113 protein-coding genes, 4 tRNA genes and 1 pseudogene (2 of these 118 only partly in view) are annotated in these 109,725 nt (G+C 67.8%); 72 read left to right on the top strand and 46 right to left on the bottom strand.

The window, feature by feature from the left end; translation table 11 throughout:
* Together gap and EAT49_RS21025 are read right to left on the bottom strand one after the other, a co-directional pair.
* Nucleotides 1–728 carry the 5' portion of a type I glyceraldehyde-3-phosphate dehydrogenase gene (gene gap / locus EAT49_RS01660; RefSeq protein WP_123640537.1) on the bottom strand. It extends 274 nt beyond the left edge of the window, so only the first 728 of its 1,002 coding nucleotides appear in the window; its start codon is at nt 726–728; its stop codon lies off the left edge, out of view.
* A gap of 107 nt (nt 729–835) precedes the next feature.
* The gene (locus EAT49_RS21025) at nt 836–979 is read right to left on the bottom strand and encodes a hypothetical protein (RefSeq protein WP_185020606.1); all 144 of its coding nucleotides are present in this window, start codon (nt 977–979) and stop codon (nt 836–838) included.
* Between the two features lie 92 nt (nt 980–1,071).
* Between EAT49_RS21025 and EAT49_RS01655 the strand changes: the two genes are divergently transcribed.
* On the top strand, nt 1,072–1,458 hold the full coding sequence (locus tag EAT49_RS01655; RefSeq protein WP_123640536.1) for a DoxX family protein: 387 nt from the start codon (nt 1,072–1,074) through the stop codon (nt 1,456–1,458).
* A gap of 98 nt (nt 1,459–1,556) precedes the next feature.
* Here the strand turns inward: EAT49_RS01655 and tkt are convergent, their stop codons facing one another.
* The gene (gene tkt, locus EAT49_RS01650; protein WP_123640535.1) at nt 1,557–3,578 is read right to left on the bottom strand and encodes a transketolase; all 2,022 of its coding nucleotides are present in this window, start codon (nt 3,576–3,578) and stop codon (nt 1,557–1,559) included.
* Between the two features lie 250 nt (nt 3,579–3,828).
* Here tkt and EAT49_RS01645 point away from each other — a divergent pair, with 250 nt between their 5' ends.
* Both EAT49_RS01645 and EAT49_RS01640 read left to right on the top strand, forming a co-directional pair.
* Complete coding sequence (locus EAT49_RS01645) at nt 3,829–4,356, top strand: hypothetical protein (protein WP_123640534.1); 528 nt, start codon at nt 3,829–3,831, stop codon at nt 4,354–4,356.
* Complete coding sequence (locus tag EAT49_RS01640; RefSeq protein WP_123640805.1) at nt 4,356–4,751, top strand: cell division protein ZapA; 396 nt, start codon at nt 4,356–4,358, stop codon at nt 4,749–4,751. The genes EAT49_RS01645 and EAT49_RS01640 overlap by 1 nt, the downstream gene beginning before the upstream one ends.
* A gap of 60 nt (nt 4,752–4,811) precedes the next feature.
* Here EAT49_RS01640 and grxD read toward each other — a convergent pair whose 3' ends face one another.
* The 3 genes from grxD to purL form a co-directional block, all read right to left on the bottom strand.
* Nucleotides 4,812–5,180: a Grx4 family monothiol glutaredoxin gene (gene grxD / locus EAT49_RS01635; RefSeq protein ID WP_123640533.1), complete on the bottom strand. Its 369-nt coding sequence runs from the start codon at nt 5,178–5,180 to the stop codon at nt 4,812–4,814.
* A gap of 267 nt (nt 5,181–5,447) precedes the next feature.
* Entirely contained in the window at nt 5,448–5,684 is a 237-nt protein-coding gene (locus tag EAT49_RS01630; RefSeq protein WP_123640532.1) for a BolA/IbaG family iron-sulfur metabolism protein, read from the bottom strand.
* Between the two features lie 61 nt (nt 5,685–5,745).
* Nucleotides 5,746–7,905, bottom strand: coding sequence for a phosphoribosylformylglycinamidine synthase subunit PurL (gene purL / locus EAT49_RS01625; protein ID WP_123640531.1), 2,160 nt, complete (start codon nt 7,903–7,905; stop codon nt 5,746–5,748).
* A 168-nt stretch (nt 7,906–8,073) separates the two neighbouring features.
* On the opposite strand from purL, the gene EAT49_RS01620 reads away from it, so the two are divergent.
* Nucleotides 8,074–8,346, top strand: a complete 273-nt coding sequence (locus EAT49_RS01620; RefSeq protein ID WP_123640530.1) for a hypothetical protein — start codon at nt 8,074–8,076, stop codon at nt 8,344–8,346.
* A gap of 75 nt (nt 8,347–8,421) precedes the next feature.
* Here the strand turns inward: EAT49_RS01620 and EAT49_RS01615 are convergent, their stop codons facing one another.
* Nucleotides 8,422–9,327 carry a LysR family transcriptional regulator gene (locus EAT49_RS01615; RefSeq protein ID WP_123640529.1) on the bottom strand — a complete coding sequence of 302 codons (906 nt, stop codon included), beginning with the start codon at nt 9,325–9,327 and terminating at the stop codon, nt 8,422–8,424.
* A gap of 159 nt (nt 9,328–9,486) precedes the next feature.
* Between EAT49_RS01615 and EAT49_RS01610 the strand changes: the two genes are divergently transcribed.
* Nucleotides 9,487–10,419, top strand: coding sequence for a lysophospholipid acyltransferase family protein (locus EAT49_RS01610; RefSeq protein ID WP_123640528.1), 933 nt, complete (start codon nt 9,487–9,489; stop codon nt 10,417–10,419).
* A complete protein-coding gene (locus tag EAT49_RS01605) occupies nt 10,397–11,209 on the top strand; it encodes a glutamate racemase (RefSeq protein ID WP_123640527.1) in 813 nt (270 codons plus the stop codon). Before EAT49_RS01610 ends, EAT49_RS01605 begins: the two co-directional genes overlap by 23 nt.
* A gap of 9 nt (nt 11,210–11,218) precedes the next feature.
* Here EAT49_RS01605 and EAT49_RS01600 read toward each other — a convergent pair whose 3' ends face one another.
* The 5 genes from EAT49_RS01600 to EAT49_RS01580 form a co-directional block, all read right to left on the bottom strand.
* The gene (locus tag EAT49_RS01600; RefSeq protein WP_123640526.1) at nt 11,219–12,286 is read right to left on the bottom strand and encodes an HD domain-containing protein; all 1,068 of its coding nucleotides are present in this window, start codon (nt 12,284–12,286) and stop codon (nt 11,219–11,221) included.
* A complete protein-coding gene (locus tag EAT49_RS01595; RefSeq protein WP_123640525.1) occupies nt 12,270–12,713 on the bottom strand; it encodes a hypothetical protein in 444 nt (147 codons plus the stop codon). Before EAT49_RS01595 ends, EAT49_RS01600 begins: the two co-directional genes overlap by 17 nt.
* Before the next feature lie 46 nt (nt 12,714–12,759).
* A complete protein-coding gene (locus tag EAT49_RS01590) occupies nt 12,760–13,170 on the bottom strand; it encodes a hypothetical protein (protein WP_123640524.1) in 411 nt (136 codons plus the stop codon).
* A gap of 9 nt (nt 13,171–13,179) precedes the next feature.
* Entirely contained in the window at nt 13,180–13,440 is a 261-nt protein-coding gene (locus EAT49_RS01585) for a hypothetical protein (RefSeq protein WP_123640523.1), read from the bottom strand.
* A 108-nt stretch (nt 13,441–13,548) separates the two neighbouring features.
* A complete protein-coding gene (locus EAT49_RS01580) occupies nt 13,549–14,202 on the bottom strand; it encodes an alpha/beta hydrolase (RefSeq protein WP_123640522.1) in 654 nt (217 codons plus the stop codon).
* A 206-nt stretch (nt 14,203–14,408) separates the two neighbouring features.
* Between EAT49_RS01580 and iscR the strand changes: the two genes are divergently transcribed.
* The 11 genes from iscR to EAT49_RS01525 all read left to right on the top strand — a co-directional run bounded on the left by iscR (nt 14,409) and on the right by EAT49_RS01525 (nt 23,937).
* Complete coding sequence (iscR, locus tag EAT49_RS01575) at nt 14,409–14,873, top strand: Fe-S cluster assembly transcriptional regulator IscR (RefSeq protein ID WP_123640521.1); 465 nt, start codon at nt 14,409–14,411, stop codon at nt 14,871–14,873.
* 147 nt (nt 14,874–15,020) lie between these two features.
* A complete protein-coding gene (locus EAT49_RS01570) occupies nt 15,021–16,106 on the top strand; it encodes a cysteine desulfurase family protein (RefSeq protein WP_123640520.1) in 1,086 nt (361 codons plus the stop codon).
* A 17-nt stretch (nt 16,107–16,123) separates the two neighbouring features.
* The gene (gene sufB, locus EAT49_RS01565; protein WP_123640519.1) at nt 16,124–17,677 is read left to right on the top strand and encodes a Fe-S cluster assembly protein SufB; all 1,554 of its coding nucleotides are present in this window, start codon (nt 16,124–16,126) and stop codon (nt 17,675–17,677) included.
* Nucleotides 17,678–17,681: 4 nt separating this feature from the next.
* On the top strand, nt 17,682–18,461 hold the full coding sequence (locus EAT49_RS01560) for an FkbM family methyltransferase (protein ID WP_123640518.1): 780 nt from the start codon (nt 17,682–17,684) through the stop codon (nt 18,459–18,461).
* 303 nt (nt 18,462–18,764) lie between these two features.
* Nucleotides 18,765–19,400 (top strand): hypothetical protein, encoded by a 636-nt coding sequence (locus tag EAT49_RS01555; protein ID WP_246003719.1) that lies wholly within the window; start codon nt 18,765–18,767, stop codon nt 19,398–19,400.
* A gap of 24 nt (nt 19,401–19,424) precedes the next feature.
* Nucleotides 19,425–20,180 (top strand): Fe-S cluster assembly ATPase SufC, encoded by a 756-nt coding sequence (gene sufC / locus EAT49_RS01550; protein ID WP_123640517.1) that lies wholly within the window; start codon nt 19,425–19,427, stop codon nt 20,178–20,180.
* Nucleotides 20,180–21,490: a SufB/SufD family protein gene (locus EAT49_RS01545; RefSeq protein WP_123640516.1), complete on the top strand. Its 1,311-nt coding sequence runs from the start codon at nt 20,180–20,182 to the stop codon at nt 21,488–21,490. Before sufC ends, EAT49_RS01545 begins: the two co-directional genes overlap by 1 nt.
* On the top strand, nt 21,490–21,993 hold the full coding sequence (locus EAT49_RS01540; protein ID WP_123640515.1) for a YIP1 family protein: 504 nt from the start codon (nt 21,490–21,492) through the stop codon (nt 21,991–21,993). Before EAT49_RS01545 ends, EAT49_RS01540 begins: the two co-directional genes overlap by 1 nt.
* A complete protein-coding gene (locus EAT49_RS01535; RefSeq protein WP_123640514.1) occupies nt 21,990–22,571 on the top strand; it encodes a YIP1 family protein in 582 nt (193 codons plus the stop codon). The genes EAT49_RS01540 and EAT49_RS01535 overlap by 4 nt, the downstream gene beginning before the upstream one ends.
* Before the next feature lie 12 nt (nt 22,572–22,583).
* Nucleotides 22,584–23,804 carry a cysteine desulfurase gene (locus tag EAT49_RS01530; RefSeq protein WP_123640513.1) on the top strand — a complete coding sequence of 407 codons (1,221 nt, stop codon included), beginning with the start codon at nt 22,584–22,586 and terminating at the stop codon, nt 23,802–23,804.
* A gap of 56 nt (nt 23,805–23,860) precedes the next feature.
* Nucleotides 23,861–23,937 (top strand) — tRNA-Arg (locus EAT49_RS01525).
* 191 nt (nt 23,938–24,128) lie between these two features.
* On the opposite strand, the gene EAT49_RS01520 is transcribed toward EAT49_RS01525, so the two are convergent.
* From EAT49_RS01520 to EAT49_RS01500, 5 genes are all read right to left on the bottom strand, one after another.
* The gene (locus EAT49_RS01520; protein ID WP_123640512.1) at nt 24,129–24,818 is read right to left on the bottom strand and encodes an RES family NAD+ phosphorylase; all 690 of its coding nucleotides are present in this window, start codon (nt 24,816–24,818) and stop codon (nt 24,129–24,131) included.
* Nucleotides 24,815–25,204 carry an antitoxin Xre-like helix-turn-helix domain-containing protein gene (locus EAT49_RS01515; RefSeq protein WP_123640511.1) on the bottom strand — a complete coding sequence of 130 codons (390 nt, stop codon included), beginning with the start codon at nt 25,202–25,204 and terminating at the stop codon, nt 24,815–24,817. The genes EAT49_RS01520 and EAT49_RS01515 overlap by 4 nt, the downstream gene beginning before the upstream one ends.
* A 123-nt stretch (nt 25,205–25,327) precedes the next feature.
* Nucleotides 25,328–25,990 carry a CPBP family intramembrane glutamic endopeptidase gene (locus EAT49_RS01510; RefSeq protein ID WP_123640510.1) on the bottom strand — a complete coding sequence of 221 codons (663 nt, stop codon included), beginning with the start codon at nt 25,988–25,990 and terminating at the stop codon, nt 25,328–25,330.
* 252 nt (nt 25,991–26,242) lie between these two features.
* Entirely contained in the window at nt 26,243–26,665 is a 423-nt protein-coding gene (locus EAT49_RS01505; RefSeq protein ID WP_123640509.1) for a VOC family protein, read from the bottom strand.
* Nucleotides 26,666–26,760: 95 nt separating this feature from the next.
* Entirely contained in the window at nt 26,761–27,576 is an 816-nt protein-coding gene (locus EAT49_RS01500; RefSeq protein WP_123640508.1) for a helix-turn-helix domain-containing protein, read from the bottom strand.
* A gap of 249 nt (nt 27,577–27,825) precedes the next feature.
* Between EAT49_RS01500 and EAT49_RS01495 the strand changes: the two genes are divergently transcribed.
* Entirely contained in the window at nt 27,826–28,152 is a 327-nt protein-coding gene (locus EAT49_RS01495; protein WP_123640507.1) for an ArsR/SmtB family transcription factor, read from the top strand.
* Between the two features lie 13 nt (nt 28,153–28,165).
* Nucleotides 28,166–28,597 (top strand): SRPBCC family protein, encoded by a 432-nt coding sequence (locus EAT49_RS01490; RefSeq protein WP_123640506.1) that lies wholly within the window; start codon nt 28,166–28,168, stop codon nt 28,595–28,597.
* A gap of 36 nt (nt 28,598–28,633) precedes the next feature.
* Here EAT49_RS01490 and EAT49_RS01485 read toward each other — a convergent pair whose 3' ends face one another.
* Nucleotides 28,634–28,993: a hypothetical protein gene (locus tag EAT49_RS01485; protein WP_123640505.1), complete on the bottom strand. Its 360-nt coding sequence runs from the start codon at nt 28,991–28,993 to the stop codon at nt 28,634–28,636.
* A gap of 153 nt (nt 28,994–29,146) precedes the next feature.
* Here EAT49_RS01485 and EAT49_RS01480 point away from each other — a divergent pair, with 153 nt between their 5' ends.
* The 4 genes from EAT49_RS01480 (at nt 29,147) to EAT49_RS01465 (ending at nt 32,686) form a co-directional block, all read left to right on the top strand.
* The gene (locus EAT49_RS01480) at nt 29,147–29,668 is read left to right on the top strand and encodes an ArsR/SmtB family transcription factor (RefSeq protein WP_123640504.1); all 522 of its coding nucleotides are present in this window, start codon (nt 29,147–29,149) and stop codon (nt 29,666–29,668) included.
* Nucleotides 29,665–30,924 (top strand): transglutaminase-like domain-containing protein, encoded by a 1,260-nt coding sequence (locus tag EAT49_RS01475; RefSeq protein WP_123640503.1) that lies wholly within the window; start codon nt 29,665–29,667, stop codon nt 30,922–30,924. The genes EAT49_RS01480 and EAT49_RS01475 overlap by 4 nt, the downstream gene beginning before the upstream one ends.
* A 1-nt stretch (nt 30,925) precedes the next feature.
* Nucleotides 30,926–31,384: a VOC family protein gene (locus tag EAT49_RS21020; protein ID WP_185020605.1), complete on the top strand. Its 459-nt coding sequence runs from the start codon at nt 30,926–30,928 to the stop codon at nt 31,382–31,384.
* A gap of 318 nt (nt 31,385–31,702) precedes the next feature.
* Nucleotides 31,703–32,686, top strand: a complete 984-nt coding sequence (locus EAT49_RS01465) for a calcium/sodium antiporter (protein WP_123640502.1) — start codon at nt 31,703–31,705, stop codon at nt 32,684–32,686.
* Between the two features lie 33 nt (nt 32,687–32,719).
* On the opposite strand, the gene EAT49_RS01460 is transcribed toward EAT49_RS01465, so the two are convergent.
* Entirely contained in the window at nt 32,720–33,508 is a 789-nt protein-coding gene (locus EAT49_RS01460) for an enoyl-CoA hydratase-related protein (RefSeq protein WP_123640501.1), read from the bottom strand.
* Nucleotides 33,509–33,647: 139 nt separating this feature from the next.
* On the opposite strand from EAT49_RS01460, the gene EAT49_RS01455 reads away from it, so the two are divergent.
* A complete protein-coding gene (locus tag EAT49_RS01455; protein WP_123640500.1) occupies nt 33,648–36,161 on the top strand; it encodes a cation:proton antiporter in 2,514 nt (837 codons plus the stop codon).
* 285 nt (nt 36,162–36,446) lie between these two features.
* Here the strand turns inward: EAT49_RS01455 and mepK are convergent, their stop codons facing one another.
* Complete coding sequence (mepK, locus tag EAT49_RS01450; protein ID WP_123640499.1) at nt 36,447–37,016, bottom strand: peptidoglycan L,D-endopeptidase MepK; 570 nt, start codon at nt 37,014–37,016, stop codon at nt 36,447–36,449.
* Between the two features lie 353 nt (nt 37,017–37,369).
* On the opposite strand from mepK, the gene EAT49_RS01445 reads away from it, so the two are divergent.
* The 4 genes from EAT49_RS01445 to EAT49_RS01430 are packed head-to-tail and all read left to right on the top strand — an operon-like array spanning nt 37,370 to nt 41,581.
* Nucleotides 37,370–38,938, top strand: a complete 1,569-nt coding sequence (locus tag EAT49_RS01445; protein ID WP_123640498.1) for a L,D-transpeptidase family protein — start codon at nt 37,370–37,372, stop codon at nt 38,936–38,938.
* Nucleotides 38,939–38,967: 29 nt separating this feature from the next.
* A complete protein-coding gene (locus tag EAT49_RS01440) occupies nt 38,968–40,065 on the top strand; it encodes a UDP-3-O-(3-hydroxymyristoyl)glucosamine N-acyltransferase (protein ID WP_123640497.1) in 1,098 nt (365 codons plus the stop codon).
* Nucleotides 40,066–40,104: 39 nt separating this feature from the next.
* Entirely contained in the window at nt 40,105–40,368 is a 264-nt protein-coding gene (locus EAT49_RS01435) for an acyl carrier protein (RefSeq protein ID WP_123640496.1), read from the top strand.
* Nucleotides 40,369–40,372: 4 nt separating this feature from the next.
* Nucleotides 40,373–41,581: a beta-ketoacyl-[acyl-carrier-protein] synthase family protein gene (locus EAT49_RS01430; protein WP_123640495.1), complete on the top strand. Its 1,209-nt coding sequence runs from the start codon at nt 40,373–40,375 to the stop codon at nt 41,579–41,581.
* A gap of 48 nt (nt 41,582–41,629) precedes the next feature.
* Here the strand turns inward: EAT49_RS01430 and EAT49_RS01425 are convergent, their stop codons facing one another.
* Nucleotides 41,630–42,307 (bottom strand): invasion associated locus B family protein, encoded by a 678-nt coding sequence (locus EAT49_RS01425; RefSeq protein WP_123640494.1) that lies wholly within the window; start codon nt 42,305–42,307, stop codon nt 41,630–41,632.
* Between the two features lie 408 nt (nt 42,308–42,715).
* Between EAT49_RS01425 and EAT49_RS01420 the strand changes: the two genes are divergently transcribed.
* The 9 genes from EAT49_RS01420 (at nt 42,716) to pgi (ending at nt 52,196) form a co-directional block, all read left to right on the top strand.
* Nucleotides 42,716–44,245, top strand: a complete 1,530-nt coding sequence (locus EAT49_RS01420; RefSeq protein ID WP_123640493.1) for a helicase HerA-like domain-containing protein — start codon at nt 42,716–42,718, stop codon at nt 44,243–44,245.
* Nucleotides 44,246–44,287: 42 nt separating this feature from the next.
* A complete protein-coding gene (locus EAT49_RS01415; RefSeq protein ID WP_123640492.1) occupies nt 44,288–45,331 on the top strand; it encodes a cobalt-precorrin-5B (C(1))-methyltransferase in 1,044 nt (347 codons plus the stop codon).
* Nucleotides 45,328–46,053: a precorrin-6A/cobalt-precorrin-6A reductase gene (locus EAT49_RS01410; protein WP_221181414.1), complete on the top strand. Its 726-nt coding sequence runs from the start codon at nt 45,328–45,330 to the stop codon at nt 46,051–46,053. The genes EAT49_RS01415 and EAT49_RS01410 overlap by 4 nt, the downstream gene beginning before the upstream one ends.
* A complete protein-coding gene (locus EAT49_RS01405) occupies nt 46,050–46,670 on the top strand; it encodes a DNA-3-methyladenine glycosylase family protein (RefSeq protein WP_221181413.1) in 621 nt (206 codons plus the stop codon). Before EAT49_RS01410 ends, EAT49_RS01405 begins: the two co-directional genes overlap by 4 nt.
* On the top strand, nt 46,667–47,338 hold the full coding sequence (locus EAT49_RS01400) for an alpha/beta hydrolase (protein WP_123640490.1): 672 nt from the start codon (nt 46,667–46,669) through the stop codon (nt 47,336–47,338). Before EAT49_RS01405 ends, EAT49_RS01400 begins: the two co-directional genes overlap by 4 nt.
* A gap of 233 nt (nt 47,339–47,571) precedes the next feature.
* Complete coding sequence (locus tag EAT49_RS01395) at nt 47,572–48,156, top strand: HNH endonuclease (protein WP_123640489.1); 585 nt, start codon at nt 47,572–47,574, stop codon at nt 48,154–48,156.
* A 140-nt stretch (nt 48,157–48,296) separates the two neighbouring features.
* Nucleotides 48,297–49,751, top strand: coding sequence for a glucose-6-phosphate dehydrogenase (zwf, locus tag EAT49_RS01390; protein WP_123640488.1), 1,455 nt, complete (start codon nt 48,297–48,299; stop codon nt 49,749–49,751).
* Nucleotides 49,752–49,923: 172 nt separating this feature from the next.
* Nucleotides 49,924–50,595 carry a 6-phosphogluconolactonase gene (pgl, locus tag EAT49_RS01385; protein WP_123640487.1) on the top strand — a complete coding sequence of 224 codons (672 nt, stop codon included), beginning with the start codon at nt 49,924–49,926 and terminating at the stop codon, nt 50,593–50,595.
* Between the two features lie 2 nt (nt 50,596–50,597).
* On the top strand, nt 50,598–52,196 hold the full coding sequence (gene pgi / locus EAT49_RS01380; protein WP_123640486.1) for a glucose-6-phosphate isomerase: 1,599 nt from the start codon (nt 50,598–50,600) through the stop codon (nt 52,194–52,196).
* Between the two features lie 91 nt (nt 52,197–52,287).
* Here the strand turns inward: pgi and EAT49_RS01375 are convergent.
* Nucleotides 52,288–52,361, bottom strand: a tRNA-Gly gene (locus tag EAT49_RS01375).
* Between the two features lie 63 nt (nt 52,362–52,424).
* A complete protein-coding gene (locus EAT49_RS01370) occupies nt 52,425–54,467 on the bottom strand; it encodes an ASKHA domain-containing protein (protein WP_123640485.1) in 2,043 nt (680 codons plus the stop codon).
* Between the two features lie 194 nt (nt 54,468–54,661).
* Here EAT49_RS01370 and EAT49_RS01365 point away from each other — a divergent pair, with 194 nt between their 5' ends.
* On the top strand, nt 54,662–55,804 hold the full coding sequence (locus tag EAT49_RS01365; protein WP_123640484.1) for a hypothetical protein: 1,143 nt from the start codon (nt 54,662–54,664) through the stop codon (nt 55,802–55,804).
* Between the two features lie 119 nt (nt 55,805–55,923).
* Complete coding sequence (gene guaB / locus EAT49_RS01360) at nt 55,924–57,372, top strand: IMP dehydrogenase (RefSeq protein WP_123640483.1); 1,449 nt, start codon at nt 55,924–55,926, stop codon at nt 57,370–57,372.
* Nucleotides 57,373–57,456: 84 nt separating this feature from the next.
* Here guaB and EAT49_RS01355 read toward each other — a convergent pair whose 3' ends face one another.
* The 4 genes from EAT49_RS01355 to EAT49_RS01345 all read right to left on the bottom strand — a co-directional run bounded on the left by EAT49_RS01355 (nt 57,457) and on the right by EAT49_RS01345 (nt 60,521).
* Complete coding sequence (locus tag EAT49_RS01355) at nt 57,457–57,771, bottom strand: response regulator (protein ID WP_221181412.1); 315 nt, start codon at nt 57,769–57,771, stop codon at nt 57,457–57,459.
* 93 nt (nt 57,772–57,864) lie between these two features.
* Complete coding sequence (locus EAT49_RS01350; protein WP_123640482.1) at nt 57,865–58,857, bottom strand: sensor histidine kinase; 993 nt, start codon at nt 58,855–58,857, stop codon at nt 57,865–57,867.
* A gap of 179 nt (nt 58,858–59,036) precedes the next feature.
* Entirely contained in the window at nt 59,037–59,168 is a 132-nt protein-coding gene (locus tag EAT49_RS21685) for a hypothetical protein (protein ID WP_281274701.1), read from the bottom strand.
* A 372-nt stretch (nt 59,169–59,540) separates the two neighbouring features.
* Entirely contained in the window at nt 59,541–60,521 is a 981-nt protein-coding gene (locus EAT49_RS01345) for a LysR family transcriptional regulator (protein WP_123640481.1), read from the bottom strand.
* A gap of 212 nt (nt 60,522–60,733) precedes the next feature.
* Here EAT49_RS01345 and araD1 point away from each other — a divergent pair, with 212 nt between their 5' ends.
* From araD1 to EAT49_RS01300, 9 genes are all read left to right on the top strand, one after another.
* A complete protein-coding gene (gene araD1 / locus EAT49_RS01340) occupies nt 60,734–61,726 on the top strand; it encodes an AraD1 family protein (RefSeq protein ID WP_123640480.1) in 993 nt (330 codons plus the stop codon).
* Nucleotides 61,727–61,733: 7 nt separating this feature from the next.
* Entirely contained in the window at nt 61,734–63,476 is a 1,743-nt protein-coding gene (gene araD / locus EAT49_RS01335) for an L-arabinonate dehydratase (protein WP_123640479.1), read from the top strand.
* On the top strand, nt 63,476–64,408 hold the full coding sequence (locus EAT49_RS01330) for a Gfo/Idh/MocA family protein (RefSeq protein WP_123640478.1): 933 nt from the start codon (nt 63,476–63,478) through the stop codon (nt 64,406–64,408). The genes araD and EAT49_RS01330 overlap by 1 nt, the downstream gene beginning before the upstream one ends.
* Before the next feature lie 21 nt (nt 64,409–64,429).
* Complete coding sequence (locus EAT49_RS01325) at nt 64,430–65,944, top strand: aldehyde dehydrogenase (NADP(+)) (RefSeq protein ID WP_123640477.1); 1,515 nt, start codon at nt 64,430–64,432, stop codon at nt 65,942–65,944.
* A 12-nt stretch (nt 65,945–65,956) separates the two neighbouring features.
* Nucleotides 65,957–67,468: an arabinosylfuranosidase ArfA gene (arfA, locus tag EAT49_RS01320; RefSeq protein WP_123640476.1), complete on the top strand. Its 1,512-nt coding sequence runs from the start codon at nt 65,957–65,959 to the stop codon at nt 67,466–67,468.
* A 12-nt stretch (nt 67,469–67,480) separates the two neighbouring features.
* A complete protein-coding gene (locus tag EAT49_RS01315) occupies nt 67,481–68,557 on the top strand; it encodes an ABC transporter ATP-binding protein (protein ID WP_221181411.1) in 1,077 nt (358 codons plus the stop codon).
* Between the two features lie 55 nt (nt 68,558–68,612).
* Nucleotides 68,613–69,890 carry an extracellular solute-binding protein gene (locus EAT49_RS01310; RefSeq protein ID WP_123640475.1) on the top strand — a complete coding sequence of 426 codons (1,278 nt, stop codon included), beginning with the start codon at nt 68,613–68,615 and terminating at the stop codon, nt 69,888–69,890.
* Nucleotides 69,891–69,966: 76 nt separating this feature from the next.
* On the top strand, nt 69,967–70,851 hold the full coding sequence (locus EAT49_RS01305) for a carbohydrate ABC transporter permease (RefSeq protein ID WP_123640474.1): 885 nt from the start codon (nt 69,967–69,969) through the stop codon (nt 70,849–70,851).
* Nucleotides 70,848–71,678 (top strand): carbohydrate ABC transporter permease, encoded by an 831-nt coding sequence (locus EAT49_RS01300; RefSeq protein WP_123640473.1) that lies wholly within the window; start codon nt 70,848–70,850, stop codon nt 71,676–71,678. Before EAT49_RS01305 ends, EAT49_RS01300 begins: the two co-directional genes overlap by 4 nt.
* A 395-nt stretch (nt 71,679–72,073) precedes the next feature.
* Here the strand turns inward: EAT49_RS01300 and EAT49_RS01295 are convergent.
* Nucleotides 72,074–72,163, bottom strand: a tRNA-Ser gene (locus tag EAT49_RS01295).
* A gap of 218 nt (nt 72,164–72,381) precedes the next feature.
* On the opposite strand from EAT49_RS01295, the gene EAT49_RS01290 reads away from it, so the two are divergent.
* The 7 genes from EAT49_RS01290 (at nt 72,382) to EAT49_RS01260 (ending at nt 78,118) form a co-directional block, all read left to right on the top strand.
* Nucleotides 72,382–73,161 (top strand): 50S ribosomal protein L21, encoded by a 780-nt coding sequence (locus EAT49_RS01290; RefSeq protein ID WP_123640472.1) that lies wholly within the window; start codon nt 72,382–72,384, stop codon nt 73,159–73,161.
* A gap of 6 nt (nt 73,162–73,167) precedes the next feature.
* A complete protein-coding gene (rpmA, locus tag EAT49_RS01285; protein WP_123640471.1) occupies nt 73,168–73,437 on the top strand; it encodes a 50S ribosomal protein L27 in 270 nt (89 codons plus the stop codon).
* Between the two features lie 147 nt (nt 73,438–73,584).
* A complete protein-coding gene (locus EAT49_RS01280; protein WP_123640470.1) occupies nt 73,585–74,121 on the top strand; it encodes a GNAT family N-acetyltransferase in 537 nt (178 codons plus the stop codon).
* Between the two features lie 17 nt (nt 74,122–74,138).
* The gene (locus EAT49_RS01275) at nt 74,139–74,624 is read left to right on the top strand and encodes a GNAT family N-acetyltransferase (protein WP_185020604.1); all 486 of its coding nucleotides are present in this window, start codon (nt 74,139–74,141) and stop codon (nt 74,622–74,624) included.
* Nucleotides 74,625–74,679: 55 nt separating this feature from the next.
* Nucleotides 74,680–75,735, top strand: coding sequence for a GTPase ObgE (gene obgE / locus EAT49_RS01270; protein WP_123640468.1), 1,056 nt, complete (start codon nt 74,680–74,682; stop codon nt 75,733–75,735).
* Nucleotides 75,723–76,829, top strand: a complete 1,107-nt coding sequence (proB, locus tag EAT49_RS01265; RefSeq protein ID WP_123640467.1) for a glutamate 5-kinase — start codon at nt 75,723–75,725, stop codon at nt 76,827–76,829. Before obgE ends, proB begins: the two co-directional genes overlap by 13 nt.
* A gap of 38 nt (nt 76,830–76,867) precedes the next feature.
* Nucleotides 76,868–78,118, top strand: coding sequence for a glutamate-5-semialdehyde dehydrogenase (locus tag EAT49_RS01260; protein WP_123640466.1), 1,251 nt, complete (start codon nt 76,868–76,870; stop codon nt 78,116–78,118).
* Here EAT49_RS01260 and EAT49_RS01255 read toward each other — a convergent pair.
* A complete protein-coding gene (locus EAT49_RS01255) occupies nt 78,108–78,698 on the bottom strand; it encodes a histidine phosphotransferase family protein (protein WP_123640465.1) in 591 nt (196 codons plus the stop codon). The genes EAT49_RS01260 and EAT49_RS01255 overlap by 11 nt on opposite strands.
* A gap of 36 nt (nt 78,699–78,734) precedes the next feature.
* On the opposite strand from EAT49_RS01255, the gene EAT49_RS01250 reads away from it, so the two are divergent.
* From EAT49_RS01250 to olsA, 3 genes and pseudogenes are all read left to right on the top strand, one after another.
* Complete coding sequence (locus EAT49_RS01250) at nt 78,735–78,923, top strand: DUF3553 domain-containing protein (RefSeq protein WP_123640464.1); 189 nt, start codon at nt 78,735–78,737, stop codon at nt 78,921–78,923.
* A gap of 168 nt (nt 78,924–79,091) precedes the next feature.
* A pseudogene (olsB, locus tag EAT49_RS01245) lies at nt 79,092–79,860 on the top strand (L-ornithine N(alpha)-acyltransferase).
* Nucleotides 79,857–80,690 (top strand): lyso-ornithine lipid O-acyltransferase, encoded by an 834-nt coding sequence (olsA, locus tag EAT49_RS01240; RefSeq protein ID WP_123640463.1) that lies wholly within the window; start codon nt 79,857–79,859, stop codon nt 80,688–80,690. Before olsB ends, olsA begins: the two are co-directional and overlap by 4 nt.
* On the opposite strand, the gene EAT49_RS01235 is transcribed toward olsA, so the two are convergent.
* From EAT49_RS01235 to hpt, 4 genes are all read right to left on the bottom strand, one after another.
* Nucleotides 80,665–81,552, bottom strand: coding sequence for a c-type cytochrome (locus EAT49_RS01235; protein ID WP_123640462.1), 888 nt, complete (start codon nt 81,550–81,552; stop codon nt 80,665–80,667). The two genes, olsA and EAT49_RS01235, sit on opposite strands and share 26 nt — an antisense overlap.
* Nucleotides 81,553–81,556: 4 nt before the next feature.
* Entirely contained in the window at nt 81,557–82,018 is a 462-nt protein-coding gene (locus tag EAT49_RS01230; protein WP_123640461.1) for a c-type cytochrome, read from the bottom strand.
* 111 nt (nt 82,019–82,129) lie between these two features.
* The gene (locus EAT49_RS01225; RefSeq protein WP_123640460.1) at nt 82,130–82,321 is read right to left on the bottom strand and encodes a hypothetical protein; all 192 of its coding nucleotides are present in this window, start codon (nt 82,319–82,321) and stop codon (nt 82,130–82,132) included.
* Nucleotides 82,322–82,331: 10 nt separating this feature from the next.
* Nucleotides 82,332–82,877, bottom strand: a complete 546-nt coding sequence (gene hpt, locus EAT49_RS01220; protein WP_123640459.1) for a hypoxanthine phosphoribosyltransferase — start codon at nt 82,875–82,877, stop codon at nt 82,332–82,334.
* Nucleotides 82,878–83,027: 150 nt separating this feature from the next.
* Between hpt and EAT49_RS01215 the strand changes: the two genes are divergently transcribed.
* Nucleotides 83,028–83,471, top strand: a complete 444-nt coding sequence (locus EAT49_RS01215) for a type II toxin-antitoxin system RatA family toxin (protein WP_123640458.1) — start codon at nt 83,028–83,030, stop codon at nt 83,469–83,471.
* A 17-nt stretch (nt 83,472–83,488) separates the two neighbouring features.
* Here EAT49_RS01215 and gluQRS read toward each other — a convergent pair whose 3' ends face one another.
* The 4 genes from gluQRS to gyrA all read right to left on the bottom strand — a co-directional run bounded on the left by gluQRS (nt 83,489) and on the right by gyrA (nt 88,757).
* The gene (gene gluQRS, locus EAT49_RS01210) at nt 83,489–84,331 is read right to left on the bottom strand and encodes a tRNA glutamyl-Q(34) synthetase GluQRS (RefSeq protein WP_123640457.1); all 843 of its coding nucleotides are present in this window, start codon (nt 84,329–84,331) and stop codon (nt 83,489–83,491) included.
* A gap of 69 nt (nt 84,332–84,400) precedes the next feature.
* On the bottom strand, nt 84,401–85,765 hold the full coding sequence (gene trmFO / locus EAT49_RS01205; RefSeq protein WP_123640456.1) for a methylenetetrahydrofolate--tRNA-(uracil(54)-C(5))-methyltransferase (FADH(2)-oxidizing) TrmFO: 1,365 nt from the start codon (nt 85,763–85,765) through the stop codon (nt 84,401–84,403).
* A gap of 41 nt (nt 85,766–85,806) precedes the next feature.
* Nucleotides 85,807–85,938, bottom strand: coding sequence for a hypothetical protein (locus tag EAT49_RS21680; RefSeq protein WP_281274700.1), 132 nt, complete (start codon nt 85,936–85,938; stop codon nt 85,807–85,809).
* 107 nt (nt 85,939–86,045) lie between these two features.
* A complete protein-coding gene (gene gyrA / locus EAT49_RS01200; RefSeq protein ID WP_246003739.1) occupies nt 86,046–88,757 on the bottom strand; it encodes a DNA gyrase subunit A in 2,712 nt (903 codons plus the stop codon).
* 242 nt (nt 88,758–88,999) lie between these two features.
* Here gyrA and EAT49_RS01195 point away from each other — a divergent pair, with 242 nt between their 5' ends.
* Nucleotides 89,000–89,263: an usg protein gene (locus EAT49_RS01195; protein ID WP_123640454.1), complete on the top strand. Its 264-nt coding sequence runs from the start codon at nt 89,000–89,002 to the stop codon at nt 89,261–89,263.
* A 75-nt stretch (nt 89,264–89,338) separates the two neighbouring features.
* Here EAT49_RS01195 and gpt read toward each other — a convergent pair whose 3' ends face one another.
* Together gpt and fabI are read right to left on the bottom strand one after the other, a co-directional pair.
* Nucleotides 89,339–89,842 (bottom strand): xanthine phosphoribosyltransferase, encoded by a 504-nt coding sequence (gpt, locus tag EAT49_RS01190; protein WP_123640453.1) that lies wholly within the window; start codon nt 89,840–89,842, stop codon nt 89,339–89,341.
* Nucleotides 89,843–89,956: 114 nt separating this feature from the next.
* Nucleotides 89,957–90,781: an enoyl-ACP reductase FabI gene (fabI, locus tag EAT49_RS01185; RefSeq protein WP_123640452.1), complete on the bottom strand. Its 825-nt coding sequence runs from the start codon at nt 90,779–90,781 to the stop codon at nt 89,957–89,959.
* Between the two features lie 161 nt (nt 90,782–90,942).
* Here fabI and pdxH point away from each other — a divergent pair, with 161 nt between their 5' ends.
* The 4 genes from pdxH to EAT49_RS01165 all read left to right on the top strand — a co-directional run bounded on the left by pdxH (nt 90,943) and on the right by EAT49_RS01165 (nt 92,830).
* Nucleotides 90,943–91,548 (top strand): pyridoxamine 5'-phosphate oxidase, encoded by a 606-nt coding sequence (gene pdxH, locus EAT49_RS01180; protein WP_123640451.1) that lies wholly within the window; start codon nt 90,943–90,945, stop codon nt 91,546–91,548.
* A 141-nt stretch (nt 91,549–91,689) separates the two neighbouring features.
* A complete protein-coding gene (locus tag EAT49_RS01175) occupies nt 91,690–92,229 on the top strand; it encodes a cold-shock protein (protein ID WP_123640450.1) in 540 nt (179 codons plus the stop codon).
* A complete protein-coding gene (locus tag EAT49_RS01170; RefSeq protein ID WP_123640802.1) occupies nt 92,229–92,705 on the top strand; it encodes a DUF192 domain-containing protein in 477 nt (158 codons plus the stop codon). The genes EAT49_RS01175 and EAT49_RS01170 overlap by 1 nt, the downstream gene beginning before the upstream one ends.
* A 48-nt stretch (nt 92,706–92,753) precedes the next feature.
* Nucleotides 92,754–92,830: transfer RNA gene (locus tag EAT49_RS01165), tRNA-Pro, on the top strand.
* Between the two features lie 99 nt (nt 92,831–92,929).
* On the opposite strand, the gene EAT49_RS01160 is transcribed toward EAT49_RS01165, so the two are convergent.
* Nucleotides 92,930–93,421 (bottom strand): hypothetical protein, encoded by a 492-nt coding sequence (locus EAT49_RS01160; protein WP_123640448.1) that lies wholly within the window; start codon nt 93,419–93,421, stop codon nt 92,930–92,932.
* 507 nt (nt 93,422–93,928) lie between these two features.
* Between EAT49_RS01160 and EAT49_RS01155 the strand changes: the two genes are divergently transcribed.
* Nucleotides 93,929–97,570, top strand: a complete 3,642-nt coding sequence (locus tag EAT49_RS01155; RefSeq protein WP_123640447.1) for a vitamin B12-dependent ribonucleotide reductase — start codon at nt 93,929–93,931, stop codon at nt 97,568–97,570.
* A gap of 584 nt (nt 97,571–98,154) precedes the next feature.
* Here the strand turns inward: EAT49_RS01155 and EAT49_RS01150 are convergent.
* The gene (locus tag EAT49_RS01150; RefSeq protein ID WP_123640445.1) at nt 98,155–98,604 is read right to left on the bottom strand and encodes a cupin domain-containing protein; all 450 of its coding nucleotides are present in this window, start codon (nt 98,602–98,604) and stop codon (nt 98,155–98,157) included.
* A 172-nt stretch (nt 98,605–98,776) separates the two neighbouring features.
* On the opposite strand from EAT49_RS01150, the gene EAT49_RS01145 reads away from it, so the two are divergent.
* Entirely contained in the window at nt 98,777–99,280 is a 504-nt protein-coding gene (locus EAT49_RS01145; RefSeq protein WP_185020603.1) for a PRC-barrel domain-containing protein, read from the top strand.
* 67 nt (nt 99,281–99,347) lie between these two features.
* Here EAT49_RS01145 and eno read toward each other — a convergent pair whose 3' ends face one another.
* The 4 genes from eno to tyrS form a co-directional block, all read right to left on the bottom strand.
* Nucleotides 99,348–100,625 (bottom strand): phosphopyruvate hydratase, encoded by a 1,278-nt coding sequence (gene eno, locus EAT49_RS01140; RefSeq protein ID WP_123640441.1) that lies wholly within the window; start codon nt 100,623–100,625, stop codon nt 99,348–99,350.
* A 54-nt stretch (nt 100,626–100,679) separates the two neighbouring features.
* Entirely contained in the window at nt 100,680–101,582 is a 903-nt protein-coding gene (locus tag EAT49_RS01135; RefSeq protein WP_123640439.1) for a DMT family transporter, read from the bottom strand.
* The gene (locus EAT49_RS01130; protein ID WP_123640437.1) at nt 101,579–102,010 is read right to left on the bottom strand and encodes a Fur family transcriptional regulator; all 432 of its coding nucleotides are present in this window, start codon (nt 102,008–102,010) and stop codon (nt 101,579–101,581) included. Before EAT49_RS01130 ends, EAT49_RS01135 begins: the two co-directional genes overlap by 4 nt.
* Before the next feature lie 130 nt (nt 102,011–102,140).
* The gene (tyrS, locus tag EAT49_RS01125) at nt 102,141–103,397 is read right to left on the bottom strand and encodes a tyrosine--tRNA ligase (RefSeq protein WP_123640435.1); all 1,257 of its coding nucleotides are present in this window, start codon (nt 103,395–103,397) and stop codon (nt 102,141–102,143) included.
* A 71-nt stretch (nt 103,398–103,468) separates the two neighbouring features.
* On the opposite strand from tyrS, the gene EAT49_RS01120 reads away from it, so the two are divergent.
* The 6 genes from EAT49_RS01120 (at nt 103,469) to EAT49_RS01095 (ending at nt 109,300) form a co-directional block, all read left to right on the top strand.
* Entirely contained in the window at nt 103,469–104,602 is a 1,134-nt protein-coding gene (locus EAT49_RS01120) for an anhydro-N-acetylmuramic acid kinase (RefSeq protein ID WP_123640433.1), read from the top strand.
* Between the two features lie 184 nt (nt 104,603–104,786).
* Entirely contained in the window at nt 104,787–105,407 is a 621-nt protein-coding gene (locus EAT49_RS01115) for an outer membrane protein (RefSeq protein ID WP_123640430.1), read from the top strand.
* Between the two features lie 465 nt (nt 105,408–105,872).
* Nucleotides 105,873–106,745, top strand: a complete 873-nt coding sequence (locus tag EAT49_RS01110; RefSeq protein ID WP_123640801.1) for an ABC transporter permease — start codon at nt 105,873–105,875, stop codon at nt 106,743–106,745.
* The gene (locus tag EAT49_RS01105) at nt 106,742–107,542 is read left to right on the top strand and encodes an ABC transporter permease (protein WP_123640800.1); all 801 of its coding nucleotides are present in this window, start codon (nt 106,742–106,744) and stop codon (nt 107,540–107,542) included. Before EAT49_RS01110 ends, EAT49_RS01105 begins: the two co-directional genes overlap by 4 nt.
* Nucleotides 107,539–108,624, top strand: coding sequence for an ABC transporter ATP-binding protein (locus tag EAT49_RS01100; RefSeq protein WP_123640429.1), 1,086 nt, complete (start codon nt 107,539–107,541; stop codon nt 108,622–108,624). Before EAT49_RS01105 ends, EAT49_RS01100 begins: the two co-directional genes overlap by 4 nt.
* A 55-nt stretch (nt 108,625–108,679) precedes the next feature.
* Complete coding sequence (locus EAT49_RS01095) at nt 108,680–109,300, top strand: trimeric intracellular cation channel family protein (protein ID WP_123640427.1); 621 nt, start codon at nt 108,680–108,682, stop codon at nt 109,298–109,300.
* Between the two features lie 3 nt (nt 109,301–109,303).
* Here the strand turns inward: EAT49_RS01095 and EAT49_RS01090 are convergent, their stop codons facing one another.
* A protein-coding gene (locus EAT49_RS01090; RefSeq protein WP_123640425.1) for an acyloxyacyl hydrolase crosses the window boundary here: on the bottom strand, nt 109,304–109,725 show its 3' portion. The gene runs 91 nt beyond the window's last position; the window shows 422 of its 513 coding nt (coding positions 92–513); its start codon lies beyond the right edge, outside the window — the gene reads right to left on this strand; the stop codon is at nt 109,304–109,306.

The raw sequence follows: 109,725 nt of genomic DNA, 5'->3' as shown, positions 1-109,725 counted from the left end.
AGGTCCACGACGGAGACGTTGGGCGTGGGCACCCGGATCGCGACGCCGTCGAGCTTCCCGTTCAGTTCGGGCAGCACGAGGCCCACGGCCTTGGCCGCCCCGGTGGAGGTCGGGATCATCGACATCGCCGCGGCGCGGGCGCGGTAGAGGTCCTTGTGCATCGTGTCGAGCGTGGGCTGATCGCCGGTGTAGCTGTGGATCGTCGTCATGAAGCCGCGCTTGATGCCGATGCTGTCGTTCAGAACCTTGGCGACCGGCGCGAGGCAGTTCGTGGTGCAGGAGGCGTTGGACACGACCAGGTCGTCGGCGGTCAGGCTGCCGTCGTTGACGCCGTAGACGATGGTCTTGTCGGCATCCTTGCCCGGAGCGGAGATCAGCACGCGCTTGGCGCCGGTCTCGAGATGGGCCTGGCAGGCGTCCTTCGAGGTGAAGATGCCGGTGCATTCCATCACCACGTCGACATCGGACCAGGGCAGGTCGGCCGGATTGCGGATGGCGGTCACCCGGATGGGGCCGCGGCCCACGTCGATCGTGTCCTCGGTGGTCTTGACCTCGCCGGGAAAGCGGCCGTGGACGCTGTCGTAGCGGATCAGGTGGGCGTTCGTTTCCACCGGCCCGAGATCGTTGATCGCCACCACCTCGACATCGGTGCGGCCCGACTCGATGATGGCGCGCAGCACGTTGCGGCCGATCCGGCCGAACCCGTTGATTGCGACTTTGACTGCCATGGAATGATCCTCCTGATCGGTGTTGGGGGCGCGCGGTCCCGTCGGGGCCACACACCGCAATCCGCTGCCCTAGTCAACCTGCCGCCGGGCGGGAGGTTCAGTCCGGGTCAGCGCCAGAAGGCGAGCCAGCCGATCAGGGCGAGCAGTTCGCGCCCCAGAAAGATCAGCGCCGCGCCGTCCTGAAGGACGAGATCGGCGGCGACGAGGGCCGCGATGGCGAGAACGATCCAGAAGGTGGGGGAGCGCAGCATGAGCGTTGTGGTGACAGCCGGTGCGCGTCAAGGCAAGTCGCGGCGGGAACCGGAAGGGCGGTTGCGGCGCTGGGGTCGCGGAGGGACCGGCGATGACGGCAGAGACGACGGGGACGCCGACATGGCGAGACGGAGCGGCGCTTGCCGCGCGGCTGCTGATCGCGGCCCTGTTCGCAGGCGGCGCGGTGCAGAAGATCATGGACCCGGCCTCCTCGCAGGAACTTCTGAGCCTGCGGGGCCTGCCCGAGGTGCTGATATGGCCTGCGCTCGTCTTCAGTGCCGGGGCCGCGGGGGCGCTGGTGGCAGGGCGCTTCGTGCCAGCGGCAGCCCTGGCGCTTGCGGGGTATTCCGCGCTCACCAGCGTGTTTCACCTGCAGCCCGATGACCCGTGGCAGATGACGATCTTCGTCAAGAACTGGAGCATCGCGGGCGGATGCCTCGCCCTCTCGGCGCTGGGTCCGGGGCGCTTCCGGGTCTGAGACGCGGCCGGTTCGGCGGCGGGGCAGGGCGGTGGGTTGGAAACCCACCCTACGCCTTGTGTCAGCGTTTGCGCCACCGTTGCCGCCGGACCTGTGCCCTAGCCGAGGAGCGCGCGGACCCTGACGGCGGTGGCCTCGGCGGTGATGCCGAACTCGCGGTAGAGAACGTCCTCGGGCGCGGAGGCGCCGAAGCTCGACATGCCCACGAAATCCGCCTTCTGCTCGCGGCCGCGCTCGCCCGTCAGCCAGCGGTCCCAGGGCTGGCGAACGCCGGCCTCGATGGCCACGCGCACCGCCGAGCCGCCGGGCAGGACCCGCCGGCGGTAGGCCTCGTCGGCTTCGGCGAAGAGTTCCATCGACGGCATGGAGACAACGCGTGTGCCGATGCCCTCCGCCTCGAGGAGATCGCGTGCGGCCATGGCCACGGCAACCTCGGAGCCCGTCGCCATCAGCACCGCCTTGCGCGGCCCGGTGGCGTCGGCGAGGACATAGGCCCCCTGGGCCGAGAGGTTCTTCGACTTGTGATCGGTGCGCAGGGTCGGAAGTCCCTGCCGGGAGAGCGCGAGAACGGTGGGCCCGTCCGTGCGGTTCAGCGCGATCTCCCAAGCCTCGGCCACCTCCACCGCGTCGGCGGGGCGCAGCACGACCATGTTGGGTGTCGCGCGCAGCATGGCCAGATGCTCGACCGGCTGGTGGGTCGGGCCGTCCTCGCCGAGGCCGATGCTGTCATGGGTCAGGACGTAGACCACGGGCGCGCCCATGATCGCCGAGAGCCGCATGGAGGCGCGGGCATAGTCCGAGAAGACGAGGAAGGTGCCGCCGTAGGGCCGCACGCCGCCATGGAGCGCCATCCCGTTCATCGCGGCGGCCATTCCGTGCTCGCGGATGCCGTAGTAGACATAGCGCCCGGTGCGGTCCTCGGGCGAGAAGACGCCGAGACCCTCGGTCAGGGTGTTGTTGGAGCCGGTGAGATCGGCCGAGCCGCCGACGGTCTGGGGCAGAACGGGGTTTATCACCTCGAGCGCCTTCTGGGATGCGGCACGGGTCGCGAGCTTCGGGGCCGCCTCCGAGGTGTCCTTCTTCAGCTTGCGGATCGCCGAGGCGAGTTTCGCCGGCATCTCGGGGGAGAAGGCCGCGTCGAGCTTCTTTCGCTTCGCCTCGGACAGGGCCGCAAGACGCGAATCCCAGTCCGCACGCGCCGCGCGGCCGCGCTCTGCGGTGGCCTCCCAGAGCGCCTTGATCTCCCCGGGGATCTCGAAGGGGCCGTGCGGCCAGCCATAGGCCTCCTTGGCGGCCTGGAGCTGATCCGCGTCGGTCAGCGCGCCGTGACCCTTGGCGGTGTCCTGGGCGGCGTGGCCGAGCGCGATATGTGTCTTGCAGGCGATCATCGAGGGCCGCGGATCGGCCTGGGCGGCGCGGATCGCCTCGGCGATCGCGTCGGGGTCGTGACCGTCGATGGCCTGGACGTGCCAGCCCGAGGCGGCGAAGCGCGCCTGCTGGTCGGTGGTGTCGGCGAGCGAGACCTTGCCGTCGATGGTGATGCCGTTGTCGTCGAAGAACACGACGAGCCGCGAGAGCTGCTGGCGGCCGGCCAGCGCGATGGCCTCGTGGCTGATGCCCTCCATCAGGCAGCCGTCGCCGGCGAAGACCCAGGTCCAGTGGTCGACGACCTTGTCGCCGAAGCGCGCGCGGAGCATCTCCTCGGCCATGGCGAAGCCGACGGAATTCGCGAGGCCCTGGCCCAGCGGCCCGGTGGTGGTCTCGATCCCCTCGGCGTGGCCGTACTCGGGATGGCCCGCGGTGCGGGAGCCCCACTGCCGGAAGTTGCGGATCTCCTCGAGCGTCATCTGCTCGTAACCCGTCAGATGCAGCAGCGAATAAAGCAGCATCGAGCCGTGGCCGTTCGACAGGATCACGCGGTCCCGGTCGGGCCAGTTCGGCGCGGACGGGTCGAATTTCAGGAAATGGCGGTAGAGGACCGTGGCGATATCGGCCATGCCCATGGGCATCCCGGAATGGCCGGAATTGGCGGCGGCCACCGCGTCGAGGGTCAGGGCACGGATGGCGGTGGCCATCGACCAGTGTTCGGCATGCGCATCGCTGCGGGCGGCGATCTCCACGGGGCTCTTCCTTTTTGGCGGTCGAAGGGTCGCCCGCGTCTTAGCAGCGCGGGGCGCAAGTTCAAGCATGGCTGCCAAGTGCTTGGCACCATTGAGCTCGGGCCATTTGCCGGTCCGGATGGGATGGCTTACGCTCCAGTTCCGAGCGCCCGATTCGAGGCTGGGCGCGAAAAGCGGGCAGGCCGCGGAACCGCGACGGGCAGACCAAAGACACCGGCGGCGGACGGCGCAGGGCACGAGGAACGGGCGTATGGACGACATCGCAGAGCTGGAAGGCCGCATCACCCGCGCGCTCGACAGGATCAGGGCAGGGGTGGAGAGCATGGCGACGCCGCCGGCGGCCCCGCCCGCGGAGGCGCCGGACGTTCCTGCGCTGGATGCCGAGGCCGTGGCCGCAGCGGAAGCCGCGCGCGAGGAGCTGGAACAGCGTCTCGAGGAGGAAAAGCGCGCCAGCGCCGCTCTCGAGGCGCGCGTGGCGCGGCTCAAGGAGCGGCAGGACGAGAAGATCGCCGGGCTGGAGGAGGCGCTCCGGGAGGGGCGCGGCCGTCTCGCCTCGCTGGGCGAAGAGATGGAGCGGATCAAGCAGCTGAACGCCGAGCTGCGCGCGGTGGCGGCCAGCCTGCGAGAGGCGATGGCCCGGGACGTGGCCGAGGCGCATCTGGTCAACAAGGCCATGCTGGCGGAGATCGACAGCCTCAAGGCCCTGCGCGAGACGGAAGTTGCGGAGATCGACGCGGTGATCGCGGAGCTTCGACCGCTGGCCCGGGAGGGAGCATGATGCCCCAGGTGGAGATCACGATCGGCGGGCGCTCCTTCGAAGTGGCGTGCCAGGAGGGCGAGGAGGCGTTCCTTCACGCGGCCGCCGGGATGCTGGATCACGAGGCCTCGGCCCTCGCCTCCCAGATCGGGCGGCTGTCGGAGTCGCGGATGCTTCTGATGGCCGGGCTGATGCTCGCCGACAAGACCGCCGGGCTCGAGGACCGCCTGAAGGCGGCGGAGCGGCTCGCCGCCGACCTGCGCGGGCAGGTCCAGTCGCTGGAAACCCGGGCCGTGCCGGAGCCCGAGCGGGTCGAGGTTCCCGTCGTGCCGCAGGAGGTCACCGAGACCCTGGCCGAGCTTGCCGCCCGGGCAGAATCGCTGGCGGACGAGATCGAGGAGCGCGCCGCAGGCTGACCGCCCGTGCAGAGGGCAGGCTGGATCGGCTCCCGTCCAGCCTGCAGGTCTTCCGCAGTATCAGGCGTTGGCTTCGCGGATCTTCTCGGCGGCGTCCTTCGAATAGGCGATGTTCTTCGCCTCGAAGAGCTGGTCGAGTTCTCCCGACAGCGTCATCTCGGTGACGATGTCGCAGCCGCCCACGAATTCGCCCTTCACATAGAGCTGGGGGATCGTGGGCCAGTCGGAGTAGTCCTTGATTCCCTGGCGGATCGCCTCGTCGGCGAGGACGTTCACATCGGCGAACTCCACGCCCATGTAGTTCAGCACACCGGCCACGCGGCTGGAAAAGCCGCATTGCGGCATGGTCTTCGTGCCCTTCATGAAGAGCACGACGTCATTCGAGGTGACGGTGTCCCGAATCCGGTCTTCGGCGGTGGCGGTGGTCAAGGTGTCTCTCCGTTCTGTACCCGGGGCTCTGGCCCGGTGCGGTCCATGTCTGACGAGCGGTCTTCCGTCTCTTCGTCTGCGGGCGGTTCGTAGCCCGGAGCGGTCTCGTCGATCGGAAAGTTCGCCCGCGCGTTCCCCGAGGGGCCGTGGCGTACCCAGCGCCGGTATTCCATGCGGGCGGCCTGGGTGAAGACCGCGGCGAAGGGCAGGAGGAGTATGAGCGGCAGTAACTTGATCGCGTACCTCTCAATCCGGTTCGTTGGTGTGTCAGTCGGGCGCCCGCGTGGTGAGCGCCAGCGCGTGGAGGTCGCCGTTCGAGCCGTCCATCTTGCCCTTGAGGGCGGCATAGACCGCGCGCTGCTGCTGAACGCGGTTCAGGCCGCGAAAGCTCTCGTCGACGACCTGGGCGGCGAAATGGGCGCCGTCATCGCCTTCGACGGTGATCTGCGCCTCGGGGAAGCTCTCGCGCAGGAGCGCCTCGATCTCATGGGCGGTTATGGGCATCGGAACCTCATGTCTGAGCCGAAAAGGTAGAGACTGCGCGCCCGCCTCGCAAGGGGAGGTGCTATCCGAGAGCGCTCTCGAAGGCGGAGAGATAGAGCCGCGACAGCTCGGTCATCGGGGCGGAACTGGGCCCGACCCTGAGGTCGTCGCCGGTGAACCGACCGACCGAGGTCAGGGACACACCCGCCCGCCCGGCCCGGATCATCAGATACTCGGCCTGGTCGAAATTGCAGGCGATGAGGTAGCGCCCCTGGTCCTCGCCGAAGAGGGTGGGCGTGTCGGCGGCATCGAGCACGATCCCGCAGCCGCCGGCATGGGCCATCTCGAAGGCCGCGAGCATCAGCCCCCCGTCCGACAGGTCGGTGCAGGCGCGGACATGCCGGGCATTGTCGCGGATGAAGCGGCCGTTGCGGGCCTCGGCCTCGAGATCGACGGGGGGCGCGTCGCCTTCCTCGCGGCCGAAGACCTCGGCGAGCAGCGCCGACTGGCCCAGATGACCGCGGGTCTCGCCCAGGAGAAGGGCGACATGGCCCTCGCGCGCGGTGCCGTCGATGACGGTCTCCCCGACGTCGATCAGGCCCACGGCGCCGATGGTGGGCGTCGGCAGGATCGCCTGGCCGTCGGTCTCGTTGTAGAGCGACACGTTGCCGGACACGATGGGCATGTCGAGCGCGCGGCAGGCGGCGCCGATCCCTTCGATGGCCCCGACGAACTGACCCATGATCGCGGGCTTCTCGGGGTTGCCGAAGTTGAGATTGTCGGTCGCGGCCAGAGGCCGCGCCCCGGTGGCGCAGAGATTGCGGAACGCCTCGGCCACGGCCTGCTTGCCGCCCTCGACCGGGTTCGCGGCGACGTAGCGGGGGGTCACGTCGGAGGTGAAGGCGAGCAGCTTTTCCGTCCCGTGGACGCGCAGGAGCGCCGCGCCGTAGCCCGGGCCGCGGCGCGTGTCGCCCATCACCTGGCTGTCGTACTGTTCCCAGACCCATCGTTTGGACGCATGGTTCGGATTGCCGATCAGGACCTTGAGCGCATCCACGGGATCGAGCCCGGGAATGTCGGGGGTCTCTCCGGCGGGGGGCGCCGGCTCCCAGGGGCGGTCGTATTCGGGGGCGGCACCGGAGAGGGCGCGCAGCGGCAGGTCGGCCCGGGTCTCACCCTTGTGGAGGATCAGAAAGCGGTCCTCGGGGATGGTCTCGCCCACCACGGCGAAATCGAGGTCCCATTTCTCGAACACCGCGCGGGCCTCGGCCTCCTTCGTCGGATCGAGAACCATGAGCATCCGCTCCTGGCTTTCCGACAGCATCATCTCGTAGGCGGTCATGCCCTCCTCGCGGCAGGGGACGGCGTCCAGATCGAGGCGGATGCCGAGGCCGCCCTTGTCGCCCATCTCGACAGCGGAGCAGGTGAGGCCCGCGGCGCCCATGTCCTGGATCGAGATGACGGCGCCGGTTTCCATCAGCTCGAGACAGGCCTCCATCAGGCGCTTTTCGGTGAAGGGATCGCCGACCTGCACGGTGGGGCGTTTTTCCTCGATGGTCTCGTCGAACTCGGCGGAGGCCATGGTGGCGCCGCCGACTCCGTCGCGGCCCGTCTTGGCGCCGAGATAGACCACCGGCCGCCCCACGCCGGAAGCGGCGGAATAGAAGATGGCGTCGGCCCGGGCGATGCCGGCGGCGAAGGCGTTCACGAGGCAGTTGCCGTTGTAGGAGGGATGAAACCGCACCTCGCCGCCCACGGTGGGCACGCCGAAGGCATTGCCGTAGCCGCCGATCCCCTCGACCACGCCGTGAACCAGCGTCCGGGTGCGCGGATGGTCGGGCGCGCCGAAGCTGAGGCTGTTCATCGCCGCCACGGGCCGCGCGCCCATGGTGAAGACATCGCGGAGGATGCCGCCGACGCCCGTGGCCGCACCTTGCGTGGGTTCGATGTAGGAGGGGTGGTTGTGGCTCTCCATCTTGAAGACAAGCGCGAGCCCGTCGCCGATGTCGACGACGCCCGCGTTCTCGCCGGGGCCGCAGATCACCTGAGGACCCTCCGTGGGGAGGGTGCGGAGCCATTTCTTCGAGGATTTGTAGGAACAGTGCTCGTTCCACATGGCCGAGAAGATGCCGAGTTCGGTGAAGGTCGGCGGCCGGTTCAGGAGCCGCAGGATCTCGGCGTATTCCTCGGGCTTCAGCCCGTGGGTCGCGATCAGCTCTTCGGTGATCTCGGGGTCGGTCATGCGCGTCGGTCCGGCTGCCAAGGGTCCGCCTCGTCTATGTCAGGCCCGCGGGCGGAGCAATGGCGGCGCCCGTTTCCCGCCGCGTTCCACCTGACGTAAGGACATGCGACTGGAGGTCCCGATATCGTCATCCCCGCCGGCCGATTATGCGTCCGAGGACTTCGTGGAATGCTCGACCCGTTCGCTCACGGACAGGAGCTCGCCATCGGCCATTGGCGATGGGACCTGCGCGGGGGCGAGGTCGCGTGGTCGCCGGAAATCATCGAGATCTACGGTCTCGTTGGACTGGAGCCGTCCGAAGGGCCGGGACGGGCCGGTCTGGCCGCGGGGGTCTTCGAGATAAAAAAAGCCGGGCATGAAGCCCGGCTAAGTCCAACAGGGAGGTATGAAGGAGGCAAGACCTTGCCGCCTGCAAGTGACGAAATAAGCGGCAGGTTCTGAACGATCAAGTTCATTGCTGCTTACGCAGGCACAAAGCCGCCATGCGTTGCGGTCATGCCTCACGGAAGGGAAGGCTCAGGCGACCTCCTTGTCGCGCAGTTTCCGGCGGTGGGCGATGATCTCCTCCTGCACGAAATCGCGGAAGGCGGCAACGCGCTTGGATTGTCGCAGCTCTTCCGGATAGGCAAGGAAAACAGGCACTTCGGCGCTTTCCACATCGGGAAGGACGCGCACCAGCTCCGGGAAATCCTCGACCACATAGTCGGGCAGGACACCGACTCCGAGATGGTTCTTCACCGCCTGAAGCACGCCGAAATAGTTGTTGACGGTCAGCAGGCTGGGCAGATCGTAGCTGAGGAGGTGCTGGGTCAGCGAGGCGGAGGCCGAGACCTGCGCCGAGTTGGGATTCTGGCAGACCAGCCGCAGGTTGCGGAGGTCCGAGAGCTCTTTGACGGGCGGCATGGAGGCGAGGTAGTCCCGGCTTGCGAAGAGCCGCATGTGGACGCTCATCAGCCGCTTGCGGATCAGATCGGCCTGGGACGGCTCCTTCATGCGGATCGCCACATCGGCCTCGCGCATGGGCAGGTCGAGCACGCGCTCCTCGAGCATGAGGTCGATCTTCAACTCGGGATAGGTCTCATAAAGCTTCACGAGGCGGGGCGCGAGCCAGAGCGTGCCGAACCCGATGGTCGTGGTTACGCGGAGTTCGCCGAAGACCTCCTCCTCGCTGTCGCGGATGCGCGCGGAGGCGGCTTCGAGCCGCTTGTTCATGGACTTGGTGGCGTCGAACAGCAGTTCGCCCTGCTCGGTCAGGATCAGCCCGCGGGCGTGTCGGTGGAACAGGGTGGTGTTCAGGCTTTCCTCGAGGGCGCGAATCTGGCGGCTGACGGCAGACTGGCTGAGGTGCAGCCGGTCGCCCGCCGCGGTCAGGCTGCCCGCGTCCGCCACGGCGTGAAAGATCCTCAGCTTGTCCCAGTCCATGTCGTTCCCCCGTGCGCGCGGTCCCTTGTTAGCGCCTGACATGGGGATCAGGCAAATCCGATGCGAGTCGCGACGTCACCAAAGAGGAGTCTTTGCTCTTTCTGTGGGCCAATTGCCCGGCTATCACTACGGCCACAGTCATCCTTCGAAACGGAAGCCATGGACGACCGTCACGTCGCTCGGGATATCTCCTACGCTCCGTCCGCCACCACACGGGGCGGCAGGCTGGTCATCCGGGTGATGGAGAACGTCACCGGGCGGCTGTCGCTGATCGGGCTCGCCATGGGCTATGACCGCGAGGTCGCGCAGGGCCGTGATTTCTGGCAGGTGATCTGCGATCGCTACGGCATAACCGTCGAGGTGATGGGCGGCAGCCTCGAGAGCATCCCGCGCGAGGGGCCGCTGGTGGTGGTGGCAAACCATCCCTACGGCGTTCTGGACGGGCTCATCATGGGGCGCATCCTGAGCGAACGCCGCGGTGGGGATTTCCGGGTGCTGGCGCATCACATCTTCCGCCGCGCTCCGGATCTCGAACGGGTGATCCTGCCCATCAGTTTCGACGACACCAAGGAGGCCGCGCGCCAGAACCTCGAGACCCGGGCGGAGGCGCTGCGGTATCTGGGCCAGGGCGGCGCCATCGGGATCTTTCCGGGCGGCACGGTGTCGACCGCCGGAAAGCCCTTCGCGCAGCCCATGGACCCGGGCTGGCGCACCTTCACCGCCAAGATGATCGCGCGGTCCGAGGCCACCGTCGTGCCGATCTTCTTCGAGGGGGCCAACAGCCGCCTGTTCCAGATCGCGAGCCATGTGCATTCGACCATCCGCATGGGCATGCTGATCCGCGAATTCCGCAGACGGACGGGAACGCCCTGCCGGGTCGTAGTCGGGGAGCCGATGCCGCGGGCGGAGATCGACGCCCTGCGCGGGGATCCCAGGGCGATGATGACGCATCTGCGTCGCGCCACCTACGCGCTCTCGCCAAAGCCCATCTCCTCTGACAATCTGGGCGTCGAGTTCGAGGACAAATACAAGGCCCGCCCAAAGGGCCGTCAGAGGGGCACGAGGCAAGATGGCAGTGGGGATCTTCGATAGCGGGCTTGGCGGGCTGACCGTGCACGACGCGGTGGCGAGGCGGTTGCCGGACGTGCCGCTGGTCTATTACGGCGACAACGCGCACGCGCCCTATGGCGTGCGGGACAGCGACGACATCTTCGAGCTGACGACGCGGGGCGTGGCGCGGCTGTTCGAGGCGGGCTGCGATCTGGTGATCCTCGCCTGCAACACCGCCTCCGCGGCGGCCCTGCGGCGGATGCAGGAAAGCTGGGTGCCGAAGGACAAGCGCGTGCTCGGCGTCTTCGTACCGCTGATCGAGGCGCTTACGGAACGGCAGTGGGGCGACAATTCCCCGCCGCGCGAGGTGGCGGTCAAGCATGTGGCGCTGTTCGCGACGCCCGCCACGGTCTCGAGCCGCGCCTTCCAGAGGGAACTCGCGTTCCGGGCCATCGGCGTCGACGTCGAGGCGCAGGCCTGCGGCGGCGTGGTGGATGCGATCGAGGAGGGGGACATGATCCTCGCCGAGGCGCTGGTGCGGTCCCATGTGGATGCGCTGAAGCGCAAGATGCCGTCCCCGGACGCCGCGGTTCTGGGCTGCACGCACTATCCGCTGATGGCCGATGTGTTTCAGGACGCTCTCGGACCGAAGGTCATGGTGTTCAGCCAGGCCAATCTCGTTGCCGAAAGCCTTGCCGACTACCTCGGGCGACGGCCGGAAATGCTGGGCAGCGGCACCGGGCACGCCTTCCTGACCACGGGCGACCCGAAGAAGGTGTCGGCCCGCGCTACCCAGTTCCTGAGGCGCAAGGTCAGTTTCGAGGCGGCCTGACGGGGTGGCTCAGGCCGGGCCGAACCAGGCGTCGAGGCGCGGCACCAGGGCGTCCCAGAGGATCGGCGCCCCGCGCCGTACCTTGTCCCCAACACGCGTTTCGAGCTGGGCGCGGGTGACGGAATACTCCGTCCACGTCCCGCCGCCGGTGGCGAGATTGGCCAGCACGGGCTGCACGCGGTCGATGGACCTGGCAAAGACCGCGTCCACGCTCCGGGCGGCCTCGAACTCGTCCCAGATCGCGCGGAGCGCGGCGTCCTGGGGGGAGGGAAGCAGGCCATAGAGCCGTTCGGCGGCGCGGAGTTCCGCCTCTTCCTGTGCCGCGGGGTCGTGGTTGCCGTGGATGGGCGCATCGCCGGCGTCGATCTCGACGAGGTCGTGCAGGAGCAGCATCCGCACGGCCCGGGCAGGATCGGGCGGGTCGACCGCATGCTCTCCCAGCGTGAGGGCGAAGAGAGCGAGGTGCCAGGAATGCTCGGCCGAGGTCTCGCGGCGGGTGCCGTCGAAGATGGTGGTGCCGCGTAGGACCGATTTCAGCCGGTCCGCCTCGGCGAGGAACCTCAAGCGCGCGCCGAGAGGGTCGGGCGCGGGCCTGCCGCGGCCCGAAAGCAGCGCCGCGAGATGGGCGTGAAGCTCCGGCCAGTCGTCCGCCAGCGCGGCGGCGGGACCGATGTCGAGGGCCGTCGTCAGCGCCTCAAGCTCGGGGCGGGCGAGCGGCCCCGCGCCGATCTGCTGCATCAGGTCCTGGGCAAGCGCGATGCGCCGGAGAGCGCGGGCCTCGGCAGTGGCGGCGGCCGAGGCCTCCTGCCGGAGGGACTCGAGCGTGGCAGCCTGATCGGGAGGCAGCAGGGCGATGGTCTCGACGGCGAGATCCGCGACGAGGCAGAGCGCGATGAGCCGGTCCGGCGCCCCATCGGCGGGACCGGCACAAAGCAGCGCCCAGAGGGCGCGGTGCCAGGCCCGTTCGGCAAGGTTCTCGCGGCGGCTGCCATCCATCAGGACGGCTTCGCCGGTCGCGGTCTTCAGCCGGTCCGCGGCGACGAGGAAGGCGAGGTGACGGTCAAGTCTTTCGGTCATGGCCTGCAAGCTGCACCAGCAGCAGGCGGAGGCCAAGCCCGATCGCGGCGATCACCGCGGCGGCGCCGAGCGGTGTGAGCCCGGTATCGCATGTCGGCGTCGGTCCCGCCACCACGGCGATGGCGAGACCTGCGACGAAGAGGGCGAAGAAGGAGCGTTTGAGCCGCCTCGAGCGCGGCCCCGGGCCGGCGCGGACCGTCGGAACGGTGAAAAGGAGGAAGAGCGCGAAAAGCAGGGCCAGGGCCGACAGATCCGCGAGCTGGAACCGCTGCGGCGGCCAGAGCGCAAAATCCGACCCGGCGGCGCCGATGGCGCATCGGTTCGACCGGAAGACGAGCGCCGCGAAGATCGCCAGAGCGAAGCCCGCCGCCTGCATGACGGCGAGGGCGAGGCGCCGCCCGGGGCCGGGTCGGGGGTAGTGGGCCATGGCGAGCCAACGTCGGAGCCGGGCGGAGAGGTTCCTTCCGCGGCGGTCAGAACTCCGATCGCATCCGGCGCGCGGCCGGAGGCTCCACTCCGGGGGCCAGCATGTCGTCGAAAAGGTCCCGCCTCGGGAAGCCGTCCCATGGGTAAAGACCGTGGCAGGCGTTGAGAAAGGCTTCCACGAGGCCGGGCTCGGTCACCGAGTCCGGGACGGTCACGCCGGGACGGGGGAGCGTGTCGTAGCCGATGACGCTCCAGTGACCCTCGACGAAGGGTGCCACGGGCACGCGGAGGGCGGCGACGACCTCCTCCCGCGCGATCCGGCGCGGAGCGGTGTCGCGCGACAGGGTCAGCAGGATGTCGACATGGTCCACCGACGGCGGGGCCGCGACCTGCGCGAGGGCATGGTTGCCGTCGAGAAGCGGGACGAGAAAGAGGTCGGCCTCCTCGGGCGCGGTCACGAGGACACCTCAGTCATCGCCGCCGGGCGAGGTCGGAACCGGCGGGTCGGTGCGGCTCTCCGCTTCGGCGAGCCTGCTCTCCAGGAGCCGTTCCGCGCGGGTCACGGCGAGGCGGACCCTCACGGCGGTCAGATAGGCCTCTTCCGTGGTGGGCGAAGAGGCGCCGATGGCTTTCGCGATCTCGACGTAGAGACGGTCGTCCCCCAGCCGCTCCATGGCCTCGATGGTCTCGCGGGCGAGCTTGTCCGCCAGGTCCTCGGTGATGCCCATCTGCTTCCGTCTCCTTGGTCGGCCACCGTCCCCGCCGCGGCGGCAGGAGCCGCAACAGGCTTGGCGCCCGCGCAAGGGCGAGCCCGCACCGAGGCGGCGCAGCCGGGCCTAGCGCGTGGTTTCCGTCAGACGCCGGCGCACATAGCCGCTGACATGGTCGATCATGGTCTCCATGTGCGGATCCTCGAAGAAGTGGCCGGCGCCGCTGATCTCCTCGTGGGTGATGGTGATGCCCTTCTGCTCGTGCAGCTTGCCCACCAGCGTCTTGGTGTCCTGGGGCGGCGCCACGCGGTCGGCGGTGCCGTTGATCACGAGGCCCGACGAGGGGCAGGGCGCGAGGAAGGAGAAGTCGTACATGTTCGCGGGCGGCGAGACCGACACGAAGCCCGTGATCTCCGGCCGGCGCATCAGGAGCTGCATCCCGATCCAGGCGCCGAAGGAGAAGCCCGCGACCCAGCAATGCTTCGAATTCTGGTTCATCGACTGCAGGTAGTCGAGCGCGGAGGCGGCATCGCTGAGTTCGCCCACGCCCTGGTCGTATTCGCCCTGGCTCCGGCCCACGCCGCGGAAGTTGAACCGCAGCACGGTGAAGCCGATCTTGTGGAAGGCGTAATGCAGGTTGTAGACGACGCGGTTGTTCATCGTGCCGCCGAACTGCGGATGAGGATGCAGGATGATCGCGATGGGCGCATCGCGGACCGGCTGCGGATGATAGCGGCCTTCGAGACGGCCCTCGGGGCCGGGAAAGATCACCTCGGGCATGGTTTGTCTTCTTTCGTCCCTCGGCTCTTCGTCGGGCGCGCCGGCGATCGTTGACGCAATCGCTCGGATACCTTAGAAGAATTCTAAACTGCGAAGTCCCGGGATCGGGGCTTGTGGGGAGGTAGCGATGCGGGCAGGCGGCGTCAATGCCGCGCCGCGAGGCGCTGGCCTGCCGCGAGGTCGCGCGTCGAGGAGGGAGGGGACGGATGAAGCTGAGCACCAAGGGACGCTATGCGATGGTCGCTCTGGTCGATCTCGCCCTCCAGCCGGCGGGCGCGCTGACGTCGCTGGGCGCCGTCGCGCAGCGGCAGGACGTGTCGCTGCCCTATCTCGAGCAGCTCTTCGTGAAGCTCAGGCGCGCAGGCCTCGTGGAGAGCGTGCGGGGACCGGGCGGCGGATACCGGCTGGCGAAACCCGCCTCGGAGATCCGGGTGTCCGACATCCTCGGCGCGGTCGACGAGACGGTGAGCGCCATGCACAAGGGCGCCGGCGCCAGTGGAGGGCTGTCGGGATCGCGGGCGCAATCGCTGACCAACCGCCTGTGGGAGGGCCTTTCGGCCAACGTCTATGTCTTCCTTCACCAGACGCGCCTGTCGGACGTGGTGGGCAACACGCTTGCCCCGTGTCCGGCGGTCCCGTCGCTTTTCGAGGTGGTGGATGAGGCGTCCTGATCCGGTTTCGCCGCGGTTCTGCCGCGTCGACCCGCTGGGGAGGCGCTGCCTCGCCAGACCCCACCGGGATACCTCCGGCCAGAAGAGCGGGGGGCGGACGACGGGGTCTCGGGGCGTGGCTCTGCCGTCCTGCCGGGGCGGTTCGGCATGAGCGGGCGGGTCTATCTCGACTGGAACGCCACAGCACCGCTGCGGCCCGAGGCGCGGTCGGCCATGGCCGAGGCGATGGACGTCCTGGGCAATCCGAGTTCGGTCCATGCCGAGGGGCGGGCCGCGCGGGGGTTGATCGAGCGAGCGCGGGCGACGGTCGCCGACGCGGTGGGATGCACGCCCGCCGAGGTGGTGTTCACCTCCGGGGCCACGGAGGCGGCCTCCGTTCTCGGGCGCCTGCCGGAGCAGCAGGACGTGCTGGTGGACGGGACCGCGCATGACGCCCTGTGGGCCCATGCCCGGATCGAGGCCTCGTCCGAGCGGCCACAGGGGCCGGGACATGTGCTCGCGATGGGGCTCGCGAATTCGGAGACCGGGATCGTGACCGGGCCGCCGGAGAAGGTGGCGGGGCAATGGCCCTTCGGCCCCGAGGTGCGGGCGGACAGGCTGCTGCTGGATGTGACCCAGGCCGTTGGACGCATCCCGTTTTCCTTTGCCTGGTCGGGAGCGGATGTTGCGGTGCTGTCGGCGCACAAGTTCGGCGGGCCGAAGGGCGTGGGCGCACTGATCCTGCGCGACGGGCTCGACATCAGGGCGCTCCTGAAGGGCGGTGGGCAGGAGATGGGGCGCCGGTCGGGCACCGAGAACATCATAGGGATCGCGGGGATGGCGGCCGCGGCCGAAGCGGCTCTGCGCGATCTGGCGGAGGGTGTCTGGGACCGGGTGGCGCAACTTAGAAATATTCTAGAAAAGACCATTGCTGAATCCAGTCCGGAGACTATTTTTGTCGGGAAAGAGCTCAGGCGGCTGCCCAACACCAGCCTGATGGTCACGCCGGGCTGGAAAGGCGAGACCCAGGTGATGGCGATGGACCTTGCCGGGTTCGCCGTCAGCGCGGGGAGCGCCTGCTCGAGCGGAAAGGTGCGCGAGAACCGGGTGCTCGCCGCCATGGGTTTTGCCCCGGAGGAAGCGGCCGGCGCCCTGCGGGTGTCGCTGGGACCGACGACGACGGAAGACGAGGTTCTGCGCTTCGCCGAAGCCTGGACCGCACAGAGAGCCAAGCGCCGCGCCCGCGCGGCCTGACCGAGGAAGGACGTCGGATGACTGTACTGGACAATCTGCAGGGTCTTCAGCCGCAGGACGTCAAGGAAGGCGTCGACGCGGACACCGTGGAAGCGGTCTCGAGGCTGGCCGGCAAGTACAAGTACGGCTGGAACACCGATATCGAGATGGACTACGCGCCGAAGGGCCTGTCCGAGGATATCGTGCGGTTGATCTCTTCGAAGAACGACGAGCCCGAGTGGATGACCGAGTGGCGTCTGCAGGCCTATCGCCGCTGGCTGAAGATGGAAGAGCCCGACTGGGCGATGGTCGAGTATCCGCAGATCGACTTTCAGGACCAGTATTACTACGCGCGGCCGAAGTCCTTCGAGAACAAGCCGAAATCGCTGGACGAGGTCGACCCGAAGCTGCTCGAGACCTACAAGAAGCTGGGCATCCCGCTGAAGGAGCAGGCGATCCTCGCCGGGGTGGAGGGCGCGGGCGACGTGGCGACGCCCGAGGACAATTCCGAACGCAAGGTCGCGGTGGATGCGGTGTTCGACAGCGTCAGCGTGGGGACGACCTTCCAGAAGGAGCTGAAGAAGGCCGGCGTCATCTTCTGCTCGATCTCCGAGGCGATCCGGGAGCATCCCGAGCTCGTCAGGAAGTATCTCGGCTCGGTCGTGCCGCAGGGCGACAACTTCTACGCTGCGCTCAATTCCGCGGTCTTCTCGGACGGCTCCTTCGTCTACGTCCCGCCTGGCGTGCGCTGCCCGATGGAGCTGTCGACCTATTTCCGCATCAATGCAGAGAACACCGGCCAGTTCGAGCGGACGCTGATCATCTGCGATCGCGAGGCCTATGTCTCCTACCTCGAAGGCTGCACTGCGCCGCAGCGCGACACCGCGCAACTTCACGCCGCGGTCGTGGAAATCGTGGTGCTCGAGGATGCGGAGGTAAAGTATTCCACCGTCCAGAACTGGTTTCCCGGCGACGAGGAAGGCCGCGGCGGCATCTACAATTTCGTCACCAAGCGCGCGGATTGCCGCGAGGACCGCGCCAAGGTGATGTGGACGCAGGTGGAGACCGGATCGGCGGTGACCTGGAAGTACCCTTCCTGCATCCTGCGGGGCGACGACAGCCAGGGCGAGTTCTACTCCATCGCGATCACCAACAACATGCAGCAGGCCGACACCGGCACCAAGATGGTGCACCTGGGCAAGCGCACGAAGAGCCGGATCGTGTCGAAGGGGATCAGCGCGGGCCGCGCGCAGAACACCTATCGCGGCCTCGTCTCGATGCATCCGAAGGCCGAGCACAGCCGCAACTACACCCAGTGCGACAGCCTGCTGATCGGGGACAAGTGCGGCGCGCACACGGTCCCCTATATCGAGGTGAAGAACAACACGAGCCGGGTCGAGCATGAGGCGACCACCTCCAAGGTGGATGACGATCAGATGTTCTACTGCCTCTCGCGCGGGATCGGAGAGGAGGAGGCCGTGGCGCTCATCGTCAACGGCTTCGCCAAAGAGGTTCTGCAGGCCCTGCCCATGGAGTTCGCCATGGAGGCGCAGCAGCTCGTGGCGATCAGCCTCGAAGGTTCCGTCGGCTGACGGCATGACCGAGGTCACGCTTCCCCGGCCAGAGACGACCGACGAGTCGTATTTCGACGCCGGGGCGGCGCTGGCCGCGCTGGAGGCGGGGGAGCCTGTCGCGTTTCCCCCGTTCGACCTGGTCCATTGGGGCGGGTTCTGCTGGTGCCTCAACTACCGGCGCGATCCCGTCCAATCCGCCTTGCGACAGGGCCGCTTCTACGAAGAAGGCCAGCTTGCCGTGCTGAAGCGGCACCTGAGAGGCGGCGCCCATGTCATTGATATCGGGGCAAACATCGGCAATCATTCGATCTGGTTCGCGCGGCGCGCGGGCGCTGCGCGGGTGGTGGTCGCCGAGCCGAACCCGCTGGCACTGGCGCCGCTCATGGCGAATGTTCTCGTGAACGGACTGCGGGAGGTGATCGACCTGACGCGGATCGGGGTCGGCCTGTCCGACGAGGCGGCCGCCGGGCTGAGGATGAAGCGGCACGACCGCAATCTCGGCGCGACGCGGATGTTTCCCGAAGGCGGGGATCTGCGCGTCGTCCGGGGCGACGACCTGTTTGCGACAGAACGGCCGGACCTCATCAAGATCGACGTGGAAGGCATGGAAATGAAAGTTCTTTCCGGCCTCGAGTCGATCGTCTCGGATCACCGCCCGTTGCTTTTCGTGGAGGTGGACGCGGCGAACGAGGGCGCCTTTGCCGACTGGTGCGCGTCTCGGGATTACGGCGCCGAACGGCTCGCGGCCACCAGCGATCACGGATCCAACTGGCTGGCAACCTGCAGAAGGTCGGGAGGATGACGGGCCGGCGTGTGACGACTGACGGACAGCGTGTTCTGCGCCATTCCGTCCCCTCGCGGCGGAGGCTGATCTGGGCTGCGCGCAATGTCGGGTTCCGCTGTCCGGTCACTCCCGAGTTCGGGGACCCCGCCCCATGTCTCGGCGCGCAGCGGGCAAGGGGGCGCGCCATGACCTTCGGGACTGGCCTCACGAAACGGTTTGCATGTTGACGGCGCCGGAGGGGACGAACCGCAGATCGCGCGCGCGCGCGCGCCTGCTGACCTTGCGACGCGCGAAGGACGGGATCGCGGGAGTGCGGGGTCGATGAGCGAAACCGGCAATGCCCGGGGCGATGGCACGCCCGTTTTCCACCGACCGGCCCCCGGCCAGCGGCCGCGGCTGACGCTTCCCGAGAGGGAGGCAGACTGGCTGTGCGAGATGTACGCCCGGGCCGAAGTCATCCTGGAATACGGCGCGGGCGGCTCGACCGTGATCGCCGCGGAACTGGGCAAGCGGGTGACAGCGGTCGAGAGCGATGCCGGATGGGTGGAGCAGATGCAGGGCTGGTTCCGCGCGAATCCAGTCCCTTACAGGCCGGTGCTGCACCATGTGGACATCGGTCCGACGACACGCTGGGGAATGCCGCAGAACCATCTGCGCTATGGCCAGTTCGTGAAATACCCGCTGGAGATCTGGGATACGGACATGCCACAGCCGGATCTGGTGCTGATCGACGGTCGATTCCGGGTCGGATGCCTGCTGGCCTGCCTGTTTCGGTCGCAGGCCCCTGTTACCGTGCTGTTTGACGATTACGTCACACGCGAGGAATACCACGTGGTCGAGGCCTTCGCCGACCGGGTGGCGAACCGGGGGCGCATGGCGCGCTTCGAGGTCACGCCCCGCGCCATACGCAACGATGAATTGCTCGAGGTGATCGGGCTGATGCAACGCAAGCGGTGAGGGCGCCGCAGACGGGAGAAGAAAATGCTGAATATCAAAGGGCTGGAAGTCAAGCTTGAGGAAGAGGACAAGCAGATCCTGAAGGGCGTCGACCTCGAGGTCGAGGCGGGCTCGGTCCATGCGATCATGGGGCCGAACGGATCGGGAAAGTCCACGCTGAGCTATGTCCTCTCGGGGCGGGACGGCTACGAGGTCACGGCCGGCACTGCGATGCTCGAAGGAGCGGACCTTCTCGACATGGACCCCGAGGAAAGGGCCGCGGCGGGACTGTTTCTCGCGTTCCAGTATCCGGTGGAGATCCCGGGGGTGGGCAACATGACCTTCCTCAGGACGGCGGTGAACGCCCAGCGCGTTGCCCGCGGGCAGGAGGAGATGTCCTCCGCGGATTTCCTCAAGCTGGTGCGGGCCAAGGCAAAGGAACTGCAGATCGAGCCCGACATGCTGAAGCGGTCGGTCAACGTGGGCTTCTCCGGTGGCGAGAAGAAGCGCAACGAGATCCTGCAGATGGCGGTGCTCGAGCCCAAGATGTGCATCCTCGACGAGACCGACAGCGGGCTTGACGTCGATGCGATGCGGCTCGTGTCGGACGGGGTGAACGCGCTCCGCGACGCCGGCCGCGGCTTTCTCGTCATCACGCATTACCAGCGGCTTCTGGACCATATCGTGCCCGACGTGGTGCATATCATGTCCGACGGCCGGATCGTGAAATCCGGCGGGCCTGAACTGGCCCTCGAGGTCGAGAAGAACGGCTATGCCGACATTCTGAATGAGGTGGCCTGATGGCCCGGGCAGCGATCCGACAGCAGAAGATCGACGCGACCGAGGAGCGGCTGAGCGGGCTCAGCCTGCCGGAGAGCGGCGCATGGGGGCAGGAGGCCCGGGAAGCGGCGCTCGAGCGGCTGCGGTCTATGGGCCTGCCGCACCGGCGGGACGAGTACTGGAAATTCACCGACCCCGGCACGCTCACCCGGGCCGAAGCGCCGCCGGCTGCGCTTCTCGACGCGGACGAGGCGGCGGTCTTCGATGATGTCGATGCAGTGCGGGTGGTGTTCGTCGACGGTGTCTTCGACCCCGACGCATCGTCCGACCTCACCATGGAAGGCATCGAGATCGTGCGACTCAGCGATGCGATGGCCAGCGACATCCACTGGGCGCGCGACCTGTATGGGGTGCTCGAGGCGCGGAGCCACGAGAACGTGCCGCGTCCGCTGGCGGCCTTCAACACCGCCTTCGCCACAGATGGAATCGTGATCCGGGTGACGGCGACGCCTTCGAAGCCCGTTCAGGTGAAATATCTCCGCAAGTCAGAGCGTTCCGACGCGATCCTCCACCACTGCGTCAAGGTCGAGACCGGCGCGTCACTGACCCTTCTCGAAAGCGGACCGGCTGCGGCCCGCTTTTCCAAGGGGCTGGAAGTCGATGTGGCGGACGGGGCGCAGATGCATCTCGTCAAGACGCAGGGCCGCGACCACGAGCGCCGCGCCGTCACCGCGACCTTTGCCCGTCTCGGAACGGAGAGCGTGTTCAAGGCGTTCTGCCTTACTGTGAACGGTGTGCTGACTCGCAACGAGGTGGTGGTGGACCTGACGGGTGACGACGCGGTGGCCCATGTCGCGGGTGCCTGTCTGGGCGACGGCGCCGATTTCCATCACGACGACACGGTCTTCATCACCCACGACGCCCAGCGCTGCGAAAGCCGGCAGGTGTTCAAGAAGGTGCTGCGGAACGGCGCCACCGGCGTGTTCCAGGGCAAGATCCTGGTGAAACCGGGCGCCCAGAAGACGGATGGCTACCAGATCAGCCAGTCGCTGCTGCTCGACGAGGCGAGCCAGTTCCTCGCCAAGCCGGAACTGGAGATCTACGCCGACGACGTGGCCTGTTCCCACGGCTCCACGTCGGGCGCCATCGACCGCGACGCGCTCTACTACCTGCGCGCCCGCGGCGTGCCGGAAGGGATCGCCCAGGATCTCCTGACCCTGGCCTTCGTGGCCGAGGCGCTTGAGGAGATCGAGAACGAGGCCTATGCCGAGGCGCTGCGCGAACGTCTGGCGCAGTGGCTGGAGCGGCGGCGGGAGCGCAAGCAGGCCTGATGGCTGTGACAACCGATATCGCGCGGACGTGGCGCGGCCCGCGCCGCGTCATGCGGGATCTGCTGGCCAAGGGCGAGCGGGAGGACCGCGCGATCGTCTATCTGATGGCGGCCTGTGTCCTGCTGTTCATGGCGCGCTGGCCGGTGCTGGTGCGGGCGGCCGAGGGGATCGAACCCTTGCCCGGTCAGGATGGCGCAAGCCTGACGCAACTTCTGACCTACGGCTTCTTCGCCACCGTGATGATCCTGCCGCTGATGCTCTACGGCATAGGCGCCCTGGCGCATCTGGCAGCACGGGCCCTGGGCGGGCGCGGGACCTTCTACCGGGCACGGCTGGCGCTGTTCTGGGCGCTCCTCGCAGCGAGCCCGGTGGCGCTGCTTCACGGCCTCGTGCGCGGGTTCATCGGCCCCGGCTTCGAGGCCATGCTCACCGGGGCGCTCTGGGTCGGGGTCTTTCTTTGGTTCTGGATCGCGGGACTGATCGAGGCGGAGCGCGGCATATGACCGATGCGATGCAGGGCTTCGGCCGCCTTCTCGTTCAGACCGTCAGAGACCCGGCAGCGGTGGCAGGGCTGATCACGGGGGCCCGGCTGTCCCGCGACGTGCTGTGGTCCGCGCTCGCGCTGGTCACAATCCTGTCGGTGCTGCTGGTCGCGCTGATCGGTCTCGCGCTGCCCGCGGACCCGGTGGATGCGCCCTCCGGACCGCCGATCACGCCGCTGACCTATGCGCTGATCCTCGGCGGCTCGCTGGTGATCACGATCTTCGCCCTGCACTGGACGGGCCAGATGCTGGGCGGCACCGGGGCCTTCGAGGACACGCTGGCGCTCGTGGTGTGGCTGCAGGTGCTCCTGCTGGCGCTGCAGACCGTGCAGGCGGTGCTGCTGATGCTTCTGCCACTGCTGGGGTCGATCGCGGCGCTGGCTTCCGTGGCCATTGCCCTGTGGGTTCTGGTCAATTTCATCAATGTCGCGCAGCGATTCGACAGTCTCGGACGCGCCGCGCTGACGCTTGTCGCCGCCCTTCTGGGTGTCGGAGTGGGGCTGTCTGTCCTGCTCGGCCTCGTCGGGGCGAGCGTCTGAGAGAGAGGGTCGATGTACGACGTCGAAACCATCCGCGCCGATTTCCCCATCCTGGGGCGAGAGGTGAACGGCAAGCCGCTGGTCTATCTCGACAACGGCGCGAGCGCCCAGAAGCCTCGGGTCGTCATCGACGCGGTCACGCGCGCCTATGCCGAGGAATATTCGAACGTTCATCGCGGCTTGCACTATCTTTCGAACCTCGCCACCGAGAAGTACGAGAGCGTGCGCGGAACCGTGGCACGGTTTCTCAACGCGGGCTCGGAAGAGGAGATCGTGCTGAACTCGGGAACGACCGAAGGGATCAACATGGTCGCCTACGGCTGGGCCATGCCGCGGATGGAGGCGGGCGACGAGATCATCCTCAGCGTGATGGAGCATCACGCCAACATCGTGCCCTGGCATTTCCTGCGCGAACGTCAGGGCGTGAAGATCACCTGGGTCGATGTGGACACCACCGGCGCGCTCGATCCGCAGAAGGTGCTGGATGCGGTCACCGACCGCACGAAACTGATCGCGGTCACGCATCTGTCGAACGTTCTGGGCACCAAGGTGGACGTGAAGGCAATCTGCGACGGCGCGCGAGAGAAGGGCGTTGCGGTGCTGGTCGACGGCAGCCAGGGCGCGGTCCACATTCCCGTGGACGTGCAGGACATCGGCTGCGATTTCTATGCGGTGACCGGTCACAAGCTCTACGGGCCGAGCGGGTCCGGCGCGATCTACGTCCGGCGGGAGCGGCTCCGGGAGATGCGGCCCTTCATGGGCGGCGGCGACATGATCCGCGAGGTCACGAAGGAGAGCGTGGTCTACAACGATCCGCCGATGAAGTTCGAGGCGGGGACGCCCGGCATCGTGCAGACGATCGGGCTGGGCGTGGCGCTCGACTACATGATGGGGCTGGGGATGGAGAGCATCGCCGCCCATGAGGACAGTCTGCGCGACTACGCGCGGGATCGGCTGACGGGGCTGAACTGGCTCAACCTGCAGGGGACCACGCCCGACAAGGCTGCGATCTTCTCCTTCACCCTTGAGGGTGCTGCCCATGCGCATGACATCTCCACGATCCTCGACAAGAAGGGCGTGGCCGTCCGCGCGGGGCAGCATTGCACCGGGCCTCTCATGGAGCATCTCGGGGTGTCGGCGACCTGCCGCGCCTCGTTCGGTCTCTACAATACGACCCGCGAAGTGGATGTCCTCGTCGAAGCGCTGGAACTGGCGCACGAGCTTTTCGCCTGACGGTCGCGCCCTTTCGGCGTTGCGACGGCCCGAGGGCGCTGCTATGGAGCGCCGAGGCACCCGTAGCTCAGCTGGATAGAGCGCTGCCCTCCGAAGGCAGAGGCCAGAGGTTCGAATCCTCTCGGGTGCGCCATTCTCCACGGTTTCGTGCGGTATCCGGCCCTCCGACGGTGTCCTGCGCCTGCTTCTCGGCGGGCAGCAGGGGGCACGATCGGTGGTGGAGCGGGAGGAGAGGGCATTGCCGGAAACTGACTGAGACGGTTTCCGCTTCTCGAGAACCTCGATGCCATGGGCTGAAGTGCCGCGTGACGCTGTCGACCGGTTTCAGAGCCCCTCGATCGTGAACTCGGGCGCGCCTTGCCAGACGAGCTTCCAGCTCGCGCCCGGGCGGACATTCTGGATGATGCCGGGATCGAAGGCGACGAAGCACCGTCCGTCCGGGTGGCGCACGGAGGGGTAGATGAGCCCGCGATGCCCCTCTGCCCGCAAGTCCGCAGCGAGGCGCTGCCCGGCCGGATAGCCCCGCTCGGGGTCGGGATCGAGCGCAAGATGCGCGTCCCCCTGCAGATCGGGGAAATCCCCGATGAAATCCGCCAGCAGTTCCACGTAACGCGCCTCGTCCTCGTAGCGGCCGATGAAACCCAGCTCGCGGGTGCGGTGAAAGCCGACCTCCTGCGCGCTCGTCAGCGTCTCCCAGGCGCAGTACCAGGCACCGCGGTCGCCGGAATTGAACCGGTTCCCCGAGGGTCGGGTATAGGTGAAGGCCGCGTTGACATGGCTCTGCCCGTAGAGGGTCAGGTCATGGGACCGCCGCGCGAATGCCAGTTCGCGCCGGTCGAGCGCGGGGCTGCCCTCGCGTTCCGCGATCAGGCGGGCGCTCGTCTCGCCTTCGATCCCGGCTAGGATCGCCGCCTCCTCGTCGCTGTCCACGAGGCCCCGCAGCACAGGCGGCTTGTGATGGGTCTCGGGGATCAGCCGGACAAGGGCGCGGTCGTTGACCGACGTGATCCTCAAACCCCGCCCCGCAGTGCATCCACATAACCCCGCACGCGCAGGATCTTGGGCAATCCCCCTTCGATCATCGCGTCGACGGGCCGCGCGCCGTCGAACTCCGGACCACGGTTCGGCAGTTTCACCCAGTCGCGCGAGATCGGTTCATCGAAATACAGCTCGAGCGACTTGTAGAGGCCGATGAGCGCGGAGAACCGCAGCATCTGGTCCCGCGTCAGATCCCCCGCAAATCCGGGCTTCCTGGCCCGTTTCCAGGTTGAGTCCGACATGTCCGCAAGCGCGGCCGCCTCGCGCAGGGTCAGAGACCATGCATCCGCGATCCGGGCAAAGGCCTTGAGCGCGACGCGCTGCCGATCCGGTGCGGTCCGGTCCAGAACGGGATTCTGCATGGTCTGCCACTCCTTCGACCCTCGCATGGCAGATAGGATCATATGGACCCGCAAACAAGTCCATATGATCCTATCTGTTGCGCGCGGCCGTCACCCGGCCGGGGGCGGGAGGCCCATCCCATGTCAGCCGGTCAGGACCGGCACGAGGATCATCGCATTGCCGAGTCCGTGCAGCAGCATGCAGGCCGGCAGATTGCGCCGCCACAGGTAGAGCGCGTAGATCAGCGCGACGTTGAGGCCCTGGTACAGCAGCCAGTGCGGCCCGAAGAACAGCAGATGCGGCGCGACGAAGAGCGTGAGGCTCACCGCCGTGGCGAGCCTCAAGCTGCCGGTAAGGGAGGCCAGTCGTTCGATCGGATACCCGCGATAGAGCACCTCTTCGGTCACGGCCGTCGTGACGATCAGCGCGATCAGGACGGGCAGCGGCAAGGCCAGCAAGAGATCCATGCCGCCGGACGGGGCAGGTGGAACCAGGGATGTCAGGATCGAGGAGAGTCCCGTCGCAAGAGCGAAGAACCCGACCGCCCACCCGAGGTCCGCGGCGCTCGGCCTCCGCAACCCGATCGACTTGGGGCCGAGGCGCTCGACCGTCACGATGAACAGGAGGATCAGCGCGACGGCCAGCCAGTTCCAGAGGAGGACAGACGGCGGCCCGCGGAAGAAGTCCGCCTCGATCCCGGTTACCGCAACGATCCGGTTCGCATAGATCGGCAGAAAGGCGATCCCCAGTCCGACGAGTGTTCGAAGGCCCCGTCTGCCCCGCAGGTCCGTGTCGCCGAAAGACATCGTCCATCCCGCTCCCTTCGGATCGCCGGCGGCGCCGCACCGTTGCGTCCCCGTCGCAGACCGATTCCTTCCAGGTGATGCTCTGTGCGGGTCCGCTCACGGGTGGCCCGGATTGCCGGGGCGATCGTTGACGATCTATTCCTGCCTTCGCCGGATGGGCCGGGCCGTCAACCCCGTTCCGCCTCCCTGCACAGAGGGCTTGCGGCGCCCTGGACGACGTCGAAGGGCTATGGTGGGGCGACGGGTCCGAGGTCACGCCTGTGACCCGTCCTCCTCCGGGGCAACGACGGGCCAGTAGGTGCCGAAGGCCCAGAGGTTGCCTTCCGGATCGCGGCAGGTGAACTCGCGGCCGTGGCCGGTGTCCCGCAGCGGCTGCACGATATCTGCGCCCGCCGCCTCGGCCCGGGCGCAGGCGGCATCCGCGTCCGACACCGCGACGTAGATCGCGTCGGTCCTGCGGGATTCGGGGCTGCCGACGAGCCGGCCATAGTCGTCGTCCTTGCTCTGGCCGATCATGATGATGGAGCGCCCGAGCCGCAGCTCCGCATGGGCGATGGAGTCGCCGTCACGGAAGACCGCGTGCTCGGAGAAGCCGAAGGCCGCCTTGAGCCAGTCCAGCATGGTGGCTGACTCGCGAAAGCGCAGGGTCGGGAATATGCAGGGGGCGGTGTTCATGCGACGGTCCTCCGGGTCTGATGGAGGGCAGCTTACGCCGGAGCGGCGACGCGATCTTGAAGGAAAGTCGCCTCCGCGCGCGCATCTCCGACTGCTCAGAAATGGATCAGGGACCGCGGCGTGCCTCCGCCCAGGGCCTGAAACTCCCGCGTCATGTGCGCCTGGTCTGCATAGCCGCCCGCGGCGGCGATATCCGCGAGATCTGTGCTGCCTCCCGCCGCACGGATCGTCGTCAGGCTGCGCCGGAACCGCAGGATCCGCGCCACGGTCTTGGGCCTCAGTCCGATCTCGTGCTGAAACCGGCGCGACAGATGCTTGCGGCTGACACCGAGCTCCGCCGCAAGCTGCTCCACGCGCAGCGAAGCGTGGGCGCGCATCATCAGCGTCCAGGCGCCTTCGGTCAGCGCGGACGGCGCGTGGAGAAACCGCCCCTGCAGGAACCGCTCGACCAGGGCGAACCGCCCCGGCCAGTCGTCGGTGGCGCCGAGATCGTCGCGCAAGGCCCGTCCGACCGGTCCGAGCAGTGCGTCGACCGGGACGAGCTGCGCGGCGATCTCCGACAGCGGCAGGCCGAAGAACCGGAGGGCCCCCAGCGGCGTGAAGTCGATCTGGATGCATTCCGCGTTGCCGGTCGATCCGATCCGGACGGGCCCCGACGTCAGTCCCGCGACGAAGTCCGCGTGGCGGTCGCCGTCCGACGGACCCGGCTCCAGCGCGATCGTGAAGGCGTCGCGAAAGCTGATGACCATGGGAACCACGAGGGAGGCGGGCTCCCGCTGCACAGCTGCCATGCCCGAGCGTTCCTTGTATCCGGTCATGCCGGCCACGAGCCCGTGCAGCCATGCAGGGCAGGGGTGACGGTGCATGACGGGCGGGATGTTCCGCTCGGGCATCGACCAGAAGACCTCCATCTCGGATCCTTCCGAACCCTTGTATCACGCCGTCGCGCACGCGGCGAAACGGGGAGAGGCGGATCCGATGCGGCCCTGCGAACAGCGACTCCGGTCGGATCGTCATGCCAGGCGCTTCGCAGATGCTTCAGCCGGCCTCGGGTGTGCCCATTTCGGGAGGCGAGAGCGTCGAGGGAGCGGCCATTGCCAACATGGTTGAAATCATAGGCCATCACCTATTGAATGAGCCGCGAACCGCATGAGCCGCCGATGACACGCGTATCTCCGAACCAGGATCCCTTCCGGGCGATCGCCGATCCCAACCGCCGGCAAATGCTGGACCTGATGCTTGCCGAAGAGCGCACGGTCGGGGTCCTCGCCGACCATCTGGGGATCGCCCAGCCCTCGGTGTCCCAGCACATGCAGGTGCTGCGACTGGCAGGGCTCGTGGACGCGAGGACCGAAGGACGGCGCACGCTCTACAGCGTGCGGGCTGCCGAGCTGCGGCGGGTCGCGGACTGGATCGCGAAATACGAGGCGTTCTGGTCGGACCGTCTCGACGCGCTGGAAGACCACCTGTCGCGCATGAAGAATTGAGGACGCCCCGACAATGAAGGACATCGAGATCAGCCGCACCCTCGGCTATCCCCGCGAGATGGTCTGGCACGCCCTGACCGACAGTGGCCAGCTCGCGGCCTGGCTCATGCCCAACGACTTCCGTCCCGAGGTCGGACACCGGTTCACCTTCACGACCAAGCCCGCCCCGGGGTTCGACGGGATCGTGCGGTGCGAGGTGCTGGAACTGTCGCCGCCCGAGCGCCTCGTGATCAGCTGGCGGGGTGGCGGGCTCGACACGCGCGTGAGCTTCGATCTGGCGGAGACGGACGAAGGCACGCGCCTGACCCTGCGCCATTCGGGCTTCGCCGGCCTTTCGAACGTCATCCCGCGCATCGCCCTCGGCTTCGGCTGGAAAGACCTGCTGTGGAAGAAGCTCCCCGGCCACCTGGGTGCCGCTGGCCAGTCAGCCCCCGTGGCCAATTGACGGCGAAGGGCCCACTTGGGCCTGTATCTGCCCACGTCAGGACGCATTGCGTGCCGGGAGCGCCCATGCCGTGCCGAACGCGACCAGCCCGAGGACGGGCGGCGCCCAGCCGATGTTCACGATGTGGTACGCGAAAAGGCTCAGGCCGAGAAGGGCGAGCAGGAGGAGGAAGAGCAGTGCCCTGCGTCGGGAGGATCGACCGCCCAAGCCGCCTTCGGCTTTCCAGACGAGGTATCCGCCGGTCGCCGCGGCGGTGGTGGCGACGACCGCATTCGCCGGAAACGGCAGCATGACCTGAAGAATCAGGACGGCCCAGATCGCGCCGAGCGCCGGACCATACCACCCTGGCGGGCCTGTGCCTCGCAACGCGGCTTTCTCTTCGTCCGTGGTCTTCATCTCGGTCGGTCGTCCTGCCCGGGTTCGCCCTCTGTCACCTGAACCTCCTTCGCTCCCGTCGTGGCGTCGCGCCGCCTTGAAGGCCCGCGACTTGACGACTGCGGGGACCAATAGTACGAACCTGCGTACTAACGTATTTATGGGCCGAGTTCAATGGACGACCCCTCAGGTCTGGCCGACCGGATTGCCGCGCTCGAGGCGCGGGTGGCGAAACTGGAGACCCCCGACGCGCTGTCGCCGCGCCTGGCGGCGGACGCAACGGTGCTCGACTGGCTGCGGACCGAGGCGCCCGAGGGCGGGGGCGTGGCCTTCGCGGGCACCCTGGCACTTCCGGGTGGCCGCCGGGTGGAGTGGCAGATGGGCCATCCGGCGAGCGGGCTCCTCGAGGCGGACTGGCGCGACATCGCGCCTGCGCTGGCCGCCCTCGGCCACCCGGTTCGGCTGCTTCTTCTGAACGCGGTGCTGGCCGGCACGCAGGAGACCGCCGCGCTGGCCGAGATCCTGGGCGACGGCACGACCGGGCAGTTGCACCATCATCTGCGCGAACTGACGGCGGCGGGCTGGCTGCGGGCCGAACGCCGTGGCCGCTACGACATCCCGGCCGACCGGGTGGTCCCGCTGCTCGTCGCCATCGCCGCCGCGGGCGGGCCGCAGACGGGGCAGGTGCGACAATGACCGACGACACCTTTCGCTGCGACCTGTCCATCCGGTTCGACCCATGGGGCCATGCGGACGACGATGAGCTCGAGGTCCTCGTGCCTCTGCCCGCGGATGACGGCCGCCAGACGGTGCGCGATCTGCGCGCACCCGAGGGCACCGACATTTCGGATGCGCACGGACACCGCCGGATGATCCGTCTCAAGAGGGGAGAGACCGTCGAGGTCTCGGCCCGGATGGAGACGCGCCGCCTGCGCCCTGGCGACCATCTCGACCTGCCGCCGCCAGGGCCCGTGGACCGGGCGCCGGGACTGATGACGACACCGGACGCGGCGCTGCGCGCGCTGGCCGACGAGAGCCTGCGCGGCGTCGAGGGGCAGGGCGCGCGCATTGCGGCGCTCGCCCAGGCGGCGGCCGGGGCGCTGCGCTACCGCTACCCGAAGGACGCCCGCGGCGCCGCCCTGTCGCTGGCACGGGGCTGGGGCGATTGCGGCGAGTATGCCTTCGTCTTCGTGGCCCTCTGCCATGTGGCCGGCATTCCCGCGCGCCCCGTCTTCGGGATGATCGTCGCCCCGTGGTTCCGCACGCCGCATGCCTGGGCCGAGGCATGGGACGGCGCTGGCTGGTGCCCGGTCGACCCCAATCTGGTGCGCGAGGGCGGCTATCTCGGCCCCCTCCTCGAGACCGGTCGCGCGCCCGAGGCCCATATCGGCGCGCTCGATCCCTACCGCGTCGTGCTCTCGCGCCACACCGGCATCCCCTGGCCCGGTGCGCCGTCGACGCGGAGCGGGAGCGTTCCTTCGATCACCCTCGCGGTCGAGGGGCTCGGTCCGGTGACGTTCTGGCACGAGGCGCCGCTCTGGAACGGTTCGCCCGTCGTACCCTACCTGCAACTGCCCTGGCCGATGATCCGCCACCCGTCGAGGGCCACGCCCCTGAACCTGCTCCGCCGCCAGCGTGCGTGGCGATTCCGCGTGGGGGCCCCCTCGCGGCTTCTTCCCCGCAACCCGCTGGTCTGGACGGATCTGCTGGTGCTGCACCCGCTGAAGGGCCTCGCCGTCGTGATGATGGCGCCCCTGGTCGCGTCAGCAGTTCCGCCGCTGGCGCCGGCGCTGGAGATCGTCGTCTGGGCCTGGCGCCTGCTGTTTCCGGTCGGGATGCTGCGCTACCTCCTGCTTCTCCGGCTTCGCTCCGCCGGGTGGCTCAGGCTGGAAGCGGCCCTCGGCCTCGCCTCCCCAAGGACGGGCGGCAAGTTCACCGAAAGGACCGGATGACATGACGCTCCTGCACGTCTCGATCAGCGCGGAGAACCCCGAGCGCGTGTCCACCTTTCTCGCGACCCTGCTCGGCGGCGAGGCCCTGCCGTTCCCGCCCTTTCCCGACTCCTGGATCGCCTTCGCCGGACAGGACGACGGCACGGCCATCGAGGTCTATCCGCTGACCCACCGGCTCAAGATCGGGCCCGAGGCGATCGCCTGCGAGGCGGGACCGCCTGACGCCAGCCCAAGCTTCGCCCATGTCGCGATCCGATCCGCGTTCGGACGCGAGGAAGTCCTCGCCCGTGGCGCGGCCGAAGGCTGGACCACGCGGCTCTGCAACCGCGGGCCGTTCGACTGCGTCGAGATGTGGCTGGAGAACCGCCTGCTCGTGGAGGTCCTCGATCCCGCCATGCAGCGCGATTACGCGCGCGGCATGACCATGCAGAACTGGCGCAGGATGTTCGGGCTGGGATGAAGGGCCCGTGGTCAGAACGCCGACGAGGTGGACAATCCCTCTTCAGGGGGGTGGACGGTCGGGTCTGGATGACGCACGCAGAGGCCGCCGGGGGCCGAGGCGTGCAGGACCTGGTCGGCAGGTCGGGGACCAGCATCCGGGGAGGGGCGCACCATGCGGATGGAACCGGAAACCGGGGCGTTGTCGTCCACCGGAGGCAGCCGGCAGCGATCCGCAGGACCGGCGCCGGGCCGGGGCCGACACCCGCGGGATCCGTCCTGTGACATCGACCCGGCGAACCCCGCAGCCTGTGAGCTCTGATCCCGGCAGGAACATCGCATGGACGGACTGACAGCCTACCAGCTCACCCTGATCGCGCTCGGCGCGATCGGGTTCGGCATCTGGCTTCTCGTGAAGGGCGGGGATGTCACCATCGCCGCGGCGGTGCGGATCGCAGAAAGCTCCGGGCTCTCCAAACTCTTCATCGCGGCGACGATCGTCGCCTTCGGGACTTCCGCTCCGGAGCTGTTCACCTCCGTCAACGCCAACCTGAGCGGGTTTCCGGGGATCTCGGTCGGCAACGTGATCGGATCGAACATCGCCAATGTCCTCGTGGTCGTCGGCGTCTCCGCGGTCATCGCACCCGTCCTGATCGACCGGCGGGAGGTGCGCGTCGACACCTGGATGATGGTGTTCGCGACCCTGGCCATGGCGGCGGCGGTGTGGGCCGGCAGTCTTCCGACCTGGGCGGGCCTCGCCATGATCGGGACGATCGTCGCCTATGTGGTCTGTCAGTACAGGGCGAGCCGGATCGACGTCGAGGAGGATGAGACCGACGAGCCTCTGGCCGGAAACCCCTATGTGCTCGTGACCGTCGGCATCACCACGCTGGTCCTGGGCTCGGAGATCCTCGTTCAGGGGGCGGTGGCCGGCGGCCATGCGCTCGGCGTGCCGGAGGCGGTGATCGGCATGACGGTGATCGCCTTCGGGACCTCGCTGCCGGAGCTGACCGCCTGCGTGGCCGCCGCCCGCAAGGGACAGTCGGACATGATCGTCGGCGGGATCGTCGGGTCGAACATCTTCAACATCCTGTCCGTCATGGCGATCAGCGCCGCCCTGAAACCGCTGATCATCGAGCCGCGTTTCGCGACCATCGACCTGCCCGTGGTGCTTGTGGTGACCGCTGTCTTCACCGTCTTCCTGCTGACGATCGGCCGGATCGGCCGGACCGCGGGGATTGCAATGATCGCTGCCTATCTCGCCTTCGTCGCGGTTCAGTACGGCTGGAGTCCCGAGATCCATGCCGGACTTGTTGCCCCCTGATCCGGAGCCCCGCGGCCGGGCTACCGGTTGGCGTCAGGAGAACCTCGGCGGCCGTTTCTCGAGGAAGGCCCGGCAGCCTTCGGCGAAATCCGGGCCCCCGAACGAGGCGTCGTAGGCGGCGCGAAGGGTGTCGGGTTCGGCGTCGGCCCCGGCGCGGATCGCCTCGATCATGGCCTTGGCCGTGCGGATGGACACCTGGGAGAGCCCCGCAAGGGTCTCGGCATAGGTCAGCGTCTCGGCGTCCAGCGTTTCGGGAGGCAGGCAGCGGTCGGTCAGGCCGATGGCGAGAGCCTCTTCGGCGCCGATCAGGCGGGCGGAGAAGAGAATGTCCTTGGCCCGCGCGGGCCCCACCAGGGTCACGAGCTGTCGTGTGGCGCTGAAGGAATAGGCGAGCCCCAGTCGCGCCGGCGGGATGCCCAGCCGCGCGTCGGAGGCGGCGAAGCGCAGGTCGGCCGAAAGGGCGAGGCCGCACCCGCCGCCGACGCAGGCCCCGCGGATGCGGGCGATCACCGGCTTCGATAGGCCCGCTACGGCGGTCTGACCTGCATGGACGACCGCGTTGGTCCGGCCTGCCTCATCTGGCGTGGCGTAGCTCTCGGCGAATTCGCTGATATCGGCGCCGGCGCTGAAGGTATCGCCCTCGCCGGTCAGGATCAGGACCCGGATGCCGTCGTCGCGGTCGATCCGGGCGCAGAGTTCCGGCAGGGCCGCCCACATCGCCCGCGAAACCGCGTTGCGCCTTTCCGGGGCCGACAGCGTCAGGACCGCGACCGGACCGGGCGCGAGCCGCAGGCGGCCGTCTGCATGGAGTTCTTCGGTCATGGCGCCCCGTCCTCTCTGGTGGTGTCAGGTCCCGTTAGCCGATCGCGGCCGGCGGCGGCAGGTGTTTGGCTCGAATGTATCGCAGGTTGCGGCGACAGGAGCGTTTTCTCCCGGGCCGCAATGAGGCTATTGCCTTGGGATGGACATCGTTCTCGTCACCACGGTCATTGCCTCGCTGTTCCTCGTGATCGGCGCCGCGGAGCCGATCGCGGCTCGCCTGCGGCTGCCCTACAGCGTGATCCTTGCGGTTCTTGGCGTTCTCATCGGGGTCGGGGCGCTGTTCTTCCTGCGGACCGAGTTGACCGATGCGCTGAACCCGGTGGCGGAGGCGATCCTCGGGCTGCCGATCCGGTCCAACGTCTTTCTCTATGTCTTCCTCCCGACGCTGCTCTTTCAGGCCACGTTGGGGATGAACCTGCGACGGATGCTCGACGACTGGGTGCCGATCCTTGTCCTTGCAGTGGTCGCGGTGGTCGTGGCGACGCTGTCCGTGGGGTACGCGCTGGCCTGGGCGAGCGGGCTGCCGCTGGTGGCCTGCCTGCTGATCGGGGCCATCGTCTCCACGACCGATCCCTCGGCTGTCGTCACCATCTTCCGCTCGATCTCCGCGCCGCGGCGGCTGGCACGGATCATCGAGGGAGAGAGCCTCCTGAACGACGCCGCGGCCATCGCGCTCTTCGGCCTCTTCGCGGGGTTCGTGATGCTCGGCGTCCCGGATCCGAGCCTCCTCGAAGCGCTCGCACAGTTTCCCCTGCTGATCGTGGGGGGCGTGCTGACGGGCTGGCTGGCGGCGCGGGTCGCGATCTGGATCATGGCTCTCTTCGTCCGGCACCCGCTCGCGCAGATATCGATTTCCGCGGCGCTGCCCTACCTTGCCTACATCGTCGCGGAGCAGAGCATCGGGGCCTCTGGCGTTATCGCGGTGGTCGCCGCGGGGCTGACGCTGAACCTGATCGGGCCCGGACGCCTGCCTCCTCAGGCCTGGGCCTACCTGCGCGACGTCTGGGACCTGCTCGCGCATTGGGCGGGCGCCCTTATCTTCATCCTCGCGGCCCTGCTGATCCCGCGCCTGCTCGAGGAGGTGCGCCTCGAGGATTTCGTCCTCCTCGGAGTGGTCATCCTCGCCGCCATCGCCGCACGGGCCGTGATCCTCTTCGGATTGCTTCCGCTGCTCACGCTGATGAAGGCCTCGCCGCCGGTCGAGCGGCCCTATCGCATCGCGATCCTGTGGGGCGGGCTGAGGGGGGCCGTGACGCTGGCGCTGGCCCTCGCCGTGACCGAGAGCTTTCGCGTGCCCTCCGATATCCAGAGGGTGGTCGGCATTCTCGCAACGGGGTTCACGCTCTTCACGCTGATCGTGCAGGGGACGACCCTGCGCTGGATCATCGGGCGGCTCGGGCTGGACCGGCTCTCGCCTCTCGACGAGGCCCTCTCGCGGCAGGTCGTCGCCGTGGCGCTGCAAACGGTGCGCGAGGATGTGGCGCGGACCACCGAGAACTACGAGCTGAGCCACGACACTGTCCGCGCGGAGGCCAAGCGCTTCGGGGAACGGCTCGACGCCGCGGTGAAGGCGGCGGAGGACAGCGTCGACATCCTCGACCGCGACCGGATCACCCTCGGGCTGATCGCGCTTGCGGGGCACGAGCGGGACGCCATCCTTGCGCGCGTCCGGGAGCGGACGATCTCGGCGCGGATGGCAGAACAGGTGCTGTCGGATGCCGACCGGCTGATCGAGGGGGCGCGAAGCCAGGGCCGCAGCGGCTATCAGCGCGCGGCGCGGCGGAGCGTGGCGTACGGGTCCGCGTTCCGCGCGGCGCTCCTGCTCCATACGCGGCTCGGTCTGTCGCGTCCCCTGGCGCGGCTGACCGCGGACCGGTTCGAGCTCCTGCTGTCGCAGCGCCTGATCCTGCGCGACGTGGAAGACTTCATCGACGGGCGGATCCGGCGCATCCACGGCAGACGGGTGGCGGAGTTGCTGCAGGAGTTGCTGGCGCGGCGCACAGAGGCGGTCGCGACGGCGCTGGAGGGGTTGCGGCTCCAGTACCCGGGCTATGCCGAAGAGCTCGAACGCCGCTTCATCCGCCGCACCGCGCTGCGGCTGGAAGAGCGCGAGTACAGCGCGATGCGGGAGGACGGGTTGATCGGGGCCGAGGTGCACACGGCGCTCATACAGACCCTCGACGCGCGGCGGGCGGCGGCGGAGAGGCGGCCGCGGCTCGACATCGCGCTGAGGCGGGCCGAGCTGGTCGCGCAGTTCCCGCTCTTTGCCGACCTCGACGAAGCGGCGCTGAAGCGGCTGGGACGGGCGCTGCGGCCGCGCTACGTCAACGCGGGCGAGCCGATCATCCGCCGCGACAGCGTCGTGCGGAGCGTCTATTTCATCGCCTCGGGCGCGGTGGAGCTCGAAACGGCGAACCAGTCCTGGCGGCTGGGACGCGGTGAGATGTTCGGCCAGCTTGCGATCCTGATGAAGCGCGCCCGCCGGGCCGAGGTTCGCGCCATCGCGCCCACCACGCTCCTCGTGCTGGACGAGGCGCGGTTCCGGCGGCTGCTCGCGCGGAGTGCCGCGCTGCGGGCGGCCGTGAGGGCCAGTGCGGTGAAGCGCGGCATAGATCCCGAGGCGCTGATCTCGGACGCGATGGCGGCCGAGTGATCTGGGCCTGGTCACCGTCATCGGTTCACGCGTGGACGCATGGTCAAGTGCATGGTTGCAATAACGAAAAAGGTTAACGGCGGGAATCTGTCCGCGGCACTCTGAAGCTTCGGTTCGACTCGGCCGGTCGCGGTTCCGCCGATGGGCGGATTGCCCGGTCCCGCTCTTCCATCGCCGTGACGGCCTTTGCCGGGATGCCCGTCGAGACCGGGTCCAGCGCATGAAAAAGGGCGCCGGCGGCTATGCGCGGGCGCCCGGTTTCCCGTCGCGTCGGGGATGGCCCCGTCAGCTGCCCCAGGAGCGGACGTTGCCGCAATCCATGTGCACGAAATTCGAGCCGGAGTACCGGCCGACGCCGCCGGCGCGGCAGGAGGCGGCGGCCTGGGCGATCTGGCTGACCGAGCGCGAGCGCATCTGCAGGTCCGCCGCCTGGCCCTGGAGGTGCAGCGAATTGCGGGCCACGCCGTTGCCGCGGGCGCGCAGCATGGCGTTGGTCTGGGGGGACCGGTAGCCGGAAATCAGGGTAAAGGGCTCATCCGTGCGCAGGAGCCGGTGCGAGGCCGCCATGATGTCGATGGTGCGGGTGTCGATCTGCATGACATGGCCGTTCCGCCAGTCCCGCATGAAGTGATTGATCTCGCGGACCGCATCGCCGACGTAATGTCCGTCGATCCAGTAGATCATCTCGATTTTCTCGCCGGTGCGACCGGAATACATCGAAAGTCGCCGCACGTCGCCCGCACCCCGAAGGAACCCGGAGGCCATGGAGTAGGTTGGAGCTGCAGTAACCGCCGAGGCTGCGAATGCACGCAGGATCGCACGTCGAGAAAAGCTCGAAGGGGCCTTGTCAGTCATGATTAGTGCCTGTCCCGTCGCTTCTTGCTTTGATGCCCGGACGTTGCCGGACGCTGCCATCTCATCCCCAGATGCAGATCCAGTATGACATGACTCGAATCGTTTACCAAGCCGGTTGTAGTCCCGGTTCCGTTAAGATGTGCCAAATCGGCGAGATTCTGCTGAAAGCGTGAGCGGTCCGATCCGGGCCGGACGGGCGGGTCCGGGGCCCCGGACACATGACAGGTGCGCAACGGCAACGAAAATTCCGACCGCCGGCCTGTAACGCGGGCGTGACTGGACTGGACAGGCCCGGACGGTCGCATCATCACTCAATGAGACAGGATCGCGGGACGGACTGGAGTGACAAGAGCATGAGTTGGGACGCAAAATCGTTCAGGCGTGGGCTTGCCGCCGTCGCTGTTGCCCTTCTCGTCACGGGGGCCGGCGCGCCAAGGGCGGAGGCGAACCTGCTTGTCTCTCTCTATGCGCAGGGCGTGGCCGAGGCAGCGGCGCGGCGCGACGATCTGGCCGCCTTCTACCGGAGCCGCGATTTCGAGGGCATCTGGACCGGGACCGACGAGGCCTCGGAACTGCGCCGCATGGCCTTCATCGCGGCGCTCGGCGATGCGCCGATGCACGGCCTCCCGGCCTCGCGCTTCAACCCCGAACGGGCCATGGGTATTCTGGCGGGGGCCACCACGGCCGACAGCCGCGGCCGCGCCGAGGTAGAGCTGACCGCCTACTTCCTCGCCTATGCACGCGCCCTCAACACCGGGCTGATCGCGCCCTCCAGCATCGACGCGAATTTCAAGCGCGAGGTCCAGCGTCTGCCGACGCAGGTCATCCTTGCGAGGTTCCTCGAGAACCCGCGGGCGCTTCTGCATTCGCTGCCGCCGTCCTCGCCTGAATACCAGCGCCTGATGCGCGCCAAGGTCCGGCTGAGCGAGGTGATCGCAACCGGCGGCTACGGGCCGGGCGTCCAGGGACCGCTCGGCCTCGGCGACAGCGGGGCACAGGTCGTGCGGCTCCGCGACCGGCTGATCGCCATGGATCTCCTCGAGCCGACCCTGACGGCCACGTTCGACGGCACGATCCTCGACGCGGTCCGCCGGTTCCAGGAAAGCGTTGCGCTCGAGCCCGACGGCGTGGTCGGCGGGGCGACGGTGACCATGCTGAACATGTCCGCCGAGGACAGGCTGGAAAGCGTTCTGGTGGCCATGGAGCGCGAACGCTGGCTGAACAACCTCGAGCGCGGCGACCGGCATGTCTGGGTGAACCTCACCGATTTCTCTGCCCAGATCCGCGATTTCGACAGCGTGACCTTCGAGACGCGGGCGGTCATCGGCGCCGGGCAGTTCGACAAGCAGACCTACGAGTTCTCCGACGAGATGGAGTACATGGAGCTCAACCCGTACTGGTACGTTCCGCGCTCGATCATCAACCGGGACTATGGCGGGCGGGTGCCGAGCGGGTTCCAGGCGATCGACAGCCGGGGCCGCATCGTCCAGACGAGTTCGGCGCAGAACGTCAGCGTGCGGCAGCCGCCGGGGCCGAACAATGCGCTGGGGACGGTCAAGTTCATGTTCCCGAACCCCCACGCGATCTACCTGCACGACACGCCCGCGCGCAGCCTCTTCAGCCGCGTCGTGCGGGCCTACAGCTCGGGCTGCATCCGTCTGCACGAGCCGCACGAATTCGCCTATGTCCTTCTGGAGCGGCAGGTGGAGGACCCGGAGTCCTATTTCCAGGGTATTCTGCGGACCCGGCAGAACTCCCGGATCACGCTCGACGAGCCCGTCCCGGTGCATCTCGTGTACCGGACGGCCTTCACCTCGCCGGACGGGCAGCTGCATTTCCGGAATGACATCTACAACCGGGATGCCCGGATCTGGGCGGAGCTGGAGCGGCTGGGGGTGGCGATCACCGCTCCAACCGGCTAACGCTCGCCCCGGATCGGAGCCGGGGCGCGATGGACCACAGTATCGAAGAGATCGCGGCGGCGCTGGGGGCGAGGGCCTTCGGCGCTGTCTCCTTGCGCGTGCGTGGGGCGGCGGAGCCTTCCGCCGCGGGGCCGGACGAGCTCGCGCTCGCGATGACGCCGGCCTATGGCGCGGCGCTGGCGGAGGGCAGGGCGCGGGCGGCCGTGATCTGGCCGGGCGCGGACTGGCGGGCGCTGGGGCTCGAAGCGGCGATCGAGGCGCCGCGCGCGCGGCTCGCCATGGCGCGGCTGACGCAGGCGCTGGACCTGCGGGAGACGGGACCGGGCGGCGTGCATCCGTCTGCGGTCGTGGCGGCCTCTGCCGTGCTGGGAGAGGGGGTCGCGGTCGGACCGCTGGCCATCGTGGGCGAGGCCGCCCGGATCGGGCCGGGGACGGTGATCGGCGCCCATGCGAGCGTGGCGGAAAGCGCCGTGCTGGGCAGGGACTGCCGGATCGGCGAGGGCGTGCGGATCGGGCGGAAGGTGCGGCTCGGCGCCCGGGTGATCGTGCAGCCCGGCGCCGTGATCGGGGGCGACGGGTTCTCCTTCGTGACCGAGCAGCCCTCCAACGCGGAGCGCGCGCGGGAACTCCTCGGCGCGGAGCGGCTCGAGCCGCCCGAGGATGGCACCTGGCACCGCATCCATTCGCTGGGAGGCGTGGAGATCGGGGACGACGTGGAGATCGGCGCGAATACCTGCGTCGATTCCGGAACCATTCGCCCGACGCGGGTGGGACGGGGCACGAAGATCGACAATCTCGTGCAGATCGGTCACAACGTGGTCCTGGGCGAGGACTGTCTCGTCTGCGGCATGGCGGGCATCGCGGGCTCCTCGGTCATCGGGGACCGGGCGGTGCTCGGCGGGGCGAGCGGCGTCAACGACAATATCACGGTGGGCGCCGATGCCGTGCTGGCCATGGGGACCATGGCGGTCAGCCGGGTTCCCCCGGGGGCCGTCGTCATGGGGTATCCCGCGATGCCGATGCCCGCGCATCTGGCGAGCTACCGGGCGCTGCGCCGTCTGCCGCGGGTTCTGCGCGACTTCGCGTCCCTCACGAAGACGGTTCCAAAGGACGGGGATAGCGACTAGATCGGCCACACTTCGGGTTACGGGGCAGGAGACGCGGGCATGGATGTTCGGGACAGGGTGATCGCGATCATGGCCGAACAGGCGCTCATGGAGCCGTCGGATATCGAAGGAACGATGACGCTCGAGGATCTCGGGATCGACAGTCTGGGCCTTGTGGAGAGCATCTTCGCCATCGAGGAGGCCTTCGACATCTCGATCCCCTTCAACGCCAACGACCCCGCCGCGAGCGCGTTCGACATCTCCTCCGTGGACACGATCGTGGCCGCGGTCGCGGAGCTCGTACGCGAGCAGCGGGACGCCTGAGCGGGTGAAGCGCGTCGTCATCACCGGAGCCGGCACGATCAACGCGCTCGGCCACGACGTGCCCGCCACGCTCGAGGCGATGCGCGAGGGGCGTTGCGGGATCGGTCCCATCGACGTGCGCGACGTGGACCGGCTGTCGGTGCGGATCGGCGGGCAGGTGAAGGGTTACGATGAGCACGCCCATTTCAACCGGCAGCAGATCGCGCTTTACGACCGGTTCACCCAGTTCACGCTGCTGGCGGCGCGGGAGGCGATCGGACAGTCGGGGCTGACCTTCCAGGGCGAGCTTGCCGCCCGGTCGGGCGTGGTGCTGGGCACGGCGGGCGGCGGCGTGAATACCTGGGACGAGAATTACCGCACCGTCTACGAGGAGGGGAAGAACCGCGTCCATCCCTTCGTCGTGCCGAAGCTGATGAACAACGCCGCGGCCTCTCATGTCTCGATGGAGTGGAACCTCAAGGGTCCGTCCTTCACCGTCGCGACGGCCTGCGCCTCGTCCAACCACGCGATGGGTCAGGCCTTCTGGCTGGTGCGCTCGGGCGCGTCCGAGGTGATGGTCGCCGGCGGGTCGGAATCCATGCTGTGCTTCGGCGGGGTGAAGGCCTGGGAGGGGCTGCGGGTGATGTCGAAGGATGCCTGCCGGCCGTTCAGCCTCGGCCGGAACGGCATGGTGCAGGGCGAGGGCGCGGGCATCTTCGTCTTCGAGGAGATGGAGCACGCGAAGGCGCGCGGCGCGGAGATCCTGGCCGAGGTGATCGGCTTCGCCATGACCTCGGACGCCTCGGACATCGTGATGCCCTCGAAACAGGGCGCGGCGAGGGCCATCAGCGGGGCGGTGAACGACGCGCGGATCGCGCGCGAGGAGGTAGGCTACATCAACGCCCATGGCACCGGCACGGCGGCCAACGACAAGACCGAATGCGCCGCGGTCTCGGATGCCTTCGGCGCCCATGCCGACGCGCTGATGATCTCGTCCACGAAATCCATGCACGGTCATCTGATCGGCGGAACCGGCGCGGTGGAGCTGCTGGCCTGCATCATGGCGCTCCGGGACGGGATCATCGCACCGACGGTAGGCTACGAGGAACCCGACCCCGAATGCGCGCTCGACGTGGTGCCGAACGAGGCGCGGGAGGCGAAGGTGGAGGTGGCGCTGTCCAACGCCTTCGCCTTCGGCGGGTTGAACGCGGTGCTGGCGCTGAGGAAAGTCTGAGGCCGGAGGCAGGCGGCCGGTCGGCCGCCTGCCAAGCCAGCGCGCCGCTTACTCGTTGGCGGCGCTGAAGCCCGCGGTGAAGCCCGAGAGCGACACGTCGAGCAGCACTTCCTGATCCGGCGCGGCGGCGGGGACGAGGCGCACCTGGGCCATCGCGCCACGGCGGAACTGGTCGACCTGGGCCGAGGTCAGGCCGATCTGTGCGACGCAGCCCGCAGCATTGCAGAACCGGAAGGGGTAGCGACGCGCCTCTCCGCCGTCGACGCTGATGACGATCTGCTCTGTCAAAAGCGTCTCGAGCGGAGCGACGATGGTGGCGCCAGCGACCGCCTCGCCGCTGTCCGGCAGCGGCACGACCGAGATCTCGGCGACCTCGTTGCCCTCTGCGTCGCGCAGGAGCTGGTAGAGGTCGCAGGGCTCCGCCTGACCCTCGGGCGTACGGATGCAGCGCAGGCCCCAGTCGGTGAACTCCTCCCGGATATAGGGCTGGCCCACGCGCGGCTGGGCGACCACGGGTTCGCCGAGGTCGAGGTCGAGGCCCGGGGAGGCCTCGCCGGTGCCGGCGTCCGCCTCGGGCGCAGGCTCGTCGCCGGTATCGGTCCCGGTTTCGGGCGCGGTCTCTTCGGAGGTTTCGGTCTCCGTCGTCGCCTCCTGGGCGGCGGCGGGCAGGGCGAGGGCGGCGGCGAGCGCCAGCGCGAGGATCGTGTCGGTCGGTCGGAACGGCATGGGTCGCCTCTGTCTCGTGGTCTTCGGATCGGGTCTCTAACACGGCCGCGGCGGCATGTCAGGCGCAAATCCGGAGCCGATCACGCGCAACGCAGGTCCTTGCCCGGCCAAAGAAAAAGGGCCCGTAACGGACCCTTTCCCCTGTTCTCCCTGTCGGACTTGGCCGACTTATGCCGGCACGCTAGCGGCGCTCTCTCTGGTCGTCAACAGCTTGTAACAGGATTTGCCGCGCCATGATTTCCGTCGGGCGAGCGGACGGAAAAATCCGCGCCCGAAGGCGCGGCCAGTCTGACAGGGAGGGAAGTCATGCCCGCCCGACGACCGGGGGCAGGCCGCTCCATGCTGGCAGAGACGGATTAAGAAGGTATTGTCGTCCGGAACGCGCAACGGGGCAGGGCAGCAACGGACATGACGGAAGGCGTCTTCATCGGCGGCGGCGGGCCGGACCACGCCGTGCCGCAATACCTGCGGTTCGACATGGCGAACCGTCACGGGCTGATCGCCGGGGCCACGGGCACCGGCAAGACGGTGACGCTGCAGATCCTGGCCGAGGGCTTCTCCGCCGCGGGGGTTCCGGTCTTCCTGTCGGATGTGAAGGGCGACCTCGCGGGGCTTGCGAAGGCCGGCTCGCCCGAGGGCAAGCTCCACGAGCCCTTCCTGAAACGGGCCGGGATCATCGGGCTGGACCTGGTCTATGGCGCGCCGCCGGTGGTGTTCTGGGACCTGTTCGGAGAGCAGGGACACCCGGTGCGCACCACCGTGTCGGAGATGGGGCCGCTTCTGCTGGCGCGGATGCTCGAACTGACGGACGTGCAGGAGGGCGTGCTCAACGTCGCCTTCCGCGCGGCGGATGACGAGGGCCTGCCGCTGCTGGATCTGAAGGATCTCCGGGCGCTGCTGCACTGGTGCGGACAGAACGCGCAGGATCTGTCGCTGCGCTACGGGAACGTGGCGACGGCCTCGGTCGGCGCCATCCAGCGTGCGCTGCTGGTGCTGGAGGAGCAGGGCGGAACGCATCTCTTCGGCGAACCCGCGCTCGATCTTGCGGACCTCATGGCGGTTGACGAAGGGCGCGGTCGCGTCAGCGTTCTTGCGGCCGACCGGCTCATGCGCTCGCCCCGGCTCTATGCCACCTTCCTTCTGTGGCTGTTGTCGGAGCTTTTCGAGACCCTGCCCGAGGTGGGCAACCCCGAGAAGCCGAAGCTGGTCTTCTTCTTCGACGAGGCGCATCTGCTGTTCGACGACGCCCCGAAGGCGCTGGTCTCCAAGGTGGAGCAGGTGGCGCGGCTGATCCGGTCAAAGGGCGTGGGCGTGTTCTTCGTCACCCAGAACCCGGCGGATGTGCCCGACGATGTCCTGGGCCAGATCGGCAACCGGGTGCAGCACGCGCTCAGGGCCTTCACCGCGAAGGACCAGAGGGAACTTGCGCGCGCGGCGGAGACCTATCGCGCGAACCCCGCCTTCGACACGGCGGAGGCCATCGCGGCGGTGGGGACCGGCGAGGCGGTGACCTCGATGCTGGACCTCAAGGGCGTTCCGGGGATCGCGGAGCGGACGCTGATCCGGCCGCCCGCCTCGCAGCTTGGGCCGGTCACGGCGGAGGAGCGGTCGGCGGTGATGGCGGCCTCGCCCGTGGCGGGGCGCTACGACGTGGCGGTGGACCGGGAGTCGGCGGCGGAGATGCTGGCGGCCCGGGCCGCAGGGGCGGCGGCGGAGGCGGAGAAGGCGCTGGCGGCCGAGCCCGCGGACGACGGTCTGACCCGGGCGCGGCGCTATTCGGGGGCGCGGAGCTTCGGCGGCGCGCACAGCCCGGGCGGCGCGGGCACCGGCCAGAGGATCGGCGCCGCCATGACCGACGCGCTGGCGAAGGAGTTGAAGGGCACCACGGGCCGCAGGATCGTGCGGGGGCTCTTCGGGACGGTCTTCAAGGGGCGCTGAGCCCCATTGGCGGAAGGACCCGGCGCGGCTAGGGTCCGCGCGATGAGCCGCAAACCCGAGGGAGAGCTGCGCCGGGGCTGGACCACGGGCGCCTGTGCCACCGCCGCGACGCGCGCGGCGCTGATGCGGCTCTGGGGCGGGGCGTGGCCCGGGCAGGTGCAGCTCCTGCTGCCGAGAGGCGAGCGGCCGGTCTTCGAACTGGCGCATTCCGCGGAGGGGGAGGGCTGGGCCGAGGCGGGCATCGTCAAGGATGCGGGCGACGATCCCGACGTGACCCATGGCGCGCTGATCGTGGTGCGGGTGGCGGCCTCGGCCGGCGGCGTGGTGTTCCGCGGTGGAGAGGGCGTGGGGCGGGTGACGAAACCGGGCCTGCCGGTTGCCGTGGGAGAGCCCGCGATCAACCCGGTGCCGCGCGCGATGATGGAGGAGGTGGTGGCGGACCTGGCCTCCGAGCATGGCCGGCCGCCGGATGTGGAGATCACCGTCTCGGTTCCGGGCGGAGAGGCGCTGGCGCTGAAGACATGGAACCCACGGCTGGGGATCGAGGGGGGCCTGTCGATCCTCGGGACCACGGGGGTGGTCCGGCCGTTTTCCTGCGCGGCCTGGATCGCGTCGATCCATCGCGGGATCGACGTGGCGCGGGCCTCGGGGCTGACCCATGTGGCGGGCTGCACCGGGGCGACCAGCGAGCGGGTGGTGCAGGCGCTTTTCGGTCTGCCGGATCACGCGATGCTCGACATGGGGGATTTCGCCGGAGGAATGCTGAAATACCTGCGGCGGCATCCCGTGCCGAGGCTGACCATCGGCGGGGGGATCGGCAAGATGGCGAAGCTGGCGCAGGGGGCGGGGGACCTCCATTCCGGGCGAAGTCAGGCGGATTTCGAGACGCTGGCGCTCTGGGCCGGGGACGCGCGGGTGCGGGAGGCCAACACCGTGCTCGAGGCCTACGGGATCGCGGGCGAGCCCCTCGCCAGGGCCATCGCCGAGGGGGCGCGGGCAGTGGCGCAGGGCATGGCCGGGGAAGAGGTCGCGGTCGACACGGTGGTGATCGACCGGGCGGGCACCGTGCTGGCGAGGGCCGGGTGATCCTGCTGCTCGCCGGGACCGCCGAGGCGCGGGCGCTGGCGGAGGCGCTGACGGCGGAGGGTATCGCGACGGAGGCGTCGCTGGCGGGGGTGACGCGGGCGGCGCGGCCGCTGGCGGTTCCGGTGCGGACGGGCGGCTTTGGCGGGGCGGAGGGCTTTGCCGACTGGCTGCGGGCACGGGGCGCGCGCGGATTGGTCGATGCGACCCATCCCTTCGCGCTGCGGATCGGGCCGCGCTCCGCGGCGGTCTGCCGGGCGTTGGGTGTGCCGTACCTGCGACTGTTGAGGCAACCCTGGGCCGCCGGGCCGGGCGACGACTGGCGCGAGGTCGCGGGACCGGAGGAGGTCGCGCGGATCGTGCCCGAAGGGGCAGCGGTGTTCCTTGCGCTCGGGGCGCAGCATCTGGCGGACTGGGCCTGTCTTGCCGGGCGCAGGGTCGTGGCGCGGCAGTTGGACCCGCCCGAGGGACCCGCGCCCTTCGCGGGGCTGGAGCGGATCGCGGCGCCTCCCGGGGAGAGCGTGGCAGAGGAGGTGGGCTTTCTGCAAAGAAAAGGAATCGAATGGGTTGTGACGCGCAATTCAGGTGGCCCCGCCCGGGCGAAGCTGGCGGCGGCGCGGGAGCTGGGCCTGCCGGTGCTGATGATCCCGAGGCCGCCCCCGCCGGTCGGAGTGGAGGTCGTGGCGGATGTCGCGGGGGCGATGGACTGGGTGCGCGCGCTGTGATCCAGACCATCGACGACGAGGCCGCGCTGAGGCGCGGCGCGGCGGCGCTGGTGGCGCTCGAGCCGCGCTTTGCCCCCGCGGTGGCGATCGGATTGCCGCTGAGGCCCAGGACCAACGGCTTTGCCGAGCTCTTTTCGACCATCGTCTACCAGCAGGTGTCCATGGCTTCGGCTCAGGCGGTCTGGACCCGCTGCGAGGCGGCCGGGCTGACCACCGGGGCGGCGCTGGCCGCGGCCACGGACGAGGCGCTGCGCGCGGTGGGGCTGACGCGACCGAAGCAGCGGGCGGGCAGGGCCCTCGCGGCCGCGGACATGGACTTCGCCGCGCTCGAGCGGATGCCCGACGACGAGGCGCTCGCCCGGCTCATGGCCCTGCACGGGGTCGGACCCTGGACGGCGCAGGTCTATGCGCTCTTCGCCCTCCGGCGGGCCGATATCCTGCCCGCGGGGGATGTCGCCCTGCAGGAGGGCGCGCGGTCGCTTTTCGGGCTGGGCCAGCGTCCCGATGCGGCGGCACTCTCGCGGATGGCGAAGGCCTGGGCGCCCTGGCGGTCGGTTGCCGCGCGGGCGCTCTGGGTCTACAGGTTGCGCGAAACGGGGCGGGAGACGGTCTGGTGACACGGGCGCTTGAGGCACATCGCAGGGAAGCGCTGTCGGGGGAGACCCGGTCGGCCGTGGTGTTCCTGCACGGCTACGGGGCGAACGGCGCGGACCTGATCGGGCTCGCGGAGCCGCTGGCGGAGCATCTGCCCGACACGATGTTCCTTGCCCCCGATGCGCCCGAGGCGTCGATCGCGGCGCCCGGTATGCTGCAATGGTTCCCGATCCCCTGGATCGACGGATCTTCGGAGGAGGAAAGCCGCTCGGGCATGGTGCGCGCCGCGGCGGATCTCGACGCGTTTCTCGACGGGGTGATGGTTGACGAGGACCTGCTGCCCGAACAGGTGGCCCTCTTCGGTTTCAGTCAGGGCACGATGATGGCGCTGCAGGTGGCGCCCCGCCGCGAGGATGCGGTGGCGGCGGTCGTGGCCTTCTCCGGCCGGCTGCTGGCGCCCGAACTGCTGCCCGACGAGGCGGTCTCCCGTCCGCCGGTGCTGCTGGTCCATGGCGACCGGGACGATGTGGTGCCCGTGGAGGCGCTGCCACAGGCCGCCGAAGCCCTGCAGGCGGCGGGCTGGTCGGAGGTCTATGCCCATGTCCAGAAGGGCACCGGCCACGGCATCGCGCCGGACGGGCTGGGCGTGGCGCTCGCCTTCCTGCGCGAAAGGCTCGGCGTCGCGCGCTGAGCGCTGCCGCGGGCAGGACCGCCACGTCACCGTTCCGTGACAGAATCGGCCTATCAGCTGTCCACAGGGGCGTAACCAGATGTGGGACTTGTCCAACGCGTTGCGCCAGATATAGTCATGGCAGCCCCGCTCCGTGCGGCATGCGACCATCCCGGACGGGCGGGCCACAGGGCGGAACGGGATCAGCGGGCGGGCCGCGGGGCGGCGCGCCGGAGAACGGAGAGCGGTCGATCATGCAGGCAGACTTCAGGACCCAGTTCGTGCGAGAGCCTGCGGGCATGAGGCATTATCCCGCCCTAGTCCTGAACGCGGACTACCGGCCGCTGTCCTACTATCCCCTCTCCGTCTGGCCCTGGCAGGAGGCGGTGAAGGCGGCCTGGCTCGACCGGGTCGACATCGTCGCCGAATACCAGGAGGTGGTCCGAAGCCCGAGTACGGTCATACGGATCCCCTCGGTGGTGGTCCTCAAGGATTTCGTGAAACCTCAGAAGCGCGTGGCCTTCACGCGCTTCAATCTTTTTCTGAGGGACGAGTTCTGCTGCCAGTACTGCGGTGCCAAGGGCGATCTGACCTTCGATCACGTGGTGCCGCGCGCCCGCGGCGGCGTCACGAGCTGGGAGAACGTTGTCGCCGCCTGTTCGGGCTGCAACCTGCGGAAAGGGTCGAAGAGCCTGCGCCAGTCGGGCCTGAGCCTGCGCAAGCCGCCGCGGCGGCCCGGCGCGGAGGAGTTGCGCAATCTCGGCCGCAAGTTCCCGCCGAACCACCTGCATGAAACCTGGCTCGACTATCTCTACTGGGATGCCGAACTGCAGGCCTGATCTCCGGGCCGGAGCGCCCGGGTCGGGTCACGGGGTTGCACGGTCGGACAGGGCGGGGTTTGCTGGACAGGTAGACGGCGCGGCGCTAGACGGGCGGGTGTTAACGCTAACGGCGCCCTGAGGGCAGAGAGGTGCGGGTCATGGTTTCGCGCGTCATTCCGGTCGATGCATTCGACCTCGTGATCTTCGGCGGCACCGGGGATCTGGCGCGGCGCAAGATCCTGCCCGGGCTTTTTCGCAGGTTCCTTGCCGGACAGATGCCGGCGGAGGCGCGGATCATCGGCGTCGCGCGCTCGGAGCTCGACGACGAGGGCTACCGGACGGAGGCGCGGGCCGCGATCCTCGAATTCGCCGGAGAGGAGGCCACGGATCGAGAGAGCCTCGACGCCTTTCTGGGCACCCTGAGGTACCTCGTGGTGGATGCGCGCGGAGAGGGAGGCTGGCCGGAACTCGCGGCGCTGATGCGCGCGGACGTGGTGCGGGCCTTCTACCTCTCGGTCAGCCCGGCGCTCTTCGGGGACATCGCCGGCCGGCTGCACCAGCACGGGATCGCGGACAAGGCGAGCCGGATCGTGGTGGAAAAGCCCTTCGGCCGCGATCTGGCCTCGGCCAGGGCGCTGAACGCCTCGCTGGCCGAGCATTTCGACGAGGGGCAGATCTACCGGATCGACCATTACCTCGGAAAGGAGACGGTCCAGAACCTGATGGCGGTGCGGTTCGGCAACGTCCTTTTCGAGCCGCTCTGGAACAGCCACTACGTCGACCACGTCCAGATCACCGTGGCCGAGACCGTGGGCGTGGGCGGGCGCGGCGAATATTACGACCGCTCGGGCGCCATGCGGGACATGGTGCAGAACCACCTGATGCAGCTTCTGTGCCTCATCGCCATGGAGCCGCCCAGCCAGTTCGACGCGGATGCCGTTCGCGACGAGAAGCTGAAGGTGATCCGGGCGCTTCAGCCCGTCGATTACCACCAGATCGTCCGGGGACAGTATGACGCGGGGCAGGGCACGCCCTCCTACCGGCAGGACGTGGAGAACCCGCGCACCCATACCGAGAGCTTCGTGGCCCTCAAGACCCATATCGCCAACTGGCGGTGGGCCGGGGTGCCCTTCTACCTGCGCACCGGCAAGCGGCTGAAGGGGCGGGTGAGCGAGATCGCCGTGGTGTTCAAGGACCTCGGCCATTCGATCTTCGAGGGCGACGAGAAGCGGCACCGCAACATCCTGTCGATCCGGCTCCAGCCGAACGAGGGGATCGACCTGCAGGTGACCATCAAGGAGCCCGGTCCCGGAGGGATGCGGCTGATCGACGTGCCGCTCGACATGACCTTTGCCGATGCGCTGGGGCCCGAGAGGAACGACGTGTCGGACGCCTACGAGCGGCTGATCATGGACGTGATCCGGGGCAACCAGACGCTCTTCATGCGCGGCGACGAGGTGGAGGCGGCCTGGGCCTGGACCGATCCGATCATCGACGGCTGGCAGGCCCGCAACGACGTGCCGAAGCATTACGACACCGGCTCGCCGGGGCCGGAGGATGCGCTGATGCTGATGCACCGGGACGGCCGGAGGTGGCGGGAAATCCGCGGGTGATCGCCGTCTCTGAAACGCTTCGGCGTAGCGTCTCAGGCGATCGCGGGCAGAGTCCGGGGCAGGGTGCGCCTGAACGCGCACCAAAAGGAGGGCTGAAGCACCCCGTGCATCGCCGGTTGCGGTCGGTGAGCCGGGTTGGCAGGGGTGGGGACATCATCCGACGGAGACGACCATGGAACTGAAGGAATATCCCGACGCCGAGATGATGATGATGGACCTCGCGGACCGTCTCGCCTCGGAATTGCGCGCGGCGCTGGCGCAGCGGGACACCGTCTCGCTGGCGGTGCCGGGGGGCACGACGCCGGGACCTGTCTTCGACGTCCTGTCGGGCATGGGGCTCGACTGGGACCGGGTGCATGTCATGCTTACGGACGAGCGCTGGGTGCCCGAGGACAGCCCGCGATCCAACACGCGGCTTCTGCGCGAGCGGCTGCTGACCGGGCGGGCGGCGGCCGCGCGGCTGGTGCCGCTCTACCTGCCGGGGGCCGAGCCCGAGGACCGGCTGGACGAGATCGCGGAGGGGCTGGCGCCGGCGCTGCCGCTCGACGTGGTGCTGCTGGGCATGGGGGCGGACATGCACACCGCCTCGCTGTTCCCCGGCGCCGACCGGCTCGAGGAGGCCCTGACGGGCAGTGCGCCTGTCGTGGCGATGCGTGCGCCCGGCGCGCCCGAGCCCCGCGTCACGCTGTCGGCAAGGGTGCTGCGCGAGGCGATGTCGCTGCACATCGTGATCACCGGCCGGGAGAAGCGCGAGGCTCTGGAGCGCGCGCGGCACCTTACGCCTCAGGAGGCACCGGTCGCCGCAGTTCTGAAACAGGCGATGGTGCATTGGGCGGAGAGCTGACCATGTGGGACGATCTGAAGGCGCATGGCGCGCGGCTGAAGGACCGGCGGATCGCGGACACGCTCGACGCGCGGCGGGCGGAGGCTTTCTCGGCCGAGGCGCTGGGGCTCCGGTTCGACTATGCCAAGACGACCCTCGACGAGGGCGCCCGGGCCGCGATCTTCGCGCTCTTCGACGCCGCGGGCGTGGCGGAGCGGCGGGAGGCGATGTTCTCGGGCGAAAGGATCAACGAGACCGAGGGGCGCGCGGTCCTGCACACGGCGCTGCGCAATCTCGACGGCGGCCCCGTCATGGTGGACGGCGTCGATGTGATGCCGGGCGTTCTGCGGACGCTCGGGCGGATGGAGGCCTTTGCGAGGGACGTGCGCGAGGGGCGCTTCACCGGCGCGGGCGGGCCGATCACGGATGTGGTCAACATCGGCATCGGGGGCTCGGACCTTGGCCCCGCCATGGCGACGCTGGCGCTGGCGCCCTGGCATGACGGGCCGCGGTGCCATTTCGTGTCCAACGTGGACCCGGCCGATATCGCCGGGGTCCTGCGCGCCTGCGACCCGGCGACGACGCTGGTGATCGTGGCCTCGAAGACCTTCACCACGATCGAGACCATGACCAACGCCCGCACCGCGAAGGCCTGGATGGCCGAGCGCGTGGCGGAGCCCGCGGCGCAGTTCGCGGCGCTCTCCTCGGCGCTGGAGAAAACGGGCGCCTTCGGCATCGACGAGGCCCGCGTCTTCGGCTTCGAGGACTGGGTCGGCGGGCGCTATTCCATGTGGGGTCCCATCGGCCTGTCGCTGATGATCGCCGTGGGACCGGAGGCGTTCCGCGCGGTCCTGCGCGGCGGGCAGGCGATGGACCTGCATTTCCGCGCGGCACCCTGGCAGGAGAACCTGCCCGCGCTGCTGGCCGGCGTGGGCATCTGGCACAATCAGGTCTGCGGGCATCCCACGCGCGCCGTGCTGCCCTACGACAACCGCCTGGCGCGGCTGCCCGCCTATCTCCAGCAGCTCGAGATGGAGAGCAACGGCAAGGGTGTGTCGATGGACGGGGCGGACCTGCCCGTGCCGTCGGGGCCGGTGGTCTGGGGCGAGCCCGGCACCAACGGGCAGCATGCCTTCTACCAGCTCATCCACCAGGGCACGCAGGTGGTGCCCTGCGAATTTCTGGTCGCGGCCCGGGGGGCGGAGGAAGATCTGCACCATCAGCACCGGCTCTTGGTCGCCAATTGCCTCGCGCAGTCCGAGGCGCTGATGCGGGGGCGCACGCTCGAGGAGGCGCGCGAGGCGCTGCGCGGCAAGTTCGAGGGCGCCGAGCTGGAGCGGCAGGCGCGGCACCGGGTGTTCCCGGGCAACCGCCCCTCGGTGACGCTCGCCTACCCGCAGCTCGATCCCGAGACGCTGGGCAAGATCGTGGCGCTCTACGAACACCGGGTTTTCGTGGAGGGAACGGTGCTGGGGATCAACTCCTACGATCAGTGGGGCGTGGAACTGGGCAAGGAGCTGGCCACGGCGCTGCAGCCCGTGGTGGAGGGCGCGGCCCCGGCGGAGGGCAAGGACGGCTCGACGGCGGGGCTGGTCGGGTTTCTCCGGCGCGAGGGGCTTTGAGGGATGGTGGGTTGGAAACCCACCCTACGGCTTCGAACCGCCGTCGAGGGCGGTGGGATCACGATCCACGGTCCGACGTGTCGGGAGCGCTTGGAGCGGGTGAAGGGAATCGAACCCTCGTCGTAAGCTTGGGAAGCTTCTGCTCTACCATTGAGCTACACCCGCGCGCTTGATCTTCCTATTTGCGGCATGGGCGACGGTCAAGCAGGATCGGGTCGCAGGGGCCGCTCAGCCGGTGCGCCGCCGCCGACGGCGGCCTCCGTCGGCGTCGCCATGGCTGTTGAACGACAGGTCGGGCAGGGGCGCCGCGGCGCGCAGCAGGGCAAAGGGCGCGGTGGCGTGCGGGATCGCGTTGGCGGCCACGAAATGCTCCTGGAAGCGTGGCTCGATGGCGGTCTCGACCTTGGTGATCCGCTGCACCTCGCGCTCGATCTTCGCGCGGGCGGAGCGGGAGCAGAGGGCGATCCGCGCGCCGGTGCCCGCGGCGTTGCCAGCCGAGGTGACCTTGTCGAGGGGCACGTCGGGGATCATCCCCAGAACCATGGCATGAAGCGGCGAGATATGGGCGCCGAAGGCCCCGGCGAGGACGACGCGGTCGACGGTGTCGGTCCCGATCTCGTCCATGAGCAGCCGCGCGCCCGCATAGAGCGCGGACTTCGCAAGCTGGATCGCACGGATGTCGCCTTGCGTGACGGTGATCCGGGCGCCGCCTTCGGTGCTGGCGTCGTGGAGGAGATAGGCGTGGGTCCGGCCCTCGGGAACGGAGCGGGGCGTGCCGGTCCGGTCTGCGCCGCCGATCAGGCCCGAGGCGTCGAGAAGGCCCGCCATCCGCATCTCGGCCACCGCCTCGATGATGCCGGAGCCGCAGATGCCGGTGACGCCCGTGGCGGCTGTGGCCTCGGCAAAACCCTCCTCGTCCGACCAGAGCTCGCAGCCGATGACGCGGAAGCGCGGCTCCCTGGTGACGGGGTCGATGCGCACGCGTTCGATGGCGCCCGGGGCGGCGCGCTGGCCGGAGCTGATCTGCGCGCCCTCGAAGGCCGGGCCGGTGGGCGAGGAGCAGGCCAGCACGCGCTCGCGGTTGCCGAGAAGGATCTCGGCATTGGTGCCGACATCGACGATGAGGACGAGGTCCTCGCTCGCTCCCGGGTCCTCCGACAGCGCCACGGCGGCGGCGTCCGCGCCCACATGGCCCGCGATGCATGGCAGGAGGTAGACCCGCGCGCCGGGAGCCAGTCCCGTCAGCCCGAGGTCCGAGGCGGCAAGCTCCATGGCGGAGGAGGTCGCCAGCGCGAAGGGCGCCTGGCCCAGCTCCACGGGATCGATACCGAGGAGGAGGTGGTGCATCACCGGGTTGCAGACAACGACGGCCTCGACGATCCGGCCTTGGTCGGTGTTCGACTCCTCGGCGAGACCGGCGGCCAGCGTGGCAAGAGCCCCGCGGACAGCGGCGGTCATCTCGGCATCGCCGCCCGGGTTCATCATGGCGTAGGACACGCGGCTCATCAGGTCCTCGCCGAAGCGGATCTGGGGGTTCATCGCCCCCGCCGAGGCCACGACCTCGCCCGTGGCGAGATCGGTCAGGTGGGCGGCGATGGTGGTGGAGCCGAGATCGATGGCGAGGCCGAGAAGCGGCCCTTCGAAGAAGCCGGGCCAGACGGCGGTGACGCGGTGGGGGGCGCCGTCGCGGGGCTGGTGGAGGGCGAGCGTCACGCGCCACTCGCCCTGTCTCAGGGCGGGCTGGAGGCGGGTCAGCACGGGCAGGTCGATCGCGACTTCGGCGATGCCCCACTGGTCCGACAGGGCGCGGGCGAGGCGTTCGAAATCGCCGGTGGGCTCGTGCATGTCGGGTTCCGCAACGTCGACCATGACGAGACGGGTCGCCGGGTCCATCTCCATGGCGCGGAGGGCGGCCTCCTTGCGCACGACCTGGCGGTGGACCTGGCTTTCGGGCGGAACGTCGATCACGATGTCGCCCAGGACCTGTGCCTGGCAACCGAGGCGGCGGCCCGGTTTCAGGCCGCGTTTCTCGTCGTAGCGCTGTTCGACCGCGTTCCAGCCGGACAGGGCGCCTTCGGAAACGGTGAGGCCGTGTTTCGGGAATTGGCCGAAAGACGGCGACACCTGGCATTTCGAGCAGATCCCACGGCCCCCGCACACCGAGTCGAGATCCACGCCCAGCTGCCGCGCGGCGGTCAGGACCGGCGTGCCGACAGGAAAGCGGCCCCGCTTGCCCGTGGGGGTGAAGATGACGAGCGGGTCCTGGGTCATGGGGTCTTTCGCCGTGGTTAAGGTGCTGCGGACCTTAACTTGCGCCATGGCAGGGGGAAGGGCGGCGCGCGCCGGGTCGCGGTCCGTTTGCGGCAGCGATCACCGTTTCGGCCCGGTTTCGCCATCTCCGCGCCACGTCCGGCCCGGAGCCTTCGCGCTCTCCGATCGCTCAATCCGGAAAGGTCGAGGCATCCGTGCTGCCAGAGTCGCTTCTCCACGCGCCGGAGCCCGGCGAGATCATCCTCGTTCTCACGACCGGTCTCATGCTGATCGCCGCTGCCGCGATGTTCGGTCTGCGCTGGCGCTTCGACACGCGGATGCGGCATCACTGGCAGGCGATGCGCGGCCGGGCCACGCTGGGTCTGCCGCGCGCGGTCGCGCCTGTGGTACCCGAAGAGGTCGCGGAACTGCGGGAGATCGTCACGGGGCTGGTCAAGTCCGGGCGCTGGCGGACACTCGGCGCGGTGCTCGAGATGCTCGCCGCGCGGCCGATGGATGCCGCCGATGGCCGCAGGCTCCACGACGCCGCCGTCGATGCGGCACTGGCGCCGCTGGGCCGGGCCCGCGGGCTGACCGCGCTCGACGCGGCGCTTGCACCCTATGCACGGGCCGCCGAGGACGGCACGCCCGCGCTCGTCGCTCTCGAGGCGCGGGCCCTGGCAGCCGCGATCGCCCGGGCCGAGGCGCAGGCGGGAGAGGCGGGCCGCGCCATGGCGCTGACCTGGGCCGGCCGGATCGAGACGCTTGCCCGGTCCCGGCCCCTCGACGCGGCGGTGCTGCCTCTTCTGGCCGAGGCGCTTTATGTGGCCGCGGCGACAGCCTCCGACCTGACCGGCATCTGTACGGCGTTCCGGCGCTGGCAGGCGGCCGATCCGGGCAATGCAAGGACCTATGTGACCCATGCGGCGCGGCTCGCGGCGCTGGGTCCGCCGGCGGAGGAGGAACTCGGGCGGCATTTCTGCGAGGCGGTGGCGGCGTCGCGGTTCCTCGGCGGACCGGGGCCGGTGCTGCGCGCCCGGCTCGCGGCGGCAGAACGCGGCGGACGGTCGCTCGCAAGCCTGCCGGGGCACACGCCGAGAAGCCTTCTCGCGGCGCTCGACGAGGTGGCAGAGGGGCCCGGCGGCCAGGCCATCGTCAATGCCGTGGGCGCCCAGGCCCTGAAGGATGGCGACGAGAGCCTCGCGCGCGCGGTGGTGGCGCAGCACCTGACGCTCTGGATCCCTTCGCTGTGGCCGGATCGGGAGGGCTTTCTCGCGCTCTACTGGCGTGCGGCCGGTCGCTATGCGGGGCTCGGCGCGCCTGGCGCAGAAGGCGATCTGCGCCGCGCCGCCTCCTGATCTCACCGCATCTGGAGGAGCACGCGACACCGGGCCCGACATATGGGTCGACGCGAGGTGTTCCCCCCGGCCGCGTCCTGCGATAGACGCCGCCAACCCCGGCAGAAAGGAAGCGAAAGATGGAGATTCGCGAGGCTCTGACTTTCGATGACGTGCTGCTCGTCCCGCAGGCGAGCACGGTGCTGCCCGCGCAGGCCGATACCCGCACCTGGGTCACCCGGCAGATCGCGCTGAACATCCCGCTGCTGTCCTCGGCGATGGACACGGTGACAGAGGCGCGGATGGCGATCACCATGGCGCAGGCGGGCGGCATGGGGGTGATCCACCGCAACCTGGAGCCGGGAGCGCAGTCGGACGAGGTGCGCCGGGTCAAGCGCTTCGTGTCGGGCATCGTCTACAAGCCGATCACGCTGCGGCCCGACCAGACGCTCGCCGATGCGCGGGACCTGATGGACCGCTACCGGGTGACGGGCTTTCCCGTCGTCGACGCGGACGGCCGGGTCCTGGGGATCGTGACCAACCGCGACATGCGGTTCGCCGAGAACGAGCTGACGCCGATCCGGGTGATGATGACGAGCGAGAACCTCGCCATGCTGACAGAGCCCGCCGACCTCGACGAGGCGCGCAGCCTGATGAAGGCGCGGCGGATCGAGAAGCTGCTGGTCACTGACCGGGACGGGCGGCTGACCGGCCTCCTGACCCTGAAGGACACCGAACAGGCCGTGATCAACCCCACCGCCTGCAAGGACCGGCTGGGGCGGCTGCGCGTGGCCGCCGCGACCACCGTGGGCGACGCGGGACAGGCGCGGTCCGAGGCGCTGGTGGATGCGGGCGTCGACATGCTGGTGATCGACACGGCCCATGGCCACAGCGCGGGGGTGGCCGATGCCGTGCGCCGGGCCAAGAGGCTGTCGAACGAGGTCCAGGTCGTGGCGGGCAACGTCGCGACCGCCGAGGCGACCCGCGCGCTGATCGACGCGGGCGCCGATGCGATCAAGGTCGGCATCGGGCCGGGCTCGATCTGCACCACCCGGGTCGTGGCGGGCGTGGGCGTGCCGCAGCTGACGGCGATCATGGATTGCGCTGCCGCGGCAGGCGACGTTCCGGTGATCGCCGACGGCGGGATCAAGTATTCGGGCGATTTCGCCAAGGCGATCGCCGCGGGCGCCTCCTGCGCCATGGTCGGCTCCATGATCGCAGGCACCGACGAGAGCCCCGGCGAGGTGATCCTCTACCAGGGCCGCTCCTACAAGACCTACCGCGGGATGGGCTCGCTGGGCGCCATGGCGCGGGGTTCGGCGGACCGCTACTTCCAGAAGGACGCGGCCTCCGACAAGCTCGTGCCCGAAGGGATCGAAGGCCAGGTGCCCTACAAGGGCTCCGCGAACACGGTGCTGCATCAGCTCGTCGGCGGCCTGCGCGCGGCGATGGGCTATACCGGCTGCGCCACGGTGGAGGAGATGCGCCGGAACTGCCGCTTCGTGCGGATCACCGGCGCCGGCCTGAAGGAGAGCCACGTCCACGACGTGCAGATCACCCGCGAGAGCCCGAACTACCGGATGGGATGACCGTCGGCACATGGCTTGTCCACTGCGGACAGACGCAGTGAAGGCCGGGCCGTTCCTGCGGGGGCGGAAACCGCGGGCCTTGTGCTACCCGGCGGCGATGACCGCAGTCAGGGCGTCGAGCAGGCGCCTTTCCCGGATCGGCTTTCCGATGTTGACCGCCCCTTTCAGGACGTCGCTGCTGTCGATATTCCGGAAGTCATAGGCCGAGGCGAGAACGAACGGCACGGAAATCTCCCGAAGCCGCTCGGCCACGGGGGCCACGGACTGCCCGCGCAGGTTGACGTCAAGCACCGCGACGTCGGGAGTCAGGGTGTCGAGCAGGCGCAGGGCGGCCGGGACGGAGGTCGCCGATCCGATGACACGGTGTCCGTTCTGCTCCAGCATCACCTCGATATCCATGGCGATCAGGACCTAGTCCTCGACCACCAGAACGGAAGCGCCGCGGCAGGGTGCGGGCGGGTCCGCATGCTGCATTCATCCTCCAGGTGCGGTTCACTCCCGCGGGAAACTCAGCGTGACCGACAAACCGTCCGGCTCATACCGAAGTTCCACTTCCCCGCCGAGCTGGTGCTCGGCCGCGACTTCGATCAGACGGGTGCCGAAGCCTTTGGCCGCGGGCGGCGCGACGGGCGGTCCGCCGCTCTCGCGCCAGCCAAGCCTGACGAAGGATGTGCCATCATGCTCGTCCGGGGTACACCAGCCGACGGCCAGACGCCCATTATTCCCGGAAAGTGCACCGTACTTGAGTGCATTGGTCGCCAGTTCATGCAGGATCATGCCGAGCGGCATCACCTGGTGCGATGCGAGCGTGACCGGCGGGCCGTCCTCGATCGTGATGGAGGTGGACCGGCCGAGATAGGGCTCGAGCACTGCGTGTGTCAGCGCCGCCATCCCGGTCGCGTCCTGACCGCTCGACACCTCGAGCGAGCGCGACAGCGCATCGAAGCGATCGAGAAAGGCGGAGCGGTATTCCTCGGCACTGCGGCCCTCGGTCCGGGTCTGACGCGCCAACGCCTCGACGAGCGACATGATGTTCTTGATGCGGTGGTGGAGTTCCCCGATGAGGACCTCCTTCCTGTCCGCCGCGTGCCGCCGTGCTGTCGCGTCGACGATGCTGAGCAGCAAAACCCGCCGCCCGAGATCCGGATGCACCAGCCGCTGGGCGCTGACCAGCATCGTGCGGCGACCGATGTGGGGGAAATCAGCGGTCACCTCGTAGTCGAAGAGCGACGCGCTGCGCGGGATCACTTTCTCCAGAAGCAGGCGCAGCTCCTCGATGGCCCAGTGGCCGTCGCCCAGTTCCGTGAAAGGGATATCGATGGTCGACTCCCGGTCGGTGTCGAAGGTCCGGTAGAAGGCGGGATTGGCGGCCAGGACCGTGAGGTTCGAATCGAGCACCAGCAGCGGATCGCGCACGGTGTCCATGACACCCTGGGCCTGGGCATGTGCGGTCCGCAGCAGCCGGTAAAGGTCGTCAAGGTTCAAGGTTCTTTCTCATCTTGCGGTTTTTGCTACATAAATGCACGGATGCCCCAAAATGTGCAAGTCGCATGCCGCGCCGCCCGCGGTCCTCAGGGTGCGACTGCGGGCGGAACGACGGGGCGTGCTCGCCAGTTTCCTGATGCACATGATCGTCCCGGCGCGCCTTCACCGCGCGGATCTTCTCAGAGGGGAACGAGCTGCGGGGAGGCCTCCTGGGCCTCCATGTCTCCGCTCTCCCGGACCAGGACGTCGCCGTCGCCAGCCTCGGCCCGGATCAGGCGATGACCCGGGACGAGATCCGTCTGGTCGAACACCGCGCGCGGCCCTGCCGGAAGCCTCGCTCGGTGCTCGCGTGACCGGAGTCCTTGAGCGGGGGTGGTCTTCCGTCCGTCCCGGACCAGCGCAAGCCCGCCGCTCCGGCGTCCCGGCCGAAGGTCATGGATGCGTCAGGCAGGCGATGGCCCATGAAACCACGCGTATGGATGTCTGTCTGATGCGCGGGCCGTCAGGGTCAGATCACCGGCGCGGGCCCGACCCGCCGCAGGGGACGGGCATGATGGCGTCAAGAAGGTTAACAGCCGCGGCTGTCCACGGCCGTTCTCTATTTTTATCAATGCTTTGCAAGGGCGTCCACATGTGGACGCCCTGCCGCTTCGGCGGGCGCGCGGGGGTCGCGGGCGCGATCCTCACTCGGCCGCGAGGGGGGCGGCGCGGTCCCGCAGGAGCGCGAGGACCCGGGCGGCCGCAGGCGTCTCGCTGTCATCCGCGCGCCGAACGAGCCCGTAGGACTTCACCCGGATATCCGTTGCGATGTCGAGCCGGGCCAGCCGGCTCCCCAGTCCATCCTCGCCGATGTAGAAATCTGCCACCGCCCGGGCCAGCGGCCCGATGGCATTCGTTTCGTTGATGAGCGCCAGGGTGAACATGGTGGACGTGGTCCCGAGGACCCGCTTCGGCAGGGGATACCCCCGGGCCAGAAGGTAGGTCTCGGTCGTCTGCCGCAAGAGCCCGCCGGGCGGCTGCATGACCCAGTCGTGTTCCAGGCATTCCTCGAGGGTGAGGTCGGTCCGGCGAAACAGCGGGTGATGCCGCCGGACCACCAGGGCGATCGGCTCTTCCTCGATGGGTTCGAACAGGAACGGCCGGCTGTCTGCGCCGTCGGGGATCCGGCCGATGAAGAAATCGAGGTCGCGCGACAGGAGCGCATCGGCCAGTTTCGCCGAGGTATCGACAGTCACCGCGATCTCGATGCCGGGATAGGCGACCCTCAGGTCGCGGACCACGGGGAGCAGCAGCTGCAGCGACGGTCCGGTGACCGAACCCACCCGCACGATCCCGCTGACCCCCAGGGCGGCCTGAGTGACCCGCTCGTTGATCAGATCCAGATCGTTGAGCAGCCGCGTCGCGTCCCGCGCCAGCGTGCGGCCCGCTTCGGTGAGCGTCACGCCCCGTGGATGGCGCCGGTAGAGCGGGGTTCCGACGATCTGCTCCAGTTGCGCGAGAAGGCGCGAGGCGGCGGGCTGCGTCAGCCCCACACGCTGGGCGGCCGCGGCGACCTGCCTCGTCTCCGCCAGCGCCGAGATCAGGCGCAGGTGGGTGATCTTCAGCCCGCGACGGGCAAGGACATCGGACCGGACATCCCTTTGCTTCGGATTGGTCGGGGGCATGGGGATCTCCGCGGGCTCAGTCGGCCCGTTCTGGCGGGGCAGGGGGCCGGCCGCAAGTCGTGACATGCCAAAACGGCATAACCAGATTCGCAATCGGAATTATTTCGGAATGTATCTGGTTGCTATGCCTGTGTCAGAGGGCTCCACAGGGTCCGCGCCGGGAGGAGACGGTGCGAGGCCGGAAGCGAGCGGAGCCCGGTGGGGGAACCGACATGCTCTTGTCGCAGTACCGCCGTGAAGACGGCGGCATCCGGCTCGTTGCCCGCGAAGGGCACGAGGCCTTCGAAGTGCGGACCAACGACACGCTCCGCGATCTTGCGCTGGCCTGCGCCGCCTCCGGCACGAGATTGCGGGAGAGAATTCTTGCCCTGGGCCTGGGCGCGCCTGTGGACCTCGCCGCGGCCTATGATGGCGGACGGCTTTTGCCCCCCTTGACGCATCCCGACCCCGCGCATCTCTTCGTCACCGGAACCGGTCTGACGCACCTGGGGTCCGCCTCGACCCGCGCCGCGATGCATGCGACCGCACCCGAGGACGAGACCGACTCCATGAAGATGTTCCGCATGGGCCTCGAGGGGGGCAAGCCCTCCAACGGCGCTGCCGGCGTTCAGCCCGAGTGGTTCTACAAGGGCAGCGGCGATGCGCTGGTGGCACCGGGTGCGGCGCTCGAGCGCCCTCTGTTCGCCGAAGACGGCGGCGAGGAGCCTGAGATCGCGGGGCTCTACGTGATCGACAGCGAGTGTCGCCCGTTCCGGGTGGGCTTTGCCCTGGGCAACGAGTTCTCCGATCACATCATGGAGCGGCGGAACTATCTCTACCTTGCCCATTCGAAGCTGCGGCAGGCCTCCGTCGGACCCGAAGTGCTCATCGGCGACCTGCCCGAGGACATCTCCGGCACGAGCCGCATCCGCCGGGGGAACGAGACGATCTTCGAGAAGCCGTTCCTCTCGGGGGAGGCGAACATGTCCCACAGCATCGCCAATCTCGAGCATCACCATTTCAAGTACGACATCTTCCGCCGGCCCGGCGACGTGCATGTCCACATGTTCGGCACCGCGACACTGTCCTTTGCCGACGGGGTCGCACCTGCAGACGGCGACGTCTTCGAGATCGAGGCCGTGCCCTTCGGCCTGCCCCTGCGCAATCCGCTGAAGGTGACCGCCGGCCCCGTGCCCGAACCGCGCACCGCCATCCACGTCCTGTGATATCGCCATGACGTTCACACCAAAGCCCTGGCCCCGGAAGCTGCGCAGCCAGGACTGGTTCGGCGGCAGCCGACGGGACGCGATCTATTACCGCGGCTGGATGAAGAACCAGGGCCTGCCGCACCACCTTTTCGACGGTCGGCCGGTCATCGCGATCCTGAACACCTGGTCGGAGCTCACGCCCTGCAACGCGCACCTGCGCGACCTTGCCGAACGGGTGAAGCACGGCATCTACGAGGCCGGCGGGTTTCCCGTCGAGGTGCCCGTGCTGTCGGTTTCCGAAAGCGCCATGCGCCCCACGGCGATGATGTTCCGCAACCTCGCCGCCATGGGCGTGGAGGAGCAGATGCGCAGCCAGCCCATCGACGGCGCCGTGCTGCTCGTGGGCTGCGACAAGACCACGCCGAGCCTGCTGATGGCCGCGGCCTCCACCGATCTGCCCTCCATCGTCGTGTCGGGCGGGCCGATGCTGAACGGCTACTTCGCGGGCGAGCGGGTCGGCTCCGGCACGCATCTGTGGAAGTTTTCCGAGGCCGTGAAGGCAGGGAACATGAGCGCGGGCGAGTTCGAGATGGCGGAAAGCTCCATGTCGCGCTCGCCGGGGTCCTGCAACACCATGGGCACCGCCTCCACCATGGCGTCCATGGCCGAGGCGCTGGGCATGGCGCTGTCGGGCAACGCGGCGATCCCGGCGGTGGACAGCCGGCGGCGCATGATCGCGCACATGTCGGGCATGCGCATTGTCGAGATGGTCAAGCAGGACATGAAGCCCTCCGACATCATGACCCGCGACGCCTTCAAGAACGCGATCCGCACCAATGCCGCGATCGGAGGCTCCACCAACGCGGTGATCCACCTGCTGGCGATCGCGGGCCGCGTGGGCGTCGACCTGACGCTGGACGACTGGGACGCCTGGGGCCGTGACGTGCCCACGATCGTGAACCTCATGCCGTCGGGCAAGTACCTGATGGAGGAGTTCTTCTACGCGGGCGGCCTGCCGGTGGTCATCAAGACGCTGGGCGAGGCGGGGCTGCTGGAGCGGGACGCGCTCACCGTCTCGGGCCTCACGGCCTGGGAACAGGTGACGGAGGTCGTGAACTACAACGACGACGTGATCCGCCCCGTGGACAAGGCGCTCACCGCCTCGGGCGGGATCGCGGTGGTCAAGGGCAACCTCGCGCCGAACGGCGCGGTGCTGAAGCCTTCCGCGGCAACGCCGGAACTCATGGTGCACCGGGGGCGCGCGGTCGTCTTCGAGGATATCGACGACTACCACGCGCGGATCGGCGACGAGGATCTCGACATCGACGAGACCTGCGTGATGGTGCTGAAGAACTGCGGTCCAAAGGGCTATCCGGGCCTCGCCGAGGTCGGCAACATGGGTCTGCCGCCCAAGGTGCTGCGCAAGGGCATAACCGACATGGTACGCATCTCCGACGCGCGGATGAGCGGCACCGCCTACGGCACGGTGGTCCTGCATACCGCGCCCGAGGCGGCGGCGGGCGGGCCACTCGCCGTCGTCCGCAACGGCGACATGATAGAGCTCGACGTGCCGAACCGGCGGCTTCATCTCGACATTTCCGAAGCAGAGCTGGCCGCGCGGCTGTCCGCCTGGACCAATCCCATCGAGACGCCCGCCGGCGGCTATGCGCGGCTTTTCCACGAGCATGTTCAGGGCGCAGACACGGGCGCCGACTTCGACTTCCTCAGGGGCTGCCGCGGCGCGCCGATCCCGAAGGATTCGCACTGATGGCGCGCAGGATCGCCCTCGCCGGCATCGGCAAGATCGCCCGGGACCAGCATATTCCGTCCATCGCGGCGTCGGATGACTGGGAACTTGCGGCCACGGTCTCGCGCTCGGGCGGCATCGAGGGGGTGGAGACCCACGCGACGATGGAGGCGCTGCTGTCGGCGCGCCCGGACATCGAGGTGGTCTCGCTGACGATGCCCCCCGCGTCGCGCTACGGCTACGCGAGAGCCGCGCTGGAAGCTGGGCGTCACGTGATGCTGGAGAAGCCGCCGGGCGCCACGCTCGCCGAGGTGCAGAACCTTGCGGCCATCGCCGAGGAACGGGGGCTGACGCTTTTCGCCTCGTGGCACAGCCGCGAAGCCGCCATGGCCCGGACGGCGCGGGACTGGCTCGAAGGGCGGGACATCCTCAGCGTCGAGATCGAGTGGCTGGAGGACGTGCGCCGCTGGCATCCGGGGCAGGACTGGGTGTGGGAGCCGGGAGGACTCGGTGTGTTCGATCCGGGGATCAACGCCCTGTCGCTGCTGACCAAGGTCCTGCCACGGCCGATGCACCTGACCGCCGCGACGCTGACATATCCCGAGAACCGCCAGACCCCGATCGCCGCCGACCTGAAATTCGTTGGCCCCGGCGCCGCGACCACCCGCGCGCGGTTCGACTGGCGGCACGATGGCGACCAAACCTGGGCTATCCGGATCGCCACGGATGCGGGAGAAGCGGTGCTGTCGGACGGCGGCGCGTCCCTTGCCGTGGATGGAGCGCCGGTCGCAGCGGGCGCCGATGCTCTCTCCGGCGAATATCCGCGCCTTTACGGGCATCTTGCGACGCTGATCGACACGAGCCGGAGCGACGTGGACCTTGGCCCGATGATCCATGTGGCCGACGCCTTCGCGCTCGGCCGGCGCGAGACTGCCGCGCCGTTCCACTTCTGACCGAATTGAAAGGACCCCAGCATGACCGAGAGCCAGCCGACCGGACGCCACCTGATTGCGGGCCAGTGGGTCGAGGGCGGAGAGATCTTCCGGTCCGCCCCCGCTTCCGGTGAGCCGCTGACCGTCTGGTCCGGGGGGCGCACGGAGATCGACGCCGCCATGCGCGCTGCCGAGGAGGCCTTTGCGACTTACGGCTGGACGGCGCGAGAGGACCGGGCCCTGCTGCTGGAGGCCATCGCAGAGGAGATCGAGGCGCGCGGCGCGGCGCTGACCGCCATGGGCACCGCCGAGACCGGCCTGCCGGAGGCGCGGCTGAACGGGGAATGCGGACGCACCACGGGACAGCTGAGGCTCTTTGCCGAGCACATCCGCAAGGGCGACTACCTCGACCGCCGGCACGACGCGGCGCTGCCCGACCGAGACCCCCTGCCGCGTCCCGACCTGCGGGTGATCCAGCGGCCCATGGGTCCGGTCGGGGTCTTCGGCGCGTCGAACTTTCCGCTCGCCTTTTCGACGGCGGGCGGCGACACGACCGCTGCCCTCGCCGCGGGCTGTCCCGTGGTCTACAAGGGCCATCCCGCCCATCCGGGCACGGGCGAGATCGTGGCGCAGGCCATCGCGGCGGCAATCGCCAAGACCGGAATGCCGCCCGGGACCTTCGGCTTCGTCCAGTCGAACACCACCGAGGCGGGAGAGGCCCTCGTCACCCATCCTCTGACCCGGGCAGTGGGCTTCACCGGGTCGTTCCGCGGCGGCAAGGCGCTGTTCGATCTGGCGATGAGCCGGGACGAGCCGATCCCCTTCTATGGCGAACTCGGGTCGATCAACCCTGTCTTCGTGATGCCCGCTGCGCTTTCGGCCCGGGGAGAGGATATCGCCAAGGCTTGGGTCGGCTCGCTGACCATGGGGGTGGGCCAGTTCTGCACCAATCCCGGTATCCTGATCCTGCCCGCAGGGTCGGAGGCCGATACGTTCGTCGCGGCCGCGAGGGGCGCTCTGGAAGCGATCCCGGCCCAGACCATGCTTACCGAGGGCGTGGCAGAGGGCTACCGGACCGCGGTCGCCGCCGCCGCGGGAGGAGCCACGACGCTTCTGCGGACGGACTGCTCGGGGCGGGAGGGCGCGCCGGCGCTCTTCGAGGTCTCGGGTTCGGACTGGCTTGCCCATCCAGAACTTGCCCAGGAGATGTTCGGCCCCGCCGGGATCGTGATCCGGGCCGAGAGCGCCGCGCAGGTCATGGAGATCGCCCGGGCGCTCGATGGCCAGCTGAGCGCGACGATCCAGATGGACCCGGGCGACACGGAGGCGGCGAAGCCGCTCATGCCGGTGCTGGAGCGCAAGGCGGGCAGGGTGGTCGCCAACGGCTTTCCCACCGGCGTCGAGGTGGCGGACGCCATGGTCCACGGCGGGCCGTTTCCAGCCTCGACCAGCTTCGGTGCGACCAGTGTCGGCACGCTCGCCATCCGGCGTTTCCTGCGCCCCGTCTGCTACCAGAACATCCCCGCCGATCTGCTTCCCGCCGATCTCCGCGACTGAACGAGGAACATCATGAAGGTCACAGCCGCCATTCACCGCCAGTTCGAGATCGCCCGGATCGACGACCGGCTCTATGCCGCGTTCATCGAGCACATGGGCCGCGCGATCTATTCCGGCATCTACGAGCCCGGTCACCCCGAGGCGGACGAGATGGGCTTCCGCCGGGACGTGATGAAATTCGTCAAGGACCTGAAGATCCCCGCGATCCGCTATCCGGGCGGCAATTTCGTCTCCGCCTACGACTGGAAGGACGGCATCGGTCCCAAGGAGGACCGCCCCGTGCGGCTGGACCTCGCCTGGCGGTCGAAAGAGACCAACCAGGTCGGGATCAACGAATTCGCCTACTGGGCGAAGGAAGCGGAGATCGAGATGATGCTTGCCATCAACCTCGGCTCCAAGGGCCTGCAGGACGCGCGCGAGTTCGTCGAATACGTCAACCACCCCTCGGGCAGCTTCTGGTCCGACCTGCGCCGCAGCCACGGCGTCGAGGACCCCTACAACGTCAAGATGTGGTGTCTCGGCAACGAGATGGATGGCCCCTGGCAGATCGGCCACAAAGAGGCCCACGAATACGGACGCCTCGCCGACGAATGCGCCAAGGCCCTGCGGCAGCTGACGCCGGGTGCGGAGATGATCGTCTGCGGCTCGTCCAACGACCAGATGCGCACCTATCCCGAATGGGAGCGCGAGGTTCTGGAGGAGTGCTACGAGAACGTCCACTACATTTCGCTGCACAAGTATTTTGGCAATTCGTCGAAGGACACGCTGAACTTCTTCGGCAAGATCGAGGAGACCGGCCGCTACATCCAGGCGATCGGCGGGGTTATCGACTACGTCAAGGCGAAGAACCGCGCCAAGAACGACGTCCACATCTGCTTTGACGAGTGGAACGTCTGGTACCACATCCGCGAGGACGACACTCGGCGCTGGAAGACCTGGGACTGGCCCGAGGCGCCGGACCTGCTCGAAGAGGATTACAATTTCGAGGATGCGCTCTTTGTCGGCGGGCTACTGAACGAGTTCATCCGCCGTTCGGACCGGGTGAAGATCGCCTGCATCGCCCAGCTGGTGAACGTCATCGCCCCGATCCGCGCCGAGAAGGGCGGGCCCGCGTGGCGGCAGACGATCTATTGGCCCTATCAGATGGCCTCGCTCCATGGCCGGGGCACGGCGCTGCGGGTGGCGGTGGATGCGCCGACCTACGATTGCGAGGTCGGCAGCGACATCTCCTACATGGACATCGCCGCGACCCATGACGCCGCCGCGGGCACCGTCACCGTCTTCGCGCTGAACCGGCACCTGAGCGACAGCGCGGAACTCGACATGGCGCTGACCGGGTTCGGCGATACGCGGGTCGTCATGCACAAGGTGATGGAGGGCCACGACCTGGCGGCCACCAACGGCCCCGACCGCCCCGACGCCATCGCCCCCGTGGACGGATCGGGCGTGGGTGTGGAGGACGGCGCACTGAAGGGCCGGCTGGCGCCGCTCTCCTACCACGTCATCAAGCTTCAGGTGGCATAGGGAGACGGAACCATGGCGATGGGAGTGAGCCTGAAGAACGTCAAGAAGAGCTTCGGCGCGGTCGACGTGATCCACGATGTCTCCATCGAGATCCCGAAGGGCGATTTCGCGGTGTTCGTCGGGCCCTCCGGCTGCGGCAAGTCCACGCTCCTGCGGATGATCGCGGGTCTGGAGGAGACCTCGGGCGGCCGCATCGAGATCGACGGCAAGGACGTGACGGACGAGGAACCGGCGGACCGCGGCGTGGCGATGGTGTTCCAGAACTACGCGCTCTATCCGCACCTTACGGTCTACGACAACATGGCCTTCAGCCTGCGCCTGGCCAAGGCCAAGAAGGAGGAGATCCGCGAGAAGGTCGCCGAGGCCGCGCGGATCCTCCAGCTGACGGAGCACCTGGCGAAGCGCCCGGCAAAGCTCTCGGGCGGGCAGCGCCAGAGGGTCGCCATCGGCCGCGCCATCGTGCGGCAGCCGTCGGTGTTCCTCTTCGACGAGCCGCTCTCGAATCTCGACGCGGAGCTGCGGGTGCAGATGCGGCTGGAGCTCGCCCGGCTGCACCGCCAGATCGGTGCGACGATGATCTACGTCACCCACGACCAGGTCGAGGCGATGACGCTCGCGGACGACATCTTCGTTCTCAAGGACGGCTGGGTGCAGCAGGCTGGCTCGCCGCTCAAGCTCTATGACGACCCGGACAACCGCTTCGTCGGCGGCTTCATCGGCTCGCCTGCGATGAACTTCTTTGCAGGCGAGGTCTCCGGAGGGGGCGGAGGCCGGATGGAGGTTCGGACCGAGGTCGGCGGCAAGGTCTTCACCGCGGCCCGCAGGGGCGAGGTCTCGTCGGGCCAGAAGGTCACCCTGGGCATCCGCCCCGAGCATCTGAAGCTGAGCGAGGAGGGGCTGCGGGCCAAGGTGGACATGGTCGAGCAGCTGGGCGGCGTGTCCTACCTGCATGTGAAGCTGGAGGACGGCAGCAACGTGGTCGTCGAGCGTCACGGACTGCGAGAGGCGCTCGAAGGACAGACGGTCGGCCTCGCGGCCGATCCTGACGACATCCTCGTCTTCGACCAGGAGGGGCGGAGGTTGAGGTGAGACCGGGCCGGCGCAGATGCGCGGACCCACAGCGATCAACTGGGAGGAGAGAACCATGATCCGCTTGAAGACGATGCTCGCCGCCACCGCGGCCACGATGCTGTCGCTGCCGGCGATGGCCCAGACCGAGGTGGTCTGGTGGGATTTCCTGGGCGGCGGCGACGGCGTCCGGATGAAGGCGCTGATCGAGCGCTTCAACGAGGAGCACGACGACATCCAGATCACCGGCACGACGCTGGAATGGGGCGTGCCCTTCTACACCAAGGTCCGCACCTCGGCCGCCGTAGGCGAAGGGCCAGACATCATGACCTATCACCTCAGCCGTGTGCCGCTGGCGCTGGAAGAGGGCGTGCTGTCGCCGATCACCGACGAGGATCTGGAGATGGCTGGCCTCTCGGGAGACGATTTCTTCGACAGCGCGGTGAGCGCGGCCAGCGGGCCGGACGGCACGCTCTATGCCGTGCCCTTCGACATTCATTCCATCGTGCTCTACTACAACAAGAGCTATTTGGAAGGGACCGAGTTCCTCGACGAGGACGGCAACCTGACCGGCATCGACAGCCTCGATGACTTCAATCGGGCGCTCCAGCACGCTGCCGACAACGGATCGACCGATCCTCTCAGCTTCCAGACCGGCGGACCGGGCGGCGTCTGGCGCGTGTTCTACACGCTCCTCGGCCAGCAGGGCGGCGAGATGATCGTCGACGGCGAGGTCCTTCCGGGCGACAATGCCGAGAAGGCCGCCACGGCGCTTCAGGTGATGCGCGACTGGCGCGATGCGGGCTTCATTCCCGAGCAGGCCGAGTATCCCGCCTCCGTCGCGCTCTTCACCTCGGGCCAGTCGGCCTTCCACATGAACGGCGTCTGGGAAGTGCCCACTCTGGTGGACATGGAGGCCAACGGGACGCTCGGCTTCGAGTGGGGTGCGGTGCAGGTGCCGGTGCTGATGGATCAGGAAGCGACCTGGGCCGACAGCCACGCGCTGGCCATCCCGAACCAGCCCGCAGCGCCGATGTCCGACGAGAAGCGCGAGGCGGTGATGACGGTGATCGGCTGGATGAGCCAGAATTCGATCAGCTGGGCCTCCGCGGGTCACATCCCGGCCTATGTGCCCACCACCGAAAGCGCGGAGTACCAGGGCATGGAGCCCAACGCGACCTACGCCTCGCTGGCGCAGTCCGCGTTCTTCGATCCGCGCAGCGAGATCGCCGGCGTGGCCTCTCCCGCATATGACGTAGCGTTGAACGTCATGGTGCCGCAGATCCACGGCTTCTTCGACACCGACGAGGCCCTCGAGCAGATCCGCGACGAACTGGGCCGCGCCCTGCGCTGACCTGAACCGGGGCGCGCGGTCGATGGATTGCGCGCCCCATCCCGGACACCGCCCGCTCCGAACCTCGAGAGGCGCCATGGCCAGACCCAACAAGACGCTCCGGCGCAACCTGATCGCGCTCTCCCTCGTCGCGCCCTTCACACTGACCTTCCTGCTGGTCTTCGCCTGGCCCACCTTCAAGGTGATCCAGCTGAGCCTGACCGATGCGCCGCTGATCGGCGACGGCACCTGGGTCGGTCTGCAGAACTACCGCGAGTTGCTCGACGACCGGATCTTCTGGGTCGCGCTCAAGAACAACGGATATTTCCTCGTCCTGACGATCGTTCCGACGACCGTTCTTGCGCTGCTGATCGCGCTGGCCGTCAACCGCCTGAGGGGCTGGATGCAGCCCTTCATTCTGGCGATCTTCTTCCTGCCCTACATCCTGCCCGTCTCGGTCGTGACGCTGGTCTGGCAGTGGATGCTCGACTTTCAGTTCGGCGTGCTGCAGCCGATGATCGAAGCGATCTTCGGCAAGCGCACCGCCGTCTTCCGGGACCCGACCTGGGTGATGCCGGTCATCGCCCTGGTGACGATCTGGTGGACCAACGGCTTCAACGTGCTGCTTTTCCTCGCCGGTCTGCGCAACATTCCCACGGAACTCTACGAGGCCGCGGCGCTCGACGGTGCGACCCCCCGGCAGCGATTCTGGCGGGTGACCTGGCCGCTGCTCTGGCCGGTGACCGCTCTCGTGCTCACGCTTCAGCTCATCCTGCAGCTCAAGCTCTTCGACCAGGTGTATCTGTTGAGCCAGGGGGGACCGTTCAACACGAGCCAGGTCCTGCTGCTTCTCGTCTACAACGAGGCCTTCCAGCAGAACAACGGCGGTTACGCCTCGGCCATCGCGATGGTGCTCTTCGTCATCATCCTCGTGGTCTCGGTCATGCAGTTCCAGCTCTTGCGCATCGGGAGGCACAGATGAGCACCACCCGCCGTATCGAGAACGCGCTCCTCACGCTTCTGACGCTTGTCGGTGCCGCGATCTGGTTCTTTCCGCTCTACTGGGCGGGCGTCACGTCCCTGCGGACGGAGGATCGGGTGGTTTCAGCCGATGCCGGGCTGCTGCCGGACCAGTTCAACCTCTCGTCGATCTCGGACGCGCTCTTCAACACGCGGATGCTCACCTGGTACTGGAATTCGGTGGGCACCTCTCTGATCCTGACCGTCATCGTGATCGTGTCCGGCATGATGTGCGCCTATGCGATCAGCCAGATGCGGTTTCCCGGGCGGCGGCTGCTCTACGGGATCGTCCTTGCCAGCTTCATGATCCCGGCACAGGCACTGGTGGTGTCGCAGTTCATTCTCATGTTCCAGATGGGCCTCATCAACACCTGGGCCGGCATCATCCTGCCGCAGCTCATCGTTCCGGTGGTGATCATCGTCTACAAACAGTTCTTCGACAGCGTGCCGAAGGAGATGCGCGAGGCGGTGCTGCTCGACGGCGGCGGGGAATACGCGCTGCTGTTCCGCGTCTATCTGCCGCTCAACTGGGGGATCACAACGGCGCTTGCCATCGTCACCTTCATCGGGGCGTGGAATTCGTTCTTCTGGCCGTTCCTCGTGGTCACGACCGAGGCCAAGATGACCATTCCCGTCGGGATCACGCAGGTCAGCGACGCCTTCGGGGTCTACTATGCCCGGCTGATGTCGGTCGCCCTCCTCGGGGCCATGCCGGTGGCGGTCGCCTATCTGCTGTTCCAGCGCCGCGTCACGGAGGCGGTCATGATCTCCTCGGGCGTGAAGGGGTGAGGCGCGGAGCGCCGGACCACGGGTCCGGACCGGCGCCGGACGCCGCGCCGGCGACCCCGGCAAGGGCGCATCGGCGCGCGGCGAGATCGCATCGGACCGATGAAGCTTGATCCGAGCCGACCCTGAGGACTGGCCTCGGCGGTGTCGAAGGACACGCGTCGATGCGCGCGAGGTCGGGCCGGAGCGGGCCTCACAGGGGTGCGTCCGCGCGCCGCGAGGCCTGCGCCGCCCGGCTGAACCCCTGCATTTCTAGAAAGGGTCACGCCGCGTCAGACAGGCCGGCGTCGACCAAGTGCCGTCAAGGAATTCTAGGGAACCGGACCGCGGTGCCAGTGGTCGGGCGACCGGGTCGGACCTCGATATCCCCACCATCCCTAGAGACACGTCAGGGAATATGGCGGAGAGACAGGGATTCGAACCCTGGGACCCCTTGCAGGGTCAACGGTTTTCGAAACCGCCCCGTTCGACCACTCCGGCACCTCTCCGCGTGGGGCGCGATGTAGCTATCCGGGCAGGGGCGTTCAAGCCCCGATCTCGGGCCTCGGGCGGGCCTTGACAGGGCAGGGGTCGGCATGGATAAGCGCGGCTTCAACGAACGCCCCCAGTGCCGGGGGTGCGCAGCCACATGGCGGGGTTGGATCACCCCCGGGAACGTCCCCGAACGGGGAGGCCGGACGGCGCGGCAGAGAAAAGGAATGACGCGATGTTTGCGGTTCTCAAGACCGGCGGCAAGCAGTACAAGGTCGCCCCCGGCGACGTGATCCGGGTGGAGAAGCTGGCGGCCGCTGCCGGCGACAAGGTTCAGTTCAACGATGTCCTGATGATGGGCGCCACCGTGGGCACGCCCTTCGTAGAGGACGCCGGGGTGCAGGCCGAGGTGATCGACCAGATCCGCGGGCCGAAGACGATCAACTTCGTCAAGCGGCGGCGGAAGCATTCCTCGAAGCGTACCAAGGGTCATCGCCAGGACCTGACGCTGGTCCGGGTGACGGAGCTGCTGGAGAACGGAGCGGGAGCTTCGGGCGTCATGGCGGCCGTCGGTGCGGGCAGCGTTTCCGCCTCCGCGATGGCCGCCGCCTCGCCCAAGGCGGCCGCCCCGAAGGCCGAGGCGCCGAAGAAGGCGGCCAAGGCCAAAGGTGCCTCCGAGGCGGAGGCGAAGCCGTCCGAGCCCGTCACGACTGACACTGCGGCGGAGCCCGCGGCACAGACCGAGGCGACCCCCACGGCCGACACCGGCACGCGGCCCGGCAACCTGCTCGATGCGGCGCGCGACGGCAAGCCGGACGACCTCAAGAAGATCTCGGGCGTCGGTCCGAAGCTCGAAGGTCTGCTGCACCAGAACGGCGTCTATCATTTCGATCAGATCGCCGCTTGGGGTCCCGAAGAAATTGCCTATATGGACGACAAGCTGTCGTTCAAGGGCCGCATCGCCCGGGACAACTGGATCGACCAGGCGACGCAGTTCGCCGCCGAGAAGGAGTAAAGGCCAATGGCACACAAGAAAGCAGGCGGTTCCTCGAGGAACGGACGCGATTCTGCCGGCCGTCGGCTGGGCATCAAGAAGTTCGGCGGCGAAGTAGTCGTTCCGGGCAACATCATCGCGCGCCAGCGCGGCAACAAATGGTGGCCGGGCAACGGCGTGGGCCAAGGCAAGGATCATACGATCTTCGCCACGGTCGAGGGCAATGTGACCTTTCACAAGGGTCTGAAGGGTCGAACCTTCATCTCCGTGCTTCCGGTCGCGGAGGCTGCCGAGTAACTCGATCTTCATGGGATCAGAAGACAGGGGGACCGGCGGCTTGGCGGTCCCCCTGTCTGTTTTCAGGGCGCATCACGTCGCGCCCCGTCATCGGTACGTCGCGGGACCCCGACAGGAAACCGCGAAACGGGAGGAGGAACCCGCTCGATGTTCGACACCACAGAAGACCCGCCCGTCATCGAGGCAGAACGCTTCGTGCTGCGTCCGCTCAGGCGCTCGGATGCCGGGCTGATCGGGCTTTATGCCGCGGATCGGCGCATGGCCGAAATGACCCGCGCGATTCCGCATCCCCTGCCGCCCGGTGCGGTGGACGCGATGATCACCCGTGCCTCCGCCCCAGACCGCAAGGAGGACACCTGGGCGATCGACGGCGCCGCGACGGGCCTGGCGGAACTGGTGGGGACGATCTCGCTGGGCCGGATGGACCGGGAGCAGTCCGAGATCAGCTACTGGATCGCGCCACAGCTGTGGAACGCGGGGCTCGCCACTGAAGCGGTGCGCGCGCTGATCGCAGCGAACCCCCACAACGCGCGACAGATCTTCGCCGAAGTCTTTCAGGACAATCCGGGGTCCGCTCGGGTGCTCACGAACTGCGGTTTCGAGTATCTCGGAGACGCCGAGGCCTATTCGACAGCCCGGCGTGCAATGGTGCCGACCTGGACCTACGCGCTCGCCGTGCAATGACGGTGCGGACGGAGCGGTTGCTGCTCCGCCCCGTGGAGCAGAGGGATGCCGCTGCGATCACGGCGGCCTTGCAGGACTGGGAGGTCACGCGGTGGCTGTCCTCGGTGCCCTGGCCCTACGCACGCGAGGATGCGGAGTGGTTCATCGCCGAGGCAGAGGCGGGCCGGGTGGCGCCGCTCGCGATCATGCGGGACGACGCGCTTTTGGGCATCATCGCGACGGACGACGAGCTGGGCTACTGGCTCGCCCGGGCCCATTGGGGGCAGGGTTACATGCCCGAGGCGGCTGCGGCGGTCGTTGATGCCTTCTTCGAAAGCAGGGGGGAAAACCTCGCCTCCAGTCATCTTGAGGGAAACGCACGCTCCGCCGCTGTGTTGAGCGGGCTCGGGTTCCGCGAGATGCGCCGGCAGATGCGGCCGAGCAGACCACTCGGACGGGAGGTTGCTTCGGTCGTGGTCGAGCTCACCCGCGCGGACTGGCAAGCACGCCGGTCCGGGACTTGAGGGCCTCTGCGACTTGGCGTAGTGGGTCGGCTTCATCGCCCGGAAAGCGACCTTCATGAAGTTTCTCGACCTCGCGCGTGTCCACATCCGCTCCGGTAGCGGCGGAAACGGGTGCGTCTCGTTCCGGCGGGAGAAGTTCGTGGAATACGGCGGGCCGAACGGCGGCGACGGCGGGCGCGGTGGCGATGTCTGGGCGGTGGCGGTGGACGGGCTCAACACGCTCATCGACTTCCGCTACCAGCAGCATTTCTTTGCCAGGAACGGCCAGGCCGGCATGGGCCGCGCCATGACCGGCAAGGATGGCGACGACATCGTGCTGCGGGTGCCCGCGGGAACCGAGATCCTGGACGAGGACGAGGAGACCGTGATCGCCGATCTGACCCGGCCGGGTGACCGCGTCCTGCTGGCCAGGGGCGGAAACGGCGGCTGGGGCAACCTGCATTTCAAGACCTCCACCAACCAGGCGCCGCGTCATGCCAATGCGGGTCAGCCGGGGGTGGAACGCACGCTCTGGCTGCGTCTGAAGCTGATCGCGGATGTGGGTCTGCTGGGTCTACCGAATGCGGGCAAGTCGACTTTTCTGGCGGCGACCTCGAACGCGCGTCCGAAGATTGCGGATTATCCCTTTACCACCCTGGTGCCGAACCTCGGTGTCGTCACGTCCGACGGGGCCGAGTTCGTGGTTGCGGACATTCCCGGGCTGATTGCGGGGGCGAGCGAGGGCAAGGGGCTGGGCGACGTGTTTCTTGGCCATGTGGAGCGGTCGGCGGCGCTGCTGCATCTCGTCGACGGGACGTCCGGCGATCCAGTCGGCGACTGGCGAACAATCGTCAAGGAGATCGGCAACTACGGCGCGGGCCTCGCCGCGAAGCCGCGGATCACGGTGCTGACCAAGATCGACACGCTCGATGCCGAGGAGCGGGCGTTTCTGGTCGAGGAACTGGAGGCCGGGGGCGCCGGGGAGGTCAAGACCATGTCCTCGGTCTCCGGGGAGGGTGTTCCCGACGTGCTGCGGGCCCTGCGCAAGATCGTGGGCGTCAAGGCGCCTGGCGATGCGGAGGCGACCGGAACCGCCGGGGCGACAGAGGATGAAGGACCTTGGGAGCCCTGACGAAGGCGCGACGGCTCGTCGTGAAGATCGGTTCTGCGCTGCTCGTGGACCGCGGATCCGGGGGCCTGCGCTCGACCTGGTTGCGGTCCCTGGCCGAGGATGTGGCGGCCCTGCGGACGCGCGGGGTGGAGGTGGTGCTGGTGTCCTCCGGGTCCATCGCGCTGGGACGTGGCGTGCTGGGGCTGGGATCGGCGGACCTCGCGCTGGAACAGTCGCAGGCGGCGGCGGCGGTGGGTCAGATCCGGTTGGCGCGCGCCTATGAAGAGGTCCTGGCGCCCCATGGCCTGATCGCGGCGCAGGTTCTGGTGACTCTAGAGGACAGCCGCGACCGGCGGCGGTATCTCAATTCGCGCGCCACCTTCGAAACGCTCCTCGGCCTCGGTGTCACGCCCATCGTCAACGAGAACGACACCGTGGCGACGGACGAGATCCGGTATGGCGACAACGACAGGCTGGCCGCGCAGGTGGCAGTGACGGTAGGCGCAGACGTGCTCGTGCTGCTGTCGGACGTGGACGGTCTTTACACGGCGAACCCTGCGCTCGATCCGGCGGCGACCCGATATGACGTGGTCGCGGCGATCACGCCGGAGATCGAGGCGCAGGCGGGCGATGCAGGCTCCGGCCTGTCCAAGGGCGGCATGAAGACGAAACTGATGGCGGCGCGGGTGGCGACGGAAGCGGGCTGCGCCATGGCGATCACCCTGGGATCGCCCGAAAACCCATTGAGACGTCTCGAAGACGGCGCGCCCGCGACATGGTTCGCGGCGCAGACCACGCCACAGGCGGCGCGCAAGCGCTGGATCGCGGCGATGAAGCCCCAGGGCGAGATCACCGTGGATGAAGGGGCCGCGCGGGCGCTGTCGCAGGGCAAGAGCCTTCTGCCGGCGGGTGTGACGGGCGTCTCGGGTCAGTTCGGGCGCGGCGAGCCGGTGGCAGTGCTGGGGCCAGGAGGCCAGAGGCTGTGTGCAGGGCTGACCCGTTACACCGCGGCCGAGACGCGGGCGATCCGGGGACACAGAAGCGCTGACATAGAGGCGATCCTTGGTTACAAGGGCCGCAGCGTGCTGATCCACCGGGACGATATGGTGGGCTAGCATGATCTTCATGCACGACATCAGGGACGCGCCGCAAGATGAAGGACAATAACGACATTGCCGACCTCATGGCGGAGATCGGTCAGCGCGCCAGGGCGGCGGCGGCGATCCTTGCCTCAACTTCCTCGGAGGCCAAGGAGCGGTCGTTGACCGAGGCCGCCGATTGCCTGCGCCGAAACGCCGGCGTCGTGATGGAAGCGAACGCGAGGGACCTCGAGTACGGGCGCGAGAAGGGGCTGACGGCGGCGATGATGGACCGGCTCGCCCTCGATGCGGACCGGATCGAGGCGATGGCGGCAGGGCTCGAGGCGATCGCGGCGCAGGCCGATCCCGTCGGCGCTACAATTGCGGAATGGGACCGGCCCACGGGGCTCCATATCCGCCGGGTGCGCACGCCGTTGGGCGTCGTCGGGGTGATCTATGAAAGCCGACCGAACGTGACCGCGGACGCGGGTGCGCTCTGCCTCAAGTCCGGGAATGCCGTGATCCTGCGCGGCGGATCGGAGAGCTTCCATTCCTCCTCCGCGATCTACGCCTGCCTCGTGGAGGGGCTGAGAGCCGCGGGTCTCCCGGAAGATGCGGTCCAGCTCGTGCCCACGCGGGACCGAGCCGCGGTCAGCGAGATGCTTGCCATGACGGACAGCATCGACGTGATCGTGCCCAGGGGTGGAAAGGGCCTCGTTGGCCTTGTCCAGCGCGAGGCGCGGGTTCCCGTCTTCGCCCATCTCGAGGGGATCGTGCATGTCTATGTCGATGCCGCCGCAGACCCGGACAAGGCGCTCCGTGTTGTCATGAATGCGAAGACCCGGCGCACGGGCATCTGTGGAGCTGCAGAATGTCTGCTGGTGCATCGGGGCGCCATCGACCTCGGACAGCGGATCGTGGACATGCTGATGGAGGCGGGCGTCGAGGTGCGGGCCCAAGGTCTGAAGGGGAGTTTGCCGGCGACCGCGGACGACTGGGGGCGCGAGTATCTCGACATGAAGATCGCCGCGAAAGTTGTTGACGACATTGACGATGCTATCGCGCACATCCGCCGGTACGGCTCTCAGCATACCGATTGCATCCTGACGGAGGACCAGGCGGCGGCCGACAGGTTCTTTTCCCGACTCGACAGCGCGATCCTGATGCACAACGCCTCGACGCAGTTCGCTGACGGGGGAGAGTTCGGGATGGGCGCGGAGATCGGCATCGCCACGGGCAAGATGCATGCGCGGGGGCCTGTGGGCGCGGAGCAGCTGACGAGTTTCAAGTATCTCGTGAGCGCTGACGGCGCCGTCAGAAGCTGATTCCGAGGTCCGTGTCGCCGCCTCTGACCACGCTCAAGGTCCGGCCGATGGCCTTGGTGGCGGCCGGCAGGAGCAGGAACTGGATGCCCGCCGGGGTGATCGTGGAGCCGTCGGTCTCGTCCGAGAGGACGCCGAATGCGGCGGGATCGACGCGGAGTGCGGGACCTTCGCCGGATATCCGCCAGTGCCCGCCGAAGAGTTGCGCGCCCACGGTTCCGCCCCGCGGCAGAGCGGTCTCGACACACAGCATGGCGAGGAGGGCGGCCTTGATCTCTGCCCGGGGGGCCGCTTCGGACACCGACCAGCGATAGGTCAAGCGGGTGCCGTGGCCGAGGTCCTGTAGCATGCCCTGGACGTCCCGGTTGTCGATCAACTGTCCGTTCCCGGCCCCGAAGGCGAGGCGGAAGAGGCGGATCCTTGCGCGTGCATGGGTGACGCTGGCATTGATCAGATCGAGTTCCGGCGAGGTTCCGCACGACAGTTGAATGAGCTCCAGCCCGTTGCCGATCGCGCCGAGCGGGCTAATGAGATCATGACAGATGCGGGACGCCACGAGCGCGGTCAGATCACGATCCATCATTGCCGACAAATCCCTGTGTGGAAAGGAAACGCCGAGATGTCCGATCCGAACGACCACCTCAGCCCGGGGATGCTGGTGCGGCTACCGGCGAAACCGGATTGGGGGGTGGGGCAGGTGCAATCGAACATCGCGGGTCGTATCACGGTGAATTTCAGCGAAGAGGGCAAGGTCGTCCTGGATGGGCGGCAGGTCGTCCTCGATCTCGTCGCGCTTGATCGGGAGTGATGAAATGCAACCCTTGGTAGCATGATTGTTTATTCTTGCAACCAAGAATTGGTGGGCGCGACGGGTCGTCACGTCAGTGGCACACTGGTCCGTGATATTGCAAACCTGCACCGGCCCTCCTAGAGAAACCCGGCCCCGCCCAGTCCATGATTGGAGAGCCACGTCGCCATGATCGCCGCTGAACCCGATTTCGCGGTGCGGCTTGCCGCCGGTCCGGCAGATGTTCGCGCGGCGCAGGCCCTTCGTTGAGGAACTGGGCGGAGACGGCCCTCTGGTGGACCATTCCGCCGGGCTGGAGAGGGACAGCTTCGACGAAGTCGCGGCGCATCTCCTGCTCATCGACCGGGCGCGTGGCGGGCGGGTCGTCGGGACCTACCGTCTGATGGACGCGGCAGCCGCGGCGGCAGCGGGGCGGTTCTACAGCGAGGCGGAGTACAATCTTGGCCCGCTCCGGTCCGGAGGACGCCGGCTGCTGGAGCTGGGGCGGTCCTGTCTCCTTCCAGAGTATCGCGGCGGTACGGCCATGCACGTTCTCTGGCTCGCGCTGGCCGAGCATGTCGCCCGTACCGGAGCGGAAGTGTTGTTCGGCGTGGCGTCCTTTCATGGCACGGATCCGTCCGACCTCGCGCAACCCTTGTCCTACCTGCACCACAATCATCTCGCGCCGCCCGACCTGCGGGTTACGGCGCGACCGCCGGGCGCGGTGGCGCTCGATATCCTTCCGGCGCATCAAGTGGACCGGCGCGCGGCGCTGCTCGAAGTGCCCGCGCTGATCAAGGCCTACCTGCGGCTGGGCGGGACCGTGGGTGCAGGGGCTTGGATCGACCGGGAGTTCAACACGACGGATGTCTGCATGCTGATGGACACGGCGCGGCTCAACCTCCGCAGCGCCCGCATCTACGGGCGTGAAGGTGTTGCTGCGGACAGTGCCGGATGACCTGGACTTCCGACGCGCCACCGCCGGCGCGAGTCCACGGCTCGCTTCTGCTTGCCGGGGCGCGGGGGGTGGCGCTGGCGGTGGTGACCTTCGGGGGACTCGCGGTTCTGCTCTTCCTGCGGCTTTTCGAATGGCCGTTCTGCCATCCGCGCCGGCCGGTGACGCCGTGGATCACGCAAGGGGTCTGCCGGACGGCGATCCGGATCCTCGGGATCGACTACCGCGTCGAGGGCGCGCCGATGCGGGAACCGGGCGCCGTGGTCGCCAATCATTCGTCCTGGCTGGACATCTTCGCGCTGAACGCCTGCCAGCGCATCTACTTCGTCTCGAAGGCCGAGGTTCGCGACTGGCCCGGCATCGGCTGGTTGGCCCGGGCCACGGGAACGGTGTTCATAGACCGCGACCGGCGTGAAGCACCGCGTCAGGTGCGGTTGTTCGAGGAGCGGCTGAGCGCGGGTCACAGGCTCGTTGTGTTTCCCGAGGGCACGTCCACCGATGGCCGGCAGGTCCTGCCGTTCAAGCCTACGCTTTTCGCGGCCTTCCTCGCCGAACCTCTGCGCGAGATGCTCTGGATTCAGCCGGTGAGCCTGATCTACGGCGCAGCCCGGGGCGACGATCCGAGGCGCTACGGATGGTGGGGTGACATGGCGTTCGGCCCCCATCTGCTGACCGTGTTGGCCGCGAGGAGGCAGGGCACAGTGATGATCGTCTTTCATCCGCCCCTTCGCGTGGCCGCGCATCCGGACCGAAAGGTGCTGGCGAGACTGGCGGAGGTCCGGGTGCGCGACGGGGTGGAGGCGCGGCTCACTCCACGCCCGGGATCGCCTTGAGATAGGCCGCGATGGCCTCCCGGTCCGAGGCGGGAAGCTGCGCCATGTTCTTGACGACCGAGGTCATGCTGCCTCCGGCCACGTCGAAGTCCGGGGTGAAGCCCGTGTCCAGGTAGGCCACGATATCCGCCTCGGACCATGTCAGGACAGCGGGTGTGATGTTCGGGATCCGGCCTTCTCCCGAAGGATTGGGTGCCCCGGCCATCCACCGGGTCGTGTCGAGCCCGCCGAGGGCTCCCCTGGGGGTATGGCATTCCGCGCAATGACCGAGGCTCTCGACGAGGTAGCGGCCGCGTTCGATTTCAGGCGTATCGGCGGTTTCGAGGACCCAGTCCGGCGAGACGTAGAGGCGCTTCCACAGACCCACAGTGCGGGCGATCGAGTAGGGAAAGCTCAGCTCCCGCGGCTCGTTCTCGCGATCGGAGTGGGGCAGGGTGCGGATGTAGGCGGCGATGTCGACCAGATCCTGCAGGTCCGCCCGGGAGTAGGATCCATAGGGGAAGGCAGGGTAGTAGTGCTGCCCGTCTGGCGAAACGCCCGCGGCCATGGCGTGGACAAGCTGAGCATCTGTCCAGTCGCCGACGCCCTGGGGTGATGGGGAGATGTTGGGCGCGACGAAGGTGCCGAAGGCTGTCTCGAAGCGCTCGCCGCCCGACAGGACCGGAGGAACCCCGGCGTCGATATCGGCCTCGGGGTCGATGTGACAGGAGGCGCACCCGGCGGCCGCGAAGCTCAGCCGGCCAGCCTCCGGGTCGCCCACAAGTGCCGCGTGGGTTTCCGGTTCGCGGGCCGGGGCGCTCAGCACCCAGCCCGCCCCAGCGATCAGGAGGGCGAGAGCCGCCCCCCACGGTAACAGGCGCATGCGATCAGCGGCTTTCCTGGAACGTTTCGTGGCAAGCGCCACAGGCACCGCCGACGTCTCGCATGCCGGCAAGTCCCTCGGGTCCGGTGCCGGCCGTCGCCGCGAGGGCCGTCGCCGCGGCGAGGAGGGCCGCCTTGGCCTCTTCGAACCCGGCGCTGTCCTCCCAGATGGCGGGCAGGGCGCGGCTGTCCTCATAATCGGCGTTGCTGCTGCCCTCGGGCCAATAGGCCTGCTGGCTCACCGAGGCGAGGGCCACGAGGTCGGCCGCCGCGATCGCCGCCATATCGGCATCATACTCCATGTCGCCGCGCGCCATGCCGCCGAGAATCCCGAGGTTGTGGGCGTAGAGCTGCATGTGGGACTGACGCGCGCTCATCGCGGCGGCGAGAGGATCGCGGTCCTGCGCGAGAGCCGGCGAAACGGTCGCTGCGAGGGCGATGGCTGAAACAATAACTGTGCGATGCATGTGTGCTGTGTTCCGGTTCTGAGGAGCTGACGTTGGGGGACCGTAGCACCCCCGACCCGCAAGGCCAGTCACAATGTCGCATGGATCGAGCGTCAGCGCGCAGACCCGTGTTCAGCGCTGCTGGGCTGCATTGCGGGGGCCGACCGGGTCGAGTTGGGCCCAGGCGGGCCAGCCGACCCAGCGTTCCACCGAGGCGACGACGATTCCCGCCACGATCAGGCTCAGCACCAGCTTCACCATTTTCTCCGAGGGCGGGCGGGCCTGCCATTTCTTGGCCCGCATCAACCAGCGCATGTAGTGCATGGTCCTCTCCTCAGCTATCGCCGGTGAAGCGTACCTTGCCGATATAGGGCAGGTTGCGGTTTCGTTGGGCATAATCGATGCCGTAGCCCACCACGAACTCGTCAGGGATGGCGAAACCGGTCCAGTCGGCCTTGAAATCGACTTCGCGACGGGCGGGCTTGTCCAGCAGGGCGATCGTCTTCAGCCGCGCGGGCTCCCGGGTCAGCAGGTACTCCGTGGTTCGCGCCAGGGTGTGACCCGTATCGACGATATCCTCGACGAGAAGGACGTCGCGTCCGCCGATCTCGCCCCGCAGGTCCTTGAGAATGCGTACCTCCCGGCTGGACTGCATCGAGTCGCCGTAGGAGGAGGCCTCCAGGAAGTCCACTTCCACCGGCAGGCGGAGTTCGCGCACGAGATCGGCGATGAAGACGAAAGACCCGCGAAGAAGTCCCACGACAACGAGCTTCTCCGTTCCGGCGAAATCGGCCTCGATCTCACGGGCGAGCGCCTCGATCCGCGCGGCGATGGTCTTGGCCGAGATCATCTCGTCGACCACGTAGTCGGTGCGCACCATGGCGGCCCTCGTCCAGTCCCTGACTCGCGCAGCATAGTGGGCGGGGCGGTCGTGTCACGAGGGAGTCAGTCCGCGCTGCGACGTCGCGCCCGACTTGCAACGCCGCCCCGGCTGGCAGACATGACGCCCGAGAAACGGACCGAAAGCACCATGCCCAGTCATTCCGAGACCCGCGTCCTGCCCTACACGCCGCAGCAGATGTACGATCTCGTCGCGGACGTGGCCTCCTATCCGGAGTTCCTGCCATGGACTGCCGCCGCGCGTGTCCGCTCAAGAGAGGATCACGGCGACCGGGAGGTGATGCTGGCGGATCTCGTGATCTCGTTCCGGGTCTTCCGGGAGAAGTTCGGCTCCAGGGTCACCCTCTGGCCCGGGGATCGGGTGATTGACACGGAATATATCGACGGCCCGTTCCGCTACATGGAAAGCCGGTGGCGGTTCGAAGACGATCCGAACGGCTGCAAGGTCCGGTTCGACGTGGATTTCGAGTTCAAGAACAGGCTGTTGCAAGGCGCTGCGGGGATGTTCTTCAACGAGGCGATGCAGCGCATCGTGCGCGCCTTCGAGCGGCGGGCCGGGGCCCTTTACGGCTGAGAGCGCTTCGTCAGGGCTTAAAGGCCGATCTTCATCACGATGTCGGCCGGCGAGAGACCCGCCTCGCGGTAGGTCGATATCCCCCGAGCATCATCCCGTTTCGCGAGCCTGCGGCCGCGTTCGTCCCTGATCAATTCGTGGTGGTGGTAGCGTGGGGTCGGCAGGCCGAACAGCGCCTGAAGCAACACCTGCACCGGCGTGGCCGTGAACAGGTCCTCTCCGCGCACGACATCGGTCACGCCCTGCCGGGCGTCGTCCCAGACCACGGCCAGGTGATAGGCGACGATGCCCGTCAGCCTGCGCCCCAGGACGATGTCACCGGTTCCAGTCACGAGGGCCATCCGGTCGATCCGATGATGGCCCGGATGAAGAGGACCGGTTTCCTCGAAGCTGAGGTCAGCCGCCGCGGCGACGGCGCGACCGATGTTGAGGCGCAGCGCGTCGCCGTCCCGCCGGTCCGACATGGGCCGCGCGCGGCAGGTTCCCGGATAGACGATGCCGTCGGGCCCCACGGCAGGGGCACCTTCCTGCGGGGCCGAAAGGGCGGCCCGGAGGTCGGTTCGCGTGCAGGAGCAGGGATAGACAAGGCCGCGTTCGGCGAGATGAGCAATGGCGGTCTCATACTCTCCGACGTGATCGGACTGGCGCAGGACGGGTCGGGGCCAGTCGAGGCCGAGCCAGTCAAGGTCCTCGAAGATCAGTGCCTCCCATTCGGCGCGGCAGCGGTCGGCGTCGAGATCCTCGATCCTTAGAAGGAAGGTGCCGCCCGCATCCTTCGCACGCTGCCAGGCGGTCAGGGCGGAGAAGGCATGACCGAGATGCAGAGGCCCCGTGGGCGACGGCGCGAAGCGGGTGATCACGGGACGCGAGACGCCATGAGAGGGTCGGTTTGCCCGGGGTGCATGGACGTCAAGCGGGCACCGGAGCCGTCACGCGGGCACCGGAGCGGCGGCCGTCGCCGCGAGCCAGGCTTGCCAGTCGACCTTGGCGCGATCGGTATAGGCCCGGTAGCGGTCGGTGCGGCCTCGACGCCCGGATTTCAGCCCGGATACAGGAGGAAACAGCCCGAAGTTCACGTTCATGGGCTGGAAGGTCTTCGCATCCGCCCCGCCCGTGATGTGGGTGACGAGCGCGCCCGTGGCGGTGGTGGGCGGAACCGGGGGCAGGCTGCGCCCCGTGATCTCGGCCACCGAAAGGCGCGCTGCAAGAAGTCCCATGGCGGCGCTTTCGACATAGCCCTCGACGCCGGTGATCTGCCCGGCGAAGCGGATGTTGGGCCGTGATTTCAGCCGCATCTGCTCGTCGAGCAGGGTTGGGGAATTGAGGAACGTGTTGCGGTGGATGCCGCCGAGCCGTGCGAACTTTGCCTCGGAAAGGCCCGGGATCATGCGGAAAACCTCGGCCTGGGCGCCGTATTTCATCTTCGTCTGGAAGCCTACGATGTTGTAGAGCGTCCCCAGCGCATTGTCGCGGCGCAGCTGCACGACGGCATGTGGTTTCACCTCGGGTGCATGTGCGTTGGTGAGGCCGCGCGGCTTCATCGGGCCATGCCGGAGCGTCTCGCGGCCGCGCTCGGCCATGACCTCGATGGGCAGGCAGCCGTCGAAATATCCGGCCGTTTCTCCTTCGTGGAACTCCGTCTTGTCCGCCGCCAGCAGCGCGTCGACGAAGGCCTCGTAATCGTCCCGGGTCATCGGGCAGTTGATGTAGGCGCGTTGCTCGGCCTCGGTCTCGCCCTTGTCGTAGCGCGATTGCTCCCAGGCCACCGACATGTCGATCGTGTCGGCATAGACGATGGGCGCGATCGCATCGAAGAAGGCCAGCGCCTCGGCCCCGGTTTCCGCGCGGATCGCCTCTGCCAGCGCGCCGGAGGTGAGGGGGCCCGTGGCGATTATCCAATGACCGTCGCGAGGCAGTTCTTTGATCTCGGCGGCAACGGTTTCGATGCGGGGATGGGCGCGCAGGCGCTCGGTGATGGCGGCGGAGAAGGCGTCGCGGTCCACGGCGAGCGCGCCGCCTGCGGGCAGGCGGTGACGGGCGGCCATCTCCATGATCAGCCCGCCCGCGGCGCGCATCTCCCAGTGGAGCAGACCCACGGCGTTCTGCTCGTCGTCGTCGGAGCGGAAGGAGTTGGAACAGACCATCTCGGCGAAATCGCCGGTCCGGTGCGCGAAGGTGCCCACGGCGGGGCGCATCTCGTGCAGCACGACGCGGCAGCCGGCCTCGGCGGCCTGCCAGGCGGCTTCCGACCCGGCGAGCCCGCCGCCGACGATGTTCAGGGTCATGTCAGTCATGGTGCGGACCTAGGGCATCGGGCCAGCAAAAGAAAGGGTCGCTACTGGGCGAGGGCCGAGCGGGACAGCGTCACGAGCACAGCGGCGATCCGTTCCAGCGCGGCAGTCTGGCCTTCGACCGCCGTGCGTGCCTCCTCCTGGCTTGCCGCCAGCTTTGTGTTCTTTGCCGCCACCTGTTCAAGATAGCGGCGTTAGCTGCGCGACTGGAGCCGGGGCGTGACGACGAGGACGGCAAGAGCTGCTCCGGCGAGGGCCGGAACGAAGAGCGAATCCTCGCCTGTCACTCCGTCTCGCCCTGGTCCGCGATCCAGGCGACGCTGGCCACTTCCTCCCCGGGGCGGGTGTCGAAGACCTTCACCCCGCCGGCCGAGCGCGAGCGGAATGAAATGCCGTCCACCGGCACCCGGATCGACTGGCCCATGTTGGTCACGAGCATGATCTGATCGTCCAGTTCGACCGGGAAGGAGGACACCACCGGCCCGCCGCGTTGCGCCTTGTCCATGGCGGTGACGCCCTGGCCTCCGCGCCCGCGCACGGGATAATCATGGCTCGACGACAGCTTGCCCTGGCCGCGGGCGGTGATGGTCAGGATCAAGTTTTCCGCCGCAGACATCTCGGCAAAGCGGTCGAGAGGAAGCTGGCCGACCTCAACCGGAGCTTCGTCCTCTTCGCGCTCGCCGTCGTCGGGCGCGCCCATCTGCGCGCGGCGCATCTTGAGATAGGCCTCGCGCTCTTCCGGGGTGGCTTCGAAATGCCGGATCACCGACATGGACACGACACGGTCGCCGTCCTGCAGGCGGATGCCGCGCACCCCGGTGGAATTGCGGCTGTTGAAGACGCGCATGGTCGGGTTGCCCGCGCTGTCGACCCCGCCGATATGGAAGCGGATGGCGCGCCCCCGTGCGGTGACCAGCATCATGTCGTCATCCTCGGAACAGATGCGCGCGCCGATCAGGCTGACCGATCCGTCCTCGGGCAGTTTCATGGCGATCTTGCCGTTGCGCATGACGTTCGTGAAGTCCGACAGGCGGTTGCGGCGTACGTCGCCGGCCGAGGTGGCGAAGACGATGTTCAGATCGGCCCATTCCTCCTCGTCGCGGTCCACCGGCATGATTGCGGCGATGCTGACGCCCTGGGGGATCGGCAGGATGTTGACGATGGCCTTGCCGCGCGAGGTGCGCGCGCCCAGGGGCAGCCGCCAGGTCTTGAGCTTGTAGACCATGCCGTCGGTGGTGAAGAACAACAGTTGGGTGTGGGTGTTGGCGACGAAGAGCGTGGTGACCACGTCCTCCTCCTTGAGATCCCCCCCGGCGAGGCCCTTGCCGCCGCGCTTCTGCGCACGGAATTCGGCGAGCGGCGTGCGCTTGATGTAGCCGCCCTGAGTGACGGTGACGACCATGTCCTCGCGCTCGATGAGGTCCTCGTCCTCCATGTCGCCGGCCCAGTCGACGATCTCCGTGCGGCGCGGGACGGCGAAGCTGTCTTTCACCTCCTGCAGTTCGGAGGACACGATGGCGAGAATGCGCTCTCGGCTTGAGAGGATGTCGAGATAGTCCTTGATCTTCGCGGCCAGCTCTTCGAGCTCGTCGGTGACTTCCTTGACGCCGAGCTGCGTCAGGCGCTGAAGACGCAGATCGAGGATGGCGCGGACCTGCCGGTCGGACAGGTTGTAGGTGCCGTCCTCGTTGATCGTGTGGGTCGGATCGTCGATCAGGCGGATGTAATCGGCGATGTCATGGGCGGGCCAGCGGCGCGCCATGAGCTTCTCCCTCGCCTCGGCGGCATCGGCGGAGCTGCGGATGGTGGCGACGACCTCGTCGACATTGGAGACGGCGACGGCAAGACCGCAGAGGATATGGCTGCGGTCCCGCGCCTTGTTCAGCTCGAAGGCGGTCCGGCGTGCGACCACGTCCTCGCGGAAGTCGAGGAAGGCCGACAGGAACCCGCGCAGGGTCAGCGTTTCTGGGCGGCCGCCGTTCAGCGCCAGCATGTTGCAACCGAAGGAGACCTGCATCGGGGTGAAGCGGAAGAGCTGGTTCAGCACCACTTCGGGCGTCGCGTCGCGCTTGAGCTCCACCACGACGCGGACGCCGTGACGGTCGCTCTCGTCCTGCACATGGGCGATGCCCTCGATCTTCTTGTCGCGGGCGGCCTCGGCGATCTTCTCGATCATGGAGGCCTTGTTGACCTGATAGGGGATCTCGTCGAGCACGATGGCGAAACGATCCTTGCGCAGCTCCTCGACCCGGGTCTTGGCGCGGATCAGCACCGAGCCGCGGCCCGTCAGATAGGCCTTGCGCGCACCGGACCGGCCAAGGATCAGCCCCCCGGTGGGAAAGTCCGGCCCGGGGACATACTCGATCAGGTCCTCGCTCGTGAGGTCGGGATTCTCGATCAGCGCCAGCGTCGCGTCGATCACCTCGCCGAGGTTGTGCGGCGGAATCCGGGTCGCCATGCCCACCGCGATCCCCTCGGCCCCGTTGACGAGGATGTTGGGATAGCGCGCCGGCAGGACCATCGGCTCCTTGCGCTCGTTGGCGTAGTTCATGACGAATTCGACGGTGTCCTTGTCGATATCCGTCAGCAGGCTTTCCGCAGGCTTGTCGAGGCGGCTTTCGGTGTAGCGGTAGGCCGCGGGCGGATCGCCGTCCATGGAGCCAAAGTTGCCCTGGCCGTCGATCAGAGGCAGCGACATGGAGAAGTCCTGCGCCATCCGCACCAGTGCGTCGTAGATCGCGCTGTCGCCGTGAGGGTGGTAGCGGCCCATGACGTCGCCCACAGCGGTCGCGGACTTGCGATAGGGCTTCGTGTTGACCTGGCCGTTCTCCCAGAGCGTGTAGAGAATCCGGCGATGCACCGGCTTCAATCCGTCGCGCAGGTCCGGAATCGCCCGCGCCACGATGACCGACATCGCGTAATCGAGGTACGACGTCCGCATTTCGTCCTCGATCGAGATCGAGGGACTTGCCGGAGCCTTGGGCCCGCCGCCCATTTCGTCATCGTTTTCAGGATGTTGATCGTCGTCGCTCACGTCACTGCCTGTTCTGGTCCGAGGACTATATCTTGTTGAAAATGCTATACCATTATCAAGGACTGGGGTGCAATGGCGGCTGGTGGGCGGCTCGCCCCGCATTGGCAGCAGCCAAGGACGACGGCTGACAAAACCTTGTTATTGTTGACTTTTCGGGGGCGCGTGCTTCGATTCTTACAGAATGACAAGAGCGGAGCAGAGCCATGACCGAAACCGAGATGCTGCTGAAAGGCTACGGGCTGACCACGGCGGAGATGTTCTACCGGATGCCGGACTACCCGAGCGTCCTCAACACCTTTGTCTGGCAGGACTACGACATGGCCCCGGACCACGACCGGCTGATGGCCTTCGTGGATTACTGGAAGGCGGAGATCGAGGGACCACTGCACTCCGTCAGGTTCACGCACCGCAAGCTGCTGGCGCCCGGCCGGTGGCAGCATCAGGTGGGCGAGTTCACGCTGCACTGACCCCTTGCGAGCCGCCCGATCAGCGGTCGGGTGCCAGGCACATCCGGGCGTGGATTCCGGGTGAGCCCGGAACTTTCAGTCCATTCCTCGGTAGGGCTGGACGTATTGCAGGGCCATGTCCCAGGGAAAGAAGATCCAGGTGTCCTGGCTCACCTCGGTGATGAAGCTGTCGACCTGATTGCGGCCCATGGGCTTTGCATAGACGGTGGCGACATGGGCGTTGGGCATGTGGGAGCGCACCACCTCCAGCGTCTTGCCGGTGTCCACGAGGTCGTCGACGATGAGGATGCCCGTCCCGTCGCCCACAACGTCCATGTCGGGGAACTTGATGACCTTGGGTTCGGTCTGGTCCTGGTGGTTGTAGCTCTTGACCGAGATCGTATCGACCATGCGGATATCGAGCTCGCGCGCCACGATCATCGCGGGCGCCATGCCGCCGCGGGTGATCGCCACGACAGCGCGCCATGCGCCGTTGTCAGGCCCGTGACCGTCGAGCCTCCACGCAAGAGCGCGGGCGTCGCGGTGGAGCTGGTCCCAGCTGACGTGAAAGCCTTTTTCATGGGGCAGACGGTCCTGCATCGAGGATCTCCTTGTTACGGGGTGGCGACGTCAGGAAACGCCACGAGGACGGCGGAAAAGGGCAGGGTCCCGTCTAAAGCCGGCAGTTCCGCTAACGTCAGCCCCTCCATGGGATCAGCCTTCCTTGCGCTTCGTCACCACGTCGATATCCGGCGCGTCCACCGCCTTCATGCCCACGACGTGATAGCCCGCATCGACATGGTGCACTTCGCCGGTGACCGCGGAACCGAGGTCTGACAGGAGGTAGAGAGCCGAGCCGCCGACATCCTCGATTGTCACGTTGCGACGCAGGGGCGAGTTCAGTTCGTTCCATTTCAGGATGTAGCGGAAATCGCCGATGCCCGAGGCGGCCAGTGTCTTGATCGGACCGGCCGAGATTGCGTTCACGCGGATGCCGTCCTTGCCGAGATCCTCGGCCATGTAGCGGACGCTGGCCTCGAGTGCGGCCTTGGCGACGCCCATGACGTTGTAATGAGGCATGACCTGTTCCGCGCCGTAATAGGTCAGCGTCACCGCAGAGCCGCCCTCGGTCATCATCTTCTCCGCCCGCTGCATGACGGCGGTGAAGGAGTAGACGGAGATGTCCATCGACATAGCGAAGTTGCCGCGCGAAGTGTCCACATAACGGCCGCGCAATTCCGACTTGTCGGAAAAGCCGATGGCGTGCACGAGAAAATCGAGGCGGTCCCAGTGCTCTTTCAGCTCGTCGAAAAGCGCGTCGATGCTCTCGTCTGTGGCCACGTCGCATGGCAGCACGATCGAGGAGCCGACCTGGGCGGCCAGCGGATCGACCCGCTTCTTGAGCGCCTCGCCCTGGTAGGAGAACGCAAGATCAGCGCCCGCATCGGCGCAGGCCTTGGCGATGCCCCAGGCAATCGACTTGTCGTTGGCGAGTCCCATGATCAGGCCGCGTTTGCCGCGCATCAGTTCAGAGCCCATTTGCCGATCCCGTCCCATCGTTGAGCCCGCGCCGCCGGGGCTTGGCTGGCAATAGGCGATTGACCCCCGGGCTTCAAGGCGGCGTGCATCCGCTGGTGGGCGCTTGTGGACGGCGCGACAATCGCTTACGACTTGCAACCGTTTTCCGGAACAGGGTTTTCATGTCCGACCGCACAGGCATATTCGCAGGCGACGATCCGTTCGAGATCGCCCGGCGCTGGCTGGGGGAGGCCGGCGCCAGCGAGATCAACGATCCAAACGCCATGGCCCTCGCCACGGTCGACGAGAGCGGCCTTCCCAATGTGCGGGTGGTCCTGCTGAAGGAGATCGAGGACGATGGCTTCGTGTTCTACACGAACTACGATAGCGCCAAGGCCCGTGAACTGGAACATGCCGCGAAGGCAGCTGCCGTCTTGCACTGGAAATCCCTGCGCCGGCAGGTGAGAGTGCGCGGAATCGTTGAACGTGAGGATGGCCCGAAGGCCGACGAGTATTATCGGAGCCGCTCTCTCAAGAGCCGCATCGGAGCCTGGGCATCGCGCCAGTCCCGCCCGCTGGAAAGCAGGACGGCGCTGATGGCCGAGGTGGCGCGACTCACACCGCGCCTTGGGCTCGACCCGGAACGGCCGCCCCATTGGGGGGGCTACCGGATCAGGCCCGTGGAGTTCGAGTTCTGGGCGGACGGGGCGTTCCGCTTGCACGATCGTTTTCGCTGGTCGAGAGCCCCGGGGGAGGAGCGCTGGACGATCCTGAGATTGAACCCCTGATTGAGAAGGACATGTGTCCGGATCGGACGCTGGCCTTGCTGACGAGGACGCGCTGTTTGCGCATTCTGGAATTGTTGGGGACAGGCTGCAGCGGCGACTTCGAGGGAAGCGCGTGCAGAAGCTACGCAGGACGTGGGTGGGATGCAGGAAGACAACCGCGACGCTGAGATCGTGAGAGGGTGCGTGAAGTGGTTCGACCCCGGCAAGGGGTTCGGATTCATCGTTTCGGATGAAGGTGGAGCGGATATTCTTCTTCATGCGAACGTCTTGCGGAATTTCGGACAGTCCTCGGTCGCGGATGGATCGGAGATCGTGGTCGAGGTGCAGACGACGCCGCGGGGCAAGCAGGCCCTCGCCGTCCTGGAGATAACGCCGCCCGAGACTCCGTCTTCCTCCGGCCTCGCGGATCTGGCCGGGCTCGATCCCCAGGAGATCGCCGCCGCGCCGGTCCGGCCCGCGCGGGTCAAGTGGTTCGACAAGGCCAAGGGGTTCGGTTTCGCGAACATCTTCGGACTGGCGGAAGATGTCTTCGTCCATATAGAGGTGCTGCGACGGTCGGGCTTTGCCGACCTGCAGCCCGGTGAGGCGGTCGGGCTTCGGGTCATCGACGGCAAGCGCGGCAAGATGGCGACGGAGGTGGTCTCATGGGAAGCAGCGATGGAACTGCCGCGCGACGAGTGATGCCGCAGCTGCGGGCCGGACTGATCAGTCTGGCGTTGATGTCGGTAGCGGGCGGGGCAGGGGCCCAGGCTCTCTGCGCAGAGGATCGGGTCACCGTGATCGGCGACTGGGGCCAGGCGCGGTTCACCGTTGCCGTGGCCGATGAACCCGCCGAGCGCGCGCAGGGCCTCATGTTCGTGGAGGAAATGGGCACCCTCGAAGGGATGCTGTTCGTCTACGACGCACCTGAAACGGTCAGCTTCTGGATGCGGAACACGCTCATCCCGCTCGACATGCTCTTCGCCGCGCCCGACGGTACCATCACACGGGTCCATGAAAACGCCGTTCCCCTCGACGAGACGTCGATTCCCGGCGGGGACGACGTGCAGTTCGTGCTGGAGATCAACGGCGGAATGGCGGCCCAGCTCGGGATAGAGCCGGGCGACCTGCTGCAGCATCCCGCCATCGGCCCCGACGCGGCGGCCCCCTGCAGCTGAGGCAGCCCTTTCCAAAGCCGCCGCACCCGCTTAGAGGTGCGGTACGGTCGGGGCGTGGCGCAGTCTGGTAGCGCACCTGTTTTGGGTACAGGGGGTCGTGAGTTCGAATCTCGCCGCCCCGACCATCGTTTCGGTGCTTCCCTCTGATCGCGACCGCCTCCGGTGCGCATCCGGATCCTGTGTCTCCCGAGAGGTGCCCTCGCAGGTCGCGTTGCAGCCTCGTCTCAGAGCGGACGGCCCCCGGCCCGAACAAGGACCGAGCGGATAGCGCGGTCGAGTTCCGCATCGCCGAGGCGGATGACTTCGACACCGCCCGTCCGTTTCGGAACGCGGATGTAGGTGTCTGTGCGAACCAGGTGACCTCCGCCCTCGGGCGCGCTCGAGACGGCCGTGACGAGACGGGGCAGATCGTCGACGGTTCCGTCGTAGCGGAGAATCAGCGCGGCGGCCGCATCGACGGGAGGCAGCGATTCGCAGCGCAAGCTTGCGTCGTCGGGCCGCACGATCTGCTGGCCCGGCCCGGCCCAGGCCGCCGCAACGGCAAAGAGCAACCGTTCCGGAAACTCGGGAAAGAAGGCTTGCGGTCCCTCGGGCCGGGGCGCGGGCAGGCGCGCGCTCTCGCTCGGCGGCGGGGGCAGGGGCTCGGGCGGTGCGAGGCCGGTGCTGCATCCGGTCAGCAGCGTCGCCGCGATGCCCGAAAGAGTCGCTTGGCGCATGAGTCCTCCAGTCAGGAAACTGGAGCGTTGCACGATTGCAGCGCCCGAGAATAGGGGAGACCGGCCGACCGGCGCCTGTGCCGCACCCATTGTCGTTTGCCGTAGCAAGCCGGAATTCCGCTGCGCGCAGCCACTTATCCACAAGACTTCAGAGGCTGGTGGAACCCCTCCGCAGAGGCGCGCGGTGGATCACCGTGTGGAGGAATCGGGGACAACCGCCTGTCTCACCCGTCAATCTTAAAAAAGGCACATCTAGGCTAAATTTCACGTTGACCCCCTAGGGCTGGTTGCTGCAGTTTGTGCTGGCCGACCGCGAGAACACTACATCTAGTAGGGCCGCGGCGCGAGGGACGAGACTACTCAAGAGGTACATGGCGGGCCAGCGGGTCCACCGGCGCCGGCGCAGGAGCGTCGGCGGCCTCCGTACCACGCGCCGCCTTGCGGATCGAGGCAGTTGTCGAACGGAGGCGAGCAGCCGTCTCCGGGGGAAAAAGGACAAGGACCGCGATGAAGATCGAACGTCGATTCACGAAGGCCGGGCAGGACGCATATTCGGCACTGGAGTTCCGGATCACTTCCTCTGAGATCCGCAATCCGGATGGCAGCACCGTGTTCAAGCTGGATCGGTGCGAGGTGCCCGCCGCGTGGAGCCAGGTCGCGTCCGACGTCATCGCGCAGAAGTACTTCCGCAAGGCCGGCGTGCCCTCGAAGATCGAACGCATCAAGGAAAAGGGCGTGCCGGAGTTCCTGTGGCGGGGCAAGCCCGCCGAGGGTGCCGTCATGGGCGGCGAGACATCCGCGCGGCAGGTGTTCGACCGGCTTGCGGGCGCCTGGGCCTACTGGGGCTGGAAGGGCGGCTATTTCTCCTCAGAAGCCGACGCGCGGGCCTACTACGACGAGATGCGCTACATGCTGGCGACCCAGATGGGCGCGCCGAACTCTCCGCAGTGGTTCAACACCGGACTGCACTGGGCCTATGGCATCGACGGTCCCAGCCAGGGACACTACTACGTCGACTGGAAGACCGGGAAGCTCACGAAGTCGAAGACCGCGTACGAGCACCCTCAGCCCCATGCCTGCTTCATCCAGTCCGTCGCGGACGATCTGGTGAACGAGGGCGGGATCATGGACCTCTGGGTCCGCGAGGCGCGGCTCTTCAAGTACGGCTCGGGCACGGGCACCAACTTCTCCTCCCTGCGCGGCGAGGGGGAGCGGCTGTCGGGCGGCGGCAAGTCCTCGGGCCTCATGGGGTTCCTGAAGATCGGCGACCGTGCCGCCGGTGCGATCAAGTCAGGCGGCACCACGCGGCGGGCGGCGAAGATGGTGATCGTGGACGCCGATCACCCCGATATCGAACAGTTCATCAACTGGAAGGTCATCGAGGAGCAGAAGGTCGCTTCGATCGTGGCCGGCTCGAAGATGCACGAGCAGAAGCTCAACGCGATCTTCGCGGCCATCCGCACCTGGGACGGGGCAGAGGCCGACGCCTTCGATCCCAAGGTGAACGGGGGTCTGAAAGAGGCGATCCGCGAGGCCAAGAAGGTCGCCATTCCAGAGACTTACGTCAAGCGGGTGCTCGATTATGCACGCCAGGGGCATACGAGCATCCACTTCCCCACCTACGATACCGACTGGGACAGCGAGGCCTACAACTCCGTCTCCGGCCAGAACTCGAACAACTCGATCCGGGTTACCGATGCCTTCCTGAAGGCCGTCGAGGAGGATGCCGACTGGAACCTGATCTCCCGGATCGACGGATCGGTGACGAAGACGGTGAAGGCCCGTGACCTCTGGGAGCAGGTGGGCCATGCCGCCTGGGCCTGCGCAGACCCCGGGATCCAGTTCCACGACACGGTGAACGCCTGGCATACCTGCCCCGAGGACGGCGAAATCCGCGGCTCGAACCCGTGCTCCGAGTACATGTTCCTCGACGATACCGCCTGCAACCTGGCCTCCATGAACCTGCTCACCTTCTACAGGGACGGGCAGTTCCGGGCAGAGGATTACATGCACGCGACCCGCATCTGGACGCTGACCCTCGAGATCAGCGTGATGATGGCGCAGTTCCCGTCGAAAGAGATCGCGCAGCGGTCCTATGACTTCCGCACGCTCGGCCTCGGCTATGCCAACATCGGCGGCCTGCTGATGAACATGGGACTCGGGTACGACAGCCCCGAGGGCCGGGCGATGGGCGGGGCACTGACCGCGCTGATGACCGGCGTCAGCTACGCCACCTCGGCGGAGATCGCCGCCGAGCTCGGGCCATTCCCGGGTTTCGAGAAGAACCGCGCGCACATGCTTCGGGTGATCCGCAACCACCGCCGCGCCGCCTATGGCGAGACCTCGGGCTACGAGGGGCTGGCGGTGAAGCCGGTCGCCCTCGACCGGGACAACGTGCCGGACCGACGGCTCGCCGCCCTTGCCGCCACCGCGTGGGACGAGGCGCTGAACCTTGGCGAGGCCCATGGCTATCGCAATGCACAGGCCACGGTGATCGCACCCACGGGCACCATCGGTCTCGTGATGGATTGCGACACCACCGGTATCGAGCCCGACTTCGCGCTGGTGAAGTTCAAGAAGCTCGCGGGCGGAGGGTATTTCAAGATCATCAACCAGTCCGTTCCGGCGGCTCTGGAAAAGCTGGGCTACGGCCCCGCCGAAATCGAGGAGATCGTGGCCCATGCCGTCGGCCACGGCACCATGGGCAACGCGCCGGGCATCAACCATGCGATGCTTCGCCAGAAGGGTTTCGGCGATGCCGAGATCGAGAAGGTTGAGGCGGCCCTTCCCTCGGCCTTCGACATTCGCTTCGTCTTCAACCAGTGGACGCTGGGAGACGAGTTCTGCCGCAAGACCCTGGGCCTCGGCGATGCGGAGCTGTCGGACCCCGGCTTCGATCTGCTGCGTCATCTCGGCTTTGCGAAAGCGGATATCGACGGCGCCAACGACCACGTCTGCGGCACCATGACCCTGGAAGGCGCGCCGCACCTGCGCGAGGAGCATTACAACGTCTTCGACTGCGCCAATCCCTGCGGCAAGAAGGGCAAGCGCTTCCTCAGCGTCGAGAGCCACATCCGGATGATGGCGGCAGCCCAGAGTTTCATCTCGGGCGCGATCTCGAAGACGATCAACATGCCGAACACGGCGACCATCGAAGACTGCCAGAAGGCCTACGAGCTGAGTTGGTCCCTCGGGACAAAGGCCAACGCCCTCTACCGCGACGGCTCCAAGCTGAGCCAGCCGCTGGCATCGGCGCTGATCGAGGATGACGAAGAGGCGCGCGAGGCGCTGGAAACCGGCTCCATCCCCGAAAAGGCGACCGTTCTGGCCGAGAAGATCGTGGAGAAGATCATCATTCGGGAAGTCGAGCGGACCCAGCGCTCGAAAATGCCCCACCGCCGGCGCGGCTACACGCAGAAGGCGGTGATCGGCGGCCACAAGGTCTACCTGCGCACCGGCGAATACGAGGACGGGCGCCTCGGCGAGATCTTCATCGACATGCACAAGGAAGGCGCAGGCTTCCGGGCGATGATGAACAACTTCGCCATCGCGGTCTCCGTCGGCCTGCAATACGGCGTGCCGCTGGAGGAGTTCGTCGATGCCTTCACCTTCACCAAGTTCGAGCCCGCGGGCATGGTGCAGGGCAACGCGGCGATCAAGTCGGCGACCTCGATCCTCGACTACATCTTCCGCGAGCTGGCCGTCAGTTACCTCGACCGCACGGACCTCGCCCACGTCAAGCCCGAGGGCGTCAGCTTCGACGACGTGGGACGTGGCGCCGAGGAGGGCGTGTCGAACATCCGCGAGGTCCCCGACAGCCGCGCGGCCTCGCCCATCGACGTACTGCGGCAGGTCGCCTCCTCGGGCTACATCCGCAAGCGGGTGCCTCAGGAGCTGATGGTGCTGAACGGCGGGGCGGGCGGGGCGGTGGCCTTCGCCGGCAGCGACCCGGTGGCGACGCTGCAAAGCCTCGTGCCCGAGGCCGGCGCCGCCGCGGCGACCTCCACATTGGCACTCACAGCGCGGGACAAGGCCAAGATGCAGGGCTACGAGGGCGACCCCTGCGGCGAATGCGGCAACTACACGCTCGTGCGCAACGGCACCTGCATGAAGTGCAACACCTGCGGCGCGACGAGCGGGTGTAGCTGAGGAGAGTAATTATGGAAATCGCTGCGCACCTGACTGTTGGTGAACATGTCGAGCCTGTTTCGATCAGAGTCACTGGGGATGTATCATCAGCCGACTATCATGTTCCGCTGGCCCTTCTGCGTAGGTTCGAAAAAGGGACCGGGATTGTACACCTACGGCTGCTCACTGATGGTTGGAAATCGTCTGTCTCCTTCAGGTATCTGGACGGACTGAGAGCGCACTACGGAAATAGAATGGTCGGTTATCACGGTCTTCCGGATGTACCCTGTTCATTCGAATTGCGCCGAGACGACGATACTTAATCAGATACGGGGGGACCGGGCAGTCAGGCAAGTATTGCTCCCCTCCCGTGCCCGCCCTCCGAGGAGGGCATGCAGTTCAGGCCGCAGGCAGAAACCGGGCGGTACATAAATCGAGCCTGAACGGCAAAACTCAAAGGGGGCTTCGGCCCCCTTTTTTCTGTGCCGCATGTCTCTGCCCCTCGGGGGGGCGCACCGACGGGGCGCGCGCTCCGGTCCCTTGTTCTCTGGTCTTCAAGTATCCTCGGGGGTCCGGGCGCGCCGCCCCGCTTAGGCCGGACGGCGTCAGCCGGACGGAATCGAGAATCCGGGCGGCGCAAGCTCGAACCCCTCGAAGCGGAAGCCGGGGCTGACCGTGCAGCCGACCAGCGTCCACGCTCCTGTCGAGCGCGCTGCCTGCCAGTGACCCGCGGGCACCACGACCTGCGGGCGCGCGCCCGAGATCAGATCCGGACCGAGCACATGCTCGGACGCCGGACCCTGCTCCGTTTCGGCCATGGACAGGATCAGCGGCGCGCCCGCGTAGAAGTGCCAGGCTTCATCCGCATCGACGCGGTGCCAATGGCTCGTCTCGTCCTCGGCAAGCAGAAAGTAGATCGCCGTTCCAGTGGACCGCGTGCCGTCCTTGGCGCGTGTTTCCCACGTCTGCCGATAATGTCCACCCTCCGGATGGGGTATCAGCCCGAGAAGCGTGATGATCCGCGCCGCGCTCGGCCCTTCGGTCGCTTCTTGCATGATCCCGCTCCTGACGCTCCTTGCCCGCAGTGTCGACCACCGGACCCTCTACCCGCAACCCCGCCGGTCGGTCATGGCGCCGGTCGGCTTTCGGGTCCGGACCCGGAACATAGGGCAATCCGGGCTGTTGTGGGATCAGAACCGACAACAGCAAACGACAAGGAGATCAGCCATGACCCATGCGTTGAAACTGACAAGCGCCACTGCCGCCCTCGCTCTCGGGCTCGGGAGCGCGGCCTTGGCCCAGGACACCGCCTCCGAAGGCGATATGTCGATGAACGGGGACGGCGCGCAGATGGCGGGCTACGAGTCGGGCCGCATGAGCGACGCCAACATGGAAAACCTGATCCGCGTCAGCGAGATCACCGATGGCGTGGTCTACACCGTCGAGGTCGGGGACGACGAGTGGATGTCGTGGGATACCTACGAGGGCGCCGAGGCCGAGCTCGACCAGATCGGCAACATCGCCGATGTCGCCATTTCGCCCGATGGACGGATGACCGGGATCATCGTCGAGACCGGCGGTTTCCTCGACATCGGTGACAGCCACGTGCTGGTCAACCTGGGCGACATCAAGCTGATGGATAGCGGCGACGCCAATTCCTACAGCTATGTCACCCGCCTGAGCGAGGAAGAGCTGCAGAACCTGCCCGATGTCGGTGAAAACTGGTTCTGAGGCACGTCCCTCGAAGCAATCCCGAGAGAGGGGTCCGGTCGCGCCGGACCCCTTTTTCGTCCGGAGTTCAGGTCTTGAGGATCGTGCGGCCCGCGTAGACGGCAGAGGCACCGAGACCCTCCTCGATGCGGATGAGCTGGTTGTACTTCGCCAGCCGGTCGGAGCGGGCGAGGGAGCCCGTCTTGATCTGCCCGCAGTTGGTGGCGACCGCGAGGTCCGCGATGGTCGCATCCTCGGTCTCGCCCGAGCGGTGGGACATGACGTTGGTCATGCCCGCGCGGTGGGCCATCTCGACCGCCTGAAGCGTCTCGGTCAGGCTGCCGATCTGGTTGACCTTCACCAGCATGGAATTGGCTGCGCGCCGCTCGATGCCCATGGCGAGGCGCTTGGGGTTCGTCACGAACAGGTCGTCGCCCACCAATTGCACCTTGCCGCCTAGCGCCTCCGTGAGGGCGGTCCACCCTTCCCAGTCGTCCTCGGAGCAGCCGTCCTCGATGGAGATGATGGGATAATCGGCGACGAGCGCCTGAAGGTAGGCGACGTTCTCGTCGGTGGTCAGCGTCTTGCCTTCGCCTTCCATCACATACTTGCCATCCTTGAAGTATTCCGTGGCGGCGCAGTCGAGCGCGAGGAAGATGTCCTCTCCGGGCGAGTAGCCCGCGGCCTCAATGGACTTCAGGATGAAATCGAGCGCCTCGCGGGTCGAGCCGAGGTTCGGCGCAAATCCGCCCTCGTCACCGAGCCCGGTGGAGAGACCGGCGGAGGACAGCGCCTTCTTCAGGGTGTGGAACACTTCGGAGCCCATGCGCACCGCCTCGGCGATCGAGGTGGCGGCCACGGGCATGATCATGAATTCCTGGATGTCGATCGGGTTGTCGGCATGTTCGCCGCCGTTGATGATGTTCATCATCGGCACGGGCAGGGTCCGGGCAGACGTGCCGCCCACGTAGCGGTAGAGCGGCTGGGAGGTGAAATCGGCCGCGGCCTTGGCCACCGCGAGGCTGACGCCGAGGATCGCGTTGGCGCCGAGACGGCCCTTGTTGTCGGTGCCGTCGAGCTCGATCATCGCCATGTCGATCTCGACCTGTTCGGTCGCGTCGTAGCCCAGGATCGCCTCGGCGATCTCGCCGTTCACGGCGGCGACGGCGTCAAGAACGCCCTTGCCCATGTAGCGGCCCTTGTCGCCGTCCCGGCGCTCCACCGCCTCGTAGGCGCCCGTGGACGCGCCCGAGGGCACGGCAGCGCGGCCCATTGTCCCGTCTTCGAGCGTCACATCGACCTCGACGGTGGGATTGCCGCGGCTGTCCAGGATCTCGCGGGCGTGGATGTCGATGATGGTGCTCATGGGATCGGTCCTCCGGATGGGAGTGTTTGCGCTAACGTCGGCTGTCCCGACCGGTCATAACGTGGGCTGAGGCGGGAGGGAAGCGCGGGCTCGGGCATTGGCCTGTGCCTCGCGCCAGAAGGCGTAGAGCCCCGAGCCCACGATCAGCGCGGCGCCGGCATAGGTCCAGGCATCGGGTCGCTCGCCGAAGATGAGCGTGGCCACGAAGAGAGCGAAAAGTATGCGGGTGTACCGGAACGGTGCGATCACCGACATCTCGCCGATCCGGGTGGCGGCGACGATGGTGGAATAGGCGAGCATCCCGACCGCAAGCGTGGCCACCAGACCCAGCAATGCCATGGACGAGGGCACGACGAGCCTTTCGCCAGTGAGTCCCAGGAGAAGGACCCCCGACAGGATCGTCGTGGCGAAGGCGGCCCCGGAAAGCTGGTTGGAGGGCACACCTGCGGGGATCCGGCGGGTGGCGAGATCGCGCGCCGAGAGACAGACCACGGCGACGAGGGCAAAGAGCGAGTTCGGGTCGAATTCCGCGGCGCCCGGCCGGATGACCATCATCACCCCAACGAGGCCCAGACCCACCGCCGTCCAGCGGCGCCAGCCGACCTTTTCCCCCAGAAACAGCGCCGCCCCCGAGACCACCGCCAGCGGCACGGCCTGCAGGATTGCCGTCGCGGTGGACAGGTCTCCGAGGGTCAGCGCCGCCACGAACCCCGCGGTCCCCAGAAGCTCGCAGGCCGAGCGAAAGAGAACCGCCCTCGACAGAAGCGCCCGGGTGAAAAGCGACTGCCCCCGGTGCCGCAGCAGCAAGGCGAAGCCGATGGTGCCGAAGAGGCCCAGCGTGATCATCACCTGGCCCGCCGGGATCAGCGTGGCGGTACCCTTGATAAGGGCGTCCTCGATGGAAAAGGCCAGCATGGCGCCGACCATCAGGGCCGCGCCCCGGAGGGTGTCGCTCATGACGCCTCGTCCGGCGCGCCTTCGTCCAGGGGTTCTCCCCAGAGCTGCAAACGGTGCCCGGTCAGCCGGTAGCCCAGCTTGCGCGCGATCTTCTCCTGCAGCTTCTCTATCTCGGGATCGACGAACTCGATCACCTCGCCGGTGCGCTCGTCGATCAGGTGGTCGTGATGGGCGCGGCTCGCCGCCTCGTAGCGGGCGCGTCCGTCGCCGAAATCGCGTTTCTCGAGGATGCCCTCCTCTTCGAAGAGCTTCACCGTGCGGTAGACGGTGGCAAGGGAGATGGACGCGTCCTGCCCCGAGGCGCGGGCATAGAGTTCCTCGACATCGGGGTGGTCCTCGGCGTCCTGCAACACGGCGGCGATGGTCCGGCGCTGGCCGGTCATCCGGAGGCCCTTGTCCTCGCAGCGTTGCAGGATCGTCTTCGGCATGGGCGGTCGTCTTTCGGTGATGCGTTCAGGACTAGCGCAGCGGGCCGGCCGGGGCCAGAGGGTCGGGTCTGGCCCGATCATTCTTCGAAGACCCTGCAAGTCCAGACGAAGAACGGTCTTGCTGGCGGGTTCAGCCGCCCGAAAGCTGCACGAGCGCGTGGCGCTTGCGGCCCGCCGAGAGCTTCACCGGAGTGGCAAGGCGGCCTGCGTCGAGAACGAGGCCCGGGTCGGTCAGGGGCGCGTCGTCGATCCGGGCGCCGCCCTCGGCGATGAGCCGCTTGGCTTCCTTGCCCGAAGCGGCAAGGCCCGTGCGCACGATCGCCTGCACCACCGACAGCCCGTCGCCCAGCTCCGCGGCGCTCAGCGTCAGGGTCGGCAGGTCCGCGCCGACGCCGCCTTTCTCGAAGACCTCCCGCGCCGTGGCTTCTGCCGCCCTGGCGGCGTCGGCGCCGTGCAACAGCGTCGTGACCTCGTTCGCCAGCACGATCTTGGCCTCGTTGACCTCCGCGCCACCAAGGCTTCCAAGACGCTCGCACTCGGCAACGGGCAGCTCGGTATAGAGCTTGAGGAAACGGCCCACGTCGGCGTCGGTCGTGTTGCGCCAGAACTGCCAGAACTCGTATGGGCTCAGCATCTCGCCATCGAGCCAGACCGCGCCGCCCTGGCTCTTGCCCATCTTGCGCCCGTCCGAGGTGGTCAGGAGCGGGGTCGTCAGCCCGTAGATCTCGCGGTCGAGCACGCGGCGCGTGAGGTCGATGCCGTTGACGATATTGCCCCACTGGTCGGAGCCGCCCATCTGCAACAGGCACCCCTCGCGACGGTAGAGCTCGAGAAAGTCATAGGCCTGCAGGATCATGTAGTTGAACTCGAGGAACGACAGCGACTGCTCGCGATCGAGGCGCGACTTGACGCTCTCGAAGGACAGCATCCGGTTCACCGAGAAGTGCCGGCCGATGTCGCGAAGGAAGTCGAGGTAGTTCAGCCCGTCGAGCCAGTCGGCATTGTCGAGCATGGCGGCGTCCGTCGCCCCGTTGCCGTAGGCTAGGTAGCGCGCGAAGACGCGCTTCATCGCGGCGATGTTGGCGGCGATCTCGGCGGGCCCCAGAAGCGGGCGCTCCTCGGAGCGGAACGAGGGATCGCCCACCTTGGTGGTGCCGCCGCCCATGAGGGTGATCGGCCGGTGTCCGGTCTTCTGGAACCAGCGCAACAGCATGATGTTCAGCAGGTGCCCCACGTGGAGCGAGCGCGCAGTCGCGTCATAGCCGATGTAGGCGGTCACGGGTCCGGCCGAGAGTGCCTCGTCCAGCCCCTGGTAATCGGTGCAATCGGCCAGGAAGCCGCGCTCCATGATGACGGCCATGAACTCCGATTTCGGGTGGTAGGTCATCGGTCTCTCTTGTCCCCGCCCTCGCTGCGCGGCACTCTATAGGGCGAGGCAGGAACGAGGGAAAGCGGGTCATGGCGAGAGAGCCCTGGCGCAGCGGGCCGGTCAGGGTCGCGGGCGCGATGTCGGGCACCTCGCTCGACGGTGTGGACGTGGCGGTGATCGTCACCGATGGCCACGAGATCCTCGAGATCGGCGAGACCCGCTACCGGCCCTATTCGGTTACCGATCGCATGGTCCTGAGAGACGCGCTCGGGCGCTGGCCGGGCGAGGCAGGCGTGGCAGAGGCTGCGGAGGTGGTCGACGAGGCGCACATGGTCGCACTGGAGGCCATCGAGGCGGATCTCGTGGGCTACCACGGGCAGACGCTGGTGCACGACCCCGACGGCCGCCGCACCCACCAGGCGGGCGACGGGCAAGCGCTGGCGGACTGGCTGGGCCTGCCGGTGGTCTGGGATTTCCGCTCTTCCGACATGGGATTCGGAGGGCAGGGGGCGCCGCTGGCCCCATTCTACCATTTCGCCATGGCGCGGAGGATCGGCGCCACAGCGCCGCTTGCGGTTCTGAACCTCGGGGGGGTCGGAAACCTGACATGGATCGACCCGGCCGCTGAGGGGCCCGAGGCGGACGGCGCCTTGCTCGCCTTTGACACCGGTCCCGCCAATGCGCCGCTCGACGATCTGCTGCATGTGCGGGGACTGGGCACGATGGACCGGGACGGGGATCTGGCCGCCTCGGGGACACCCGACGAGTCGGTGGTCGAGACCTTCCTCCGCCATCGCCACTTCTCCCGGTTGCCGCCCAAATCACTGGACCGGGCTGCTTTCGCGGCTCTGGGAGCCGCGGTGGAAGGGCTCTCGGACGCCGATGCCGCGGCCACGCTCGCCGCCTGTGCCGCCGAGGCCGTGATCGCGGGTCTGAGCCTGTGCCCCGCCCCGCCCGAGCGGCTGCTGGTTGCGGGGGGCGGGCGGCACAACCGCGCCGTCATGGCGCGCCTCGCGGCGGGGACGGGTTGCGCTGTGGAGCCCGCAGAGGCCGCGGGCTTTGACGGCGACATGCTCGAGGCCCAGGCGTTCGCCTATCTTGCCGTGCGGGTAGCGCGCGGTCTGCCCACCTCGGCGCCCGGCACGACCGGAGTCGCTGCCCCCGTGGGTGGCGGCCGCCTCAGCCGGCCCGCCGAGGCGGGGACGCTCCGCACGGGAACGTGACGGGACGGAGGTCAGTGCCGCAGAAATCTGCCGACGCCGGACCAGCGTTCCGGCAAGGCCTTGCCGAGACCGGTTCGACACGGAACCCTGAATTGAACCTTCTCGGATTTCACGTCGTTCGTGCTGAGTGAGCGCCGCAGTTCCGCGGCTCGCTCGCCTGAGGCATCAAGACCCGGAACAGAACATGACACCGCACAGACCCCTTGCCCTTTCCGCGCTGCTGGCAGCGCTTTCCGGTCCGGCGCTCGCTGCCGGCCTGGACCAGACCCCGCCCGATTTCGTGGCCCCCGCCCCGCAGCCGGCAGCGCCGACCTATGCTCCCGGGAATGACTGGACCGGCTTTTATGGCGGTGTGCAGCTTGGCTACGGCCGGATCGACGACCGGACCGACCCCGAGGTCTTCGACGATGACTTCGCCGGCGCGACCTACGGCGGCCACGTCGGTTACCTCTACGATTTTGGCCGTGTCGTCGTTGGTGCCGAACTGGACCTGGAGGGCACCAACCTCGAAGACGAGGCGACCGGGCTGAACGTCGACCGGCTGGCTCGTGCCAAGCTGAGGCTCGGCTTCGATGCGGGCCGCGTGCTGCCCTACCTGACCGGTGGCGTGGTGCAGGCGACGACCAGCGGTTTTGCCGACCTCGAGGACACCGGGGGCTTCGCCGGCTTCGGCGTCGACTATCAGGCGACCGAACGCATGCGCGTCGGCGCCGAGGTCCTGCAGCACCGCTTCGAGGACTTCGACGACACGGGCATCGATTTCGACGCGACCACGGTCTCCGCGCGCGTCAGCTTCAACTTCTGATCGCGAGACATCCCGGGGTCAGACACCATTCCCATCCCCAGGGACCCCCCCCGGGATCAGCGGCGCCGCACCCCCAATCGCGGCGCCGCTTCCCGTTTCGACGCGCCTCGTGACCTGCTCGCCATTGGAGGTTGACCCAGGCACGAGATAGGCCGCTGCGACAAAGGCATGGGAACGACGCAGACGCCGCCGATGACCCTTTCCGCGCCCGTCGGCCGTCCTCTGCGACACTGCCTTCATGAACCCCTGTCAGGGTGACCGCCACAGCCTGCTGACGCGAAGGACCCGTCAGGCCCGCTTCGACGGACCTCTCGATCCGCCCGCACGATCCGACCGGAGAACCAAACGCGGGGCGCCCCGCCGCTTTCAAGCGCGGGTGACACCGCGCCCGGTCACGCGGAATTGCCGTTGCAATCCGAGCGTATCGTGGTGAAGGGTTGCGGAACGCGCGGCGGCGGGGACGGCATGGCGACACGGGGCGGGCTTGGACAGGAGGCACGGCGGAGCATCGCTCTGCTGGCCGCACCCTTTTCCTATGCGATCCTGCTTCTCGCTATGCCGCTTGGCGCCGTTGTCCTGTTTTCGTTCTGGACTCAGGACTTTCTCGACATCGACACGACCTTCACGCTGGCCAACTACGAAGAAGCGCTGAGCCAGCCGATCTACCGGATGCTTCTCGGCCGGTCGCTTTGGATCGCGGGGGCGGTGACGCTGGTGACCGTCGTCCTCGCTTTTCCGATCGCCTATTTCGTCAGCTTCTACGTCGCCCCCAGCCGCAAGTCGCTGTGGCTTTTTCTCATCACCATCCCGTTCTGGACCAGCTACCTGATCCGCGTCTTCCTGTGGAAGGTGATCCTCGGGTTCAACGGCGTTCTGAACACCAGTCTTCAGGGACTCGGGTTCATCGACGAGCCGCTGACCTTCATCCTCTACAATGCCAACGCTGTGGTGATCACGCTCGCCCATGCCTTTGCCCCATTCGCGATCCTGCCGATCTTCGTGGCGCTGGAGCGGATCGACCGGTCGCTTCTGGAGGCGTCTCAGGACCTTGGAGAGAACAAGGTGACCACGTTCCTGCGGGTGACGCTGCCGCTTGCGATGCCCGGCGTCGTTGCGGCGACGCTCATCGTCTTCATCCCCACGATCGGGGATTACGTCACCCCGAGGCTCGTGGGCGGGCCGGACGGGCTGATGATCGCCAACATGATCCAGACCCAGTTCCTGAGGCTGAACAACGCGCCCCTGGGCGCCACGCTCGCGATCCTTGCCATGCTGTCGGTGACGGTGATCGCTCTGCTGTTCATCTGGCTCAATCGCAAATGGCTGAGGACCCGATGACGCTCCGATTCTATGCCGTTGCCTACCTGATCTTTCTCTACGCGCCGATCGCGCTCCTTCCGATCTTCGCGTTCAACGACGGCACGATCATCGCCTTTCCGCTGCAGGGCTTCACCACCCAGTGGTTCGGGGAGTTGCGCACCACGCCGGCGCTGCACGAAGCGGTGAAGAACTCCCTGATCATCGCGGTGAGCAGCGCCGTCATCGCCACGCTTCTGGGCATCTGCGCAGCGCGCGCGGGGCAGATGGAGACCTTTCCCGGCAAGGGCGGCGTGATCGGGTTCATCATGCTGCCGCTGGTGTTGCCGGAGATCATCGTCGCGGTCTCGCTCCTCGTGGTGATCGTGCGGGTCATGGGATTGCCGCTCGGCAACTGGACGATCATCCTCGCCCATGTCCTGATCTGCATGCCCTTCTGCATCGCGGTGCTGAACGGCGCCTTCGCTGGGCTCGACAAATCCATGGAGGAGGCGGCGATGGATCTCGGCCAGTCTCGATGGGGCGCGTTCCGGCTGGTGACGCTGCCGCTCATCGCTCCGGGCATCGTATCGTCGCTGCTGATCTCCTTCACCATCAGCCTCGACGAGTTCATCATCGCCTTCTTCCTGTCCGGCAATTCGCCCACGATGCCTGTCTATATCTGGGGGCTCCTGCGCTTCCCCGAAAAGCTGCCGGTGGTCATGGCGCTGGGGACCATCCTCGTCGCGCTGTCCATCGTGCTTCTGACCATCGCCGAGACGATGCGCCGCCGCGGCCTGCGCCGGGCCGGCCTCAAGGATACCGGAGGGTTCCTGTGAACGAACTGATCCGCCTTCGCGGCATCCACAAGTTCTACGGCGATTTCCACGCCCTGAAGGGGATCAATCTGACGATCCGCAAGGGCGAGTTCTTTTCGCTGCTCGGGCCGTCCGGCTGCGGCAAGACCACGCTTCTGCGCACCATAGCAGGCTTCGAGGACCCCACGGAGGGCACGCTCTCCATCGACGGGCGGGACATGCGGCGCGTGCCGGCCAACGAGCGGCCCACCAACATGGTGTTTCAGTCCTACGCGATCTTCCCGCACCTGAGCGTGGCCGAGAACGTGGGCTTCGGACTGCGAAAGGACCCGCGGTCGAAGGACGAGAAGACCCGCGCCGTCGGTCGCGCACTGGAAATGGTGGGGCTTGCCGGCTATGGCACGAGGCGCGCGACCGCACTTTCGGGCGGCCAGCGCCAGCGCGTGGCGCTGGCGCGCGCGCTGATCCTCGAGCCCAAGGTCCTCCTGCTCGATGAACCGCTCTCCGCGCTCGACAAGAAGATGCGCGAGCAGATGCAGGTGGAGCTGATCCGCCTGCAGCGCCACGTGGGAATCACCTTCATCCTCGTCACACACGACCAGGAGGAAGCTCTGGTCATGTCGGACCGGATCGCGGTCATGTTCGAAGGTGAGATCGGCCAGCTCGCCGATCCCGAGACCCTGTACCGGCGGCCGGTCTCGAAGAAGGTGGCGAGCTTCATCGGGATGATGAACTTCCTCGACGGTCGGGTGACGGCGGAGGGGCCGTCGATCGCCGTGGAGGTCGCGGGGTTGGGCCGCTGCGAGGTGCCGGCCGAACAGGCGCCCGGCGGCATCTCTGCGGGCGCGATCACGGTCGGCATCCGGCCGGAAACCCTGGCGATCCTCTACGAGGGGGAAACCACCGACCGCCGGGTGGTCGACGGTGTGGTGGACGAGGTCGTCTATTACGGCGACATGACCTATTACGATGTCCGGGTCGACGGGGTGGAGAAGCCATTGACCATCTCGATGAAGAACCTGATCGGGCGGCCCGTTCTGGACGTCGGCGCAGCCACGCGGGTGGTTTGGGACGCGCGCTCGCTGGTGCTTCTGGCAGGATGACGGCGCGGGGACAGGATGTATCCGCGGGTCGGGAGCCGCGCAATCGGGTTTCGGTATGACGGATCTGGCCATCGTCTTCTGGCTGGACCTTCTGGGGACGTTCGTCTTCGCGATCAGCGGCGCGATGCTCGCGGTCCGCCGCGGGCTCGACATCTTCGGGATTGCGGTGCTGTCGGTAGCCGCCGGTCTTGCGGGCGGGATCGTCCGGGATCTTCTGCTGGGCGCCGCACCACCCGCGGCTTTCGCAGATCCGCGCTACCTCGCGGCGGCGCTGAACGCGGCCCTCGCCGGTTTTCTCTTCCACCGGGTGATCGACCGGTTGAGCCGACCCGTCATGCTCCTCGATGCGCTCGGTCTGGGCCTCTTCGCCGTGGCCGGATGCGGGAAGGCGCTGGATTTCGGGATGGGACCGCTGCCGGCAATACTGCTCGGAGTTCTGACGGCGGTGGGCGGCGGTGTCGTGCGGGACATGCTGGTGGCCGAGGTGCCCCGCGTCCTGCGCGAGGAGGTCTACGCGCTGGCCGCCCTCGTGGGGGCGACGATGGTCTGGGCGGCGGAGGCCCTCGCGTTCGATCCCCTGTGGTCCGCCACGGCGAGCGTCGCGGCGGTCGTCGCAGTGCGCGTCCTCAGTGTCGTCCTCGGCTGGCGTGCGCCCCGGGCCCCCGGATCGCAATAGGTCTCAGTCGAACGGGATGGACACCCGCAGGCCATAGGTTTCGAGCCCCGGGTTGATGTCCTGGGTGTCCGAATTGGATCGGTGATCGTAGTAGAGTCCTATGCGTATATCGTTCTCGAAGGCATAGGCCACGCCGAAGGAGCCCCGGAACTGCAGCTGACCGCCCAGGTCGGGTCCGTTGCCAGGATCGTAGTATCCCGGGATCAGGCTGCCTTCGTAGTAGAGGCCCGTACCCCAGAGCGGGACCTCGCTGCGAAGCCCGAAGCCGACCCATGTACTCTCGTCGGAGGTGACCGAGACCGCGGTCACGGGCTGGAAGGGGCCGCGGGCGGCTGGCAGGGCATATTCGAGATAGACTTCCTCGCCCGCCCGTCGTTCCTGGAATTCGACCGCTCCGGCCTGGAGCGACAGGCGCGGGGTGGCAT

Origin of the sequence: Histidinibacterium lentulum, assembly GCF_003789055.1 — a bacterium.
In the GTDB taxonomy this organism is placed as follows: Bacteria; Pseudomonadota; Alphaproteobacteria; order Rhodobacterales; family Rhodobacteraceae; genus Oceanicola; species Oceanicola lentulus.
Note: the sequence above shows the minus strand (reverse complement) of the source record. Positions and strands in the feature narration are given on the sequence as shown.

What these genes read in the sequence shown, in the direction of transcription:
- EAT49_RS01325 (WP_123640477.1), top strand. Translation starts at nt 64,430, where the DNA reads ATGACCGAGAGCCAGCCGACCGGACGCCACCTGATTGCGGGCCAGTGG.
- EAT49_RS01445 (WP_123640498.1), top strand. Translation starts at nt 37,370, where the DNA reads ATGAGTTGGGACGCAAAATCGTTCAGGCGTGGGCTTGCCGCCGTCGCT.
- EAT49_RS01615 (WP_123640529.1), bottom strand. Translation starts at nt 9,327, where the DNA reads ATGGACTGGGACAAGCTGAGGATCTTTCACGCCGTGGCGGACGCGGGC.
- purL (WP_123640531.1), bottom strand. Translation starts at nt 7,905, where the DNA reads ATGACCGACCCCGAGATCACCGAAGAGCTGATCGCGACCCACGGGCTG.
- EAT49_RS01235 (WP_123640462.1), bottom strand. Translation starts at nt 81,552, where the DNA reads ATGCGCCTGTTACCGTGGGGGGCGGCTCTCGCCCTCCTGATCGCTGGG.
- EAT49_RS01155 (WP_123640447.1), top strand. Translation starts at nt 93,929, where the DNA reads ATGAAGATCGAACGTCGATTCACGAAGGCCGGGCAGGACGCATATTCG.
- EAT49_RS01555 (WP_246003719.1), top strand. Translation starts at nt 18,765, where the DNA reads ATGAGCGAAACCGGCAATGCCCGGGGCGATGGCACGCCCGTTTTCCAC.
- obgE (WP_123640468.1), top strand. Translation starts at nt 74,680, where the DNA reads ATGAAGTTTCTCGACCTCGCGCGTGTCCACATCCGCTCCGGTAGCGGC.
- araD1 (WP_123640480.1), top strand. Translation starts at nt 60,734, where the DNA reads ATGCTCTTGTCGCAGTACCGCCGTGAAGACGGCGGCATCCGGCTCGTT.
- EAT49_RS01585 (WP_123640523.1), bottom strand. Translation starts at nt 13,440, where the DNA reads ATGGGCATCACCGAGGACCTGGCGGACAAGCTCGCCCGCGAGACCATC.
- EAT49_RS01600 (WP_123640526.1), bottom strand. Translation starts at nt 12,286, where the DNA reads ATGACCGAAAGACTTGACCGTCACCTCGCCTTCCTCGTCGCCGCGGAC.
- EAT49_RS01620 (WP_123640530.1), top strand. Translation starts at nt 8,074, where the DNA reads ATGCTCGACCCGTTCGCTCACGGACAGGAGCTCGCCATCGGCCATTGG.
- EAT49_RS01540 (WP_123640515.1), top strand. Translation starts at nt 21,490, where the DNA reads ATGGCTGTGACAACCGATATCGCGCGGACGTGGCGCGGCCCGCGCCGC.
- EAT49_RS01570 (WP_123640520.1), top strand. Translation starts at nt 15,021, where the DNA reads ATGAGCGGGCGGGTCTATCTCGACTGGAACGCCACAGCACCGCTGCGG.
- EAT49_RS01395 (WP_123640489.1), top strand. Translation starts at nt 47,572, where the DNA reads ATGCAGGCAGACTTCAGGACCCAGTTCGTGCGAGAGCCTGCGGGCATG.
- EAT49_RS01580 (WP_123640522.1), bottom strand. Translation starts at nt 14,202, where the DNA reads ATGCCCGAGGTGATCTTTCCCGGCCCCGAGGGCCGTCTCGAAGGCCGC.
- EAT49_RS01225 (WP_123640460.1), bottom strand. Translation starts at nt 82,321, where the DNA reads ATGCACTACATGCGCTGGTTGATGCGGGCCAAGAAATGGCAGGCCCGC.
- EAT49_RS01415 (WP_123640492.1), top strand. Translation starts at nt 44,288, where the DNA reads ATGAGCCGCAAACCCGAGGGAGAGCTGCGCCGGGGCTGGACCACGGGC.
- EAT49_RS01330 (WP_123640478.1), top strand. Translation starts at nt 63,476, where the DNA reads ATGGCGCGCAGGATCGCCCTCGCCGGCATCGGCAAGATCGCCCGGGAC.
- EAT49_RS01195 (WP_123640454.1), top strand. Translation starts at nt 89,000, where the DNA reads ATGACCGAAACCGAGATGCTGCTGAAAGGCTACGGGCTGACCACGGCG.
- EAT49_RS01110 (WP_123640801.1), top strand. Translation starts at nt 105,873, where the DNA reads ATGGCGACACGGGGCGGGCTTGGACAGGAGGCACGGCGGAGCATCGCT.
- iscR (WP_123640521.1), top strand. Translation starts at nt 14,409, where the DNA reads ATGAAGCTGAGCACCAAGGGACGCTATGCGATGGTCGCTCTGGTCGAT.
- EAT49_RS01425 (WP_123640494.1), bottom strand. Translation starts at nt 42,307, where the DNA reads ATGCCGTTCCGACCGACCGACACGATCCTCGCGCTGGCGCTCGCCGCC.
- EAT49_RS01435 (WP_123640496.1), top strand. Translation starts at nt 40,105, where the DNA reads ATGGATGTTCGGGACAGGGTGATCGCGATCATGGCCGAACAGGCGCTC.
- EAT49_RS01490 (WP_123640506.1), top strand. Translation starts at nt 28,166, where the DNA reads ATGAAGGACATCGAGATCAGCCGCACCCTCGGCTATCCCCGCGAGATG.
- gyrA (WP_246003739.1), bottom strand. Translation starts at nt 88,757, where the DNA reads ATGGGCGGCGGGCCCAAGGCTCCGGCAAGTCCCTCGATCTCGATCGAG.
- EAT49_RS01510 (WP_123640510.1), bottom strand. Translation starts at nt 25,990, where the DNA reads ATGTCTTTCGGCGACACGGACCTGCGGGGCAGACGGGGCCTTCGAACA.
- EAT49_RS01535 (WP_123640514.1), top strand. Translation starts at nt 21,990, where the DNA reads ATGACCGATGCGATGCAGGGCTTCGGCCGCCTTCTCGTTCAGACCGTC.
- EAT49_RS01505 (WP_123640509.1), bottom strand. Translation starts at nt 26,665, where the DNA reads ATGAACACCGCCCCCTGCATATTCCCGACCCTGCGCTTTCGCGAGTCA.
- EAT49_RS01455 (WP_123640500.1), top strand. Translation starts at nt 33,648, where the DNA reads ATGGACATCGTTCTCGTCACCACGGTCATTGCCTCGCTGTTCCTCGTG.
- EAT49_RS01355 (WP_221181412.1), bottom strand. Translation starts at nt 57,771, where the DNA reads ATGGATATCGAGGTGATGCTGGAGCAGAACGGACACCGTGTCATCGGA.
- EAT49_RS01640 (WP_123640805.1), top strand. Translation starts at nt 4,356, where the DNA reads ATGCCCCAGGTGGAGATCACGATCGGCGGGCGCTCCTTCGAAGTGGCG.
- EAT49_RS01135 (WP_123640439.1), bottom strand. Translation starts at nt 101,582, where the DNA reads ATGAGCGACACCCTCCGGGGCGCGGCCCTGATGGTCGGCGCCATGCTG.
- EAT49_RS01420 (WP_123640493.1), top strand. Translation starts at nt 42,716, where the DNA reads ATGACGGAAGGCGTCTTCATCGGCGGCGGCGGGCCGGACCACGCCGTG.
- EAT49_RS01465 (WP_123640502.1), top strand. Translation starts at nt 31,703, where the DNA reads ATGGACGGACTGACAGCCTACCAGCTCACCCTGATCGCGCTCGGCGCG.
- EAT49_RS01300 (WP_123640473.1), top strand. Translation starts at nt 70,848, where the DNA reads ATGAGCACCACCCGCCGTATCGAGAACGCGCTCCTCACGCTTCTGACG.
- EAT49_RS01475 (WP_123640503.1), top strand. Translation starts at nt 29,665, where the DNA reads ATGACCGACGACACCTTTCGCTGCGACCTGTCCATCCGGTTCGACCCA.
- EAT49_RS01150 (WP_123640445.1), bottom strand. Translation starts at nt 98,604, where the DNA reads ATGCAAGAAGCGACCGAAGGGCCGAGCGCGGCGCGGATCATCACGCTT.
- zwf (WP_123640488.1), top strand. Translation starts at nt 48,297, where the DNA reads ATGGTTTCGCGCGTCATTCCGGTCGATGCATTCGACCTCGTGATCTTC.
- EAT49_RS01545 (WP_123640516.1), top strand. Translation starts at nt 20,180, where the DNA reads ATGGCCCGGGCAGCGATCCGACAGCAGAAGATCGACGCGACCGAGGAG.
- araD (WP_123640479.1), top strand. Translation starts at nt 61,734, where the DNA reads ATGACGTTCACACCAAAGCCCTGGCCCCGGAAGCTGCGCAGCCAGGAC.
- EAT49_RS01115 (WP_123640430.1), top strand. Translation starts at nt 104,787, where the DNA reads ATGACACCGCACAGACCCCTTGCCCTTTCCGCGCTGCTGGCAGCGCTT.
- EAT49_RS01370 (WP_123640485.1), bottom strand. Translation starts at nt 54,467, where the DNA reads ATGACCCAGGACCCGCTCGTCATCTTCACCCCCACGGGCAAGCGGGGC.
- EAT49_RS01250 (WP_123640464.1), top strand. Translation starts at nt 78,735, where the DNA reads ATGTCCGATCCGAACGACCACCTCAGCCCGGGGATGCTGGTGCGGCTA.
- EAT49_RS01310 (WP_123640475.1), top strand. Translation starts at nt 68,613, where the DNA reads ATGATCCGCTTGAAGACGATGCTCGCCGCCACCGCGGCCACGATGCTG.
- EAT49_RS01280 (WP_123640470.1), top strand. Translation starts at nt 73,585, where the DNA reads ATGTTCGACACCACAGAAGACCCGCCCGTCATCGAGGCAGAACGCTTC.
- EAT49_RS01120 (WP_123640433.1), top strand. Translation starts at nt 103,469, where the DNA reads ATGGCGAGAGAGCCCTGGCGCAGCGGGCCGGTCAGGGTCGCGGGCGCG.
- EAT49_RS01175 (WP_123640450.1), top strand. Translation starts at nt 91,690, where the DNA reads ATGCAGGAAGACAACCGCGACGCTGAGATCGTGAGAGGGTGCGTGAAG.
- gpt (WP_123640453.1), bottom strand. Translation starts at nt 89,842, where the DNA reads ATGCAGGACCGTCTGCCCCATGAAAAAGGCTTTCACGTCAGCTGGGAC.
- EAT49_RS01610 (WP_123640528.1), top strand. Translation starts at nt 9,487, where the DNA reads ATGGACGACCGTCACGTCGCTCGGGATATCTCCTACGCTCCGTCCGCC.
- EAT49_RS01160 (WP_123640448.1), bottom strand. Translation starts at nt 93,421, where the DNA reads ATGCGCCAAGCGACTCTTTCGGGCATCGCGGCGACGCTGCTGACCGGA.
- EAT49_RS01255 (WP_123640465.1), bottom strand. Translation starts at nt 78,698, where the DNA reads ATGATGGATCGTGATCTGACCGCGCTCGTGGCGTCCCGCATCTGTCAT.
- tyrS (WP_123640435.1), bottom strand. Translation starts at nt 103,397, where the DNA reads ATGACCTACCACCCGAAATCGGAGTTCATGGCCGTCATCATGGAGCGC.
- EAT49_RS01145 (WP_185020603.1), top strand. Translation starts at nt 98,777, where the DNA reads ATGACCCATGCGTTGAAACTGACAAGCGCCACTGCCGCCCTCGCTCTC.
- guaB (WP_123640483.1), top strand. Translation starts at nt 55,924, where the DNA reads ATGGAGATTCGCGAGGCTCTGACTTTCGATGACGTGCTGCTCGTCCCG.
- pgi (WP_123640486.1), top strand. Translation starts at nt 50,598, where the DNA reads ATGTGGGACGATCTGAAGGCGCATGGCGCGCGGCTGAAGGACCGGCGG.
- hpt (WP_123640459.1), bottom strand. Translation starts at nt 82,877, where the DNA reads ATGGTGCGCACCGACTACGTGGTCGACGAGATGATCTCGGCCAAGACC.
- EAT49_RS01560 (WP_123640518.1), top strand. Translation starts at nt 17,682, where the DNA reads ATGACCGAGGTCACGCTTCCCCGGCCAGAGACGACCGACGAGTCGTAT.
- trmFO (WP_123640456.1), bottom strand. Translation starts at nt 85,765, where the DNA reads ATGACTGACATGACCCTGAACATCGTCGGCGGCGGGCTCGCCGGGTCG.
- EAT49_RS01595 (WP_123640525.1), bottom strand. Translation starts at nt 12,713, where the DNA reads ATGGCCCACTACCCCCGACCCGGCCCCGGGCGGCGCCTCGCCCTCGCC.
- EAT49_RS01515 (WP_123640511.1), bottom strand. Translation starts at nt 25,204, where the DNA reads ATGCAGAATCCCGTTCTGGACCGGACCGCACCGGATCGGCAGCGCGTC.
- EAT49_RS01500 (WP_123640508.1), bottom strand. Translation starts at nt 27,576, where the DNA reads ATGGAGGTCTTCTGGTCGATGCCCGAGCGGAACATCCCGCCCGTCATG.
- EAT49_RS01645 (WP_123640534.1), top strand. Translation starts at nt 3,829, where the DNA reads ATGGACGACATCGCAGAGCTGGAAGGCCGCATCACCCGCGCGCTCGAC.
- EAT49_RS01655 (WP_123640536.1), top strand. Translation starts at nt 1,072, where the DNA reads ATGACGGCAGAGACGACGGGGACGCCGACATGGCGAGACGGAGCGGCG.
- EAT49_RS01170 (WP_123640802.1), top strand. Translation starts at nt 92,229, where the DNA reads ATGCCGCAGCTGCGGGCCGGACTGATCAGTCTGGCGTTGATGTCGGTA.
- EAT49_RS01440 (WP_123640497.1), top strand. Translation starts at nt 38,968, where the DNA reads ATGGACCACAGTATCGAAGAGATCGCGGCGGCGCTGGGGGCGAGGGCC.
- EAT49_RS01105 (WP_123640800.1), top strand. Translation starts at nt 106,742, where the DNA reads ATGACGCTCCGATTCTATGCCGTTGCCTACCTGATCTTTCTCTACGCG.
- mepK (WP_123640499.1), bottom strand. Translation starts at nt 37,016, where the DNA reads ATGACTGACAAGGCCCCTTCGAGCTTTTCTCGACGTGCGATCCTGCGT.
- eno (WP_123640441.1), bottom strand. Translation starts at nt 100,625, where the DNA reads ATGAGCACCATCATCGACATCCACGCCCGCGAGATCCTGGACAGCCGC.
- fabI (WP_123640452.1), bottom strand. Translation starts at nt 90,781, where the DNA reads ATGGGCTCTGAACTGATGCGCGGCAAACGCGGCCTGATCATGGGACTC.
- sufC (WP_123640517.1), top strand. Translation starts at nt 19,425, where the DNA reads ATGCTGAATATCAAAGGGCTGGAAGTCAAGCTTGAGGAAGAGGACAAG.
- EAT49_RS21020 (WP_185020605.1), top strand. Translation starts at nt 30,926, where the DNA reads ATGACGCTCCTGCACGTCTCGATCAGCGCGGAGAACCCCGAGCGCGTG.
- EAT49_RS01260 (WP_123640466.1), top strand. Translation starts at nt 76,868, where the DNA reads ATGAAGGACAATAACGACATTGCCGACCTCATGGCGGAGATCGGTCAG.
- rpmA (WP_123640471.1), top strand. Translation starts at nt 73,168, where the DNA reads ATGGCACACAAGAAAGCAGGCGGTTCCTCGAGGAACGGACGCGATTCT.
- EAT49_RS01530 (WP_123640513.1), top strand. Translation starts at nt 22,584, where the DNA reads ATGTACGACGTCGAAACCATCCGCGCCGATTTCCCCATCCTGGGGCGA.
- olsA (WP_123640463.1), top strand. Translation starts at nt 79,857, where the DNA reads ATGACCTGGACTTCCGACGCGCCACCGCCGGCGCGAGTCCACGGCTCG.
- pdxH (WP_123640451.1), top strand. Translation starts at nt 90,943, where the DNA reads ATGTCCGACCGCACAGGCATATTCGCAGGCGACGATCCGTTCGAGATC.
- EAT49_RS01345 (WP_123640481.1), bottom strand. Translation starts at nt 60,521, where the DNA reads ATGCCCCCGACCAATCCGAAGCAAAGGGATGTCCGGTCCGATGTCCTT.
- EAT49_RS01605 (WP_123640527.1), top strand. Translation starts at nt 10,397, where the DNA reads ATGGCAGTGGGGATCTTCGATAGCGGGCTTGGCGGGCTGACCGTGCAC.
- arfA (WP_123640476.1), top strand. Translation starts at nt 65,957, where the DNA reads ATGAAGGTCACAGCCGCCATTCACCGCCAGTTCGAGATCGCCCGGATC.
- pgl (WP_123640487.1), top strand. Translation starts at nt 49,924, where the DNA reads ATGGAACTGAAGGAATATCCCGACGCCGAGATGATGATGATGGACCTC.
- EAT49_RS21025 (WP_185020606.1), bottom strand. Translation starts at nt 979, where the DNA reads ATGCTGCGCTCCCCCACCTTCTGGATCGTTCTCGCCATCGCGGCCCTC.
- EAT49_RS01630 (WP_123640532.1), bottom strand. Translation starts at nt 5,684, where the DNA reads ATGCCCATAACCGCCCATGAGATCGAGGCGCTCCTGCGCGAGAGCTTC.
- EAT49_RS01230 (WP_123640461.1), bottom strand. Translation starts at nt 82,018, where the DNA reads ATGCATCGCACAGTTATTGTTTCAGCCATCGCCCTCGCAGCGACCGTT.
- EAT49_RS01485 (WP_123640505.1), bottom strand. Translation starts at nt 28,993, where the DNA reads ATGAAGACCACGGACGAAGAGAAAGCCGCGTTGCGAGGCACAGGCCCG.
- EAT49_RS01130 (WP_123640437.1), bottom strand. Translation starts at nt 102,010, where the DNA reads ATGCCGAAGACGATCCTGCAACGCTGCGAGGACAAGGGCCTCCGGATG.
- sufB (WP_123640519.1), top strand. Translation starts at nt 16,124, where the DNA reads ATGACTGTACTGGACAATCTGCAGGGTCTTCAGCCGCAGGACGTCAAG.
- EAT49_RS01315 (WP_221181411.1), top strand. Translation starts at nt 67,481, where the DNA reads ATGGCGATGGGAGTGAGCCTGAAGAACGTCAAGAAGAGCTTCGGCGCG.
- EAT49_RS01215 (WP_123640458.1), top strand. Translation starts at nt 83,028, where the DNA reads ATGCCCAGTCATTCCGAGACCCGCGTCCTGCCCTACACGCCGCAGCAG.
- EAT49_RS01305 (WP_123640474.1), top strand. Translation starts at nt 69,967, where the DNA reads ATGGCCAGACCCAACAAGACGCTCCGGCGCAACCTGATCGCGCTCTCC.
- EAT49_RS01095 (WP_123640427.1), top strand. Translation starts at nt 108,680, where the DNA reads ATGACGGATCTGGCCATCGTCTTCTGGCTGGACCTTCTGGGGACGTTC.
- EAT49_RS01460 (WP_123640501.1), bottom strand. Translation starts at nt 33,508, where the DNA reads ATGACCGAAGAACTCCATGCAGACGGCCGCCTGCGGCTCGCGCCCGGT.
- EAT49_RS01480 (WP_123640504.1), top strand. Translation starts at nt 29,147, where the DNA reads ATGGACGACCCCTCAGGTCTGGCCGACCGGATTGCCGCGCTCGAGGCG.
- EAT49_RS01290 (WP_123640472.1), top strand. Translation starts at nt 72,382, where the DNA reads ATGTTTGCGGTTCTCAAGACCGGCGGCAAGCAGTACAAGGTCGCCCCC.
- EAT49_RS01495 (WP_123640507.1), top strand. Translation starts at nt 27,826, where the DNA reads ATGACACGCGTATCTCCGAACCAGGATCCCTTCCGGGCGATCGCCGAT.